Source organism: Pseudomonas zanjanensis, assembly GCF_014268745.2.
GTDB classification, from domain to species: domain Bacteria; phylum Pseudomonadota; class Gammaproteobacteria; order Pseudomonadales; family Pseudomonadaceae; genus Aquipseudomonas; species Aquipseudomonas zanjanensis.
In genome coordinates this window covers 2,815,250-2,928,268 of record NZ_JABWRB020000001.1, presented here as the reverse complement: position 1 = coordinate 2,928,268, position 113,019 = coordinate 2,815,250, and the positions used below count along the sequence as shown (strand labels likewise).

The following is a 113,019-nucleotide window of genomic DNA, read 5'->3' as shown; positions in this document are numbered from 1 at the left end:
GGTCAGTCAGTACCTATTAGTCATTGCAGCTTGCGATGAGCCTCACGCAATAGTTGCTCGGTGGACTCCCAGCCCAGGCAACCATCGGTGACCGAGACGCCGTAGCGCATCGACGGGCCCAGCGGCTGGCAGCCTTCGAACAGGTGACTTTCGAGCATCATGCCGATCAGGGAACGGTTCCCTTGCAGTCGTTGTTCCAGCACGTCATTGAAAACCTGGGGCTGGCGCAACGGGTCTTTGCCGCTGTTGGCGTGGCTGCAATCCACCATGATCCGCGCCGGTATCTCCAGGCGGGTCAGGTCGTGGTGTATCTGCGAGACGCTCTGGCGGTCATAGTTCGGCCCACGATGGCCGCCGCGCAGCACCAGATGGGTGTCGGGGTTGCCCGGCGTCTGGATGATCGCCGGATGCCCCTGGCTGTCGACGCCGAAATGCCGATGGGGGTGGGCCGCAGAGCGCATGGCGTCGCAGGCAATGCCGACTCCGCCGTCCGTGCCGTTCTTGAACCCTACCGGCATGCCCAGGCCGCTGGCCATTTCCCGGTGGATCTGCGATTCGGTGGTGCGCGCGCCAATGGCGACCCAACTGAGCAGGTCATCGAAGTAATTGGCGGCCATGGGTTGCAGCAATTCGGTGGCGACGGGCAGGCCCAACTGGAGTACGTCGCGCATTAGCGCCCGGGACAAGGTCAGGCCGGCGCCCATGTCATCGCTGCCGTCCAGGCCAGGGTCGTAGGCCAGGCCTTTCCAACCGACGGTCGTGCGGGGCTTTTCCACGTAGGCACGCATGACCAATAGCATGCTGTCACTCACTTCGTGGGCCAGGCGAGCCAGGTTGGCGGCGTATTCGAGGGCGGATTTCGGATCGTGGATCGAGCAGGGGCCGACGATGACCAGCAGGCGGGCATCTTCACCGTCGAGGATCGCGCGGATGGCCTGGCGATGGGCACCCACTTGGTGGCTCAACGCGGTGCTGAGCGGCAATTGCTGCTTGAGTTGCAACGAACTGGGCAGACGCAGGGTCAGGGCTTCGTTGGCAGGATTGAGCGTGGACAGCGGCAAAGCGGAGACGGACGAATTCATGATTTGGCTTCCTGGACGGGTGGCGGGTTCGTTCCCGCGCGCCGGTCCTAGTGGGGTGTTCGACAATTGGCCGGATTGGCCCGCAATTGAGGCTTGCCACCGGTAGGTGACCGATCGGAGGCGGCAGGCTGTCCCGAACGGTGGCTGGTAAATCGCCAGGCGGAAAAACTGTCGTAACGGTAATAAGTGGCGTAGTTCATGGCTCAATCCTCAAGTTGTCTGATGCTGCAAATGTTTGGGGCCTGAAAAAAACAAAACCCCCGGTCGGGAGGCCGACCGGGGGTTTGGAAAACTCTGGAAGGCGACCCGTTTAAAGTGGGCGCCGGTTGGGTATCAGGCGCGCCAGTGGCTAAACCAATACCCAAAATAAAAGCTGACCGGAGTTTGAACGCTGTTCGCCCGGGCAGCCGCAACCGAGCGCGGGGCGCTGGCGGTTTTAAGCGGTGAGAGGGCGTTGAACATGGTCTGTCTCCGATGAATGGCCCCGAGCTTACTAGAGGGCGGGGCGCCGGTTCAATTAGAAAATTCTATCGGGGGCATGTAAGTGTTCGCTCTGGCTTGAGTCCGCAGGGCTTTATGACACACTTCAGGTTTGCACCGCCTTCCAGGGATGAACCATGACCGTTCCAACCTTCGCCGCCGCCCAGTCGATTTCCATTGCGGGGGACACTCGCGCCAATCTCGCCAGCCATCAGCGTTTCATGCAAGCCGCCGCTGAACAGGGGGTGCAGTTGCTGGTCTTTCCTGAGTTGTCGCTCACCGGTTACGAACGTGGCCTGGCGGCAGATCTGGCGGTCCTGCCGGAGGATGCCGTACTGCAACCGCTGCGTGATTTGGCGCAAGCGCTCGGTCTGACCACTGTGGTGGGCATGCCGATTCGGCTGTCGGCGGACGGCCCGGTGTTGATCGGCGCGCTGGTGCTCGGCGCCGACGGTTCCCTCGGGGTGTACAGCAAGCAGCACCTGCACCCGGGGGAAGAAGTCGCCTTCGCCCCGGGCCATGGTGGCTCGATGCTGACGATGGGGCAGGATCGCATCGCGCTGGCGGTGTGTGCTGATTTCTCCCACGCCAGCCATGCGGCCGCGGCAGCCGGGCAGGGCGCGACGCTGTATGCCGCGGGGGTGTTGATCACCGAGGGTGGCTACGTGCCGGATACGACCTTGTTGCAAGGCTATGCCCGGCATCACACCATGACCGTGCTGATGGCGAATCATGGCGGCGTCACGGGCGGTTGGGAATCGGCTGGCCGCAGCGCCATTTGGGGCCCGGACGGTTCGCTGCTCGTGGCAGCACCGGGCACGGGTGAGTGGTTGGTGATCGCTCGCCGCGGCGCCAACGGCTGGGCCGGACAAGTCATGCCGGTGGCAGTGCTTTAACGAGGTATTCATGAGTTTCGAATGGCGTGCCGCAACGAACGGGGATATCGACTTCGCCCGGCAACTGACCTGCGACAACATGCTTGCTTATTACCTCAGGCATGATTTGCTCTGGCAGGACGAAGCGTTCGACCTGGCCTGGATCATTCGCCAGAACTGGATAATCAGCCGGGCAGGCCAGGCGCTGGGGTTTGTCAGCCTCAGCCGTGATGCCCGGGCGTTGTACATTCGCGAATTGCAGATTGACCAGGCGTTTCGTGGACAGGGCGCCGGGACCTGGGCGATCGGACAGGTTTGGGACTTGGTGGGGTTGGAGCGTCGGCCGGCGCTGCGCCTGACCGTATTCAAGGATAATCCGGCCAGGGCGTTGTACGAACGCATGGGCCTGCGGGTCGTCGGCGAGGACGAGTGTTTCCTGAGGATGCAGCGAGACGCCGGTGCTTGAAGCCTCGGATACCGTGGCGATAAAGATGCGTTGTAACTTTTATCTGTCCCTTGGCGCTAGGTCTGCGGGATGCTTTTTTGCTAAGGTGTCGTGCAACCCAAATAAGACCAAATCGTGAGGTGTCTGCTTGATTAGGGTGTTAGTGGTCGATGACCATGATCTCGTCCGTACGGGCATTACACGAATGCTGGCTGACATCGATGGCCTGCAGGTAGTTGGCCAGGCTGAATCCGGGGAAGAGTCCCTGATCAAGGCGCGTGAATTGAAGCCCGACGTGGTGCTGATGGACGTCAAGATGCCCGGCATCGGCGGCCTGGAAGCCACGCGCAAGCTGCTGCGCAGTCACCCGGATATCAAGGTGGTCGCAGTGACCGTCTGTGAAGAGGACCCATTCCCCACCCGGCTGTTGCAGGCGGGCGCGGCGGGTTACCTCACCAAGGGCGCTGGCTTGAACGAGATGGTCCAGGCCATTCGTCTGGTTTTTGCCGGGCAGCGCTACATCAGCCCGCAAATCGCCCAGCAATTGGCGATCAAGTCGTTCCAGCCAACCAACGACTCGCCCTTCGACGCACTGTCGGAGCGGGAAATCCAGATTGCCCTGATGATTGTCGGTTGCCAGAAGGTGCAGATCATCTCCGACAAGCTGTGCCTGTCGCCTAAAACCGTCAACACCTACCGTTACCGTATCTTCGAGAAGCTTTCGATCAGCAGTGACGTCGAATTGACACTGTTGGCGGTGCGCCACGGCATGGTCGATGCCAGCGCCTGAACATGACTGAATTGTTTGATCCCAGCGCGTTCCTCTCCACTTGCAGCGGTCGCCCCGGCGTGTACCGCATGTTCGACAGCGAGGCGCGCCTGCTTTACGTCGGCAAGGCCAAGAACCTCAAGAAACGCCTGGCCAGTTACTTTCGCAAGACCGGCCTCGCGCCGAAGACCTCCGCCCTGGTGGGGCGCATCGCGCAAATCGAAACGACGATCACCGCCAATGAAACCGAGGCGCTGCTGCTCGAGCAGACGCTGATCAAGGAATGGCGCCCGCCGTACAACATCCTGCTGCGGGACGACAAATCCTACCCCTACGTGTTTCTGTCCGACGGGGCCTTTCCGCGCCTGAGCATTCATCGAGGCGCAAAAAAGGCCAAGGGTCGCTATTTCGGCCCGTATCCCAGCGCCGGGGCGATTCGTGAAAGCCTCAGCCTGTTGCAGAAGACGTTTTTCGTTCGCCAGTGTGAAGACAGCTACTACAAGAACCGCACCCGGCCCTGCCTGCAATACCAGATCAAGCGCTGCAAGGCGCCTTGTGTGGGGTTTGTCGAGCCGCAGGTCTACGCCGAGGACGTGCGTCACTCGGTGATGTTCCTGGAAGGCCGCAGCAATGCGCTGACCGATGAACTGTCGGCGGCCATGGAGGAGGCGGCGGTCAACCTTGAGTTCGAACGGGCCGCCGAACTGCGGGACCAGATCGGCCTGCTGCGCCGCGTGCAGGACCAGCAAAGCATGGAAGGTGGCAGCGGTGACGTTGATGTAATCGCCGCGTTCATCAACCCGGGCGGCGCCTGCGTGCATTTGATCAGCGTGCGGGGCGGTCGCGTGCTGGGCAGCAAGAACTTCTTCCCGCAAGTGGGTATCGAGGAAGACGTGGCCGAGGTCATGGCCGCTTTCCTGGGCCAGTACTACATCAGCAGTCCGGAACGCGACTTGCCTGCCGAGTTGATCGTCAATGTGGTCCATGAGGATTTCCCGGCCCTGATCGAAGCCATCGACAAGCTTCGCGGTCGTGAACTGACCATCAGCCACCGCGTTCGCGGCACCCGTGCCCGTTGGCAGCAACTGGCGGTGACCAACGCCGAGCAGGCCTTGGGCGCGCGCCTGGCCAACCGGCAACACGTGGCGGCGCGGTTCGATGCCCTGGCCGATGTCCTCAACCTGGACGAGCCGCCGCAGCGACTGGAGTGCTACGACATCAGCCATTCCAGTGGCGAGGCGACCGTGGCGTCCTGCGTGGTCTTCGGTCCGGAAGGCCCGATCAAGTCCGATTACCGCCGCTACAACATCGAAGGCGTCACGCCCGGCGATGACTACGCGGCGATGCACCAGGCATTGATGCGCCGCTTCGGCAAGCTCAAGGACGGGGAGGGCAAGTTGCCGGACATCCTTCTGGTGGACGGCGGCAAGGGCCAGTTGTCGATGGCCCGCGATGTGCTCAATGAGCTGATGGTCCCCGACCTGATCCTGCTGGGCGTGGCCAAGGGCGCGACGCGCAAGGCCGGTTTCGAGACCTTGTATCTCAACGATGCCGCCCATGAATTCACCCTCAAGGGCGATTCGCCGGCGCTGCACCTGATCCAGCAGATCCGCGACGAAGCCCACCGTTTCGCCATCACCGGACACCGTGCCCGTCGCGGCAAGACGCGCCGTACGTCTACACTGGAAGGTGTGGCAGGCGTCGGCCCGACGCGCCGTCGCGACTTGTTGAAACATTTTGGTGGATTGCAGGAACTGTCTCGTGCCAGCATCGAGGAGATAGCCAAAGCACCCGGTATCAGTAAAAAGCTCGCTGAGTCGATTTATGCAAACCTGCACAGCGAGTAGAATGCCCGTCAACCTCGCAGCCAGTTGTGCCGATGAATATCCCAAATCTGATTACCGTTCTACGCGTCCTGCTCATTCCGATCTTCATTTTGCTGTTCTATTTGCCGTACCACTGGAGCTACGTGGCTTCCGCCTCGGTCTTCGCCTTCGCCGCCGCGACGGACTGGCTGGATGGTTACCTGGCCCGACGCCTCGAGCAGAGCACGCCGTTCGGTGCCTTCCTCGACCCGGTGGCCGACAAGCTGATGGTCGCGGTGGCCCTGGTGCTGCTGGTGCAAGAGCACGGCAACCTCTGGCTGACCTTGCCGGCGGCGGTGATCATCGGCCGCGAAATCGTCGTCTCGGCGCTCCGTGAATGGATGGCCGAACTGGGCGCCCGCGCCCAGGTCGCGGTGTCGAACCTCGGCAAATGGAAAACCGCCGCGCAGATGCTCGCCCTGGTGATCCTGCTGGCCAACCCTTCGGATTTCAGTTTCTGGGTGCTGTTGGGCTATGCGCTGTTGCTGGTTTCCGCAGGGCTTACGCTGTGGTCGATGGTCCAATACCTGCGCGCCGCCTGGCCGCATCTGCGGACGGATGTTGAGCCGAAATAAAACTTTTTTGAATCAAAGGGTTGACGGCGTAATTTGAATCTATAGAATGCGCCACACCAAGACGCGGGAATAGCTCAGTTGGTAGAGCACGACCTTGCCAAGGTCGGGGTCGCGAGTTCGAGTCTCGTTTCCCGCTCCAAGATTCAAAAAAAGCCACTCATCTGAGTGGCTTTTTTTGTGCCTAAAAAATGTCTGCACTCATGTCGACATGGCTACTTCGGGCCCAGCCTGTGTGAAAACACCGCCGAGCAGTTCAAGACCTGCGGTTTGAAGCAGTATGAGCCGATAGTGGATTTTCACGACCGGCAGCCTTTGTTCGGTCGTAGTCCTTCGAACAGCAATGGCTGGGCTCACTCATAAAATTTACCAGCCAGCAGAATGGCCGCACAGCGTTGCCATACGTTTGATCTACTGGCACTCAAAGGGGAACTGCGTGAGCTGGCAGTCGCCCACGCTGCGGCAGCATCAAGAAAGGTATCAATAGAGCCGTTTTCCCATCCCAACGCCCCCGGTCCATAGGGAGACGACGGAGAGCTCTCTTCCAGCAAACGCTCATCGGCGAAATCCATACCTAGAGCTTCAATGAAGCCGATGAATGACTGTTCGTCGTCTACGGTTTTCAGTAGCTCATCAAGACTTATGGACATGGTGACCTTGGAAGTGCGGGATAGGTGATAGCGAAGGAGTAAATTCTCACTATGCTGCTATGCCACGAGATGAGGAGCAAGCTTACTTTCTCTTTGGGGGAGGCTGTGAGAAAGGGCAAGCAATCGTCTAACCTTTTCGTCGTCGAGGTCGTAACAGGGGCGATCATGAAGCGATTCATTGAAGGCGAGGCCCGGACGCAAGTCACCTTGCTGCCGGAGTGTCTGGACGATTACGTAACCGAAGAAAATCCAGTGCGAGTGGTCGACGTTTTCGTCGATGAACTCGACTTGGGCGCACTTGGGTTTGAGGGCGTCGATCCTGCCGCAACCGGTCGGCCAGCCACCACCCAGCGGTCTTGCGGAAGATCTATATCTACGGCTGCCTCAATTGGATTCAGTCCAGTCGCCGGCTTGAGCGTGAGGCCGAGCGCAACGTCGAGTTGATGTGGCTAACGGGGCGTTTGGCTCCGGAGTTCAAAAACATGGCCGACTTCGGCTGCCCCATGCGATTTGTCGTATGAACTGCATACGAATCAATCGAGACAATTCTCAGAGAGCATTTCGATAACCATGGCTTCAATTTCTCGCTCGGTTGGACGTGCGCCCGTAGTTCTGCCCAATATCGGTGGGTCTATCCCTAACGATATGTTTGCCCATTCCCTCGGGTTACCGACGCTGTGGATACCTCATTCCTACGCAGCCTGTGCTCAGCATGCGCCAGATGAGCATCTGTTGACCGATATTGTTCAAGAGGGGCTGGGGATAATGGCGGGGCTGTGGAGGGGCTTGGGAACACTGAATTCACATCGCGGACTCACGGAGTAGCCATGTGATGTTTCGCGGCTTCCTGAAGTGCCGCAATCCGTGATCATGTCAGCGTTGGCCTTCTGAGCGTTCACTCTGCGGCAACGATAAACAAAATTCTTGGTATTGGTTGGACGTTATACGGGCGACATACTCGGGGCAGGCTAGTGAGTCTGGCCTCCTGTAACGCTGGTATTTCCGAAAGATCCAGCTCACGGGGCACAGCATATCCTTTTGCAAATGGAATCGGGCTCGGCCCGACAGGCTCCCAGCCTCCTTGCTCCGCGAGCAATGGAAGGTCACCCTCCCAAGGCCTTAGACGACTGGCCTTACGACCCGCATGGGAAAGTTGAATGCCTGGAACACTCCCCTGCGCACTCAAGAATGAAGCAAGTTCCCTGAGTTTTGGCACTGCCGCGTCCGACCAGAGACCAAGATCCTGGGGTGTTACTCGTCCGTCCGCAGTCACAGAGGTGGCCTCGAGGATGATAAGACCTACCCCCCCAATTGCCCGAGCACCCAGGTGAACTTTGTGCCAGTCATTCACCAGCGAGTCGTCGGACACGTATTGACACATGGGCGCCATACCAATTCGATTTCGAATAGTAGTTCCGCGCAATGTTAGCGGCGAGAATAGTCGGGACACTGTTTCCTCCTTTAAAAGTGTTGATTAGTCGTCCGGCTAATCAATTGGACTCAAACCATAACAAGGAGGACGGAAATTAGACCTGTCAGAACACACAGTGTTGCCGCTGACCGAAAACTGGTAATGTGAACTAGCCCCATGAAACACGTACTCGTCGGAAGTAGAATTTTCTCCTGATTGGATCAGGGAAATTTTGCGTGAAGACATCGCGTTTTTCCGACAGCCAAATCATTGCCATTCTTAAGTAAACTGAGGTCGGCAGCCCAGTCCCGGAGCTGTGCCGCGAGCACGGCATCAGCTTGGCGATCCTCTATAAGTAGCGCGCCAAGTTCGACGGTATGGACGCGTCGAGGTGATCAGCATGGAAATGATGGGCAAGATTCGGCGTATTCACTTTCGAGATAAGTTGTCGCTGCATGAGATAACCAAGCACGTCGGATTTCCATGCGCCAACGAAGCTCTTACCCGAAGCCCTTCAAAGCCCAGGTTGTTCAGGAATGCCTACAACCGGGGGCAACCCTATCCAGCGTTGCCATCAGCCGCGGCATCAACGCCAACGTTATCCGCAAGTGGATACCGCTTTACCGAGATCAGCCGCCAGCGGCGTTGCCGGCTTTCGTTCCGTTGAGAGCTACGCCCAAACGGCAGGCGGAAACGTTGGCGATTATTGGCGAGCAATCGATCACCGTGAAATGGCCAACTTCCGATCCTGACGGCTGCGCCCGCTTTGTCCGTGAACTCCCTTAATGATCCGCATCGACGCCATCTGGCTCACCACCGAACGCAGTTATTTCTGGCTAAGAGCAGCGATGGAAAGTCCTGACACGATGAAGGTCAATCCCGCGCCGAGGTTGAGTCCGTTGGCAAGGCGCGGGCGTCGACAAATGTATTGCGACAGGCGCGTGGCGAAAATCCCCATCAGCGAAAATCCCACGGCCGTCAGCAGAGCGAACCAGAACCCGTAGACCAGCATCTGCACAGTGACCGAGCCGAGTGCAGGATTGATGAATTGAGGGATGAACGCCAGCACGAACAACCCTGGCTTGGGATTGAGCGCCGCGGAAAGGAAACCTGTGAGCAATATGTTTCGAAGGGGCTGCCGCGCGGCGGGTGCGAAGGTCACCAGGCTCCTGGAACGCAGCACCTTTATCCCGAGCCAGAGCAGGTAGGCTGCCCCCACCAACTTGACCACCCAGAAGGCGACGGTCGAGGTCTGGATCAACAACGTGAGCCCCAGCGACGCGGTGGTGACGTGAAACAGGATACCCAGGCCAGACGACAGGCCCGACACGAGGGCAGCCAGGCGACCCTGGCTGAGCCCGCGTCCTATCGCCAGCAAATTGTCAGGGCCTGGAGAGAGGACCAGCAGCACGCAAGCTGTGGTGTAGGTGAACCAGATGTCCATTGGAAACACGGTGACGCTCCCTGTGAGGTAGATGTGGGGTCAACTGATGATGCCCAGGACGGCTGCCCTGACCACCGCTGCGGTTTTGTTAGTGGCGCCGAGCTTGCCCACGGCGTTCTTCACATGGAATTTGACGGTGTCGAAGGAGATGGCCAGGATCTGCGCGATCTCTTCCTGCGTCTTGCCATCGGCCGTCCAACGTAGCACCTCGATTTCCCGTGCGGTCAGCCGGTAATGCTGGGCCTGATGGGACGGGGTGATCAGCAGCCTTTCCATCACTGGCGCGATAGTCTCGGCGAGCCAGCGCATCTTGAGTTCCTTGGCATTGAGTTCGGCCACATCCAGCGTAGAGCTGCCGCGGGCGAGGGTCAGCATGCTCTGGTGGCGCGAGGCATTGGTACGCGAGCAGGCCCAGCCGTATCTCAGGCCTGCGGCGCGAGCTTCTTCCCAGAACTGCGGCATCTTGCGCAGGAGTTCTCCCTGCCACAAAAAGGGTGTGGTGCAGGCGCGCGCGCGCTGTACCGAAGGGTCGACAAGCAGGAAATCGGCGTCGCTGTAGCGGCGCTGCCAGGTGCTCGAGAAATTGCAGCGCATCTGCATGATGGGGTTGGAAAAAGGCAGGGCTGTGCAGACACCGAACGAAAACCATTCGAAATCCAACTCCCAGGCAACACGTTGAACGCCGTTCACCAAGTCCTGCTCATCTTTGACCGAGCTTGTCCATGCCAGCAGGTTTGCGAGCCAAGTACGCATCGAATCTCCATTTCCGGATGCCGTTTCCCGACGTTTGTTATACCCCAGTGAAATCCCCTTGGAAAGCCTGCAGGGCCAGTGCCATCGCATGTCGGTGCGGTCCATCGCCGATGGCATCCTGGCGCCTGCCTACCCCATTGGGTAGGTGGTTTTAAACCTTCACGGCCATTAGGTTTGCTCCTCGCCGGCTGACAGAGGAACAGCACTGTTTCTCTGCAGCCTTCTTACCGGCGCTATCCCAAACTCATTGATGGTGGTCGATCCATGCTCGAAGAGATTGTCAGATACAAAGTCCAGGAAACGGCTCAACGCAAGCAGGCGCATGGTATCGATGCCCTGCTCAAGCGGATTCGTGACGCACGAGCGCCCCGTCACTTTGTCGGTGCCTTGGCAGGCGAGGGAATCTCGCTCATTGCCGAAGCCAAGTACCGCTCGCCGTCCAAGGGCGTGCTGCGTGCTGACTATGATCCACTCCAGTTGGCGATGGCGTACCAGGCCGGGGGCGCCAGTGCCCTGTCGGTCATTGCCGACAGTCGGTTCTTTGGTAATGCGCCCCATGTCGTTGGCATGCTGGCCAACCATCCTCAAATCACCTTGCCGGTGATGTACAAGGACTTCATCGTCGATGAGTACCAAGTCTACGAGGCGCGGGCACTGGGCGCCGACGCGGTGTTGATGATCGTCCGCTGCCTGCCGCCCGGCAGCCTTGCGAGGTTGCATACCTTGGCGAACCAGCTGGGGCTGGATGTATTGGTGGAGACTTTTGACGAGGCGGACATCGACCAGGCGCTATCGGTCGACGCGTCGATAGTAGGTATCAACAATCGCGACCTCGATACCTTCAAGGTCGACTTCGACCGCTCCGCCCAATTGTTCGAGTGTCTGCCTGCTTCGGTTATCGCCGTGGCGGAAAGCGGTGTTGCCGGTCATCAGGACATGCAGTTGGTAGAACGCATCGGCTTTGCCGCCGCGCTGGTGGGGGAACGTCTGCTAACAGCTGCTGACCCTTGCCTGGAGAGCCGTCGGCTGCTGGGCGCGGATGAGGCTGTATGACGATGCTGCGCTCAATCATCTTCGGCTTCGGTCACTGCGGGAGAAACCTGCATCTGGCCAGCCTGCGCTCATTGCGTCGGCAGGGCTGCCTGCCCGATGTCGACACCACCATCACGGTCGTGGACCCTGAGCTGAGCGGTGGGTTGGTCGATGGCCTGGTGATGCTGCACTGTCTACCCGAGGCGTCGGCACTGCAGGGCAGGGTAGGTGTCGTGCACATCTGTACGCCACCGGCCCTGCACTTGCGTCATGTGCACGAGGCGCTTATGGCCGGTTTCCGATACATCATCATTGAGAAACCCATGGTGATGAACCTGGCCGAGGCCCAGGCACTGCGTTCCATGGAGCAACAATATGATGCGCAGATTCTGGTGGTTTCGGTGTGGGGCCACAGTCTGTTGATTCCACGGCTCACCCGGTGGCTGGAAGCCAGTGAACAGCCGCTTCGCAGTGTGCACATCATCCATGACAAGCCTCGCTTTTCGCGCTCTTTCACCCGCCATGGCGAACACCTGTTCGACATTGAAATGCCGCATCAAGTCAGCCTGGCGTTGCTGTTCGCCGGTGCTCCGGCGTCCGGGTTTCACGCGCACACCGAAGATCTGCGCGTCGAAGGCAAGCTGCGCCAGGCCATGAAGGCGGGCAGCATCGGTTGGCACGATGAGCAAGGCATCGAGGTGCTGCTCGAATCGGATCTTGCCAGTCCGATCCGCCAACGCAGTGTGCGCCTGCAACTGGAAAGTGGCGAATGCTGCGAAGGTTTTTTCCCCGTAGGTGCCGACGACAGCTACGCACAGCTCAGATGCGACACCGAGCACAGTGGCAGTAGCGCTCACCAGATCTTCGCTGACGAGCCCCTGACCACCTGTGTGGGCGAGTACTACCGCTATTTCCGGAACCACCTGCAGGGTCACGGCGGCGATATGCCTCGCAGCGGCACGGTGGCCTTCAACCAGCAGGTTGTCGAACTGCTGGAGCAGGCCCGCGGCGTTGCATCTGCCAGCGCATTGGCGTCGATCAATATGCATATGGCCAAGGAGGCCGTTCGATGAGTGTTCCGTTTTTCCAGATCACCGAAGGATTCACCCGCGCCTTGCCGCTGCTGGAGGAGGGGCTGGCGGAGTTTCATCGACAGTCCGGCTGGGTCAATGACCAACAGGTGCGGGCTTTTGAGCAGGCTATCGCCACTTATACCGGCGCGCCCCATGCTATCGCTACCGGCAACGCTACCGATTCGCTGATCATCTGTCTGATGGCGTTGGGCATCGGCCCGGGTGATGAAGTCATCGTGCCTTGCTACAGCTTCTTCGCTTCGGTCTCCTGCATCCTGCAAGTGGGGGCGACGCCGGTGTTCGTCGATATCGAACCTGGCAGCTATGCAATTGACTGCTCCCTGATCGAAGCCTGCATCACCCGGCGTACCCGAGCCATCATGCCAGTCCATCTGTTCAGGCAAATGGCCGAAATGGATGCGTTGATGGACATCGCCTGCCGACATGGGCTGAAGGTTGTCGAGGACAGCGCCGAAGGAATCGGAATGCGCTGGAACGACAGGCATGCCGGGCTGATCGGGGACCTTGGCGTACTGTCGTTCTTCCCCACCAAGACCCTGGGTGCGCTCGGCGATGCCGGAATGGTCCTGACCCGCGATGCGGACCTGGCCAGGCGGGTGCGACAGATCCTCGACAATGGCCGTGATGCCAGCGGCCTGGCGCAGTGCCTGGGCTACAACAGCCGAATGGACGACCTGCAGGCCCTATGGCTGAGGGCGCGCTTGCCCGAGCTGGACCAGGAGATCGAACGACGTGCCGCGCTTCGCGATGCCTACGACTTGCACCTGGGGCCCTTGGGTGAATACCTGCAGGTGCCGGTCACGTTGCCTCGGGCAGCGCGCCAGCGATGCGTCGACTATGTCTACCTGATCGAGGCGCAGAACCGTGACGGCCTGGTCGAGCATCTCGCTGCGCGCGGTGTTGGCGTCGAGGCCTACTACCCGCTGCCGCTGCACCTGCAGCCGGTGTGCGCCGGGCCAACCCATGCCGAGGGTCGCTTTCCGGTCGCCGAGCGGGCCGCCACCCGGGCGTTGGGCCTTCCTCTCTATGCCGATCTGAGTGCGTCAGATGTTGCCAGCGTGTGCCAGGCGATCACCGAGTTCTATGCCGCTGCCGGAGCCCAGTCATGATCAAGTACCAGGATTTCCAACGCCGTTATCCCAATGCGCAGACACAGATACTCGAGATTCTCGCTGCCCGGGTCCAACAAGGCGATTTCATTCTCAAGCAGCAGGTTCAGGATTTCGAGCAAGCCCTGGCGGCCAAGGTCGGTGCGCGCCACGCTGTCTGTGTAAGTTCTGCGACCTCCGGCCTGACCCTGTCGCTGATTGCATCCGGTATCGGGCCGGGAGATGAGGTCATAACACCTGCTTTTTGCTACGTATCGGCCGCCTCATCCATTGTGCAGGCGGGTGCTACACCGATATTCGTGGACGTTGCCCCCCACAGCGGCGTGCTCGAGGCCGAGGCCGTCGTCCGCGCCTTGACCCCCCGGACGCGGGCGGTATTGGTCGCCCACCTGTTCAGCGGCCTGGCTGACATCGATGCGTTGCGTGAGGCATTGCCCGAGGATGTCCTGATTCTCGAGGACAGTGCTACCGCATTCGGGGCGCGCCTGCGCGGCCGTCATGCAGGCACACTCGGTGACATTGGCGTGTATTCATTCTTTGCGGCCAAACCCTTGGGCGGTATCGGCGATGGTGGTGCGGTGATTACTGACGACGACCAGGTGGCGGGAGCCCTCCGGATGCTGCGCAATCATGGGCAGGACGGCCGTCGGCGTTTCTACCACCAGCGCTTGGGATACAACAGCCGCATGGATGAGACCAATGCCGCCTGGCTGCAGGCCCGGTTGCGGGAAAACGACTTGCACCTGGCCCGCAAGCAGGCCATTGCAAAGGCCTACGACGAAGCCATCGAAGCCAGCGACGGCGTGTTGCTCGGCCAGCATCGCGGTACCCCGGATTTCTCCCCTCACGCCTATGTCGTGCGCAGTGCAGAGCGTGAGCGGCTAGCCAGGCATCTCACCGCGCGCGGTATCCAGACCCGCGTGCATTTTCCTGTGCCCTTGCCTGAGCAGCCGGCGTTTGTCCAATGGTCCGCAGGGCCGGCGCACTACCCCAATGCGCGTCTGCTGGGCAAGCAATGCCTGGCATTGCCCCTGTGCTCCGGCATGAGCGACGGGCAGGTATCGCGCGTCATCGAGGCGTTGAAGGAGTTCAGCCATGCCGAGGTCATTTAAGCTCACGGGAATCGCCGATGAAGGCTGCGCGTCCTTGGCCGAGCAGTTGGCGTGCCACGCTGAACTGGGCTGGCGACATCTCGAGCTGCGCAGTGTCGACAGCGTGCCGCTGGCCAACCTGTCGGAACGATCACGCGTATCGATGTGCGATTCGCTGCTCGCACAGTCCATGGACGTGGTGGTCCTGGCCTCACAGATCGGCAATTGGGGCAGCAGGATCGATACCGACTGGCAGACTGACCGGGCCGAATTGCAATGCCTGTTACAGATGGCCGGGCGTCTGGGGACGCGGATGATCCGTGTCATGTCCTACCCCAATTGTGGCTGGGACGAGGCCCGCTGGCGGCATGCGGTCATTGAGCGATTCAAGCGTCTGGTGGAAGTGGCCGAAGACGCCGACGTCGTGCTGATACACGAGAACTGTGCCGGGTGGGCCGGCCAGGGCGCCGAGCAGACCCTGCAGTTGCTCGATGCCGTTGGCTCGGATCACTTGAAGCTGCTGTTCGATATCGGCAATGGTCTGAGCTATGGCTATGACGCCCTGGGATTCCTGCGCCAAGTGCTTCCTCATGTGGCGCATGTGCATCTGAAGGATGGTTGCTGGGTATCGGACGAAGTGCACTACACCTTCCCCGGAGAAGGGCAAGTGGGTGCCAGGGACTGCATTGAGCTGTTGATGGGCGAGGGTTACGACGGTTGGTTTTCGATCGAGCCGCACCTGTGCCTGATCCCGCATCTCAAACAGACGGCTACGGACCCGCATCGACAGAGGCAGACCTATCAGGCCTATGCCGAGCATGCGCGGGACTTGCTGCAATCCTGCAGGGAGGCAAGACATGCTGTTCACGGATAAATATGTAGACCGGCTTGAGCAACTGCTGCGCATCGACACCGTGACCCCGATGGAGACCGGACAGCCCTCGTGCATTGCCCAGGCCAATACCCTGTTCGCCCAGTGGGCGCAGACAGTCGGCATGCGCGAGGTGTTCAGCGGTCCAGGCGTCCTGCCCGATGAGGCGCGGGTGCCGGTTTCGGTGCTACGCCGGATGAACGAGGCGCCCGAGTTCCTGGCTTGGCAGCCGCATAGCGTTCTGGAGATCGGCAACGGGCCGCGGGAACGTACGATCATGTTCAATTTCCACATGGACACTGTGTCACCTCATCTGCCGGTGCGGGTGCTCGACGGCGCCGTACAGGGTCGCGGCGCGGTGGATAATAAGGGGCCAGGCTTGGCGGTGCTGGCAGCCCTGGAGGCATTGCAGATGCAAGAGCCGCAGGTGCTGGACGATATCCGCGTGCTGATCCAGGTGGTGGCCGGTGAAGAAGGGGGCGCCATGGGCGTCTATGGCACCCACTACCTGTGCCAGCAGGGTCACCTGGGGTGTTTGAACATCTTTGTGGAACCGACGGGAGCCGGTTACTTCGATGCCTCTACCACCTCCATGACGTATGAAGTACGGATGGACGGCAGGGATTCGACCGACGACTTTCCGCACCAGGGCGACAATGCTTCGCTGGTTCTGGGTTTCATCGCCCAGGCCATGGCTGCCCAGTTGGCAGAGCCGTTGCACGCGCTGCAGGTGAAGATGACCCTGGCCGGTCTGCATACCGGCATGCACCACAACCGGGTTTACGGTAGCGGGCACTGTCTCTTCAATTTTGCCTATCGCAGCGCCGCTCAGGCGCGCGATGCCGAAGTGTTGGTGGAGCAAGCGTTCGACCAGGCGTTGCAGCAGTGCGGCTCACGTTTCGCCCAAAGCCCGCCATTCCTCATGACTGTCGAACGCCTGCGCACCACCTGCAGCGCTCGTTGGCTCAAGCGCGGCTTGCCGGTCCTGAACAACCACCATGTGGCCTTGCAGCGCCTGTTGGGCGAGGCCGGCATCGTGCCGAACCCGGATGCCGAACAGGCCTTCACCTGCGATGCGATGTGGGCTCAGGGCGACGGCGTCTACAGCGTCGTCTGGGGGCCGGGCTCACTGGCCGACAACGGTGCGCACACCTCCCGAGAATACGTTTCGATCAATGACCTGGACACCTTTGCAGTTGCTGTAAAGCGGCTGCTACGCCGCTTTGCCGAGCCGATCGCAAACACTCTCAAGCAAGGATAAAACGCTATGGATTTCTTCTGCATTGCAGCCAACGAGCTGCATGGGTTCACTGTGGCTGCCCTCAAGGCAGCCGGGTTCACCGCATCCCAGGCCCAGAAGGCGGCGCCCGTGTTATTGCATGCCGATCTGAACGGCCACGATACCCATGGCATCGCCAACCTGGTCAATGTCTATATCGCCGGTGCCCGGAGCGGTGAAATCAACCTGGCCGCCACCGGCCAATGGATCAGCCATCAAGGGGCCTGCGCCACGCTTGATGCCGACGGCGGGCTGGGACTGTTGGCGGGACAGCAGGCCATGGAACGGGCCATCGACAAGGCCCGGGACTTTGGGATTGGCTGTGCGGTGGTGCGCAACAGTTCGCACTTCGGCGCGGCAGGTTTCTACGCCAGCATGGCACTGGAACACGGCATGATCGGCATGGCCATGACCAACCTGGGTCGTGAGCCCGTCGCTCATCCGCTGGGCAGTATGGCGCCCTTGATGGGGACGAACCCGATCAGCCTGGCGGCTCCGGTGGCTGCTATGCCAGCGCCATTTCTGTTGGACATGAGCACGACGGTCTGCGCCAGCGGCAAGATCAAACAGGCCATTCGACGCCAGCAAACCATTCCCACCGGCTGGCTTCACGATGCCGAAGGCCGCGAGGTTAGCGATCCTGGCGCGTACCTGGACGGCAGCGCGATGTTGCCGATGCTCGGCGGGGCTTACGCGGAGCAGGGCGGACACAAGGGCTTGGGCCTTGGGATGATGGTCGAGATCCTGTGTGGGGTGCTCAGTGGTGCCCAGACCGGTGCGGACCTTGGCAACCCGGGGCGCAATAGCATCGGCCACTTCTTCCTGGCCCTGTCCCCCGAAGCCTTTGGTGCTGGCGAAGGTTTCCGCTCGTCGATGGACCGATTGCTCCAGCACATCACGCAGGCGCCTGTGCATCCGGCGTTCGACCCGCTGAGCTATCCCGGCGCGCCTGACCTGAGGGTGCGTACCGAACGCCTGGCACAGGGCATTCCCGTCGATGCCGCACTGTTGGAGCAGCTCGATAGCATCGCGGGACAACTCGGTATTTCACAAATCACGAGGACAGCGGCATGACCATAAGGCTTGGCATCATCGGCATGGGAGTGATCTCCCACTACTACCTCAAGGCGCTGCAAGACAGCACCCTGTGCCAGCTGGTGGCGGTGTGCGACAAGGCGCCCGAACGGCTGGCGCCATTCGCGGCGACGGATGTGCGTTGCCATACCGATTACACCACCTTGCTCGCCGACCCGGACCTCGACGCGGTGATCATCAACCTGCCCAACCATCTTCATTTCACCGCTTGCATGGCTGCCCTGGAGGCGGGCAAGCATGTGTGCTGCGAGAAGCCATTGACCCTCGAACTGGACCAGGCCGAGCAGTTGCGCGACATGGCCCGCCGCTTGAACTTGACGCTGCTCACGGCCTTTCACCGACGCTACAACACCCACCTGCTCAATGCCGTGAAGCAAGGCCTGTTCAATGGTGCGGTGCATGTTCGGGCGCGTTACCACGAGCGCATCGAGGATCATGCCGGCCATGACACCTGGTATTTGGACAGTGCCTCCTGTGGTGGCGGCTGCATTGCCGACAATGGCCCGAATGTCTACGACACGCTGAGCTTTGTGCTTGGCCGACTCGAGGTCACTGGGGCGCAGGTTCGTCGAAATGCGTTGGGGATCGACATGGGGGCATTGGTCACGCTGACCAACGCGGTCGGGCTTGAGGCGAGCGTTGAACTGAGCTGGGACTATGCCCACGGCGAACAGAAAGACCTGGTGATCGACTACGCCGACGGACGCCAAGTCATCGTCGACCTGCTCAAGGACAGCGTGGGTTTCAAGACGTCCCTCTATCACGAATACGAGGGCGTCATCGCCCATCTAGCCAGGAGCATCCAAGGCATGGTCGAAGACGGTTCGATTGGTGTCGATGCGGTGCGGCTGGTGCGCGCTACCTATGCCATGGAGGCCCGCGATGCTCGCTGAACAGCCCCGTCAGCCGTCCAAGGCCAGGCTCGAGGCTAGGCTGGTGAAGCTGCTCTATCACACTCAGCAAGCACGTGGCATGACGTTGATCGAGCACCGCTCCCGTTGTGTGCGGCGCGGCGAGTTGCACGAAGTGGTGACGACCGACCAGTCAGGGGCTAAGCCGGGCGACCGGATTGAGCGGGTCGGCTTCATCGGCTTCGTCGAAATCCAGCAGGCCGGGGTCATCGAGCGCGGTGATCGGGTGTTGCTAGGCGACACCTGCATTGGTCAGGTCATTGGCTTTGACGAATGCCACTTTCCCAACCACTACAACATCCTGATAGCGGCGGACGACCTGCTGACCGGTGGCACCCTCCGGGATTGCGGCTTAGGCAGTTACCTGCACTTCGAGGAAGAGCAATGAACGAGATATTCGAGATCGATGTATCGGCAGCGGCGCGCGTGCAGTTTCCAGGCGCCAGGGTCCTGGCAATGCGCCTGCCTGGCGTGGGAAGCGTCGATGGGGCAGGGCTTGACTGGTCGGCCAACCGCGCAGCATGGACTGGCGTAGACAAGGATGCCTTGCTGACCCACCCATCGATTGCGCCGTATGCGAACTACTACCAACGTGCGGGCATTAATCCGCGCAAGCACCTGCCTTCGGTCGCCAACTTCATCCACCGTGCATTCGGCCGGGCCCAGGCGCGGTTGCCGCGCATAAATGAGGTGGTCGATACGGTCAATTGGGTGGCGGTCTCCACCATGACTTCGCTGGGGGCATTTGATGCCGCAGGAATCGAGGGACCGGTGCTGCTGGACCTCTCTGGTGAGGACGAGTCGTACGAGCCCGTTGGCGGCCAAGGACGCGAGCCGCTGCCGGCTGGCCTGCTGGTGCTGCGTGACTCAAAGAAAGTCTTGTCGCTGTTTTCCATTCGAGACACGGTCCATACCGCTACCCGCGATAGCACCTCTGACCTGCTGTTGCTAGGGTGCGTATTGCCGCCACTCGACAGCACCCCAGTCAGGGCAGCCCTGCAACTTGTCGCGCAACGCCTGGGAGATGGGCGTTCGCCAGCGCTGGAAACCCTGGCGGGGCAAGGTCCTTGGTTCGATGACCATGGTGGGTGTTTCATCGCTGAAACACTCTCGCCTCCGGTCAGCGAACTGACCGAACGTTATCAGCAAATCATCGCCAGTGCAGCGTTCCAGCAACGTTATCGCAGCTTGCTCAAACACTATGTGGGGCGGGCTACTCCCTTGACGTTGGTGGAGAACTTCTCCCGGGAAATCGGGGTGAAAACCTACCTCAAACGCGAAGACCTGGCCCATACCGGCGCCCACAAGATCAACAATGCCCTGGGTCAGGCGCTGCTGGCGCAGATGATGGGTAAACGCCGCGTGATCGCAGAAACAGGTGCAGGCCAACATGGCGTGGCGACTGCTGCGGCCTGTGCCTTGCTGGGGATCGAATGCGTGATCTATATGGGCTTGCGTGATATGCAACGCCAGGCGCTGAACGTACAACGCATACGGTTGATGGGCGCGCGGGTAGTGGCGGCCACTGGCGGCACCCAGACCCTCAAGGACGCGATCAACGACGCCCTGCGCGACTGGGTGGCCAATGCCGACACGACCTATTACCTGCTGGGATCGGCGTTGGGCCCGCACCCATACCCGGCCATCGTCCGCTATTTCCAGAGCGTCATCGGCGACGAGGCCAGGCAGCAGTTCGCCGCGCTTGAGGACGGAGCACTCCCGGATGCGCTGGTGGCATGTGTCGGAGGGGGATCGAACGCCATCGGGTTGTTTTCGGCCTTCATCGAGGAACCTGACGTGCAGCTGTTCGGTGTCGAGGCCGCCGGCCAGGGCGAAAGCACTGGCAATCATTCGATCCGTTTCGGCCAGGGCGGACAGAGCCGCTCCGGGGTCTTGCAAGGGTGTCGCTCCTACGTCCTGCAGGACGCCAATGGGCAGATAGGTGAAACCCACAGCATTGCGCCCGGACTGGATTACCCGATGGTCGGGCCTGAGCATGCCCAGTTGCGTGACAGCGGTCGCGCCAATTATCTCTGGGCCAGCGATGACGAGGCGCTGCAAGCACTCCAGCTGCTATCGCGCTGTGAAGGCATCATCCCGGCCCTGGAAAGCGCCCATGCGTTGGCCGGCGCCATCAAGGTCGCGCGGCAACTGCCCCAGGGAGCGCGAATCATCATCAACCTCAGCGGGCGTGGCGACAAGGACATGCAAACCATTGCCCAGCTCACGAGCGCGGAGGAAGTCCCCCAATGAACCGTATCGACAGCTGTTTCGCCGATCTCGCGCAAAGAGGCGAAAAGGCCCTGATGCCTTACCTGACGGTCGGCTATCCGGCACTGGACAGCCTGCCGGAGCTGGTACAGGCCGCACGTAATGCTGGTGCGGATGTCATCGAGCTGGGTGTGCCTTTCTCCGATCCGGTCGCCGATGGTCCGGTGATCCAACAGACCAGCCACGCAGCGATTGCCAATGGCATGACCATGACGTTGGCATTGAAGCAGATCGCCGGACTTCCCCAGGACGACCAGGCGCCCGCGCTGGTGGTGATGACCTATACGAATCTTCTGCTTAACCATGGTTACGAGCGGTTCGCCGCGCAGGCCGCCGAGGCGGGCATCAGTGCAGTGATTGTCCCGGACATGCCGGTCGAGGCCAGTGGTGAGTTGCGTGCCGCCCTGGAGGCCCACGGTTTGTATCAGATCTTTCTGATGACACCGAACCTCAGCGACGAGCGCCTGCGCACGATTGCCGAACACGCCAAGGGCTTCATCTATCTGGTGTCGGTGCTGGGCACGACCGGTGAGCGCGACCAATTGGCCGACATCGGTCCGTTCGTGGCGCGGGTACGGCGATTTACTGACTTGCCTTTGGCGGTTGGTTTCGGCATCGGCACCCCCGAACAGGCCCGAGTCATGTGGCAGCAGGCAGAGGGCGTGATCATTGGCAGCGCTTTGGCACGCCGGCTGGCCGACCCGGTCGAAGCCGCTACGCAGGCCCACCACTATCTCGCTGGTTTCAAGGCCGGGGGCCGGCGATGAATGGCTGGCAGCAGGGAACGATCAAGGTGTGCGGGGTACGGACACCGGAAGATATCCAGGCGTGCCTGCAAGCCCGTGTCGATTTGATCGGCCTGGTACTGGTGCCTGGTTCGAAGCGCGAACTGTCGCCCAAACAGGCAACGGTCTTGCGTGACCTGATCGGTGACCAGGCCAGGGTAGTGGGCGTGTTCATGAATCAGTCGTACAGCCAGGTCTACGAAACCACCCTGGCCCTGGACCTGGATCTGGTGCAGTTGCATGGCCAGGAGCAGGGGCGTTGTTGGGAGCAGCTGGGACGGCCTTTGATTCGTCGTGTGATGCCGTCGGATTACCGCCGCGATCGAAGGGCCTCGGCGCTGCCACTGGTCGATGCAGGGGCAGGCCATGGGGTTGCGCATCCTTGGCCGGCCGCGCGCTACCCGGAGGCGATGATCGCGGGCGGTTTGACGGTCAACAGTGTCGCAGCGTTGATCGAAGCACTCGAGCCCGCGGCCGTGGATGTGTCCTCGGGGGTGGAGTCGTCGCCGGGTTGCAAGTCACCCCGGGCTATTGAGGAGTTCTGTCGAAATGCCCGGCTCGCCTTCGAGCAGGTGCGACGCGTGCAACGCAGCATCAATCAGTAATGACGGCAGCCGCCGTGGCCTGCCAACAGGCGGGATCAGCCCAGCTAACAGGTGAGGGAGAACAATGCCGCAGAATGTGCGTGGAGTGGTTGCACGGTACAGCCAGGGGGAGCCGGTCGAGGCGCATCAGTTGCAAAGCGCCTTTCGAGCATTGATGCAGGGACAGCTGCCGGACTCGTTGATCGCTGCGCTGCTGGTGGCTTTGCAAGTGAAGGGCTTGGAGTTCCAGGCGATCGAGTGTGTCGCCCGCGTGGTGCGTGAATTTCTGATTCCGGTCCGGCATTCGGTGGCGGGGCCGCTGGTGGACCTGTGCGGAACAGGAGGGGATGCGCGGGCCACGTTCAACGTGTCGACCACCGCCAGCTTTGTGGTGGCCGCGGCGGGTGTGCGGGTGGCTAAACATGGCAACCGCAGTGTCAGCTCGACCTGTGGCAGCGCCGATGTACTGGAAGCGCTGGGCCTGGATTTGCAATTGACGCCCGCACAGATCGCTACGTGCCTGGAACGAGTGGGGATTGGCTTCATGTTCTCGCCAGTCCATCGACCGGCTCTGCCGGGCTTGACGCGGGTCCGCAGTGAACTGGCCATCCGCACGATTTTCAATGTCATCGGCCCGCTGACCAACCCCGCTGCGGCGAGCAGGCAATTGCTGGGTGTGTTCAGCGCCGAGCTGGTGCCGATCATGGCGCAGGTACTCAGGGCACTGGGCAGCGAGCGCGCGCTGGTGGTCCACGGCGAGGATGGCTTGGACGAGATTTCCCTATCCGGTAGCACGCTGGTCGCTGAGCTCTGGGATGGCGACATACGCCAGTACCACCTCCACCCCAGCGATTTCGGAATGAAGGTGTGTGATCTGGCAAGCCTGCAGGTCAGCAGCATCGACCAGGCCCGGGCGTTATGCCTGGAAGTGCTCGCGGGTCGGGAAGGTGCTCCACGCGACATTGTCCTGCTCAACAGTGCTGCGGCGCTCTACCTGGGCGACAGGGTCGAGAGTATCGCCCAGGGGCTGGAGCTGGCGACCGGCATTCTGGACAGCGGAAAGGCCATGCAAACCTATGAATCGTTGTTGTCATTTACCCGTGGATTGCGAAATTGAAGGCACAGCCGGGTTTCAAGGAGCGAAGGATGGAACAGATTTTTGGGACTGTCGCGGTGGTGGGGCTGGGCTATGTCGGGCTTCCTCTGGCGGTTGAGTTCGGCAAGCGCTTGCCGACCATAGGCTTCGATATCTGCCAGCACAGTATCGATCAATTAGGCGATGCCATAGATCCATCCGGGGAGCTTGGCGAGGAGCAGATGCAGCAGGCGCACTTGCTCACCTATACGAGCGATCCGGCGGCGCTGCGCGGCGCGGACATTATCATCGTCGCGGTCCCCACACCTGTGGATGCGGCGAATCAACCTGATTTGTCACCCTTGATACGAGCCAGTGAAACGGTGGGGCGGAACATGAAGCCCGGGGCATTGGTCATCTACGAGTCGACCGTTTACCCGGGCGCGACCGAGGAACGGTGCATTCCCGCCTTGCAGGAGGCTTCGGGGCTGGTGTGGAAAGAGGGCTTCACTGTCGGCTACTCGCCTGAGCGAATCAATCCCGGCGATCGTACCCACACGCTTTGCGATATTGTCAAAGTCGTGTCCGGCGACAGTCCGCAGAGCTTGCAGACTGTGGCCGCGTTGTACGAGCTGATTGTCCGGCCGGGGGTGCATCGTGCTCCTTCGATCAAGGTGGCCGAAGCGGCCAAGGTCATTGAGAACACCCAGCGCGACCTGAACATCGCCCTGATGAATGAGTTATCGCTGATCTTCTCGGAACTGAAGATCGACACCTGCCAGGTGCTGGAAGCGGCGAACACCAAGTGGAACTTCCTTGATTTCAAGCCAGGGCTGGTAGGCGGTCACTGCATTGGCGTCGATCCCTATTACCTCACCTACAAGGCCGAGTCCCATGGCTACCATCCCCAAGTGATCCTTGCCGGGCGACGGATCAACGATGGCATGGGCAAGTGGATCGTCGAGAAAACCATCAAGCTGCTGATCGCCGCCAACCGTGTGGTGAAGGGCTCGACGATCAATGTGCTGGGAATCACGTTCAAGGAAAATTGCGCAGATGTGCGCAATTCGAAGGTTCACGACATCATCGTCGAATTGCGAGCCTATGGCGTCAACGTCCATGTGCATGACCCACTGGCCGACCCGGCGACGGTCATGCGTCAGTACGACTGCGCATTGAGCAGTTGGGAACAGCTGCCCGCAGGCGATGCGCTGATCGTGGCTGTGCCGCATGAGGCCTATCGGCGCACCTCATTGCAGCAAATGCGCACCAAGTTATTGCCCGGGGCGTGTGTGATTGATGTCAAGGCTGTCCTGGATCGGGAGTCCTACGAGGCCGAGGGTTATCATTTCTGGCGTCTGTAAACCGGTGGGGCAACCGTCGGCATGACCAGCCCGCAGGCCGCTGCAGCACTGACGGCCTGTTGGCGACTCACCGAACCCAGCTTGCGTCGGGCATTGAGCAGGTGGAAGTCGATGGTGCGCTCGGAACAGGTCAGGATGTGGCTAATCTCCCAAGTGGTCTTGCCGACGCTGGCCCAATACAGGCAGTCCAACTCCTTGGGCGTGAGGTCCTGGCAGGGTTGGGCAGGAACCTGCAACTGATGGCGCATTCCGGCGAGCAGGTAGGGGATGAGCATGAACAGTTGATAAACGGCAGGGTTGGAAAAGCCCTCCTGTTCGGTGATCTGGGTGTCATCGAAAGCCACACTCAGTGTTCCCCTGAGCAGCTCGTAGCGCAGCGGGATGCTCAGGCCGCTGCGCAGGCCGTGTTGCTCGCGTTGTTGCCAGAAGTGCCGGGAACGTCCACGGGCGCGCCTGCGCTCGCTGTCCCAGAAAAAAGGTAGCAGTTCGCGTCGACAGTGCCTGAGTATCGGGTCGATCTCGATCAACCCGTCACCGCGATAGTGTTCCAGCCAGCGTTTGGGAAAGGTGGTGATGAGGCCGGCGAGAGGGTCGGTATCCCTCGGTGCTGCCGGTCCCAGGCTGATGAGGTAGCTGCCGAAGCCGAGCTGACGCAGCACTTTGTTCAGCAGGCGCTCCCAATCGCAACGGTTGGCATCTTTGGCGAGACTCATGAAGGCGGTCAGCGGTGCGGTACGCCCGGCCTGGTTCCGGCTGCAGACGGGGGAGTTGTGTTTGTCCATAAACGAGTCGCTCTTGTTATAGCGGGAATGAAACAGCTGGAGCACGGAAAAAGAAGGGGAGTGCGCCCCTTCTGGCGGATCACTGGTGCACGTAACACTTGATGAAACTGCGAAACAGGTCCAGGCCGTTTTCGGTCAGGATGCTCTCAGGGTGAAACTGCACTCCTTCCACTGGCAGGTGGCGATGACGCACACCCATCACATAGCCGTCATCGGTGGATCTCGAGGTGACTTCCAGGCTGTCGGGTAGCTGCTGGTCGCTGACCATCAACGAGTGGTAGCGGGTGGCCTGTATGGCGCGTGCCTGCGTGTGGTCATAGACGCCCTTGCCATCGTTCTCGATCGTGCTCACTTTGCCGTGCATCACGTGCGGGGCGCGGCAAACCTGAGCGCCGAAGGCCAGGCCGATGGCTTGATGACCCAGGCATACGCCCAGTAGCGGCAAACGCCCCTGCAAGTGCCTGATCACTTCGATGTAGCCAACGTCGGCCGGATGCCCAGGCCCAGGGCCCAGCACGCAGAAGTCCGGCGAAAAATCCTCGATGCGTTGGAGGAGGTCTGGCACGTCGTGACGCTCGACGCGGGTTTCCAGCCCCAGTTGTTCCAGGTACTGGCTGATGATAAAGACGAAGCTGTCGTAGGCGTCGATCAGGAATACTTTCACAGTGCGATCTCCTTGCCGGTCACTGCCCGGTATACAGAACCCATCTTGTACAGCGTCTCTTTCCACTCCATCTCGGGAACGGAGTCGGCGACCACCCCGGCGGATGCACGCAAGTGGTAGGTCCCCTCGTCGAAGACGGTCGAGCGAATGCACAGGGCGGTATTTACACTGCCATCAAAACCCACCAGGCCAAGGGCTCCGGCGTAGATGCCCCGGCGGTTGCTCTCCATTCCCTCGATCAGTTCCATTGCCCTGACCTTGGGCGCGCCGGACATGGTTCCTGCGGGGAATGAGGCCTTGATCACGTCGTAGGCATCCAGGCTTGGGCGCAGCAGACCGCGAACGTTCGACACCATGTGGTAGAGGTGCGAGTACTCCTCTACCAGCATGAATTCGTCGACTTCCAGCGAGCCGGCCTGGCAGACGCGACCGATATCATTGCGACACAGATCGATGAGCATCAGGTGCTCGGCGCGTTCCTTCTCCGAGCGGGTCAGCTCCAGCACCAGCTGGGTCGGATCGACGCCAGGCTTCTTGCCGACAGTACCGGCGATCGGACGCATCTCAATCAAATCGTCCTTGATCCTGACGAACAGCTCCGGACTGGCACCGATCAGGTCGATACCGCCCACATGGGCCAGGTACATGTAAGGAGAGGGGTTGCGCAGGCGCAGGTTCTGGTACACATCGAACGGCGCAACCTGCGAGCGAATGCGGATCTCATGGCCGAGTTGGATCTGGTAGACGTCGCCGGCGCGGATGTGCTCCATTGCGACTTCGACACGTTCGCAAAATTGCTCCGGGGTGACCGTGCGGATTTCCTCGAATGTCTCTGGATACGGTGGCAGATCCACTGCCTCGCACGCCGGGGTTGCGCTCAGGAAGGGGTAATCCTCCACTGTACGGGGCGCCCACAGAGGGTGGTTGTTGATCAGGGTTTCGACAATGCCGTTGCTGTGGAAATAAACCAGTGTCTGATAGACCGACAGGGCGATGAGCGGGTAGCTGTAGGTCTGTTCGGCGAGATCGGGAAGGCGCTCGATCAGGCGAACGCAGTCGTAGGAGAAATAGCCGAAGAACGCCAGGCTGGACGGGGCATTGGGTGCAGGCTGGAACGTAGCCTGGATGGTCCGGAGCAGGTTCCACCCTGACTCGCTGTCCGGTAGGTGGATCTTGTGCTCGGGATCGACTTGCACCCCCCCTTGTTGCAGGCTGGCGGACAAGTGTTCACACAGCGCAGGACAGCCTCGCAGTTGTGCCTGGCCCTCATCGATACACACTTCGAAAAGGGGATCGAGCCCGACGATCGTCGCCCGGCGATCGCGGCTTGGACCGGACAGTGATTCAAGAATGAAGACAGACTCGCGACCCAGTTGCTCCAGTGCATTTGCATATATGCCAAGTGCATCTGTAGATCGACGTTCTTCGCGGCGAAGAACATTGACGTCAATTAAATGTTTATTCACGGTTATACCATTTTCAAGGTGCAACGATTCAGGCACTCCATTAAGAGAGCACCACGGGAATATAAAGTGCGCAGGCACTTTAAATAGGTGTTGACGGATATCCTGAATGTTCGGGGCGGACGCTGTTCATGTCGCGCGCAATACCAGGCTTGCAACGGATTGCAGCCATCGATGCGCAGGGCACAAGGCGCGAGCACCTTCGAATTTCATTGTGGAGAGAGCAGGACGTTGCTGGCAGGCAGCAGACAGACGCTGGTCTTCGCTAGATTATTAGCGACGCCAGATATTGCTTTTGAAGATGGCCAGAGTGGCCCGGGAACAGCTGTCGGGGTAGCTGTGGGAAGAACTGATAGCAGAAAGGTGATAGTACATTTTAGACATCCCAGTCTTGGCTAGGCACTGCGGGAACGAGCGGCAGTGCAGCGAAATTACCAGTGTGCCCCGGGGCTGTCAACTGCTGGACGGATATTGATATCTCATTCATTTCTTAGTGTCGACAGGCACAAAAACTATTCCTGCGCATATGTAATCGCGCGTGCTTTTAACAAGAAACTCGTACGCGCACAACTGCGGGATAACGCAGCTGGGTATTTGTAACTTCTGTCACTAACGTAGTGGCCGTTGAGTTCCAGTAACCCATCAAACCTGAGCGGCTGAAATGAAAGAGCATTTAGACACATTCAAGAAGCGGTACGATCCGATTCATCATGCCTATTGGACCGACGTCCTCAGCGACACCGCGTTGGCGGCATGGCATCAGGAACAGTTGCGGGAAGTGATCGGCCACGTGAAGCGTTCTTCGCCGTTCTATGCCAGGCACCTTGCCCAGGTCGACGAGCGTTCGCTGACCTTGGATGAGCTCGTCACCTTGCCATTCACGACCAAGGATGATTTGCGCGAGGCAGGCTTCGACATTCTGTCCGGCCCGCTGGAAGACAGCATCTTCTATTACGAGACGACGGGCACCACCGGGCCTGCTACGCCATGCCCACGGGATCGCAAGGAAAGCTACGCGAGCAATCGCCAACTGGCCATGGCCTACCAGGCGGTGATCGAAAAGCACTTTGCGGGTGAAAAGACCGTGGTCGGCATCATGGGGCCCACCGAGGTCCATTCCTTCGGTGACACCCTGGGCGATGTCTGCACCCAACTCGACCTGTGCAATGCCAAGATCTGGCCGCACTCACCGGTGATCGGTTGGCTCAAGGCGCTGCAACTGCTCAAGGATCTGCGGATCGGCGTGCTCGCGTCGGCGCCGGGGCTCTTGCTGGCCATGGCCAAGGAAGCCGAGCGGCAGGGCTTGAACCCACGCGAGGACTTCGCCCTGCGCGCGTTCATGATGAGCGGCGAGCTGTGCACGCCAGCGTTGAAGAACAACCTCTACAGCCTGTGGGGCGCGCAGGCCTACAACAGCCTGTATGGCTCCCAGGAAGCGATGATCATCGCGGCCTGCAACGCCAATGACCAGTTGGTGCCTCATCGCCTCAACTACATCATCGAGGTGCTCGATCCCAAGTCCGGGGAAAGCCTCGGCTGCACCGGCGACGGTGAGTTGTGCGTGACCATGCTGATCCCTGGCAGCAAGCCGTTGATCCGCTACCGCACGGGTGACCTGGTCTCGATCCAGTCGCGCCCCGGCTATCCGCAATCGATGCGCCAGACCGTCAAGGTTGTCGGTCGGGTGAAGGATGCCGTGCAACTGAACGGTCGCGCCTTCTCGGCTGCGCAGATCGAGCAGGCGTTGCTTGAAGGCGTCGAACAATGCCTTGGTTACCAGATCATCCTCAGTCGCGCCAATGATCGCGACACCGTCATCGCCAAGCTGGAAATGTCGCGCTTCTTCGAGGGTGATCGTGGGCGTCTGGTGCTGCTGATCAAGGAGCGCCTGCGCGAACGGCTGGGGGTCGATGCCACGGTCATGGTGGTGGGCGATCTTGCTGAACATGTGAACCTTGGAAGTTGGTTCAGCTGGAAAGAAGCGCGCATCGTCGATCAGCGTCAAGGCCAGTGAGGTCACCGATGAGCCTGTCTGTTCGCGTGATCGACAACGCAAATGAGCTGTTCGAGTCCGTCAGGCACCTCAGGAGTCGCTATCTGGGGACCAACCCGGCACGGGAGGATGACTTCGAGCGAAGGGAGCAGGTGCGCGACGCCTTGTCCTATCACCTGGTCTACCTGGACAAGGACGAAGTGGTCGGGACGTTGCGCGTCACCCCGCTGGGCCATGGCCTGAGTTTCGTCGAGCGGGCAGTCAATGTGCACGCCTATTTCGAACAATCGACGGACGCCTTCGATGCCAATCGCTTGGTGCTGGACGAGCGATACCGCGGCGGGCGGCACCTGCGCATGTTTCTCCTGCAGGCGGCCATCTGGCTGAAAGCCAACACCCACCTGCGATTCATCTCGGCCCTGTGCCGCGGCCAACTGGCGGCGTTGTATGTCGGCTTGGGAGGGCGCGTGCTGGTGGATGACGTTACCTGGACCGGGGAACAGGTCGAGCGGCGCTACAGCCTCGTGTACCTGGAACTCGAAAGTGTTTACCACAATGTTAAAGGAGCCTATTGAAATGCAAGCATTCTTCAAGGAACTCGACGCTATCGTCGAAGCGGGCTGGGCCCAGATCAAGCAGGGCGCCTACTGGAAGTTCAGCCTGGACAATCACACGCCGCCAGCCCTCTACCAACAGCTCATGCTGCAGGTGTACCACTACACCCGCTACAACTCGGTCAACCAGGCCGCCTGCGCCTTCAGTGCCGATCCGGAAGAGACGACACTGCTGCGCTTCGTCTATAAGCACGCCCTGGAAGAGCTGGGCCACGAGCGCATGGTACTGCGCGATCTCGAGTCGGTCGGGCTGCTGCCACAGGAAATGCCAGCCCCCCTGGCGCCGACCCAGGCGCTGATCGCCTTCCTCAACGATGTGGCTATCCGCAAGGGACCGATCGCACGACTGGGCTACAGCTATTGGGCCGAGGACGTCTACGAGCACATCCAGCCGATCCTGGAAAGGTTCCGCGCAGACCTGGGCTTGAAGGACGAGCAAATGACGTTCTTCGTCGCCCACTCGACCATAGATGAGAAGCACGCCGAAGAAGTGCGCGTGGCCATGCAGCGTGCGGTGAAGACCGAAGACGATCGTCGCCAGATCAAGGAAGTCGCACGCGTCACGTTGTGGCTAACCGGACAGTTGATGGAGGAAGCGCTGCGAGCCTATCTGGCTGGCGAAGAAGGGCTGCGAGAGGCGTCCTGAATCATGAATCTGACCATCATAGTCGGTTCCAGCCGACCTTGTGGTGTCAGTGCACGGGTGGTGGCGCTGGTGCGCCGCCACTTGGGCGAGGAGATCGAGATCGATGACATCTGGCTCAAGGACTACCGGATCGATTACTGCGACGCCGATAACGCCTGTTCAGACCAGGACTGCGCGGTGCAGGACGACGTCGGGCAGTTGGTGGCGCGGCTGGATCGCGCCGATGCGGTGCTCTATCTCCCCGTCATGCACGCCTACGGCACCAACAGTCGCTTCCAGGCGTTTCTGGAGCGGGTCGGCTACGGCTTCATGCGTCCACGCCAACGCCCGCTGCGCGACAAGCTCGCGGCGATTGCGGTCGTCGGCCGGCGCTACGGGCACACGGCCGTTTTCTCCCAGGTCGCGCTGAACGTACTGCTCAACAAAATGATTTTGGTCGGCTCGGGGTTCCCGCCGTGCTTCCAGACACAGCTGGCCCACGATCCTGAAGCGGAACAGGCCTTGTGCGAGACGCTGGACCGGCTCTGTGAGCACTACCGTCGACTTAATCCCACAGGGGTTGCCACGGGCAAGCCGGAAAGAATCCTGCGGCCCATTCAATTTCAGAAGGGATAACTATCATGCCATTGAAAGATTCATTGCTGGCGCTGCTGGTCGCGTTTCTCTGGGGCGCGCAGGTCACCGCCGTGAAGATTGGCGGCGCCGAGCTGCCGCCTATCCTCATGGTCGCCATGCGCTACGCGATCATGGCGCTGTTCCTCATGCCATTGCTCAAGCGTGTCAAACGCGAGCAGTTCGGGCCCATGGTCTTGATCGCTACGATTACCGGCACCTTGCATTTTGGTTTGCTGTATTGCGGTATCGCCCGGGTAGACGCTTCTACCTCGGCAATCATCTATCAGCTGGTGGCACCTTTCACCCTCGTTCTGGCGTTCGCGTTATTGGGTGAAGTCCTGAAAGTGCGCGCGCTGGTGGGCATCCTGCTGGCGTTCGCCGGTATTCTGGTGCTGCTGGCCAAACCGCCGGCGAGCGGGACTTTTGTCGGCATGCTGCTGGTGGCGCTGGCGGCCTTGGCATTCGCGGTCGGATCGGTGTTGGCCAAGCGTCTCGGGCTGCTGGATCCGCTGGCCTTGAGTGCCTGGACGGCTGTCATCGCCGCGCCACAACTGTTGTTGTGGTCCTTCATCCAGGAGGGCGGGCAATGGGCAAGCGTCCACACGGCCAGCGCTCAGGCGTGGTGGGCGGTCATCTATACAGCGCTCAGTGGCGGTCTTCTGGGATTCGGCCTTTGGTTCTGGTTGCTCGGACGCAATTCGATGCAGCAACTGAGCCCGTATCTGCTCCTGGTGCCGCTGTTCGCGATCGCCGTCAGCAAGATCATGCTCGCCGAGGGCATCAGCCAGCGCCTAGTGATCGGCGCCGCGTTGACGCTGTCAGGTGTGGCGCTATGCCAACTGCGCCTGCCCGGGAAATTTTTTCTCAAGGCTGGCGGCAGCAAAGGGCAAGGAGTGGCGGATGAACAGCGTTGATCGACTGTTGCTCGGCACCTTGCGCCTGGTCCACCGATGGCAGTTCGGTTTGAAGCTGCGCTGGCACGCCAGTGCGCAAGGGCGATTGGCCTATCTGGAAAGTACTGCACGTCAGAAGGGGCCGACACTGGTCATCCTTCATGGCTTGGGCGCCAGCAAGGACCAGTGGGGACCTGCGATCCTGGGCATGGCGCGCCATCACCGTTGTGTTTTCGTCGATTTACCGGGGCATGGCCAATCCTTGTACGAGTCGCGTGCAGGCTTCGGACCGCTGGCATTGCTGGCAGAGCTGGAGGGCTTGTTGGAAACGGTAGTCGAGGGCCCCTTCGTTCTGGTCGGCAGTTCTTTGGGCGGTTGCGTGGCCGGACTGTATGCCGCGAAATACCCCCAGCGTGTCAGTCACCTGGTCTTGCTGGCACCTGCAGGTCTTGGCCCGGCGGTACTAGGGCCAGCATTGCAAGCCAGCCTGCAAGGGCAAGGCACAGTCTTCGGCTATCGTACGGTCGAGGAGATGAAGCGCTTCTGGAGCCTGGTGTTCAAGGAGCCACCCCAGGTGCGAGGACGCCTGGCGCAGGCCATGGCCGCAAGCGGCAGGTCGAGGTTTGCTGCTGTGCAGCGGGTGATCGAGGATTTTCGCCGCGAAGGCCTGGACGTGCTTCTCGAACGGCTTCCGCAGATCGCTTCGAGGACGCTGGTGATCTGGGGGCGGCATGACCAGGTGTTCCTGCCTGCTGCCCTGGAGAACCTGCTCCAGCAACTGCCCGACGCCCGTGGCCAGGTCATCGAGGATTCCGGGCATGTGCCCTATCTTGAACGGGGGGGCGAGGTCGCCGCGGCCATCACAGGGTTCATATCAACGTTCTGTGCCGGGGAGGCTGGATCATGCTCGAAGTGATTGCCAGCACCCGCAGTGATATGTCCCCGGCCCTGTTCAAGGCACTGGCTCGCTACCGGTATGAAGTGTTCGTCAAGGGCCTCGGCTGGGCGTTGCCCTGCGCCGAGGGCTTAGAGGTGGATGCCTTCGATCGACCGGATACGGTGTATGTCCTGGCCCGCGACAGCAAGCAGGAAATCGTCGGATGTGCGCGCTTGATTCCTACCGATCGTCCCTTTTTGTTGGGGGAGGTGTTCCCCCAGTTGATGGGCGACACTCCGTTGCCGTCCTCAAGTACCGTCTGGGAGCTATCCCGGTTCGCCAGTCGGCGTCTTTTGTCGCGACGCGCAAAGGTCATTCGGGCCTGGCACGACACAACATGGCTGATGAGCAAGGTCATTGACATCGCGCAGACCCTTGGCGCTCGTCGGTTGATTGCATTCAGCGCGCCGGGAAACGAGCGCCTGCTCAAGCGCATGGGGGTCAGCACTCACAGGATTGCGGGGCCGCAGATGGTCGATGACTTACCAGTGGTGCCTTTCTGGATCAATGTGGCGGGCTACAGTAACCATATAGCGGCAGCGCCGAGAAAGAGCGAAGTGTCCGCCCGAGCCTAGGTCGCGATCCGGTGTTCATGCGCTCTGCGGCGGGACTTGGGAACGACTCAACGCAGGTGCCAGCCCAACTGAGCTGAAATCTGCTGCGTGGCCTCCATCAGGTGCTTGACGTAGTCCTGCTTCAATTCTTCCCTGAAGCCAAAACAGTGGAATGAAACGCTCATGCCGCCGATCACGTGCCCAAAGCGGTCTCGAATCGGCGCCGCCAGGCAGCGCATGTTGTCTTCGAACTCTTCATGGTCTTCTGCATAGCCTTGTCGGCGAACGGTTTGCAGTTCTTCCAGATACGCTTCGACGCTGGTCAGGGTGTTGGCCGTGCGCGCATCAACAAAGTGCTTCAGACTTTGCCGGAACGTACCGGAAATCTGCGAGTCGGTGACCGGACAGAAACGCCTCGATTTCCAGAGCAGTACTTATTGCCGTCCCGGTAACATCGATCAAGGTGGCCGAGGCTGAACCTGCCCAGTCACCATAACCGACCAGCCATAGCTTTCGCTCGGTCATCGAGTGAGTACCTGCGACGTCGATTCGACTCTCCGTATTAAGAGCCTTCAGTGAGCTTAGATGATGGACTGCTGGACGAAATCCGGTGCGCCAGAACGCGATAGCTTGCTTTGGAATTTCTTTTTTTGCTCTTGATAGACCCAAAGAACAAGTCCAGAATTGAGTCTTTTCTTGCTTTCGCAAGAAAAGAAACCCCTTATATTTCAATGAGTCGGACGCCAGATACGAGTCTCGTTTCCCGCTCCAAGATTCAGAAAAAAGCCACTCAGATGAGTGGCTTTTTTAGTGCCTGAGAAATGCCACGGAGTTTAGATGCGCTGCGCTAGACACTTGAGCATTTTTTCAGTGGATCATTCGAATAGAACAGTGGACGGTTTGACCGCCAGCGGGTCCCGGTGGGGTATGAGTCGCTACCCAGTCACGGTTGGGCCCTGTTAATAAAATGGGCGCGCGCATTGACGCCCATCGCTCGATCATGCTGTTGCACCGCAAAGCTCAAACCCTCGCAGCGTGCCGGAACATCAACTTCGTCATCATGCAGTACGCCCGCCAAGTACCTCAGCCACCCAGTCGGCAATGTATTGACCGGCATTGATACTGTTATCGAAGCTCGAATGCTGCACGCCGCCCTCACGTTCGGTGAAGATTTTCAGTTCGCGTTTTGGGCTGTTGACCAACTGTTCGTAAGTGCGGTGGGCCCACTTCAAGGGAATCTGTGAATCCTTTTCGCCATGGGTGACCAGGAAGGGGACTTTGATGCGGTCCAGGATGCCGTCCAGATGAACATTCTCGGCGATGGCCATGAACGCCTCCGTGTCCTTGGCGCCCCAGACCCATGACACATGCGACCAATAGTGCGGTACCGGAAAGCTGCCTTCCTTTTCCATTCGACGCTTCTGCACATCGCGCCAGTCATGGTTGGCACCCCACACGACACCGCACGCGAAGCGCGGCTCGAAGGCTACCGCGCGCGGACAGTAGTAGCCGCCAAGCGACACGCCTTCCAGGCCAATGTGTTTGGCGTCGACATCGTCGCGGGTTTCCAGCCAATCCACCACGCGGCTGGCCCAATGTTCGCTGTCGAAGCGCGCGGTCAGGTTGTGCAGGCGAAGTGCTTCGCCGGTGCCGGGTTGGTCGATGATTAAAGAAGAAACGCCACGTTTGGCCAGCCAGGCGGGCAGGCCGACGCGGTATTTCATTTCTTTGGTGGAATCCAGTCCATTGACCTGCACCAGGATCGGCGCTGGGCCGCTGACGCCTTCGGCACGCACCAGCAGACCGGAAAGGTGTTTGCCTTCGTAAGGGATTTCGACGCGCTCGCAATTTTCCCGTGCCAGTTCGATACCGCGTTGGAACGTGTGCAGAAAGCGCTGGTACAGCTCCGTGCGGCCAGGTGCACCGTGGGCCTGCAGGCGTTCGCAGCTCAGGTAATAGGTCGCGGCGCGGTTGTATTTTTCACCGGCGGACAACAGCCGACCCTTGCCTTCGTCTTCTTCCGCCAGGCCGCACAGCTTGTCGGCCATGTTCGCCCAGGTTTCACGGAAGGCCTTGCTGCCAGCGGCGTCCGGTTGCTTGGCGGCTTCTTGCAGCGGCGCGCACATTTCTTCGATTTCGCCGATGCGGGCGCCCATTTCAATGGCCAGGTCGACGGAAAGATTCCACACGTAGTTGGTCGGGAAGTAGCGAAACATGAGGGTTATTGTCCTTGTGCAAGCAAAGGCAGGCGGTCAAATCCGCAGCGGGGAGCGCCAGACCTGACGGTTCGAAGCAGGCTAAGGGGCGGCTGATTGTTTGGCCAATCGCGAGTCGGGATGGGAGGTATTGCGAATGGCGATGGAGCTTCGTGTGCCCCATCGGCAGGAGGCTTGAGCGCGCACAACAAGACCTGATCCGCCTCAGGGCAGCGGAAGCGATTATTGCTCCAACTCGTTGATGATCTGACTGATTTTCGCCCGCAGCCAACGGTGCATCGGATCCCCCTCCATGGTCCGATGCCAGAGCATGAACTCACGCATCACCGGGATTTTCACCGGTGGTTGCACGATGCGCAGCGGCAGGTAGTTGGCGTAGAGCCTGGCCATGCGCTGGAGCATGGTGGCGATGCGTTGGGTGCCGACGATCAACTGCGGCAGCGTGTTGAAATCGTGGGTCACCACTTCCATGCGACGGGTGAAACCATACTGGCTCATCAGCCATTCCTCGACGCTCAGTTGCCGGTTGCGGCCAAAAATCACCGAGACGTGGCCCATCTCGATGTACTGATCGAGGGTGATGCTGTCGCCTACCAACGTGTTGCCGTCCCATACGACGCAAACATGCTCCTCTTCAAACAGGAGCTGGGAGGGGTGGCCTTCGATGAGGTAGTGCTCGGGCACGATCATCATGTCGGCCTCGCCGCGCATCAGCATCTCGGTGGACGTATCGCCGGGGCCGAGCAGTTCGAAGGTGATGTGCGGGGCTTCCAGGGAGATCTTCTGGATCACCCGGGCAAACAGGACGCTGATCAGATAGTCCGACGTGATCAGGCGAAAATGACGCTTGCTGGTGGCGGGGTCGAACACCGGTTTGGCGGTGATCGAGGACTGGATCGTCAGTAGCACCTGGCGCACCGGCGCCGCCAGTTCACGGGCATAGGGCGTGGGCTGCATCTTGCGCCCGACCTGTGCCAGCAGTTCATCTTCGAAGTAAAGGCGCAGCCTGCCAAGTACGCCGCTGGTGGCGGATTGAGTCATGTGCAGGCGTTCGGCGGCGCGGGTGATGTTCTGCTCTTCCAGTAACACATCCAGCGCCACCAGGAGATTGAGATCCAGGTGGTTAAAGCGCATGGCGGTCTCGATTCTTGTATTTATTTTGTAAATACCTTCCGGCCTTCCTATCGCGGCGTCAAGTCCCGTGAATGGGGGAATCGAACGATGCCTGTTCGATTTTCCATGCAACTTGCGCTGCGCAGCCAGGTATCGCATTTGCCGATAGGTCGCATCCCGACAAGCGATTAGTCAGCGAGTTTTTGCCCCTTCAGTATCGGCCCACAGTCGGTTGGCCGTGACGCTTGATCGACTCCAAGTCCAGCCTCGGCAGCGCTTCGCCTGGCACGGTTCCCGTAAGTGGGGTGCTGGCCTGCGCTGAATAATTACAATGGAGCGGTAACTCAATGAACATCATTGGCCTTGATGCCTTGATTTTTGGCGTCGACGATATTCAAGCCTGTACCCATTGCCTGCGTGACTACGGCCTGCTCCCTGTCGATGTCGACAGTGAGGGCGGTCGTTTTGAAGCCCTCGACGGCACCGCGGTGATTATCCGACGGGCAGACGATGCCAGTCTGCCGGCGGCCATCGGGCCTGCGCCCTCGATTCGTGAAACCGTCTATGGCGTGGCCAGCGTGGCTGACCTCGAGGCCATCGCCGATGAGTTGGGGCGCAACCGCCCGGTGACCCGCGGTGCCGATGGCTCCGTGCACAGCGTGGACGATATGGGCTTTGCCATTGGTTTCCAGATCAGCGTGCGGCGTGCGTACAGCGCGCCCGCCGACCTGACCAATGCGCCGGGCCATGCGCCTCAACGCCCGGTCAATCAGCCTGGCATCAGTCCCGACATGCAGGCCTTGCCGCGGACACTGTCCCACGTGGTGTATTTCGTTCCGGATGCAGCCAAGGCCGAAGCTTTCTACAAGCGCCTGGGCTTCGTGACCACTGACACCTTTGTCGGTGCGGGCCCGTTCATGCGGCCGGCCGGTTCCGATGACCATCATTGCCTGTTCATGATCCAGACGCCGCCACACATGAAGGGTTGCGAGCACTTCACCTTTCACATGGGCAGCGGCACGGAAGTACTGCTGGCCGGACGTCGCTTCGAACAGCAAGGCTGGACCAGCTTCTGGGGGCCGGGCCGCCACCTCTTCGGTTCCAACTGGTTCTGGTACTTCAACAGCCCGTTGGGTTGCCACATTGAATACGACGCCGACATGGACAAGCACGATGACGCCTGGCAAGCGCGCCAAGCGCCGTTGTCGGCGGACAACTCGCAGTTGTTCCTGTTCACCTCCCGGGAAAAATGGTTTCCGAGCGGCCCGCCGCCCAAGCAGGCCTGAATGCGGATTTCGTCCATGAGCCACGACGCAATTGTTCTCTGTCGACTGGATGAATTGATCGAAGGGCAGGCCCGCGGGTTCGATCCCCTGGGTACGGGCAAGGACAGTGTGTTTGCCCTGCGCCATGACGGCGAGGTGCGTGTCTATCGCAACAGTTGTCCGCACCTGGAGGTGCGGCTGGAGTACCGCAAGGATCGTTTCCTCAGTGTCGATGGCAGCCAGATCGTCTGTTACGCCCATGGTGCCCGGTTCCTTCCAAGCACGGGGCTGTGCGTCTACGGGCCGTGCCTGGGGGAAAGCCTGAGTGCGCTGGGATGGCGAGCCGAGGCCGATTGGCTGGTGCTCGAAGCGGGTCAGTTGGAGGCGTGTGGACCCTAATTAAGGTATCGCGGTAGCTGATACATCGTATCCCTACATGCGATTAGTCAAACGCCTGCTTTGCCGAGAAAGTGGACACAAAGCGGTACCGAATGCGTGCAAACACAGCGAGTTCTGAAGCCTGGGATCGCCCCGGCAGAACGCTCGCGTGCATAACAAGAATAAGAGTGAGACGAGCATGAACGCAGTGAAAAAGGTGCTTATCGTCGGTGGTGGTATCGCTGGTCTATGTGCGGCAATCGCTTTGCGTCGCAAAGGCATTGTCGTCGATCTTGTCGAGTTCAAGACGCAGTGGACAGTCTACGGCGTTGGCATCATCCAGCAGAGCAACGTCGTGCGCGAGATGGCCAAGTTGGGTGTGTTGGACGGCTATCTGGATGCTGCCTACGCGTTCGAGGATGTGACTATCAATACCACCGCCGGTGAACAGCTGGCGCGGATCCCTGGTCAGCGCCTGGCCGGCCCCGACTACCCAGCCAACGTCGGCATCTCGCGCCTGGCCCTGCATCAAGTCCTCAGCGAAACCGTTGCTGCCCTTGGCGTCTCGGTCCGTCTGGGCTTGAGTGTCGAGTCGCTGGAGCAGGTAGGCGAGGGCGTTGATGTGCTGTTCACCGATGCCAGTCGCGGTCGCTACGACCTGGTCGTCGGCGCCGATGGCCTGTATTCCCACCTGCGCGGTCTGCTGTTCGGCGAGCAGTACCTGCCGCGCTTCACCGGCCAAGCGGTGTGGCGCTACACCTTTCCACGCGCCGCCGGGATCGATCATCTGGCTACCTTCCAGGGGCCCGCCGGCAATGCCGGACTGGTGCCGCTGGGGCAGGATCAGATGTACCTGTTCATGACCTCCCACGAGCCCGCCAACCCAAGGCTAGAGCCTGCCACGCTGGCGTCCCAAATGCGCCAGCGCCTGAGCGGTTTCACCGGGCTGATCGGCGAGCTGCGCGAGCAAATTATCGACAGTGACCGAGTCGTCTATAAGCCGTTGGAGGTGGTGTTCGTCAGCGAGCCCTGGTATCGCGGCCGGGTCGTGCTGATTGGCGACGCGGTGCACGCTACGACGCCGCACTTGGGCCAGGGCGCCGGTATGGCCATCGAAGATGCCGTCGTGCTTGGCGAAGAGTTGGTCGCCGGCGGCGGCCTTGAACAGCAGCTCCAACGCTTTATGGCGCGCCGTTATGAGCGCTGCAAATTCATCAGCGACAGCTCGGTGTTGGCCGGTGTCAAGGAAATGGCCCACGACAGCAGCTTCGACCGGATCGGCCTGGTCAGGCAGATGCTCGAGGTCACGGCAGCGCCTATCTGAGGCACCGGCAAAACCGAATTCGCTTTCCCCTGGATGTTTCATGCCTGTGCAGGCTTGGCCCGGCTCGACTGCGGGCGCCGTTTCACCAGAAGAACTGACATACAACAACAATAAAGAGGGTTACTTCGATGGCTACTCGCAAGATCGCTGCGTCGCGGCGCGTCCCTTTCACCCTGACCCTTGCGGCCAGCCTGGGGCTTGGTGCGTCGGCTGCCCAGGCCTTCCAGATCGACACCGGCAATCCCGATCTCAGCTTGCGCTGGGACAACACGCTGAAGTACAGCGCGGCCTGGCGCCTGAAGGACCCCAGCAGCAAGCTCAGCGAGGGGCAGACGGCGCTGAACCAGAATGACGGCGATCACAACTTCGGCAAGGGGTTGATCTCCAATCGGCTGGATATTCTTTCCGAGCTGGACATCGGCTTTCACAACTTCGGTGCGCGTCTGAGCGGTGCCGCCTGGTACGACACTGTCTACCAGGACCGCAACGACAACAACGACGCGGCCAGTGCCAACCAGCGTTCGGTGGGCTTCGACGAGTTCACCAGCGACACCCGTCAACTGCATGGAGGTGACGGTGAACTGCTGGATGCCTTCGTCTACTGGAACGGTGAGCTGGCCGACCGTACCTTGTCGGTTCGCGCCGGGCGTCACGGCCTGATCTGGGGCGAGAGCCTGTTCTTCGGCGGCAACGGCATTGCCGGGGCCATGGCACCGGTGGACGTGGTCAAGGCGCAGTCGGTGCCCAACACGCAGTTCAAGGAAATCACCCGGCCGGTCAACCAGCTCTCGACCGCCTACCAACTGACCGACGACGTGTCATTAGGCGCCTTCTACCAACTGGAGTGGGAAGCTACCCGCTTGCCGGGCGCCGGTAGCTATTTCTCCACCAGCGATACCATCGGCGACGGCAATGAAAGGCTGATCACCGGCGGGCCGTTCCCGGATTTCCTGGGCGGTAATGCCAACAGCCCGGCCGCGTTTTTCCATGGCAAGGACAAGAAAGCCAGGAGTTCCGGCCAAGGCGGCCTGCAGCTCAAGTACAACACCGGGACGACGGATTACGGCCTGTATGCGCTGCAGTATCACGAGAAGACGCCCTCGTTGTATTTGAAACCGAATGCCACCGGGCCGAACTTCAGTACCGGGCAAGTCGGTGAATACTCCTGGGTCTACCCGGAAGACATCCGTGTCCTGGGCGCCAGTTTCGCGACCTCCGTGGACGAGTACAGCTTTGCCGGCGAGGCATCGATGCGCTGGAACATGCCGCTGGTGTCCAACGCCCAGACCGTCCTGCCGGGCGTCGACGCGGACAACAACGATGACGCCCTCTACGCGGTTGGCCGCACGGCCCACGTCAACCTCAACGTCCTGGCTTCGCTGGGTCCTTCTTTCGTCGCCAATGAAGCCAGCCTGGTAGGTGAGATCGCCTGGAACCGCCTGCTGGCCGTGACCAGGAATCGCGCCGCCCTGGACCCTAACGCCACCGATGACGGCCTGGGCTTGAAGCTGGTGTACACGCCCACCTATCGCCAGTTTTTCCCTGGCGTCGATATCAGCGTGCCGGTGGGCATCAGCTACTTCCCCATGGGCAAGTCGGCGGTGATCGGCGGGTTCGGCCCCGACAGAGGAGGGGACATGAACATCGGCGTCTCCGCCACCTACCTGGACCAAGTGACCGTGGGGCTGACCTACACCCACTTCTACGGTCCCGAGGACACCAGCCTCAACGCCGCCAACCAGTTCAATTACAAGCAGTCGTTGAAGGACCGGGACTACCTGGCTTTCTCCGTCAAGACCACGTTCTAAGAGGATTTGCGCATGACCATTCAGTTCACTCTAAAGGCCTTGTGCTTAACCCTGCTGGCCGCCGCCGCGCCGATGGCCCTGGCCGCCAGCGCCGAACAAGCGGCCGAGCTGGGCAAGACCCTGACGCCCTTCGGTGCCGAGAAGGCTGGTAATGCCGATGGCAGTATTCCGGCCTGGGATGGCGGCTACACCAAGGTCGATCCGGCCTATGTTCCGGGCGGCAAACGTGGCGATCCGTTTGCCGCGGACAAACCCTTGTACAGCATCACTGCCCAGAATCTGGCCAAGTACGCCGACAAGCTCAGCGACGGCACCAAGGAGCTGTTCAAGCGCTTTCCGGAGACCTATCGCATCGATGTCTACCCGACCCGGCGCACGGCGGCCGCGCCGCAATGGGTCTATGACAACACATTCAAGAATGCCACCCGCGCCAAACTGATCAACAGCAGCGCCGGCCTGATTCCCGACGGTGCCTATGGCGGGATCCCGTTTCCGATTCCACGGAACGGCACCGAAGCCATCTGGAACCACGTGCTGAACTGGCGCGGCACCTCGGTGGCGGGGCATTTCCGCCACTATCTGATGACGGCCGACGGCAACCAGGTGATGACCAGCGACGGCCTGTTGACCCAGGAAATGCCCTACTACTTCCAGGAGGGCGGCCCTGAAAACTACTCGGGCGACTACTGGCAGGTGCACTTTGTCAATCTCGGCCCGGCGATTCGTGCCGGCGAGCAGATCCTCGGGCGTGAAAATATCAACGGCGACAAATCCCAGGCCCATGTCTACCTGAGCGGCCAGCGCCGGGTGCGCACGTTGCCCAACGCTTGCTGCGACACGCCGACGCCGTCTACCGCCGGGGTCATGTCCTTCGATGAGTTGAGCGTGTGGGGCGGGCGTACGGACCGGTTCGACTGGAAATTGGTAGGCAAGCAGGAGATCTACGTCCCCTACAACACCAACAAGGTGCAGAACGCTGCCCAACCGCAGGACCTGCTGGGCAAGCACCATCTGAACCCCGATTACGTGCGCTGGGAGTTGCACCGCGTCTGGGTGGTCGAGTCCACGGTGGCCGCCGGCAAGCGCCACCAGTTGCCCAAGGGCCGTTACTACCTCGACGAGGACACCTGGCAAGCCCTGCTCGGCGACCGTTGGGATGCCAGCGGCCAACTGGCCAAGACCCTCTGGTCGCTGCCTTCCGTGCTGCCCGACCTGCCAGGCCTGGTGCAACTGTCTTCCGGTTTCTACGACCTGACCTCCGGTGCGTGGTTTATCCAGAACCTCTATGCCGGGTTGCCGGACCAGTATCGCGCGGTTGATCGCTACAAGGCTTCGGAGTTCTCGCCAGCGGCGATGGCGGGGCGCGGCGTGCGTTGAGTCTGAGCTGAGCGTGAAGGGCAGGCCTGTGGGGCTGCCCTTGGGATACGAGTGTTTGTCCGAGGTAGGTTATGAACAGAATCAGTCAGGCGAGCGCATTGCTCTTGGCCCTGTATTTGCCCTTCGCCACGAGTAAGTGCCTGGCCGGGCCGGCTGCGGTGGGCGTGCCGCTCAATACCCCGGCCATGGGGGTACCGGCTGCGCAGAACGGCGTATTGATCGATCTGGCGCGGGCTGGCACACGTCTGGTGGCAGTGGGTGAACGCGGCCTGGTGGTGTTTTCCGACGATAACGGGCAGAGCTGGCGCCAGGCTTCGGTGCCGGTGTCGGTCAGCCTGACGGCGGTGCAGTTTGTCGATGCGCAACAGGGCTGGGCGGTCGGCCACGCAGGCGTGGTGCTGGCGACGCTCGATGGTGGTGAGCACTGGACGCTGCAGCTCGACGGCGCGCGCGTGGCACAGCTGGAACTGGACGCCGCCAAGGCTGACCAAGCCACCGCTGCCGACCCGGATGCCGCCATGATCCGGGTACAAAATGCCGAGCGTCTTGCCGCCGATGGTCCAGACAAACCTTTCCTGGCGCTGGAATTCGTCGATGCGCACCGCGGGTTGATCGTCGGTGCCTATGGTTTGGCGCTGCAGACTACCGATGGCGGTGCCACCTGGCACTCGATGATGGGGCATATCGCCAACCCGAACGGCTTGCACTTGTACGCGATCAGTCGCCAGGGCCCGCGTTGGTTCCTGGCGGGCGAGCAGGGTTACCTGGCGCGGTCGGACGACGACGCGACGTCGTTCAGCCAGTTGGACAGTCCTTACGAAGGCAGTTTCTTCACCCTGCAGAGTCGTGCCGATGGCGCGTTGCTCGTCGCCGGCCTGAAGGGCAACGCCTTTGTTTCCAACGATGCTGGCGCAAGCTTCCAGCGCCTGTCCGTTCCCGTGCCGATTTCCTTCAACGACGCCACTCGCCTGGCCGATGGCCAACTGCTGCTGGTCAACCAGGGCGGCATGCTGTTCCGCAACAGCGAGCAGACCGGAGCGGCGCTGCTGCCACTGGGCAAACCCTTGGGCAAGCCTGTTTCAAGTGTGATCGAGGCCGCCGATGGCAGCCTGATCGTTGCCGGTTTCACCGGGCTGCAGCGTCTCGCGCAGCCAGCCACTGCCGCTTCGGAGTGAGGTTATGACGTCCCCTGGTAAGTTTTTCCAGTCCCCTGCGAATGCGTTCGATGACTTTGATCCGCGTTCCGGCTCGGTGCTCGAACGCGCATTGTTCAACCATCGTCTGTGGGTGTTGCTGCTGTGCCTTGCGACCACGCTGGTGCTGGGTTGGCAGTCCAGCCGTGTCGAGCTCAATGCCAGTTTCGAAAAAATGATTCCCACCCATCACCCCTATATCGCCAACTACCTTGAGCACCAGAAGGAGTTGAGCGGGCTGGGTAATGCGGTGCGCATCGCCGTGGTCAACAAGCGGGGCGAGATCTATGACGCTGACTACCTCAAGACCTTGCAGGCATTGAGCGACAAGATCTACCTGCTCCCCGGTGTCGATCGCGCCTACATGAAGTCGTTATGGACGCCCGCCACACGCTGGGTCGCGGTGACAGAAGCGGGTCTGGAGGGTGGGCCGGTCATTCCGGATAACTACGATGGCGGCACTGCGAGCCTTGCGGCCTTGCGGCGCAATGTGCAGCTGTCCAACGAAATTGGTCAGTTGGTGGCGTTCGACCAGGCTTCGAGCATCATCCAGGTACCGCTGCTGCAGCGCACCCCCGATGGCCGACCATTGGACTACACCCGGCTGTCGCAACAACTGGAGTCGTTGCGCAGCCAATACCAGAGCGACAACATCGACATCCGCATCACCGGTTTCGCCAAGAAAGTCGGTGACCTGATTGCCGGCCTGCGGCAGATCCTGATCTTCTTCGCCGTGGCGATCCTGATCACCACGGTGGTGCTGTATTGGTACACCCGCTGCATTCGCAGCACTCTGTTGGTGGTGTTCTGCTCATTGGTGGCGGTGGTCTGGCAGCTCGGCTTGCTGCCGCTGCTGAATTATCAACTGGACCCCTATTCGGTGCTGGTGCCGTTCCTGGTGTTTGCCATTGGCATGAGCCATGGGGCGCAGAAGATGAACGGCATCATGCAGGACATCGGGCGCGGCATGCACCGGGTGGTCGCCGCACGCTTTACCTTCCGCCGCCTGTTCCTTGCCGGTCTCACCGCGCTGCTCTGTGATGCGGTGGGTTTCGCGGTGCTGATGATCATCAAGATCCAGGTGATCCAGGACCTGGCGATGATCGCCAGTATCGGCGTAGCCGTGCTGATCTTCACCAATCTGATCCTGCTGCCGATATTGCTTTCCTATGTCGGGGTCAGCGGTCGCGCGGCGCGACTGAGCCTGAAAAGCGAGCACGCCGAACAAGCGGGCCAGCATCGTCATGGGTTCTGGCGCTTCCTCGACCTGTTCACCCAGCGCCGGTGGGCGGCGTTGTGCATCGCTTTGAGCCTAGTGCTGGCGACGCTCGGCTTCGTGGTCAGCCTGCAATTGAAAGTCGGTGACTTGGATGCGGGCGCGCCCGAGCTGCGGGCCGACTCGCGCTACAACCAGGATGATGCATTCCTGACCCGGCATTACGGCGCCAGCAGCGATTTGTTCGCGGTCATGATCAAGACCCCTGCCAGCGCCTGTTCGCGCTATGACATCCTGAACAAGGTCGATGCCCTCGACTGGCAGTTGCGCACCTTGCCAGGGGTGGATTCGACCAATTCCCTGGCCTTGCTCAATCGCCGGATGCTGGTGGGCCTGAGCGAAGGCAGCCCGAAGTGGTACGAGCTGCAGAACAACCAGGCGATGCTCAACATGGTCACCGCCGGCGCGCCGCGTGGGTTGTACAACGAAGACTGCAGCCTGCTGACCCTGTACACCTACCTTTCCGACCACAAGGCGCAAACCCTCAGCGGCCTGGTGGATCACGTCGAACAATTTGCCGCCGCGAACAATACCGACGAGGTCCAGTTTCTGCTGGCGGCGGGCAATGCCGGGATCGAGGCAGCGACCAACATTGTGGTCAAGCAGGCCAACCGCGAAATGCTGTTCTGGGTCTACGGTGCGGTGATCCTGCTCTGCCTGATCACCTTCCGCTCCTGGCGCGCCACGGTGTGCGCGGTGATTCCGCTGATGCTCACTTCGGTCCTCTGTGAAGCCTTGATGGTCTGGCTGGACATTGGCGTCAAGGTCGCGACCCTGCCGGTGATCGCCCTCGGCGTGGGCATCGGCGTCGACTACGCGCTGTATGTGATGAGCATCCTGCTCGGCCATATGCGTCAAGGCACCAGCCTGTCGGAGTCGTATTACCGGGCGCTGCTGTCCACCGGCAAGGTGGTGATGCTGACCGGTGTGACCCTGGCGATCGGCGTGGCCACCTGGATGTTTTCGCCGATCAAGTTCCAGGCCGACATGGGCGTGCTGCTGGCTTTCATGTTCGTCTGGAACATGGTCGGCGCGCTGGTTTTGTTGCCAGCCCTGGCTCACTTCCTGTTGCCGAGCAAGCGTGTGAGCACGGGACCGGCCGAGGCCGAACCCAGCCATCCGACCAGCTTGCCGCTGACGCCTGCCTTAATCGAGGAGGGGGCGTGCGTGAAACATTCGCTGCGCCTGGCTCCGGGGCTCGATCAGACGGCAACGGCGGCCGCTCATCCCGTCGCGTCATAACAACAAGAAAGGACTTCCCATGTCTCGTGTGCATCTGTTCCAGCAGTCTCTATGGCTTGACCTCATCGCCGGCCTGAGCGCCTTCGGCATGGCATTTTGCGCGGCGCAACCTGCGGAGGTGCGCGATGAACGTTGAACGCCAGGCGCGGCTGCCGCAGTCCCTGTTGCTCTTGCTTGGCAGTTGCCTGCCGGTGCTCGGTGCGGTGCTGCTGGCCCCCATCCTGCCGCGCATGCAGGAACACTTCGCCGGCACACCGGGCGTCGCGGTGCTGGTTCCCATCGCCCTGACGCTACCGGCGCTGATGATTGCCCTGTTGGCACCCTTCGCCGGAATCATCGCCGACCGACTCGGGCGCAAGCCGTTGCTGATCGGTGCGATGTGCCTCTACACCGTCTGTGGCGTGCTGCCGTTCTGGCTGGATTCGTTGCAGGCGATCGTCATCAGCCGCGCCGGCATCGGCGTGGCCGAGGCGGCGATCATGACCTGCTGCACCACGATGATGGGTGATTACTACAGCGGCGCTCGGCGTGAACGCATGTTCGCCCTGCAAATGGTCGCGACGTCGTTGTCGGCGGCGATCTTCATTGCCGTCGGTGGCGTGCTCGGCGAGCACGGCTGGCGTACCCCGTTTGCCCTGTATGGGCTGGGGCTGGTGTTCCTGCCGCTGATGGCCTGGTTGCTCTGGGAGCCGCGCGGGCATGCGGCCATCGAGAAGAAGCCGATGAGCGGGGCATTCCCCTGGCGCACCTTGGCACCGTTGTATGGCTTGTCTTTCCTGGCGGGCTTGAGCCTGTTCATCGTGCCGGTACAAGTCGGTTATCTGCTCAACCTGCTGCATGTCGAAGGCTCGCAACAGATCGGCTTGACCATGGGCGCCAGTCAATTCGGCGTGCTGGTCGGCGCCCTGAGTTTTCGTCTGTTCAGCGGTGTGCCGGCGCACCGGCAGATGCTCCTGGCCTTCGTCGCGGCCGGGATGGGTGGCGGGCTGCTGGCGGTAGCCAACAGTCACGGGCTGGTGGTGATCGCCGTCCTGATCAACGGACTGGGCATCGGCCTGATGATGCCGACCTTGCTCACCTGGATCATGGCCCAGGTCGATTTCCAGCAGCGCGGCCGCGCCGCCGGCGGTTTCACGGCGATGTTCTTTGCCGGTGAGTTCGCCAGCCCGCTGGTGGTGCTGGCGATCACCGGTGGGGTAATCGGTGCCTTGCCCGCTGCACTGGGAATTGTCGCGGGCGTTCAACTCGTAGTGGCCCTGGCCTGTCTTCGGTTGCGGGTCAGCGGGGCTGCTTTTCCCACTGCGGTTACCGCAGACCCTGAGCACTGACTTGCCCATTCGACGTTTCATAACAAAAAAAACAATGAGGAGAACACCATGAGTTATTTGCTCAACACCTGGTACATCGCTGGGTGGGCGGACGAGCTGGCGCAAGGTGGCATGCTTGGCAGAACCATCGTCGAGCAACCGATCGTGTTCTTTCGCAATAGCCAGGGTGTCATCCAGGCGCTCGCCGATCGTTGCCCGCACCGTTTTGCCCCGCTGCACATGGGCAAGATTGTCGGCGACAGCGTCCAGTGCCCGTACCACGGCTTGCGTTTCGATGGCAGCGGCCAATGTACGCACAATCCCCATGGCGATGGGAGCATCCCCAAGGCCGCCTGTGTTCGCGCGTTCGCGGTCGTCGAGCGCCATGGGGCGATCTGGGTCTGGCCTGGCGATTCAAGCCTGGCCAACAATGCGCTGATTCCTGATTTTTCCTTTCTCGACGAGGCGCCAACCCACGCCAAGGGGCATGGGTATTTGCCTACGCGCGCGCACTACGAACTGCTGTCTGACAACATCATGGACCTGAGCCACGTTGATTTCCTGCACCCCGATACGCTCGGTGGCGGGGCGTTGTCACGCACCCGCGCCACCATCGAGGAGCTGCCCCATGATCGCGTCCGCATCAGTTGGTGGGCACCGGATGATGTGCCTCCACCGGCGTTCGGCGCTCACCTTGAAGATCCAAGCCGGGCTGACGTGTGGGCCGAAGTCATCTGGCACGCACCTGGCCTGATGCTGCTCGGCAGTGGCGCCACGGCGCCAGGGCGCCCCAGGGACGAGGGACCAGTGACATGGAACCTGCATCTGATGACGCCGCAGGACGCGGCCAACACCCATTATTTCTTTGCCAACACGCGCAGTTTCGAGCAAGACAATGCGCAGTTGAATGCCTTCGTCCAGGAGATGTTGATCGGCATTTTCGCCGGCGAAGACAAACCCATGGTCGAGGCTCAACAGCGCCAGATTGGCGAGGTTGAACTGCTTGGCCTCAGCCCGGTGTTGTTGCCAGTCGATGCAGGGGCCGTGCGCTGTCGACGTGTCCTGCGTCGGCTGATCGAAACCGAGCGTGCGGCGGCGCAAGCCAGCCCGTCATCAAGTTATGGAAAAGAGGAATCGCGATGAGCTTTCTACGCAACGTCTGGTACGCGGCCGCCTGGGGTAACGAGGTCAAGGCTGGCGAGCTGTTCCAACGAACCTTGCTCAATGAACCCGTGGTGTTTTTTCGCGACACCCAAGGTTACGCCCAAGCCATTGCCGATCGCTGCCCCCACCGTTTCGCGCCCCTGGGCATGGGAATCCTCAAGGGCGATGCGGTGCGTTGTCCGTACCACGGCCTGGAATTCGATGGCAGTGGCACCTGTGTGCATAACCCCCACGGCGATGGTGCAATTCCCAAGGCGGCAAAGGTCAAGGCCTACCCGCTGGTTGAACGCTACAGCCTGCTGTGGATCTGGATGGGTGATCCACGCTTGGCCGATGCGACGCTGATTCCGGATTTCAGTTGCATGGATGAAGACCACTGGTATGTCGGCAAGCGCTACCTGCACGCGCGGGCCAACTACGTGCTGGAAACCGACAACATCATGGACCTGAGTCATATCGAGTTTCTGCATCCGTCTACGTTGGGTGGCGATGGCGTCAAGAGCGCGTTGACTAGCGTGCAAGAGGAGGGCAACACCGTTTGGTCCAACCGCCAGACGGTTGCGGAAATCATGCCGGAGTTTCTGTACGCCGCCTGGAACATTCCTCAGGGCACACCGGTGGACCGTTGGATCGATGTGCGTTGGGATGCTCCGGCGAATATGTTGCTGTTTTCCGGCGCCGTGGCGACCGGGCTCCCCAGGGATCAGGGCGTTTCCACACCGATTCCGCATCTGTTCACTCCAGAGACCGAGACCACGACTCACTACTGGTTCTCAGTCTGTTTCCCCAAGGCGATGGGCGAATTTGCCGAGAGATTCGCTGATGAGCAGGCGGCCGCGATCAGCCGGCCCTTTGCCGATGAAGACTTGCCAATGCTCGAGGCGCAGCAGCGCATGATGGGCGCTGCATCGTTCTGGGACTTGAAGCCGGTCCTGCTGATCGGTGACGCAGGAGCGGTTCGCGCGCGGCGTGTACTCGATCGCATGATTGCCGCTGAGCAGCCTGCGGGTGCCAAGTGATGATTGAAGTCATCGTCACTGGCAAACGCCTCGAAGCCGAAGACATCTACAGCTTCGAACTGGCCCCAGCGGAAGATTCCATGTTGCCTGCCTTCAGCGCCGGCTCGCATATCGACGTGCACCTGCCCAATGGCCTGGTGCGCCAGTACTCGCTGTGCAATCACCCCGAAGAACGCCACCGCTACCTGTTGGGCGTGTTGCTCGACCCGGCGTCTCGCGGCGGTTCGCAGGCCATGCACCAACAGGTGCACGAAGGTAGTCGGCTGCGCATCAGCGAGCCACGCAACCTGTTCCCGCTTGAGCATGGGGCGGGGTACAGCGTGCTGTTCGCCGGCGGTATCGGCATCACGCCGATCCTCTGCATGGCCGAGCGCCTGGCGCGGATCGGCGCGCCTTTCGAACTGCACTATTGCGGTCGCTCGGCCGGGCGCATGGCCTTTATCGAGTACATCCGCCGTTCGACATTCGCCGCTTGCGTGCAGGTTCATATGGACGATGGCGAGGAGGTCCAGCGTCTCGACGCCGGTCGGGTTCTGTCCGGGCCAGCCGCCGACCGTCACCTGTATGTCTGTGGCCCCAACGGTTTCATGGAACACGTTCTCGGCACGGCGCGCGCGCAGGGCTGGGCCGAAGCGCAACTGCACCGTGAGTACTTTACCGCCGCCGCTGCGCCGGCCAGCGAGGCGGGCGGTTTCGAGGTGCAACTGGCCAGCACCGGACAGTGTTTCCAAGTGCCGGCCACGCTCAGCGTCGCCCAGGTGCTGCTGGAGGCCGGCATCGACATCCCGTTGTCTTGCGAACAGGGCATCTGCGGCACCTGCATCACGCGCGTGCTGGACGGCGAGCCGGAGCATCGCGACATGTTCCTGACCGATGCCGAGCGGGCCCGCAACGACCAGTTCACGCCTTGCTGCTCGCGCGCGAGGAGCGCGCGGCTGGTGCTCGATCTTTAAGGTTTTCTCATGAATTCATCGATACCCGCTGGCGCGTTTCGCCAACTGATTGAGGACTCGAACATGCAACAGCTTCCTGGTTTCAAACGCGTGGTCACCGGGCACGATGCCCAGGGCCAGGCGGTGGTCGCGCTCAGCGGACCAACGCCCAACAGCTTCCCCCTCAAGGCCGTGCCCGGTACGGTCTTCCATGAGATCTGGAACAGTGGTGCCAGCCCGGCCGTGCTGGATAACGGCGACGACCCCACCAACAAGCCGCTTCAACTGAGCCCCGCACCATTGGGCAGCGTCATTCGCGTGGTGGATATTCCGCCCGACAGCGTGCAGAACCAAGTCAGCGCCGAGGATGCCGCGGCCGCCTTCGCCGAAATTGGCCAGGCTCATGCCGGTACAGGGCAGGCGGACTCCAAGCACAAGCTGATGCACCGTACCGAAACGCTGGACTACGGCGTGGTCACCGAGGGCGAGGTCTGGCTGGTGCTCGATGGTGAGGAGGTGCATCTCAAACGCGGTGACATCGTCGTGCAGCGCGGCACCAACCACGCCTGGAGCAATCGCACCGAGCAGATGGCGCGCATGCTGTTTGTGCTGCTCGATGGTCGCTTCGCCCCCGAGCTGCAAGGAGAACCGGCATGAAGCTCAGCACCCTGAAAGATCACAACCGTGACGGTCGCCTGCTGGTGGTGTCGCGCGACCTGGCCTGGGCGGTGGAGGCCAGTGACATCGCCGGGACACTGCAGGAGGCCATCGAGCATTGGCCGCGGGTTGAAGCCGCTTTGCGCGCTCGCTATGACGTCCTGAACGAAGGCTCGCTGGCCGGGGCCTTCGCCTTTGATCCGCAACAAGCCGCCGCACCCTTGCCGCGTGCCTGGCAGTGGCTGGATGCCTCATCGTTTCTCAGCCATGGCGAGCGGATGCAGAAAGCGTTTTCGCTGGACCCGATTGAAGGTGTCGAGCACACGCCGCTGATGTACCAGGGCTGCGGCGATGACTTCCTCGGTGCTCGCGATGACATCGTGCTGCCCAGTGAAACCCATGGCATCGACTTCGAAGGTGAATTCGCCGTGGTGGTCGATGAGGTTCCCATGGGTTGCTCGGCACAAGACGCCATCGACCATATTCGGCTCATTGTGCAAGTCAACGACGTCAGCTTGCGCGCACTTGCACCCCGAGAGATGAAGACGGGCTTCGGGTTTATCCAGGCCAAATCCTCGTCAAGTTTCGCCCCGGTGGCAATCACCCCCGACGAGTTGGGCGAAGGCTGGCGCGACGGGCGGGTGCACCTGCCGCTGAGGGTCGAGTGGAACGGCCAGTGGTTCGGTCATGCACACGGTGGTGCCATGCATTTCGGCTTTCATCAATTGATCGCCCACGCAGCGCTGACCCGGCGTCTCAGGGCTGGCTGCGTGATCGGTTCCGGCACGGTTTCCAATGCCGACCCCACGGTGGGCGCGGCCTGCATCGCCGAACGTCGTGCCGTTGAGATGATCGAGCACGGTGCGCCACGGACGTCCTTCATGCGCTTTGGCGACCGCGTGCGCATGGAGGTCTTCGATCTGCAAGGGCAGTCGGTGTTCGGGGCGATAGACCAGTGTGTCGTGCGCGGAGGCCTCCCATGCGCGTGATGATTACCGGAGCCAATGGTTTTGTTGGCCGGGCGCTGGTGAAACGATTGCTCCAGACCAATGAGTTGCGCGGCCGGCCGATCAGCGCGTTGATCTTGCTGGACAAGGAATTGGTGGGGTTTGCCGAGGATAAACGCCTGCGCCAGCATTGCGGCAGTGTCACCGACGCCGCGCTATTGCGCCGCGCCTTGGCCGATGGCATCGATGTGGTTTTTCACTTGGTCAGCATTCCAGGTGGCGCGGCCGAGCAGCATTATTCACTGGGCTATCAGGTCAACCTGTTGGCAAGCCTGGAGTTGCTTGACCAGTTGCGCCAACAGCCTGGCGTGCCGGTGCTGGTGTATGCCAGCAGCGTGGCGGTGTACGGCGGCGACCTGCCGGCCCGCATGGATGAGCGCGCCGTGCCGCACCCGCAGTTGAGTTACGGGGCGCACAAGGCGATGGTGGAAATGGCGATCAACGACCTTGCCCGACGGGGCGAGGTGGACGGTCGGGCCGTGCGCCTGCCCGGCATTGTCGCCCGTCCACGTGAACCCAACGGCCTGCGCTCGGCGTTCATGAGCGACCTGCTGCACGCCTTTGCTCAAGGTGAACCGTATTGCTGCCCGGTGTCGCCCCAGGCGCAGGCGTGGTGGATGTCCGTGCGGTGTTGCGTGGATAACCTGCTGCGGGCCGCCGAACTGCCCGCCGTTGAGCTTGGCGAGTCACGTGTCTGGCAATTACCGCTGTTGCACCTGTCCATTGCCCAGGTCATGGATGCCCTGGCCGCCGTCTACGGGCAGGAACGCCGCGGGCTGATCAGCTTCGCACCGGACGCTGGACTGCAAGCATTGTTCGGCAACTTCCCCGCAATGAAAACCCCTCTGGCCCGCGCCCTTGGCTTTCGCCATGACGGCTCGGCTGGCGCCTTGATACGTAACAGTTTGAACGCTGCCACCCCGACGCGTCGTGCGCGTGGGCGGGTGGGACTTGGAGTGAGTGAAAATGCAATCAACTAAACGCCGCCTGGTGGACCTGTCCGTGACCCTGGACAACAATCCCTACACCGATCCGCCGCCATTGCTGCCGAGAATCGACTACATGGACCATCAGCAAGGTTGGCCGGAGATGGCCGCGATGTTTCCCGGCCTGTCCAAGGCGCAACTGCCCGGTGACGAATCCTGGGCGGCCGAGCGCCTGCAGATCACCACGCACAGCGGTACGCACATGGACGCCCCTTGGCACTACGCCTCGACCACGGACGGTGGCAAGCCGGCGTTTGGCATCGACGAGTTGCCGTTGGACTGGTGCCTGCAACCGGGCGTGAAGCTGGACTTTCGTCATTTGCCAGATGGTCATGTGGTCAACGCTGCCCAAGTGCAAGCCGAGTTGGAGCGTATTGGCCATGTTCTACGGCCGCTGGACATTGTCCTGGTCAACACCCGTGCCGGTGCGCTGTTCGGCCAGCCAGGGTACCTGGACGCCGGGGTCGGCATCGGCCGTGAGGCCACGTTGTACTTGTTGGAGCGCGGCGTGCGCGTGGTCGGCACCGATGCCTGGAGCTGGGATGCGCCGTTCAAGTACACACGCGAACGCTTCGCCGCCACGGGCGATGCCTCGATCATCTGGGAAGGCCACAAGGCCGGACGCGACATCGGCTACGGCCAGATGGAAAAACTGGCCAACCTGGAATGCCTACCGGCCCATGGTTTCCAGGTGTCCTGCTTTCCCTACAAGATCAGGCACGCTTCGGCCGGCTTCGTCCGCGCCGTCGCGATTTTCGAGGAATGAGCGCGCCAGCGGCCGGTGAAAAAAAGCGCGGTAGCCTGTCCCAGGGGCTTGAGGCGCTGCTGTCGGAGCACATTGTCGAGGGACGGCTGCGTGGCGGTGAACAGTTGCCCACCGAGTCGGCCCTCATGCTGGAGCATGGGGTCAGCAGGACCGTGGTGCGCGAGGCCATGTCGCGTCTACAGGCTGCCGGAATGGTTGAGACACGCCACGGTATCGGGACCTTTGTACGCGGTAGCGCCCTGTCGTTGGGGGCCTTCATCGACCCGTCGACGATCGGTCTCATCACCGATTCGCTGGCGATCATGGAGTTTCGGATCGGTCTTGAGGTAGAAGCCGCCGGGCTGGCGGCCCAGCGACGCAACCCGGATCAGTTGACGGGGTTACGGGCTCTTCTCGATCAGCTCGGGCAGCCGGATGTCAGCGTCAATGATCGGGCGGCGTTGGATTTTCAATTCCATTTTGGCATTGCCCAGGCGACCGGCAACCCCTACATCGCCAGCACACTGCTCAACCTGGGCGAGGTCATCATCCCGCGCAGCCGACTGGATTCCGCGCGCCTGTTTCACGATGAGCCTTTGCATTACGAACAGCGCATGCAAAGCGAGCACGAACAGATTTACCAGGCGATCTTCCATCAGGACGCTGAATGCGCACGTGCTGCGATGCGCCTGCATCTCCAGGACAGTCGCGAATACTTGCACCAGGCCCGCCAAGAGTTGATGACATGACGGATAACCAGAGCTACCCGGTGCCGGACACGGCCACGCAGCCTACTGCCACGGCGCTCACCATCATCGATCCCCGCTGGACTTTGTTCGTCCGGGTCGTGGCGGCTGGCAGTCTCAGCAAAGCAGCCGTGCTGCTGGACATGCCGCAGTCCATGGTGAGTCGCAATATTGCCCTGCTCGAATCGCAATGTGGCGAACGCCTGTTCCATCGCACCGGGCGCGGGGTGGTCCTGACCGAGTTTGGCGAGCAGCTGCTGCCCTGTATATCGGATCTTCTGGCGAACGCTGAAAGCCTTGCCGATGACATTCGCAACCTGCGTGGCAAACCAGTGGGGGAGGTGGTCGTGGGCATGTTGCCCTCCGCGGTGCGCCGGTTTGCGGGGACGCTTTTTGCTGCGGTGCGTGCCCAGATGCCCGGTGTGAGATTGCACCTGATCGAGGGCGCGAGCGCTCAACTCGAAGAGCAGTTGCACGATGGTCGTCTGGATATGGCGCTGGTGCTGCGTGAGAGCGAGGCGAGCATCGGCCAAGCCCATCTGCTGGCCAGGCTACCGCTGCACCTGGTAGGACCTACCGCTGATCCTCTGTTCGGAAGTCGAGATATTGCGCTGGAAAATCTATCGGGGCTGCCATTGGTCGTGCCAGGGCGACCGCATCTGCTGAGGGCCAGGCTCGATCATTTGGCCGCCGAGCAAGGCGTGGAGCTGTGCGTGGCCGTGGAAGCCGACTCGGTCCAGCTCCAGTACGAGGTCGTCGCGGCAGGCGGAGGCTATGCGATTGCCTCTGTGCTGCCGGGCTCGCTGGATCAACGGCTGGTTTCATCGCGCATTATCGAGCCTGTGTTGGAGCGCTTTGTCGTGCTGGTCGAATCGCCCCGGCGCCCCTTGACTCGTGCTTCCCGTGAAGTGCGACGGCTGATTTGCAATCTGTCCATGCCATCGATTTAAGCGATAGCTGCTTTGCATCCCCAGCAGTATTCGGTGGGGGGCGCGCCTCGTAGGGTGTCAGTCAACCAACGACTGATCCCCGATTGCGAGGTTTGCGCCATGCATCACGCCCAAGAACTCCAAGTCATTGCCCCGACGCTTTTTCTCAGTGACGCCGATGTGGCCTCGCTCGCCGACTGGAGCACCGCCGTCGCCGCGCTCGCCGAGGCGTATGCAAGTCCCGCATCGGACGCCATGGTACCGCCTCGCTCCATGGCCCGGGGCGATGGCATCTGGCTGCGCAGCCTGACCGCTGTCCCACCCACTGGCGGCCACATGGGCTGCAAGTTGATCGCGGCCTCCATGCGGGCGCGCTGTGCCAGCTACCTGATCGCGTTGTTCAATCAGCAAACCATGGCGCTCACTGCCCTGATCGACGGCAATCGGGTCACGGGTTTGCGCACGGCGGCAACCGCTGCGCTGGCGGTCGATTTGCTGGCGCCCAAGCACGGGCTGCGGGTGGGTGTGATTGGCTCGGGGTTCGAGGCCCGTGGCGCGTTGGACTGCCTGAAGTCCGTGCGCGATGTGACTCAAGTCCGGGTGTTCAGCCCAACGCCCGCGAGCCGCGAGCGCTTTGCCGAAAGCTTCAGGCCTGGGCTGGATATCCAAGCGGTGAACAGCGCGCAAGAGGCCGTGCAGGATTGTGATGTGGTGATTTGTGCCGCCCGCAGCCGTGACGAGTCGCCGGTGTTGCAAGGCGCGTGGCTTTGCCCCGGCACTACGGTCGTGTCGTTGGGTTCCACCTTGCCTGAGCAACGGGAAGTTGACCCGGTCACGATGGAGCGAGCCGTCTGCATCGTCGCCGATATGCCGCAAGAGGTACTCCACGATACCGGCGATGCCATTGCGGCGATCAGTGCCGGCGTGTATGTCGCCGACAAATTGGTCGCGCTGTCGGACCTCGTCGCGGGTCGTGTCACCCCACGGCAAAACGAAAGCGACATCGTTCTTTACAAGTCTGTTGGCTCGGCGCTGCAGGACGTCGTCATCGCCCAAGCCCTGTACGAGCGCGCCCGGCAACAAGGCCTCGGCATCGAGTTGCCCGCCAGCATTGTCCCTGTCTCGAAATAACCCCTCCACTGTTCGAAGGAAAATCATCATGGCCACATACAAGAAAGCAGATGCCCGTGCCTGGGCGCGGGAAAACCTGGTGGGCTGCTCGGCGGTCACCATTCCAAGTTTCAGCGCCGATCTTAAGCGACTCAACGAACGTGGCATTCGCCACGACATTGAACATACGGTCGGCCTGGGCTACAGCGCCACGTTGCTGTGCAGCGAGCTGGCGATCTCTCCCCAGGAGAACGCGCAGTTCACCGCCTGGGCCCGTGAGTCGGGGAAAAACCTGCTCCTGTTCTTCCACGCGGCTTTTGGCACGCTTGCCGAGAACATCGAGGCGGTGAAGCTTGCCGAGAATGCCGGCGCAGATATCGTCCTGCTCTCCTATCCGCCGCAGTTCTGGCCGACCAGCGAGCAGGAAATCTACGACTACACCAAGTCGTTCTGCGATGCCACGGACCTTGCCGTCATGCTCTTTCCGATCCCGCTATGGGGCTTCGAGCGCGTGCATCCAGCGGGGATGTCGTTGGAGTTGGTTCGTCGGCTGTTGGCCGATTGCCCGAATATCGCCGCCATCAAGTCCGAGCAAGGGTTCCCGCTGCCAGCGGGCATTTGTGAGATGTATCACCACTTCCGCGATCAAGTGGTGATCAGTTGCCCGATCGAAGGCGACGCTATCCCCTTGATGAGCCTGATGAAACTGCAATTTTCCGGCACCAGCAACACCGCCTGGATGAGTGACTACTACCCGAAAGCCTTCGAACTGGCCCGCACGGGCCGATTTGAAGAGGCGATGGAACTGTATTGGAAGGTCAATCCGGCCCGCAGTGCCAACGGCGCTGCTGCGCAAAGCTACGCCGGCGGTACCGGTGTGCTCAACCGCACGATGTGGAAATACCAGGACTGGCTCGCCGGCTTCAACGGCGGACCACTGCGTGCCCCGGCGATGCGCGTGCCGGATCGTTTCATGAAGTCGCTGCGCCAAGGCTTGGTCGCGTCGGGGTTGCCGGTGACTTCGGATCCTGACAGCGCCTTCATGATCGGGCGTCATCCGTGCTGATCGAGAGGGTTGCACAATGAAGCATTTACTCAAGGATCCTACGCTGTGGCGCGACGGTGCCTATATCGCCGGTGAGTGGCTGGCCGAGACGCCGCACGGTCAGTACACGCTGCGTAATCCGGTGGACCAAACGGTACTGGCCGAGTTGCCGCGCTGCCGTGAAACTGAAGTCCGGCACGCCATCGACGCGGCGCATGAGGCCTTTGGCCCATGGCGTCGCCTGACGGCCAAACGCCGTGGCGAGGTATTGCGTCGCTGGTATGAGTTGATGGTCGAACATCGCGAGGACCTTGCCACGCTGATTACCCTGGAGGAGGGCAAGCCCCTGGAGGAGGCGCGGGGTGAGGTCGATTACGCGGCGTCTTTTGTGCGCTGGTTTGGCGAGGAAGCCACACGGGTGCGCGGTGATCTGATTCCGGGCGTAAAGGACACTCAGCGCATTGTGGTCCTGCGCGAACCCATCGGCGTCTGCGCCGCGATCACGCCCTGGAATTTCCCCGCTGCGATGATTACACGCAAGGCCGCTCCAGCCCTCGCGGCCGGTTGCACGATGGTGGTGAAACCGGCCAGCCAGACGCCCCTGACCGCGCTGGCACTCGCCGAACTGGCGCAGCGCGCTGGCGTGCCCGCCGGCGTTTTCAGTGTGATAACGGGTAATGACACGCGCGACATTGCCGGTGAACTCACGGCCAACCCGTTGGTGCGCAAACTCACCTTCACCGGCTCCACCGAAGTGGGCCGGCTGCTGCTGGCGCAAGCGGCACAGACGGTCAAGAAATGCTCCATGGAACTGGGTGGCAACGCCCCGTTCATTGTCTTCGACGATGCTGATCTGGATGCAGCCGCTGACGGGGTGATGTTGGCCAAGTTTCGCAACGGTGGGCAGTCCTGTATCGGCGCGAACCGGGTGCTGGTGCAGTCAGGGGTTTATGACGCATTGGCGGAGCGCATCGTCGAGCGCATGGCACGCTTGAAGGTCGGCAATGGCCTGGAGCCGGGTGTACAGGTCGGGCCGTTGATTGACGAGGCGGCGGTAAAAAAATCCCAGGCCCTTGTCGATGATGCGCTGGCGCAGGGTGCCCGACTGCTGTCCGGCGGCAAGCCCCACGCGCTGGGCGGGTGTTTCTTCGAGCCCACCTTGTTGGCGGATGTGACCCATGGGATGCGGGTCGCTCGTGAAGAGATCTTCGGTCCGGTCATGCCACTGGTGCGTTTCGACACGGATGACCAAGCCATTGCCATGGCCAACGACAGCGAGTTTGGCTTGGCGGCGTATCTGTTCAGCCGTGACGCGGCGCGTATCTGGCGCAACGCCGCGCGCATCGAATCGGGCATGGTGGGCATCAACTGTGGCTTGATTTCAAATGAAGTCGCGCCTTTCGGTGGCGTGAAGCAGAGCGGGCTTGGGCGAGAGGGTTCACACCTTGGGATCGACGAGTTTCTTGAGGTGAAGTACCTCTGCTGGGATGGCTTGGAAAGCGTGTGACCAACCGTCGTTAACGGCCGGTGGATGGCGGTTTGTGTGAGCCGTCGTTCATCGGCTTTTGTATTTGTTCTGCCGCAAAGGCAGGCACTCCGAGCAATGCCCCCGGCTTACCTGCGAGACCCATCGCCGCCAGCGATACCTCGGATTGTGCAAAGCGATTTCAGCGCTGATAGCCGATTCGATAGTCTCGTGGCTGATCCGGCATTTTTCGTCGGCATTCATGTTGCTGCGGCATTGACGCAATGACGCCGCAGCGCTCGTCGGTGCGCCATGCAATGTCTGCCCGAGTGAATAAGAATAATTAGGAGAGCGTGATGATTGCAGCAGTCAACAAGGTTCTGGTGATCGGAGGAGGGTTCTCCGGTATGACCGCGGCTATCCAGCTCGCCCGCCAGGGCGTCGAAGTGGACCTCGTCGAAATCGATCCGTTGTGGTGTCCCTTGGGAGCGGGGATTACGCTCAGTGGGCCCACGCTGCGAGCGCTTGATACGGTTGGGATTCTGGAGCGGGTCGCGGGGGAAGGGTATTTGTCGACCAATTTCGATGTGTTTTCACCGGCCGGCGACCTGATCGTGCAATTGGCGCTTCGACCGCCGGTCAGCGATAAACCGATACCCTGTGGTGGCGGCATCCTGCGCCCGGTACTGGCTCGGATATTTGCCGACAGGACGCGGGAAGTGGGGACCCGTGTGCGCCTGGGCATCACCTACGACAGCGTCATCGAGCATGACGATGGCATTGACGTGTCTTTCACCGACGGGACTACTGAACGCTATGACCTGGTCGTCGCCGCTGACGGCGTGCATTCGCGCACGCGAAAGGACTTTTTCCCGCAAGCGCCTTCGCCAAAACCCATTCATCAGAGCGTCTGGCGCGCGGTGCTGAAGCGTCCGCCGGAAATCGTGCGCCCCACTCATTGGCTGGGTCGCGCCAAGGTTGGCGTCAATCCAATCTCCGAAACGCACATGTACATGTTCCTCATGGAAAACCGCGCGTTTTCCGAGTGGATTGATCCGGCCTGTTGGCCGGGTGAAATGGCGCGCCTGCTGAGTGAGTTTCCAGCCCCGATCCTGCAAGCGCTGGTGCCACAACTGCACGAGGTGGGCGCCAGTATCGACTATCGTCCCCTGTCCAATCTGTTGGTGCCGCTGCCCTGGCACAAGGGCCGTATCGTGCTGATCGGCGACACGGTGCACGCCACCACGCCGCACCTGGCTTCCGGGGCTGGTATCGGTATTGAGAGCGCCATCGTGCTTGCCGAAGAGTTGCTCGCCAGTAGCAATCTACAGACGGCCCTGAGCCGGTTCGAAACGCGGCGCTGGGAGCGTTGCCAACTCGTAGTCGAGAACTCCGCGCGGCTGTGCGAGATAGAGAAAAGTGGTGGGGACAAGGAAGAGCATGCACAGATCATGCGCGAGTCCACTGCGACGTTGGCTGAGCCTATCTGAGTGATCGCGACCCTTCAGTTGGAGGGCCGCGATGCAGGCCTCTATGCGCAGTGATCGAAAATAACGACTTCTTTGACGTAAGCGAAAAAAGACGCCGATGTCAGCGCCACGCCGTCATCGGCAAGTTTTTGAAACAGCGCACGCTGATACTGCCGAAAGGTCGAAAAATCCGCTTCATTTTCAAACCACAGGCTAGAGGCACCTTCGTATACGGCGATGTTTGGCCCGAAATAGGCCGTCACCTTGTCGCCCTCGGGTAGGTACCGGGAGCGAACATACCGGCGTAGGGCGTTCTGGAAGTCGGGCTGTTCCCGGGTAATGCTCTCGTGAGCTGCGTCCCAAGCTTCGAAAAAACGATCGAGCGCCATGGCTGGATTTTTCTTCAGCAGGATCATCACCTTCCATGGGAGAAGCGCTGTAGCGGTGCTAGCCGTCTCCACTTCATCCATCAGTTGAGCGAGCTGCTCGGAAAGGTCCGCGAAGTTCTTTGCATCAGGGCCGACGGTTTGCTGGGTATAGGGATCGCTGAAGGTGCGAATCAAACCCGGCACGTCTTCAAAAAACAGCTCTGTAATGGAGTCTTTGTGAAAGGACTGGATGTAGAAACTGTCGGAGTCGATCCCGAAAGCGGCGTCGATGATATGGTTCTGCACGTACCGTTTGACGCCTAACGGTTTGGCTTTAGCGATTGCTCCGTGGGTGTGCTCCACATAGTTTAAAAACTCGGCATGCGTCATTCCGGGTTTTCTGCGTACAGCGGCTAGGATCTTAATCATGAGCGCGTTCTCGTTTTTGGCAGGGCGACAAGTCTTGGACCTTAAATGCAATGTGCGCGGGTGTTATTCATCTAGTTGTTTTCCAACACCAAAATATAAGGCCAGGTTTATCCCGCGAACCAATCGGTATTCGTGCTGGTAGGTATCGCGCAATAACATGCTTGAGCAGCCTTGAGTCCGATAGTGCGCCACACACTTCGGCCCGCGCCGACTCAGGTGGTGTCGGCTACAGTTCCTGGTAACCGCAGGAATGTATCTTGACCGCCACGGAATATTGCTCATGACGAAAAGCCTTCCATTCCAATCGCTCGGCTGCGCCGAATGCCGCAACCATGAGGCGCTGGGGTTCGATTTCACCATGGCCTTCCAGCCCATTTTCAACGTGCGGACACACGCTGCGTTTGCTTATGAAGCGTTGGTCAGAGGCGTCAATGGTGAATCGGCTGGCTACATCCTGGGGCTCGTGAACGACAGCAACCGCTACCGATTCGACCAGGCTTGCCGGGTGAAAGCCATCGAGGAAGCCGCAAGGCTGGGCCTGCTGGACATTCCCGATTGCTTGCTGAGCATTAACTTCCTCCCGAACGCCGTATACCGGCCGGAGACGTGCATCCGGGCTACCCTGGAAGCGGCGCGCCTGGCCCATTTCCCGCCAGAAAGGCTCATGTTCGAAGTGACCGAAGGCGAGAAGGTGGTCGATCCTGATCACCTCAAATCGATTTTCGTGGAGTACGAGCGCCAGGGTTTCACTACCGCCATCGACGATTTTGGCGCGGGGTATTCGGGCCTTAACCTGCTGGCCATGTTCCAGCCGCAGGTGCTGAAGATTGACATGGCACTGACCCGAAGCATTGATCGAGACTTGGCCAAGCAAGCGATCGTCGAAGGCATCATCCTGGTCGCCAGGCGCTTGGATATCCTGGTCATCGCCGAAGGTGTCGAGACCCGTGAAGAAAGCTCGACGCTTCTAGGCATGGGGATCGAGCTGATGCAGGGATATTTGTATGCAAGACCCGAGGTCGGTCATCTTCCGGCGGGATGCTTTGACTTGGGTTGATGTGTCCAAGCTCTCCAGCGGCCAGCATTCTGGAGTTGCTCGTTGCAGTTGAATCGAAAGCGCCCTCCGGCCGCGGTCCGGAGAAGCTTTACAGCGTGATACTGGTGGCGGGGTAGAACACAATGTTGAGTACGAAGAGGATCATCCAGAAACCGATTTCCAGTGTTTCGGTAATAGGTTGGATCTTTTTGATTGCGCCGTAGACATGCACGAAAAACATCAGCGTGAAGACCACGAAAAGAATATCGAAGGCATAACTGAAACTGGTGCCGGTGGTGGCCGAACGCAACATTGCTATTTCAACGACTAGAATGAACGCGCCGAGGCAACGGCCGAAATAGATAGCCAGGTGTTCGTGTTCGGGGACGGTCCAGCGCATGAGCCGGGCCCATTGGAGCGGGGCGAGGAAGATGGGTAAGGCAAAGAACAGGGTGGTCACGATCATCAGGGTGGTGATGTATTCCTTGCTGTATTGCGCATAGTAACCAAGCATTTAACAACTCCTTGTTTTATGGGTGCATCTAGGCACCCCTGCAGTAATTTTTATTGTTGTTGTGACTGGCTGGTTTTGCGGCGGGAAGTATTGCGAGGGCTGAACAGCAGCGTCAACGCTACGATAGCGCCTACTACCAAAGGCGCTGAGGGATGTAGTACCTCCCACATCCTAAGTTTCGATGCGGGTGTGTTGTTTCAATACAATACAATGTATGGGAGAAAACAGTAGAGAGCGTTTCGATACGACCCGATACAAAAAGCTGTCAAATTTGGAGTTGCCGTACCATCGCGTAGGCTGATACGGCATCGGCGGTCGAAAACAGTCTCGACTGCAGCGCTGCGCCAACATGTCGAGCAGATCACGCCACTGGGGTATACGGCCCAACCTGAAGAAATCGCCTCGTCGGCACTGTTCCTTGCATCCGCCGATGCGAAATATGTCGACGGTGTGGCGCTGATGGTCGACGGCGGCTTGACTTAGCTACGGCAGAAGCGGCGTTATAACGGCGACCTAGTTATCCAAGAAATCCGTGAGTATGTCTGTGGATAACCGCGCTGATGCCAGGCAGGCAGCGCGTTTTAACGGGCGCTCAAAAAATGTACAGGCAGTTTGATGTCACCTTCCGCCGTGGGCGACTGAGTTTAAACAGGGCGCTGAAAACCGGGACCACCTTGCATGCATGTTCAAGGGAGCCGCCTTCGCTTTCAGTGCTGTCTTGAGTCGGCAACGCTTCTGAATTGCCTCCGAACCCCTTCTGCGCAGCCTATTCCGAGAAACGCGTACCCTGCCGGCGCGATGCCGCAACAAGCCCTTTATTTGTTCGAGTGGTGACTGTTGACACAAATGGTCACATGAATAAATATGACGCGTCTGTCTCGAGGGATCGCCATGAATCAGCGCCGCGGCAGGCCTCCGGTTTTTTCCAGGGCAGGTCTCTACGGGGATCACTGTCAGCCCGTTCAGAGAGCGCTGATATGCCCAGCTTTGCCCAGTTGCTGCAGCAATTCGTCACGAGCTCCATCCACCTCAGCTGCTGTTTCAAGAGTTCAAATAATGAAAAAAATAATGCTCAAGACCCCACTGGGCTTCGCCGCTCTGCTCGCAACTTCTCATGTGCTTGCAAGCGGATTCGCTCTTAATGAACAAAGCATCAGCGGGATGGGATCGGGGTTTGCCGGTCGTTCGTCCTCTGCTGAAGATGCGAGCACCGTTTTCGGCAATCCGGCAGGCATGTCTCGATTGAAGAGAGAGGAGATGAGTGTCGGCGCGGCGATGCTTTTCGCGAAGTCCGACATAAGCCAAACCAGCAGCACCTTCGGTGGCCAGGAGGACGGCGATATGGTGCCAGTGACCACGGTGCCAATGGGTTACTACGTCAAGCCCATTGATGAACACTGGGCGTTCGGTGTTGGTTTTTATGTTCCTTTCGGTCTGATTACCGATTACGGCAGCGGTTTTGCCGGGCGTTATTACGCCAACAAAAGCGAGGTCACGACCCTTACGTTCCAGCCCACTGTCAGCTATGCCTTTAACGACAAAGTCTCGATTGGCTTCGGTCCCACCCTCAACCGAATCAGCGGTGAAATATCGGGAATGGTGCCCAATCCCCTGAGCCCTGGTCGCAACGATGGAAAACTCAAAAGCACTGGCGACGACACGGCCCTCGGTTTCAACGCCGGGATCCTGGTGCAGGCTACCGACCGAACCCGTTTGGGGATGACCTACCATTCCAAGGTCAGTTACCACTTGGACGCCAAGACCAAGGTCACCGACGGAATCTTCAGTGTGCTGGGCGTCAGTGGCGAGAGCTATGACGCGTCGCTGGATGTAGATACCCCGGAATCGGTGGACTTCTCGGTGACCCATCAGCTCAACGCTGATTGGACCCTGTATGCGGGCAGCACCTGGACGCGTTGGAGTCGCTTCAAGGAACTGACCATCGAGAACTCGGGATTGCCTCCTTTGCTCAGCGGCTCGCTCGGCACCATTACTGAAGAGCAGAATTGGCACGATACCTGGGCTCACGCCATCGGTGCGGCGTATCGGTTGAACAACCAATGGGTGCTTCGCGCAGGTTTGTCGGTCGACCAGTCGCCCGCCAATAACACCAATCGCGGACCGCGTATTCCCACGGGTGACCGCACGGTGATCAGCTTCGGTGCTGGTTGGACACCGGTGGAAGATGTCACGGTCGACGTCGCTTATTCTTATCTGCAGGAGGAGAGCGTGCAGGTCAACCACACCTCAGCGACCCGGGGTGCCTACCGCTCCAAGTATCAGAACAGCGCCAATGGCCTGGGTGCTTCGGTCAGCTACCGCTTCTGATGGGACTGCCGCGTTACGGGAACTGAACGACTGGGTGGCACCTGTTGCCTCCCGGTCTTTTAGGCGCGCTCACCGCGTTGAGACTTTCCGATACGCGTTCGGCGACTGTCCAAACCAGCGCCGGAACGCACGCGCGAAGGCTGTAGCATCAGCGTAGCCAAGCTGAAACGCTAGGTCCTCGAGCTTCATCTCGGTATTTCCCAACAGTTGCCCGGCGAGTTGCTTACGCTCCGCCTCGACGAGTTTGCGCAAAGTAGTGCCTTCCTCTGTCAGCCTGCGATGCAGGCTGCGCGGCGCCATCGCCAGCTGATTGGCAACCTCTTCAAGGGACGCTGCCAGTCCCGTTGCCCCCAACAGAAGTTGTCGGACCTGGCCGGTGACGCCGCCGACTTGCCGTCTCTCCAGTTGCGCGCGGCACTGCTCTTCCAATAACCGGACCAGATGTGCGTCGTACATCGGCAGCGGCAACTCCGCATCTTGCCGACGTAGCACGATGGCGTTGCGCGAACAGCCATAGTGCGGCGCGATGCCGCTCAGTGCTTCGATTCGGTCCGCGTGGGCCGGCGGGCTGCCTTGAAATTCGAGCCGTAGCAGGCGCAATCCCGACAACGCGAGCTCGTCGAACAGGCGAATGCTGGTCGCCATGTCTCGTTCCAGCAGGAATTGCCGCAGGTGGTGCGGGATCGCTGAGGCGTCGACGCTCGTGCCGTATTCATGCTGATCGCAGAATATCTCCAACCGGCAATACGCCGTGCTCAGCGGCAGGTAGCGCAAGGCGCACTGAACGGCCTCGCGCACATTGCGGCTGGTTCGCAGCGCAAACCCCCAAAGGCCGAAAGTCGCCACGTTGTACCGCAGGCCAAGCTCGAAGCCCAACGCGGGAACGTCCGGCAAAGCCAGTATCAGGTTTTCGATCAGGCGCATCTCCTGCTCGCGTGCGATCAGGGCGTCCGCGTCCCGCAGCTGCGCTTCGATGATGCCGGTGCCCAGCAGGCAGGTCTGCGCATCGACGCCATAGCGCGCAGCGAAATTCACCATCACCTGACTGATGGCCACGGGGTGCTTGAAGATTGCGTGCTTTGGTATGCCCATGCCGAAAACTTCTAAGACAACGGTGTGATACGGCCTGGCCAGAAATGCATGGCAATAGGCGTCCCAGGTCCTACTAAAGGTACATGACTACCGACTAAGGTTGCGCAACCCACTAACAATAAGAACGTCCCGGGAGGATGACCATGGATCAGGATCTCGACGCGCTGAATAAAAAAGCCGTTGCCACGGCACGCGAATACACCACTGAACTGGCCTGGCCGACAATGGCACTGGTGCTACTGGTGTGGATATCGCTTATAGGCGATTTTTACCTGTTCGCGACAGGCCAGTTGTCCCTGCCAACTGCAACACTGATCTATGCCGTTGTCACCTACATGTCCTATACACCCCTGCATGAGGCCGTGCACGGCAATATTCACGGTGCTCATCATCGACAGCAGTGGCTCAATGATCTTTGTGGGTACCTGGTCGCGCCTTTGATGATGGTGCCGTTCTCTACTCACAAGGTCGAGCATTTCACCCATCATCGTTTCACCAACCAGCCGGACAAGGATCCGGACTACGTCGTTAATGGCATGAGCGGTGGATTTCTCGCTTTCCTGGCGTGCGGATTTCGTTTCCTGTGGGTCCAGAACACCTTCTTGTTCCGCGATTATTGGCCGACCGCTCCACGGCGGGTGAAGGCAGCCTACATTGCAGAGGTGCTGTTCGCGATCGGCTGGCGTGCCGCGCTCATTGCGCTCATTGAGCGAGAACATACCTGGGTGCTACTGGTGTTCGGCTACTTGGCCGGTGGGTACTTCGTCGCGTACTGGTTCGCCTATCGCCCCCACGTGCCCTACCAGGAGTCCACGCGTTACCGGAACACCAACAGCCTGATCATGCCCGGCTGGATCAAACCGTTGGAGTGGTTCTGGCTCGGCCAGAACCTGCACTCCGTGCACCACCTGTTCCCACGGGTGCCGTTCTATCGCTACCACGCATTGCATCGCCGTATCGAGCCGATCATGCGTGCTCACGGTACACCGATGATCGGCGCCTTCAATCGACGCAATGTCGACGCTGCTCGACGTCCTGAGTAACAAGGGTTGCGAAACATTCTTCGCCACTGGGTGGCGGGATGGTGGTAAGGCAATTGCTCCGCGTGGAGCCGGTTGAGATCGAGACACCGGTGCCGCCGCCGCTGTGAGCTTATGATTCGCTCAGTTGGCTGAAATTCTCCATGGCCGCGCGGAGCGGGCATGTTGAGACTATGCTCATTGCCACTGCAGCAATGTACTGGTTTCAATTATCGGCCGCTCAAGAAAGGAGTCTGTATGTGCCTGTTTTTTCCTGCTCGGTTCTATTCGGGAGTGGCCGAATGAGCGGCTTGGTATCCCATATCGTGTGGCGCCTCGCCGGCTGCGTGGCCGGGCTGGCGATGGTTGCCACCCCTCCAGCCCAAGCGGCCGAGGGCGGTATCGCCGGCGGCCCGACCGCAAGCTATAGCATTGCCTTCAGCAACTCCTACGCGGGAAGCGATTTCCGCAAAGTCATGGTGCGCAACTGGCAGGAGATCGCGGCCCAGGCGCAAAAGGAGGGCTTGATCCGGGAGGCTCCGGTGGTCAGCGCCAATAACTCCGCATCGGAACAAGCGGCCCATATCCAGGACTTGATCGTCAAGGGCACCAACGCCATCGTTATCCTGGCCGCGTCCGACACGGCCCTCAATGGGGTGATCCGCGACGCTTGCAACGCCGGCATCGTGGTGGTCGTGATGGCCAGCCTGGTCACCGAAAGCTGTGTCTATACCGTGGACTACAACTGGTCCGCCATGGGCCGCGTGGAAATCGATTACATCGCCGAGCGCCTCAAGGGGAACGGAACGCTGTTGGAGATTCGCGGCATTGCCGGCGATGCCACCGATAAGAATATCAGCGACGGTATTCGCAAGGCCGCTGGCGACTACCCAGGCCTGAAATTCGCCAAGACGGTGTACGGGAATTGGACGGCTTCCGTGGCACGCAAGGAGGTGGCGCTGGCGCTGCCGTCGCTGCCCGGCATTGATGCCGTCGCGACTCAAGGGGGCGACGGTTATGGCGCGGCCATGGCGTTCAAGGCGGCGGGGCGCCCCTTGCCGATCATCGTGATGGGGAACCGCCAGGATGAACTCGCCCTGTGGAAACAGGAACGCGATGCCAATGGTTACGAGACCGTCTCTGTCTCCGCTTCTCCGAGCGTCTCCCAGGTGGGTTTCTGGGTGGCCCAGCAGATCCTGGCGGGCAAGCAGGTGCCTAAGTTCGTCGAGGTGCCGTTGGTGCGTATCGATGGGAAAGACCTGGACGCCTGGCTCGCCACGATGCCGGTGGGCGGTGCCGCCAATCCTTTCTACAGCCAGGCTTCCGTCGCGGCGATGATCGACGCGGCCATCGACAATAAGGCCTCGCCCACGCCTTTGCCGGAAGTTACCAAACAGTAGTGGCGCGCGGGAAGCGGGGAGGGGCCATGGTGACATTCCAACTCGCCACAGACAGGCCCATTGCCGTCAGGATTGGCCTGGCGGTCGCCGCGCTGGTGTTCCTGATGCTGGCGGTGTCGCTGGTGAACCTCTACGGCCTGCGCGGCATGGTACGTGCGGTGGATTCCGCCAGCCATTCCGCGGAAATCCTGGCCTCGGTCAACGGGGCCACCGGACGGGTGGAAAATTTCATTGCCACCCGCGACCAGGAAAGCCTGTCCCAGGCCGAAGGCATGGTGGCGGCGGCTATCGCCGGTCTTTCCGCCATTCCGGTGGCCGAGGCGCATTCGCTCAAGGGCAGTCTGGAACGGCTCGCCGCGGCGATCGCCGCCTTGCGGGCGGCGAGCCTGACCATGGAGGGCGAAACGGAAAACATGACAGCCCACTACGGCCGGATGCGAGAGGCGACCCTCCTGGTCGAACAGGGCATCGCCGATGGGTTGAAGGGAGTCGAGTCCCGCGCCGTTGAGCACGAAGCGCGGGCGGGCAATATCGAAAGTGCCCATCGCATCCTGGACACCCTGCGCAACGGCGAACGGATCATCACCGCCAATGTGGCCAGGGTGCTGGTGACCGGTGACGGGGCGGCCGGCACTGCGGCGCGCAGTGCCGGCGCGGCACTCCAGCCCGTGGTCGAACAACTGCGTGAAATGATGGGGGCGCCACAGGAGCGAGAGGCCCTGGGCCAGTTGGCGACGGCGCTCGCTGCTGCCAGCCGGGCGGTCGAGCATCTTGGCGAAGCGCCCAAGCTCCGGGGGGACGAGGCTTTGCGGCATCTCGCTGTCGTCGGGGATGTGGTTGAGCGCCTCGAGACAATGCTGGCTGACGTGGAGGGGCAGGTCGCCCATGACGCAAGCGACATTCAGGCAGCCACCGGTTTGCTGCACAATGCCGCCGCGTTGTCCAAGCGTTTCGCCGAGCGTGTCGCCACCCTGGAGGCGCAGACTTTGTCGTTTCGCCTGTCACCGTCGACCGAGATCGCCAGTTCGGTCGGTGCCATCCTGGACGAACTTTCCCGCCTCTCTCGGGTGCTCCCTTCGTCCGTGGGGCTGCAAGCCAAGGCTACGCCCTTGACGGTCAGCGATCAGATTGCCGGTTACCGGGCGGCATTCGCCAGGTTCCATCAGGCGAGCAATGCCCTGGGCGGCGCGCGCGATCAGGTTCGCAACGAAGCACGGAGCGCCGGCCTGTTGGTGGCGCGCTTCGCAGGCCAAGCGCGCTCCGACGCCGTGATCCACAATGATCGCAGCATGCTTGCGACAATACTTGCGGGCACCGTCGCCATTCTGCTGGCCGGCGCCATCGCCTGGAGCACGTCGCGATTTGTCGCGCAGCCCATCGTGGCCCTGGCCTCGGTCATGCGCCGGCTCGCCGCCGGTGACCTGAACGCCGAGATCGCCAGCGCCGGACGCGGCGACGAGATTGGCATCATGACTCGCGCCGTACGGGTGTTCCAGGAGAATGCCCTGCGCATCCGCGTGCTGGAGGCCGAGGCCGAGGCCGAACGACAGCAAGTCCAGGCCTCCCTGGAAAGGATGGTCGCCGAACGGACCGACACGCTGCACCAACAAACCGAAGTGCTGGAGGCGCAAGCCGTCGAACTCATTCAGGCGCGCAACCAGGCCGAGACCGCTAACCAGGCAAAGAGTGATTTCGTCGCCACGGTCAGCCACGAACTGCGCACTCCGCTGACCCTCATTCTCGCCCCGCTGGAGCAGCTTTCGGCGGCGACCACCCCACCAGTGGACTGGCGGGTGCAAATCGAACGCGCCCAACGCAATGCGCTGCGCTTGATGAACCGGGTGAATGACATCCTCGATTTCTCCAAGGCCGAAGCGGGCAAGTTTGAACTGTGCCCAACGCCCATTGACTTGAACACGGTGGTGGGGGTGCTGGCCGAGGATGCCGCCATGGTGGCCGAGGGCAAGGGCTGCACCTTGACCTGCAGCATCGATCCCGCGCTCGGCACGGTGTTCCTGGATCCCCGACACTTCGAGAAAATTCTGCTCAACCTGGTCAGCAATGCCATCAAGTTCACGCCCGCTGGCGGCACCGTGCACCTGGCCGTGACGCCAATGGATGGCGAGCGATTCGAACTCGCGGTGCAAGACTCGGGGATTGGCATTGCGCCGGACAAACTGCCGCTGCTGTTCCAGCGGTTTTCCCAGATCGACAATTCCGCCACGCGCCATTACAGCGGCACAGGCATTGGCCTGGCCCTGGTCAAGGACCTGGCCGAACTGATGGGGGGCGAAGTCGGCGTCAACAGCGAGCCCGGACGAGGTTCGTGTTTTTTTGTCCGGCTGCCGCTGGGGGCTGAGCAACACACTGTGCCGACCGAAGCCAGCCCTATGCACGAGCGATCGTCGCCAAGCACAACCAGCACAATAGAGCAGCGCCACCTGCGCTTTGACGACGGTCGCCAGGGCAGTCGCAACGATCGGGCATCGACGCCAGGCACAGACGACGAGCAGCCCCCGGAACATGCCTTGCGATCCAAAGTACTGGTGGTCGACGACAGCCCGGAAATGCTCAGCTATCTCAGCGAACTGTTGCACGACGACTATACGGTCGCCACCGCAACGGATGGAGAGCAGGCCTGGGCACTGCTGCAGCTTCGACCCATCGATGTCGTGGTTTCGGACGTGATGATGCCGAAGCTTGACGGCTTTGGCCTGACCGCACGGATCAAGGCCAGCGCCGGTTTTGCCCATTTACCCGTGATCCTGGTGACCGCCCGCGGTGGTAGCGAGGCGTGCATCTCCGGGCTGGAGAGTGGCGCCGATGACTACATCGCCAAACCCTTTTCGCCGCTGGAGCTCAAGGCCCGTGTGCGCGCGGCGCTACGCATGAGCCAGGTGCAAACCGAACTGCATGCAAAATCCCGTCAGGCGGGCATGGCCGAAATCGCCACGACTGTGCTGCACAACGTCGGCAATGTCCTCAACAGCGTGAACGTATCGGCAGAGCTGGTCAGCAGTCAGATGCGTTCCTCCAAGGCCCAGGGGCTGGGCAAGGTAGCTCAATTGATGAGCGAACACGTCCATGACCTGAGCGATTTTCTCACCAACGACCACAAGGGAAAGATGCTGCCCGATTACCTGCTCAAGCTGGCGAAGGTGGTGACGGAAGAGCAAGAGGGCATCATCGAAGAGCTCGGGCAACTCACCAAGGGCATTGACCACATCAAAACCATTGTCGCGGCCCAGCAGTCCTATGCCGTCGCCGTCAGTATTGTCGAGACAGTGCCAGTCGCAGCGCTGATCGACGATGCCTTGCGCATGAGTGCGGGATTACTGGCGCGCCGGGAGGTGACGGTGGTCAAGGACCTTGCCGACTTGCCCCTGCTGCCGTTGGACCGGCATCGGGTGCTGCTGATTCTGGTCAACCTGATCAACAATGCCAGGCAGGCGTTGGACAGCGTGGTCGATCGCAGCCCATGCGTCACGTTCAGCGCGTTCCTCGCTGACGGAGCATTGCGCATCACGGTAGCCGACAACGGCAATGGGATTGCGCCTGAGCACCTCAAGCGTATTTTTTCCCATGGCTTCACGACTCGCAAAGACGGTCACGGTTTCGGCCTGCACAGCTGCGCGCTGGCCGCGCAGGAAATGGGTGGCAGCTTGACCGTGCACAGCGACGGGGCGGGACAGGGCGCAACCTTTACCCTCGATATTCCTCTTGATGCTTCGCTGAGCCAGCGAAGCACACCGAACCGGCACATCCAGCCGGTCGACGATATGTCCGCGACCCATGAGTGAAGGTTTTACCCGCCGGACCTGGTGGCTGCGATGGGCTGCTGCACGCGCGCGCTTGGCCACAGCAGCGCGGCCAGGCCAATCGCATAGACAACCGCCAGCAGCACGTAGGCGATGCGGGTGGAAAACAGCTGGGGCGTTTCTGTCGGCAACGGTGATACACCGAGCCCGAACAAGATGAGGAACGTCATGAGCCCTGCGCCGAATACCTTGCCAGCGGTGTTACCCACGGCGGCTTTGCCGGCAAACAGCAGGCTGACCAGCAGCAGGATCAGCGCCACCAGCCACAAGGTCGGCCGCAGTTCGAACAGCGTAAAGGCCAAGGAAGCCACGACCCCACCCAGCAGATTGACCATCACCAGACCGAGGGCGCTGCGGCTGCTCATGTCCAGAGAGAGCTGGCTGAGCAACGAGGCCACCGTGATGGGGACGACCATCGCTGTGGCCAATCGTGGATCGCTCAGGCACAGCGCAATCATGGCCAGCAAAATCGCCGCGCTGGCCATGGCCTGGCGAATCACCAGCGTCAGCTCGCGCGGCTGAGCGCGTTGCGGGTCGGCCTGTTCACCCGCAGGGTCGGGCAGCAGCGCATGGGCGCCCCAGGTCAGTAGCAAACCCAGGCTGACCGCCTTGACCAGAACGAGCACGATGGACTCGCCCAGATCGCGCTGCACGGTATCGAGCATCGGCACCACAATGGCAATCACCAGCATTAGCGCCGGTCCCGCGCCGCCCAGTTGTCGGCCTTGGGCGGTAAAGCAGGCGAAATAAAACAGCCACAGCGACGGCAGGAGCACCCACGGGCGCTCACCGAACATGCCGGTGATGACCACCAAGAGCGCGCCGGTCAGCAGACTCACCAGCAGCGTGATCAGCCCCTGGGATAATGCGGGTGCGCGGCGGCTGGCCAAGAGGAACTGGATGGCAAACAAGGGCGCGAGAAAGGGCAGGATGTCACCCAGGACCAGACCCGTGCACAAGCCTACGGTCACGGCCAGGGCGACGCGCAATCCCTGGCGTTTGATCCGCAGCAGTTCCAGCGCCGCTTGCCCATCGATTGACCCATCAATTGACATAATTCAGCCAGGCGCCCAGGCGTGTCATCAATGCCCCCAGCGCGTTAGTCATGGGGTTGTCATCGGTATAGATCACCACGGTTACCTGCGAGCCGTAACGTGGGCCGATCGGGTGCGGTTCCTCCACGATCAGGCGTACGGGAAAGCGTTGCGGGTCGCGCACCCAACCACTCTGGTTGCGCACGGAGGGCAGTGCGGCGTTGCTGCTATCTTGTTGTGCGACACCCCAGCCAACGCTTTCGACATGACCCTTGAATACCCGGCCCGGCAAGACATCGAACACCAGTTCCGCCGGGTCGTCAGCCTGCACATGCTCCAGGCTGTTTTCCTTGAAGGCCGCAGACACCCATACCGTGCCCCTGTCGATGAAGGTCAGTGCCGGTTGGCCAGCGCTGATGACTTGGCCAATGGCGAGCTGCAGGTTAGTGATCACGCCATCGGCGGGTGCAATGACTTCGGTACGCACCAGATCGAGCCGGGCTTTTTCCAGCGCGGCCAGGGCTTGCTTGAATTGCGGGTTGTCGTTGCCTTTGGGCCCCAGTTGCTGGCGGGCCCGTTCCAGGTCGGCTTGGGCTTTGCTCACGGCCGCTTCGGCGGAGCTCAGCGAGGCTTTGGATTCATCCTGGCGGGCGGGGGCGAACACACCGCGCTCGACCAATTGATTCACCCGCCGGGCTTGCTCGCGTATGTTGTCGCGCTGCGCCCGCGCGGACACCAGCTGTGCCTGGGCGGCATCCACCGAGGCAGTACTGGCACCCAAGGTTTGGCCGGTTTCCTCCAGTCGCGCTTCAGCCTCGTTGACGACAAGCTTGTAGGGTTGCGGGTCGATACGAAACAGCACCTGGCCGGCCTTCACCCGGGCATTGTCGAGCACCGCGATTTCTGTCACACGGCCCCCCACCTCGGCAGCCATTTCGACCACATAAGCTTGCACCACGGCTTGTGACGTCGAGGGCGTGCGTCGCTCCATGAAAATGGAGAGGGTGAACAGCACGGCGATCAATATCACAACGCCTAGCGCAATGCGTCGCAGAGGATTGGCTGGCGCAGGCTTTTCAGGCGGCGGTTCAGTTTGGCGCTCTGGCTCGAAGGAAACGGGCGAATTCTGTGTTCCGGGCATATCGGCACCTGCAACTCATGGCATTTCAAGAACAACTGACAGCGCGCCGGGGGGAGGCGGTCCGGGCGTTGGCTCAGAGCGGGTCAGCGCTAGTGACCCGTGCGGTGCGGATAAACAGCGCGCGCAATTTCTCCCAGAAATTGCCACCCAGGACGAAGAAGCTGCTCACCAACAGTGCATCGCCAAGCAGTTGCAATGCCCAGCTATTGGGACGCAGGCCGGGTGCGAAAGCGTCGACATAGGGTTCGAGAAAGGAGCACACCAAGGGCAAGCAGAACATCACCAAGCCAATACGGTGGCGGGTAACGCTGACCTCCAGCTCGGCGCTGGGCACAAGGCCCGACACGTAGCCGAACACATGTTGCTTGAGCTCCTGGAAACCCGCCTTGCCCATCACTGCGATGACCAGCAGCAACAGCACCTTGTTGATGATGAACAGTGCGCCGGTGATCGCCGCGATGGTGGAGCGGGGCACATCCGCAGCCGCTGCCAGCGGCACCAACAACCACAGCGAGAGCATCAGACAAAGGATGGCGATGCCTAGCTTGAAGCGCCATTTCGCGGACTTTGACGTTGCCGGGGGCTGAGCCGTGGTCATGCTGCCTTACCTTCGTTTAGACATTATTGTGGGTATGGTCTGGAGCAAAACTGAGCTTAGCAGCTGGACTGTCGCCGCGTTTTTTTAACAACAGTCCCCTGGCACCAGGCGCTTGACTTAGAGCGCGCTCTAACCAATAGCCTTCTTGTTGCACCGCCAAAACGGCCAGTTCCGTTGTGCGGCTTAAACAAGGAGATAGGCCATGACATTTAAAAAACTTAGCGTTGCAACCGGGCTCGTGCTTTCAGCGTGCGTAACTGTAGCGCCGGCAACCGAGCCGGATAGTCGACGAGCGAAGGGCATGGAGACCCTGGAAAAAATCACCGGAGCCACCGGCAACACCGTGGTGAACTCGCTGAGCGATATTTCGCCCGAGCTGGGTGAGTGGATAGTCGATTTCGCCTACGGTGATGTGTTTTCCAGGTCTGGCGTCGCGCTTTGCACACGCGAGCTGGCAACCATCTCGGCCCTCACCGCGTTGGGGAACGCGCAACCGCAACTCAAGGTGCACATAGAGGGAGCCTTGAATGTCGGTTGTAAACCTGAGGAAATCGTTGAAATCATCATCCAGATGGCGGTGTATGCTGGCTTTCCAAGCGCGTTGAATGGCATTAGCGCAGCGCGGGAAGTGTTCGCCAAACGAGGCATCAAGATCGCCGCGCGTCCCCAGTGAGCGGGCCCCCTGCATGACCAACACCGATGGCCAAGGACAGTGCTTATGAACGCCTACCAGACGATTAATCAGGTCGCCAAGCGTACCGGCCTCACGGCGTATACCCTGCGCTATTACGAACGCATCGGTCTGTTGGCACCGGTCGCCCGAGCGGCCGGCGGGCAACGCCTTTATGCACCGACTGATATGGCGTGGCTTGATTTTCTGCTGCGTCTACGCACCACTCACATGACCATCGGCAAAATGCAGATGTTCGCCAAGCTGCGCAGCGCCGGGGATTCCACCGTTGCCCAACGCCGCCAGATGCTGGAGAGCCATTTACAGGAGGTACAAGCCGAAGTGGTTGCCATGCAAAACGCCGTGGCTGCATTGCAAGTCAAGATTGATTATTACCGTGGGCTTGAAGCGGGGGAGGATGTTTCGCACCTGTTCTAGGAGGGCGGCTGTTCACATCCGATGATGCTCCAGCAGAAAGTCCACGAACACGCGTACCCGCGCCGGCATCGCCGAGCCACCGACGAACACCGCATGGATCGGCTCCCGGTCTCCGGGGTTCCATTCTTCCAGCAGCGGTATCAGGTCGCCGCGCTGCAGGTCCTCGCTCACGGTGAAATCGCCGATACGCGCGATGCCAGCACCTACCCGTGCGAGTTGTGCCAGTGCCTCACCACTGCTGCATTCGATGTTGCCGCTGACCTTCAAGGAAAACGCTCTGCCGTCACGGGTGAACGGCCAGTTGGGTTCGGCACGCCGGAAGTTGAAGCGCAGGCAGTTGTGCCGGAGCAAGTCTTCCGGTTCCCGGGGTGTGCCATGGCGCTCAAGGTATTCGGGCGAAGCCACCACCACCTGACCGGTGTCGCCGATCTTGCGCGCGGTCAGCGGGCTGTCGGGCAAGTGGCCAAAGCGTACCGCCACGTCGGCCTGGCCGCCGAGGATGTCGACCACTTCATCGCCGAGGGTGAGGTCGACAACGATATTCGGGTAACGGGCGCTGAAGGCTGCCACCAGAGGAACGATGGTCTGCCGCCCATGACCCAGGGCGGCGCTGACCCGCAAACGGCCCTTGGGCACGCCCTGGTCGGCGACGGCTTCTTCGACCTCGGCCATGTCGGCCAGGATTCGCCGGGCGCCGCGCAGGTAAGCCTCGCCCTCGGCGGTGAAGGTGATCGCTCGCGTGGTGCGCAACAGCAGGCGAGTGCCAAGGCGTTGTTCGGTACGGGCGATGACGCGACTGACCGCCGACGGGGTCAGCCCCAATGCACGTGCGGCGGCTGACAAGCTGCCTTCCTGCGCCACCGTGACGAACATGGCCATTTCACCTGAGCGACCGTTGAAGTCCATTTGTGCTCCTTAAGCAAAGGTGATTGCCAAAAATGCCATCTACCGCCTGGAAAGGCTGGATCGTAGCATTTGCGGCATAGATGAGGAGCCTTCCAATGCGTATCAATCCACCACTTATCGCACTCGCCATGGGTGCCTTTGGCATCGGCGTAACCGAGTTCGCCCCCATGGGCATGTTGCCGGGCATCGCTGCCGATCTCGGCGTTTCCATTCCCGCCGCGGGCCTGTTGGTCAGTGCTTACGCCCTTGGCGTACTGCTCGGCGCGCCGCTGATGACCCTGACCACCGGGCGGATTCCCCGGCGTTATCTGCTCATCGGACTCATGGCGATTTTCACCCTGGGTAACCTGATGTCAGCGCTGGCGACCGATTACTACAGCCTGATGGTCGCCAGGGTGGTGACCTCACTGAACCATGGCGCGTTCTTTGGCGTGGGTTCCATCGTCGCCGCCAGCGTGGTCGCCCCGGACAAGCGTGCCGGCGCGGTCGCGGCCATGTTCATGGGCCTGACCCTGGCGACCATCGGCGGCGTGCCGCTGGCCGCCTGGTTTGGCGAACTGTTCGGCTGGCGCAGCGCATTCTGGGGGATTACTGGCCTGGGTGTAGTGGCGATGGCCGCGTTGTGGTTCGCCCTGCCCAATGTGCCGGCGCCGAAAAGCAACGGTGTGCTAGCCGAAATCCGAGTATTGAGTCGTGGTCCGGTGCTGGGGGCGTTGGCCCTGACCGTCGTTGGCTCAGGTGCGATGTTCACCGTCTTCACTTACATCGCTGCGATCCTGAGCAGCGAGACTCATGCATCCACCCCTTTCATCACCGCCATGCTGGTGCTGTTCGGTGTGGGGCTGACGTTGGGCAATATGTGGGGCGGCAAGGCCGCGGATCGCTCGATAGACCGCACCTTGATCGTTTCGCTGAGCGTGCTGATCCTCGTCTTGCTGGCCTTCACCGTATTGATGCGTTGGCCGCTGCCTGCTGCGGTTGCCATCTTGATCTGGGGCATCGCCAGTTTTGCCCTGGTGCCGCCACTGCAAATGCGCGTGATGGAAGCCGCCAAGGACGCGCCTAACCTGGCCTCGGCCGTGAATATCGGTGCCTTCAACTTCGGCAACGCGATTGGCGCGGCGCTCGGCGGTGCGGTGATCAATGCGGGGTTGGGGTATCCCGCGATTTCCCTGGCCGGAGCGGCAGTGGCTGGCCTGGGGCTGTTGATGGTGTTGGCTTTTGCCTGGCGTTCAAGGGTTGGTGCGGCTGCGGCGGTGTGATGGATACACGGATCGTTTGACCAGACTCCAAGTGGCTCATTAGAGTGGGTAGCCGGACCGGCTGCCGACTGCCATGGACATCCAAATGAGCGACTTATCCCTGCTGCTTGCCTTCATCGCCGCTGCGTCAGTGCTCACGGTGACCCCCGGCGTGGACACCGCCATGGTGCTTCGCGCTACCGCAACTGGCGGTCGACGTTCGGCGGCGATGGCTTCCCTCGGTATCGTGCTCGGCTGCCTGGTGTGGGGCGCCGCGGTGTCACTGGGGCTCGGCGCCCTGTTGCACGCTTCGGAGTGGGCTTACCTTGCGCTGAAAATTGTCGGCGCAGCTTATCTCGTCTGGTTGGGCGTCAAACTGCTGCTGCGGCCCAGGACAACGCTGCAAGGGCAGGGGAGCGAGAGCGTGGCTGCCTCTGCGCGTGACGCCTTTATCCGCGGTTTATTGACGAACCTGCTGAACCCCAAGATAGGTGTGTTCTACATCACGTTCCTGCCACAGTTTGTCCCGAGTGGCGCGAGCGTGGCCAGTTACTCCTTCTTCCTTGCGGCGTTACATGTGTTGTTGACGTTGGCCTGGTTCGGCATTCTGGTGGCGGCGACGGTGCCACTGAGCAATTTCCTGAAACGCCCGGCGGCCCTGAAGGCCCTTGATCGGCTCACGGGCGGTGTTTTTGTCGCGTTTGGGCTCAAGCTGGCTGTTTCCAATCCGGCTTGAGCCGAATGTCGTACTGCCAGTGGTTCAGGCATGGCCTGCCGCTTAGCGTCCTCGAAGTCAGCGAGCGTCCGCTGCTGACATTTCGCTAGACCTCCATGCTCGGAACCGGCCCGCCAAGGTCAGGGCATTTGTCGATTTGATGACTGCGTATTACCGGCTCAAGTCGGATGAATTGGCGGCTGCTTGTTTACCTTGCATTCGGAAAACCATATATTCGCCAAATCGAATATGCAGCTTGTACGCTCCATGGCATTCATGAGCGCATCAAGACGTTCGTCCAGGTAAAAACCGAACGCTGAGATCGATATGGCTAACCCTCTGACACCCACCACCGTTTTCAAATGCCTGGCGGATGAAACCCGTGTCCGCACGATGCTGCTCATCACCGCAGAAGGGGAGCTTTGTGTTTGCGAACTGACCTGCGCGTTGAACGAGAGCCAGCCAAAGATCTCCAGGCACCTGGCTCAGTTGCGCACGTGTGGTCTGCTTTCGGACCGTCGACAGGGCCAATGGGTTTATTACCGGCTGCACCCGAACCTGCCTGATTGGGTTCACCACGTGCTGGCCACTACGCTCGAAAGTAACAGGCATTGGTTAAGCCTTGATGCCAAGCGCCTCGATGAAATGGGTGATCGTCCTGAACGGGCCGTCATGTGCTGTGCAAACTAGGTCGCTTGGTATCGCCTCCGAACGGCACGCCGAAGGTGGCAATGGCCACGCCAACCCGTGCCAGGCACCCCCCCGCTGACAACAGAGACAGAGCACAACAACATGACTATCAAAGTAGGCATCAATGGTTTTGGTCGGATCGGTCGCCTCGCTCTGCGAGCAGCGTGGAGCTGGCCAGAGTTTGAATTCGTGCAGATCAACGATCCGGCAGGTGATGCGGCGACCCATGCGCACCTGATCAACTTCGACTCGGTGCATGGTCGTTGGAACAATGAAGCCAGCGCCGAGGGCGACAGCGTCGTTATCGGCAATAAGCGCATCAAGGTAACGGCCAACAAAGCGATCGCCGACACCGATTGGTCGGGCTGCGACCTGGTGATCGAAGCCAGCGGCAAGATGAAAACCGTGGCCGTGTTGCAGGCTTACCTGGATCAGGGCGTCAAGCGGGTGGTGGTCTGCGCGCCGGTGAAGGAGAGCGGTGCGTTGAACGTGGTCATGGGCGTCAACCAGCACCTGTTCGATCCTGCGTTGCACCGCATCGTCACCGCAGCTTCGTGCACCACCAACTGTTTGGCGCCGGTGGTGAAAGTTATCCACGAAAAACTCGGCATTCGCCACGGCTCGATTACCACCATCCATGACCTGACCAACACCCAAAGCATCCTCGATCAGCCGCACAAGGATCTGCGTCGTGCCCGTGCTTCGGGGATGAGCCTGATTCCCACCAGCACCGGCTCGGCCACGGCCATCGCCGAGATCTTCCCGGAGTTGCGTGGACGCCTGAACGGTCACGCGGTGCGCGTGCCGCTGGCCAATGCTTCGCTGACGGACTGCGTCTTTGAAGTCGAGCGGGCCACGACCGTCGAAGAGGTGAATCAACTGCTCAAGGATGCCTCCCTGAACGAACTGAAAGACATCCTCGGTTTCGAGGAGCGTCCGCTGGTGTCCATCGACTACCGCACCGACCCGCGCTCATCGATCATCGATGCGCTGTCGACCATGGTCATCAATGGCACCCAGGTCAAACTCTATGCCTGGTATGACAATGAATGGGGTTATGCCAACCGCACCGTCGAGCTGGCCAGGCTGGTCGGTCTGGCCGTCTGAGGAGCGGCCATGAAAGCCTTCTCAGCCCTCGCGCCACACGTGCGGCAGTACCTGCTCGTGACGGGCAACTACTGGGCCTTCACTCTCACCGACGGCGCCCTGCGCATGTTGGTGGTGCTGCACTTTCACGCGTTGGGCTACAGCCCACTGCAAATCGCCGCGTTGTTTCTGTTCTACGAGATCTTTGGCGTGATCACCAACCTGGTGGGTGGTTATCTGGGCGCTCGATTGGGGCTGAACCGGACCATGAACATCGGGCTGGGCCTCCAGGTCGCGGCGCTGTTGATGCTCACGGTTCCGCTGGCCTGGCTGACCATCCCTTGGGTGATGGGGGCCCAGGCGCTGTCGGGGATCGCCAAGGACCTGAACAAGATGAGTGCCAAGAGCTCGATCAAGCTACTGGTCCCCGATGGGCAGCAGGGCAAGCTCTACAAGTGGGTGGCGATCCTCACCGGCTCGAAGAATGCCCTCAAGGGCGTCGGCTTCTTTCTTGGCGGCGCCTTGCTGGCCTTGGTCGGTTTCAAAGGTGCGTTGCTGGCCATGGCGGCTGTCCTGACGCTGATCTGGGCCAGCAGTTTGATGTTGTTGAAGAAGGACCTGGGCAAGGCCAAAGCCAAGCCCAGGTTTCGGGATCTGTTGTCCAAAAGCCGGGCAATCAACATTCTTTCGGCGGCGCGGATGTTCCTGTTTGGTGCCCGGGATGTCTGGTTCGTGGTGGCGTTGCCGGTGTACTTGAGCAGCGTCTTTGGGTGGGATTTCTGGAAGGTCGGTGGCTTCCTGGCGGCTTGGGTGATGGGCTACGGCATCGTGCAATCCTTCGCCCCCCACATCACCGGCAAGAAAAACGGGCATGTGCCGGATGGTCGTGCAGCCTTTGGGTGGGCCCTTGCCCTGGCGGGCCTGCCAGCCTTGATTGCCCTTGGGCTCGGCACCGGGTGGTCACCACAGACGGTACTGCTCGGCGGCCTCATGGTCTTTGGCGTGCTGTTCGCGGTGAATTCGTCCCTGCACAGCTACCTGATCGTGTCCTATGCCAAGGAAGACGGCGTGTCGCTGGACGTGGGTTTCTACTACATGTCCAACGCCCTGGGACGACTGATTGGCACCGTACTCTCCGGCTGGGTCTATCAGATGTACGGTCTGGAAACGTGCTTGTGGATCTCGAGCGCCTTCGTATTGCTGGCTGCGCTGATTTCCATGGCATTACCCAGGCATGCCAAGGCGATTTGAGGCCCCTCCGATTTTGTCGGTCAAGGCAGCGCGGCTTCGACCAGTTCGATCCAGTGCCTGACAGGGGTTCGCCCAGCACCGTCGAGGTGGGACTGGCAGCCGATATTGGCGGTGACGATGACGTCGGGGCGTCCGCTTTCCAGGGCATTGAGCTTGTTGTCCCGCAGTTGCCGAGCCAGTTCGGGTTGGGTCAGTGAATAAGTGCCCGCCGAGCCGCAGCACAGGTGGCTGTCGGGCACCGGCGTCAGGTTGAATCCGAGCGTCTCCAGGATCGCTTCGACCGCGCCCCCGAGTCTTTGCGCATGCTGCAATGTGCAGGGGCAGTGAACGGCCAGGCGCTGGTCGCCGTGTACGCCGAGCTTATCCAGCGGTTCGCCGCGCAGTACCTCAACCAGGTCCTTGGCCAGGGCGCTGACCTTTGCGGCCTTGTCGGCATACGCCGGATCGCTGCTGAGCAGATGACCATAATCCTTGATGAAGGCACCGCAGCCGCTGGCGGTTTGCACGATGGCCTCGGCACCGCCTTCAATGCGCGGCCACCAGGCGTCGATGTTGCGGCGGGCACGGTCGAGGCCGGTGGCCTGGGCGTTCAGGTGATAGTCCAGCGCACCGCAACAACCGGCCTCGTCAATCGCGGTGACGCTGATCCCCAACCGATCCAGTACCCGTGCAGCCGCCGCATTGGTATTGGGCGACAGGCTCGGTTGCACGCAGCCTTCGAGCATGAGCACTTGCCGGGCATGACGGGTGGTTGGTCGTGGCTTCGCCGGATGCACGTTGCGCGGCAACTTGACTTGCAGTGTGCTGGGCAGCACCGCGCGGAACACCTGGCCACTGCGCACCAGCGCTTTGAACAGCCCGGGATTGGGCAGCACGCCGCGCAACCCCTCGCGCAACAGACGCTGGCCGAGCGGGCGCGGCACTGCCGCATCGACCACCGCCCGGCCGATGTCCAGCAAGTTGTGGTAGTCGACGCCGGAAGGACAGGTGGTTTCACAATTGCGGCAGGACAGGCAACGATCCAGATGTTGCTGGGTTTTGTGCGTGACCTCGTTGCCTTCCAGCACCTGCTTGATCAGGTAGATGCGGCCCCTCGGGCCATCCAGTTCATCACCCAGCAGTTGATAGGTCGGGCAGGTGGCATTGCAGAAACCGCAGTGCACGCAACTGCGCAGAATGCGCTCGGCTTCTTCGGCGCGGGGTAGCTGGCGGGCGTCGTCACTCAAAGTGGTCTGCATGGTTCAAAGCTCCGCGTACAGGCGCCCTGGGTTGAACAGGCCCCGTGGATCGAGTTGTCGCTTCAAGTTCCGGTGATAGCGCATCAGGGCGTCGGGCAGCGGTTGGAAGGGACTGTCGATCAGGCCAGGGGTGTAGCAGGTCGCATGCCCGCCGACGTTCTCCACGACCGAGCGAATGAAGGTCGCTTCGGCCGCGGATTTGAGCCAACGCTGGGCGCCGCCCCAATCGATCAATTGCACGCCCGGCAGGGGCAGCCGAGGCGTGTCATGGGGCAGGGCGAGGCGCCAAAGAGGCAGGTCCTCATCGAAGAAACTCAACCGATGTTCGTTGAGGTCTTGCCAGTACGCAGAGTCCAGCCGTTCGCCGCCCAAACGGTCATGGGCCGCCGCCACCGAGCCTTCGCCGCCTTCGAGCCTGAGGTGCAGGCGTTGGCCATCGTGACACGCGGCGCTGATCGGCAGCGGTTGCTGGCCCCATTCCGCCAGGCGCAGCAAGGCCCGGGCGGCGTCCATCTCCAGGCTGATGCTCAAGGTCTGTCGCGGTTTTGGCAGGACCTTGAGGGACACCTCGGTCACCACGCCAAGCGAGCCATAGCTGCCGGCCATCAGGCGCGACAGATCGTAGCCGGCGACGTTTTTCATGACCTCGCCGCCGAAGCGCAAGTGCTTGCCTTGTCCCGTGATGACCCGTGTGCCGAGGATGAAGTCGCGCACCGAGCCTGACCAGGGGCGCCGTGGCCCTGAGAGTCCGCAGGCAATCATGCCGCCGACGGTGGCGTTTTCACCGAAGGCGGGCGGTTCGCAAGGCAGCATCTGCTGCGACGCGTCGAGCACTTCGGACAATTCTGCCAATGGCGTGCCACAGCGAGCGGTGATCACCAATTCAGTCGGGTCGTAGCTGACAATGCCCCGGTGCGAGCGGGTGTCGAGTATTTCACCTGTCACGCTACGGCCAAGAAATGCCTTGCTGTTGGCGCCCTGGATACGTAGCGGGGTGGCGTTCTCCAGCGCCTGGTTGACCTGTTCCAGCAGCGCTGCGCTGGCGTCGAAATCCTGTTCGCTGCCCATCAGAAACGCTCCAGGTCGGGGAAGGGCAACTGACCCATATGAACGTGCATGGCGCCAAACTCGGCGCAGCGATGCAGCGTCGGAATGTTCTTGCCGGGGTTGAGCAGCCCGCTCGGATCGAACGCGGCTTTGACGGCATGGAACATGGTCAGCTCATCGCTGTTGAATTGCGCGCACATCTGGTTGATTTTCTCGCGGCCGACACCGTGCTCACCGGTGATGCTGCCGCCAACCTCCACGCACAACTCAAGAATCTTGCCGCCCAAGGCTTCGGCGCGATCGAGCTCGCCCGGTTGATTGGCATCGAACAGTATCAGCGGATGCATGTTGCCGTCGCCGGCGTGGAAAACGTTGGCGACCCGCAGGCCATACTCGGCCGATAACGCCGCAATGGCGCGCAGCACACCGGGCAGCTCCCGGCGCGGGATCGTCCCGTCCATGCAGTAGTAATCCGGCGAGAGGCGGCCCACCGCCGGAAACGCATTCTTGCGTCCGGCCCACAAACGCACGCGCTCGGCCTCGTCGCGAGCCTGGCGTACTTCGGTGGCGCCGGCCTGTTCCAATACCTGGCGCACGCGGCTGCAGTCGTCGTGGACGTCGGCCTCCACGCCGTCGAGTTCACACAACAGAATGGCTTCGGCGTCCACTGGGTAGCCGGCATGGATGAAGTCTTCGGCGGCGCGAATGGCCAGGTTGTCCATCATTTCCAGGCCGCCCGGGATGATGCCGGCGGCAATGATGTCACCCACGGCGCGCCCGGCCTTTTCAACGCAATCAAAGGCCGCCAGCAGCACTTTGGCCGTTTGCGGTTTAGGCAACAGCTTGACCGTGACCTCGGTGATCACCCCGAGCATGCCTTCGGAACCGGTGAACAATGCCAGCAGATCGAACCCGGGCGAGTCGAGAGCCTGGGAGCCCAGCGTCAGGTGTTCGCCGTCGACGGTGAGGATGTCGACCTTGAGCAGGTTGTGCACGGTCAGCCCGTACTTGAGGCAATGCACGCCACCGGCGTTCTCCGCGACATTGCCGCCGATGGAACAGGCGATCTGCGAGGAAGGGTCCGGCGCGTAGTACAAGCCGAACGGCGCGGCCGCCTGGGAAATCGCCAGGTTGCGCACGCCCGGTTGAACCCGCGCGGTACGGGCGGCGGGGTCGATGTGCAGGATGTTGTTGAAACGCGCCATTACCAGCAACACGCCTTTCTCCAACGGCAGCGCACCGCCGGACAAACCGGTGCCCGCGCCACGGGCGACGACAGGCACTTTGCGCTCGTGGCAGAGCCGCAGCACGCCCTGGACCTCGTCGACGTGGCGCGGCAGCACCACCAGCATGGGCGTGGTGCGGTAAGCGGAGAGCCCGTCGCATTCGTACGGCTTGAGTGCTTCGCGCTGATGCAGGACTTCCAGGTCCGGCAGCTGGGCTTGCAGGGCCTGTAGCAGCGCGTTTTTATCGACGTCAGGCAGGGCGCCGTCGACACGTTCATCGTAGAGAATGTTCATGGTTCGTGGCCGACACTCAGTTGTTTTTATGAGAGGTCTGTTCCGATACGGCTGACTTGCATCATTGGCCCGGGGCGTTCTACTGTCTATGGGCTGTTGGACTGGTCGAACCAGTTTATTCATCAGGTTGTTTTTGTCGGTCGAATAAATTATTTAATAAACAATGATTTATTGAGTGGGTTTGATGGGCGTAGACCCTGTTCCGAAGCTGGTCATACCAGTTGGAGATTCAATGGACAGCGCAGAAACCAGCCGTAACCCGCAGGTCGCCGACGTGGTCTGTGAACGCATTGAGCGCCTGATCGTCGACGGCGTGCTCAAGACCGGGCAGTTGTTGCCTTCGGAGCGGCGGCTGACGGAAAAACTTGGCGTCTCGCGCACCGCCCTTCGCGAGGGACTGAAGCTGCTGCGCGCGCGCGGGATCATCAGGACCGAGCAAGGCAAGGGCTCATTCGTGGCAGACCTGTCCGGGCACGGCTTGGCCTCGCCGCTGATGCATCTGTTCAGCTCACAGCCACGCACGCTTTATGACTTGTTCGAGGTCCGCAGCCTGCTGGAGGGCGAGTCCGCGCGTCTGGCGGCGTTGCGCGGGACCGAGGCGGATTTCGTCCTTATCACCCGCAGCTACGAGGCCTTGCTCGATGCCCACGACCGGTCCCTGGAAGCCAGCGCCCAGGCCCGGCTCGACCACGCGTTTCACTTGGCGATCTGCGAGGCTTCACACAATCCGGTGCTGGTGCAAACCTTGCGTTCGCTGACGGACTTGTTGCTCACTTCAGTGTTTGCCTCGGTCAACAACCTCTACCACCGAGAACCGCAGAAGCGTCAGATCGACCGCCAACACGCCCGGCTCTACAACGCCGTGACCGGTCGCCTGCCGGAGCAGGCGCGCAAGGCCGCCATCGCCCACATCCAGAGCATCTGCGAACACCTCAAGGAAATCGAAAACGAAGAACAACGCCTGGTGCGGGCGACGTTGCGGCTTGAGGGATGGGCGTAGGTGGAACATCTGAATCAACCGTTGGGAAGATGCAACTGCGCCTCCATGGCATCATGAAGGAGTCTGACGACTTCGATGACGTCGTCGTTTGCCACACGGTAGAACACGATATGGCGCGGGCTTTTGACTGTCCCGAAGGGATGTTTGGCCTGCTGGCGGGAATAGATGAGGTGGTAACTGCGAAGGCCCGGCGCTAGCTCATCACGGTCCTGGCTGCCAATCCGAGAGGGCATGCCGGCGATGTCTTGCAGCGCAGTGAGGATCAGAATCTGGTAACGCTGGCGTGCTTGATCGCCGAACTGCGTCAGGGAGAGCCTGAGGATGTCGACAATGTCGGCCCGCGCCGCGTTGGAAATCCGATACTGAGACATGCTCAGTGTTTCTCTCCTGTCGGGAGCGCTGCTTCCACGCTCAGTTCATTCAAGTAATGTTCCAAGCCTTCTTCGCTCAGATGAGTGAAACGCTCGTGTTCAAGATCCATGATGCCGATCGAGGCCGCTTGACGCAGGGCCTCGATTTTTGCGGCGTCTTCGGCCACACGCTGCTCCAATAGGCGCAAACCTTCTCGCATCACTTCGCTGGCATTCTGATAACGGCCGGACTGGACCAAGTCATGAATAACTTGCTCCTGGTGAGGAGTGAGTACAACGTTTCGGGTGGCCATGATAGCTCCAGCAGCAGGCAAGCAGATTGTGGATTGCTGGCATAGTATGCCAATCCTTCCGCGAACGCATACATTCAATGAGAGGTTAGCCGCCATGATTTACAAGCATCACCGGCAATCGTCGCTACCTCCCGACCGAGCCAGCGCTTCCAGCACTTCAATGGCCCTTTGCGCATCTTCCCGCCCGACGAAGATATGGTCGTGGTAGTAAGCCGCGATGACGTTGCAACTGATGCCGGCCTTTCCCAGGGCCGTTGCGAAAGCTGCGGTCAAGCCCACGGCATCCAGGGCCGAATGGACGGTCAAGGTGATCCAGGCGGCGACGTAGTCGAAGTCCAGCCCCAAGGCCAAGGCCCTGCTGCGTTCGATGATCACCGTCAGGCCTTCTTTTTCGCGGAAGCTGCCAAGCACCTCTTCGCCTTTGACCAAGTTCGGGTCAGCGACGCAGCAGAAAACGTAATCGCCTTCATTGAGTAATGGGCGCATGCCGCTGAGCAGTTTCGCTATCGATTTTTCGCCTGACATGTCGATTCACCTGGTTGATGGATAAGCGGGCATTCTCAAGGAGTTTTTCGGCAAGTGCTGTTCATAGTGCTGATGACGGATAAGCAAAAGTGATAAGAGGTGGGTCTTGATGCCGGTGTGCAGGTCTCCAACGCCCCGGGGGAATAGGGTCAGCAAACGGCTTTCTTGAAGGGGCGAGGGGATACGCCCCGATAGAATGACACCATGGCGAGCACCTGCACGGTGACGGCTGCTGCCACGACGGCGACGATGGCGTGATTCGGATCGATGAAGACGGCGCGCAACAGGCCGAATAGGGCTGGGGCGAAGGCATAGGTGGCCTGGCTGATCGCAACCATCAGGGCGATCACCCTGGCGGTGTGTTCACGGCTGAACTCGACCTGGGCAATCAGGGGCGGCAAGGACGTCGCATTGCCAATGCCCGAACCGATCAGCACCACGGCTATCCAGGCCACCGTCGGGTGCAGGCCCAGGCCCAGAAGCATCAGTGTGCCCAGCATCTGAATGGCATACCCGAGACAGGCCAGCTGCCGACGGTTCATACCCTGGATCATCAGGCGTGCGGCGACGTATCGCCCGCCCATCGCACTGGCGGTGGCCAGGCCCATGGCGAACGAGGCGTCATGGGCGCTCATGCGTCCCAGCAGCATCGAATACAGGTGCGCGACCAAGCCGATCTGGGCGAACAGGCCCAGGGACATGCCGGCCGCCAGGCTGCGGAAACTGGCCGACCTAAGCGTCTGCAGGGCGGTCCATGGCGCGGCGCTGGCGCTGGCCGGCACCGGTTCCGGCTGGTCTGCGTGGTCGGGATGCTGTCCCAAGCCTTGTGGGCTTTTGTTGAAGACCAGGAAGGCGAAGGCGCCGATGAGCAGCACGGCGACGACACTGATCGCCAGCGCCGCCGCGGCAAAGCCGAAGCGCTCGATCAGCCACACCCACAGCGGCGAAAAGATCACGCCCCCCAGGCTGGCGCCGTTGTAGGCCTTGCCCAAAGCCTTGGGCCTTTCCTTGACGTACCACGGGGCGATCAGGGTGTTAACGGCTGCGGCCCCCAATGTCACCCAACCGATACCCGAGCAGACGGCGCCGGCATACAACACCCAGAGCTGGTTGGCTTGAGCCCAGGTGTTCACACCGATGCCCAGGACGATGCTGCCCAGCAGGGTGATGGTGGGCATGCCGAAGCGTGCATAAAGACGTGGCAGGTTGGCGATGACTAGCGTGCCGCTGAGAAAGTGCACGGTCACGGCGGTCGAGACCTCGGCGATCGGCCAACCCGTGCGCTCCATGACCGCTTGCATGTAGATCGGCGGCCCGTAGAAGCCGATCCCCCAACCGATCATCGCCAGGATGAACGTGCAGGCCAATACGGTTTTTCCAAAAAAACGGGTGCGTGTCATCGCCATCTCCTCCAGAGTGGCTCACAGGCTATGCGCCCGACAGGTCCCTCACTTCGGGGTGCGTCGAATAATGGATGTCGAGCGCGATTGCTTCTTGGATTTGGTTTTCCGCGATGCCGTTGCCTACGGGTACGATGCGCGGGGCGTTGCAACTGGCAGCGCTGGAGCACTCCTCTACATGGATGGGAGCTGAGCCTCGATCGCTTGCTTGTCGATAATCGACCAGACCTCGCGGATCCTGCCGTCCTCGAACGCGTAGAAGACGTTTTCCGTGAAGGCGACCCGTGCGCCATTGACCGCAAGCCCCAGGAACTCCCCAGCCGGCGTGCAATTGAATACCAGGCGAGCCGCCAACCGGGGTGGGTCGACCACCAGGCATTCGACTTCAAAGCGCAAGTCGGGGATGTCCCGATAATCCGCTTCCAGCATGCTTCGATAGCCATGCAACCCTAATGGTCTCGCGTTGTGAATCACTTGCTGATGCACAAAAAGGCCCAGGTTGTCCCAATCCTGTGCATTCAGGCAGGCGATGTAATCGGTATAAATATCGGCCAGATTTGAAGTCATGGGGACTGACGCTCCGTTACGTGACTGTCTCCAGAGCATAGTCATGCTGCAGCGTCGGGCTGCTCTTCGCGAGGCCCGGGGCTGGGGGGATGTTACAAACTTGCCGTTTCCCTTTCGGGTCGATGCCAACAGAAGCGACTATCCTTGCGGACATTGAATCTGAACACTGCCTCCACAAAAAAAAGAGACGCCATGACCCATTATGATCGCGCCATCGGCTCCAGACCCGGCACCACACGCGGTGATCGAACCTGTTTGACCAGGTCCCGGTTGCTCAAGACAGTTTCAATGACGGTTTTCTGCCTTTTCACGGCAACGCCCGGATACGGCCAGAACCTGCCAGCGGCAACGGATGCCACGGTGACAGTGGCTCAAGCGCAGGAAATGGTTGCCAAGGCCACCCTCGGCGCCGTGCCCTGGAGCGGTCCTGAAACCGGTCCGCGCGCCCAGCGCGGCAAGAGCATTGCCATTGTCGCAGAAGATATGCGCAACGGCGGTATTGTCGGTGTTGCCCAAGGTGCTCGCGAGGCCGCCAAGGCGATGGGGTGGACGCTGAGGGTATTCGATGGCGCCGGGTCCCCGGACGGGCGTGCAAAGGCCTTTGCCGATGCGCTGGCGGCGAACCCCGATGGCCTCATTCTGTGCGGTGCCGATGCCCTTGAAAACAAGGCGGCGCTGGCCGTCTTCGCCGACAAGGGCGTGCCGGTGGTGGGCTGGCACGCCGGGGAAAAGCCCGGGGCGATTGACGGTACGCCGATGGCCATGAACGTCACCACCGATCCGCTCGAAGTGGCTCGCATCACGGCCATGGCGGCAGTGGCGCAGTCGAACGGAAAAGCCGGCGTGGTCATCCTGACCGACTCCAGGTACAGCATTGCCATGGCGAAAGCCAAGGCCATGGAAAACGTGATTCGGGCCTGTCGGGACTGCTCGTTGCTGGAAGTGCGCGATGTCGCAATCTCCGAAAGTCGCGAGAAAATGCCGGCGATCACCACGCAGCTGCTGCAGCGCCATGGCAAGCGCTGGACCCACACGCTGGCCATCAACGATATCTATTTCGACTACGCGGTGGCGACCTTGGCCAGCGCCGCGATCCCCCGCGATGGCATCAGCCTGTTGTCGGCCGGTGACGGCAGCGCTTCGGCGTTCTTGCGCATCCAGGAAAAGAACTACCAGACCGTCACCGTGGCCGAACCGCTCAACGTGCATGGCTGGCAGGTGATCGATGAGTTGAACCGACTGATGGCCGGCCAGCCGGTGAGTGGCTTCGTGGCACCGGTTCACTTGGTCAATGCCGACAATATCGCTTTCGACGGCGGGAAGAAGTTGTTGTATGACCCAAGCAATGGTTATCGAGACATCTATCGATTCCAATGGAATCCCTGAGCGGACGTAACTTCACGGCGTATCGAAAAAAATGGCGTCGACCTGTCGATTTCGGCCATTGCCATTCGATTAGTTCGTAGAGCCGCCACACCGACGGCTTGATCCATCCATTTTCAGGAGATACGAGCATGCGATTTATGGTGATCGTCAAGGCCAGTCCGGAGTCGGAAGCCGGAGAAATGCCCAGTGAAGAACTGCTGGCCGCCATGGGCGCCTACAACGAAGAATTGGTCAAGGCCGGGGTGATGCTCGCCGGTGAAGGCCTGCATCCCAGCGTCGAGGGCGTACGCGTGCAGTTTTCCGGCAAGGACCGGACGGTTGTCGACGGACCCTTTGCCGAAACCAAGGAGCTGATCGCCGGCTTCTGGATCTTCAAGGTCCAGTCGTTGCAGGAGGCCATCGACTGGGTCAAGCGCTGCCCGAACCCGATGGTCAGCGACAGTGAAATAGAAATCCGCCAGATCTTCGAACTCGAGGAATTCGGCGAAACCTTCACCCCCGAGTTGCGCGAGCAGGAAGCACGCTTGCGGGCGCAGCTGTCCAGTCAATCGTGAAGCCGGCGACAGGAGGACCCACCATGAGAATCATCCCTTACCTGACTTTCAACGGTCGCTGCAAGGAAGCCTTTGCGTTGTACAAGGACGTGCTTGGCGGCGAGCTGTTTTCCATGTCCTTTGCCGAGGCGCCTGAGGACGTCGGCATGCCCAAGGACCCGGACCTGATCATGCACGCCTGCCTGACCGTGGGCCATTTCAGCCTGATGGCCTCCGATTGCCCGCCGGGCCAGCCGTATAACAAGCCACAAGGGGTATCGGTTTCCCTCAACATCGACAGTGTGGAGGAGGCCGAGCGGCTGTTCAAAGGCCTGAGCGCGGGCGGCCAAGTGCAGATGCCCTTGGCGAAGACCTTCTGGGCGGAACGTTTTGGCATGTTCGAAGACCGTTTCGGGATTGCCTGGATGATCAACTGCGAGGGCCGGCAATAAGTCGAACACTGCTTTGGCTGCGATGCGTTGCCTGGCCGTTGGCAGCGCTCGCGACACGCCTCACTTCCCGCCCTTGGATGGACGATCCTGGCGAGCACGCTCGCCAGGGTTTGCCTCCGTCGTGTGAACCTTGCGCCGATCCTGCGTTCACTTATTAAGCTGCCGCTTCAAGTGATCCTGGCTGTGCCCGTTTGCTGAAGCGATCCGTATGGGCTGTTCAATTAAGGCTGTAGACAAACCGTGGCGAGGGAGCTTGCTCCCGCTGGGCTGCGCAGCGGCCCTTTTTTTTGTGAGCGCTTCGCACTCAAGCGGGAGCAAGCTCCCTCGCCACAGGTTCATCGTTTTCCCTAAGTAAAACCGCATCACTCAGGGAATCAGCCTGAATCTGGTGGCTGCCCCCAGTGCCGACAAGGACCTCGCATGCACTCAACCTCATCCACCTTCCCCTTAAACGCCGTCGTCGAACGCGAGCTCAGTCTGCGTGCGGTCAGTACGGGGATTGTCCTCGGTATCCTGCTGACACCGTCCAATGTCTACGCCGGGTTGAAGATCGGTTGGTCGTTCAACATGTCGATCATTGCCTTGCTGATCGGCTATGGCATCTGGCAGGGCTTGGCCAGCCGATCGGTGGGGCGTTTGCCCTGGACGCTGCACGAAAGCAACATCAACCAGACCGTGGCCTCTGCCGCCGCGTCGATCATTTCCGGTGGGCTGGTCGCGCCCATCCCGGCCTACACCTTGCTGACGGGCCAGCAGTTGGAGGCCATTCCCATGGTGGCCTGGGTCTTTTCGGTGAGTTTCCTCGGGATCTGGATTGCCTGGTACCTGCGTCCCTCGCTGCTCAATGACAAGGCTTTGAAATTTCCCGAAGGCATGGCGACCCTGGAAACGTTGTTGCATATCTACAACCACGGCCACGAAGCCGCGACGCGTTTGAAAGTGCTGCTCAGCGCCGCGATGCTGTCCGGGCTGGTCAAGGCGGTCGATACGTTCATGTGGGCTATCCCGCGCTGGTCTCCGACCGCTCAACTGGAACGCCTGACGTTCACCGCGGACCCTTCGCTACTGTTGGTGGGGTTTGGCGGGATCATCGGTATTCGCGTGGGCCTGACCCTGCTGCTCGGCGCCTTGCTGGCGTGGGGCGGGTTGGCGCCGTGGTTGCTGGAGCAAGGCCTGGTGCAGCTGCCGAGCGGTAGCAGCGGCCCGCAATTCGCGGCGCTGGTGGAGTGGTTGTTATGGCCGGGAGTGAGCCTGATGGTCTGCTCGACCCTGGCCTCACTGGCGATTCGCTTGTGGGCATTGCACCGCTCGACCAAGGCGGGCGGCCGGGCGATCTGGACGATCCCCAAGCCTGGGCCGGCGGCCGGTTTCGCCCTGTCGATCATCCTGGTGGTCAGCCTGCAAGTGCTGTTGTTCGGCATTAACGCCTGGATGGCCTTGTTGACCATTCCCTTGGCAATCTGCCTGGCGGCGGTGGCAGCCCGGGTGGTCGGCGCCACGGGCATTCCGCCGATCGGGGCCATTGGGCAGTTGTCCCAGTTGAGCTTCGGCATCGTCGCCCCGGGCCAGGTACCGATCAACCTGATGAGCGCCAATACCGCCGGTGGTTCGGCCGGGCAGTGCACCGATTTGATGAACGACTTCAAGGTCGGCCGGGCGATTGGCGCCACGCCGCGCAAGCAGGTGATCGCCCAGATCCTGGGGATTTTCATCGGCAGCATCGTCGGCGTGTTGGCCTACCTGGCGCTGATCCCGGACCCGCAGACCATGCTGCTCACCGAAGAGTGGCCGGCCCCGGCGGTCGCCACCTGGAAGGCCGTGGCGCAGACCCTGACCCTGGGCCTGGATTCATTGTCAGCGAGCATTCGCTGGGCGATTTTCATCGGCGGTCTGGTCGGTGTGTCGTTGGGGATTCTCGATAGCTTGTTGCCGGCGCATCGGGCCCGCTACCTGCCAAGCACGGCGGCCCTGGGCCTGGCCTTCGTCCTGCCGGCCTCGGTGTCCTTGATGATGGCCCTCGGCGCGGTGCTGACGTGGCTGGTGAGCTGTCGCTGGCCGAGCCTCACCGAACGCTTCGCCATCACTGCGGCGGCGGGGTTGATTGCCGGGGAGAGCATTACCGGGGTGGGCGCGTCGTTGTGGCAGATGCTTGGGACCTGATGGGTGTTGTCGGCGAGAAAAGTCGTAATGCTAAGGTTGGCCGAGGCTCTTGGTGGTGACAACTTTGTCGTAACCTTCTACTGGCCGTGCCCCATCGGCCACCCATGTACGTTCTTTGCGACACTTGAACTTCACCCCTTTGCGCGGCGCCATCACTCTGGCCGTCTCCATGCACATTGCCTTGGAAGCAAAGGTTGGCCCTGGTTGTCGTTCATCGACACAGCCTTCGTAGCCACTGCAGATCGTCATCACAACAAAATAGACAGTCATCATCTCGGTGTTGCTCCATTGCGTGATGCGAGTGATTACATCCTGTAGCCCAGGTCGGCGGCCCAAACGTTTAGCGGTGATTGCCTGCGGATGATGAGCTTCGGTTCAAGTCCCCAGCAATGGCACATCAGTACCGTGCGTCGGGAATCTGTCACTGTATTAATATATTTTTAATTGGTTGGATTTTGTGCCAATAAGTTGGCGTCATCCGGGGTGGGAGGGGTAGGCGGGAGAGGCATGTCGGCGGACAGGCCGTCTTCGCGAGCAGGCTCGCTCCCACAGTTGGATCGGGGTATGGCCGGAGAGATAGGTCGGCTGTCAGGCCGCCTCGCGAGCAAGCTTTGCTCCCACAGGGGATCAGCCTGAACCCTGAAGGGCCGAACTCAGTTATCGGGAAACGGCAACGAGAGCAGCCAGGCACTGAAGGCCTTCAAGGCGGGCAGATGTTGGTATCGGGTCGCGTAGACCAGGTAATAGCTGCGCCCACTTTCCATTGGTTCGAACAACGCAACCAGATCGCCGCTTTTCAGTTCATCCTGCACCAGGATTTGCGGAACCAACCCAATCCCGATCCCCGCCGCCACGGCCTGGATAAGGTGGGCGGTGAGTTCGAAGCTCGGGCCGGAGCGCATGGTGCGGTGATCGACGTTGTGCTGGTCAAACCAATCCGACCAGACACCGGGCCTCGACACGACGTTCAACAAGGCATGCTCGGCAACATTGGCCGGCGACATGGCCCGGTACTCGGGCAATGCGGTCGGGCTGGCAATCACCACCAGCTTTTCCGTGAGCAACGGATGGGCAATGTAGCCGGGCCACTCTCCCGAACCTGCGCAGATGATTGCGTTCATGTCGTGGGTGGAGGATTGGACGTCCTCGCGGATGATCCGCGAATGTATGTGCACCAGCAGGTCCGGGTGCTTGGCATAGAACTCATGCATCCGCGGCAGCAGCCATTTGGAACCGAGGGTCGGCAGGACGGCCAGGTTCAAGGGGCCGCTGTCGTTCTTGTACGAGATGGCCTGCAACGTTGCGCTTCGAATCCGTCCCAGCGCGGCCGCCAGTTCGTGCTGATACAGCGCGCCAGCGGCGGTCAATTCAATCTTTCGGCCTTCGCGGCGGAAGAGTTCGATCTCAAGTTGCGCCTCCAGGGTTTGTACCTGCCGGCTGACGGCGCTTTGGGTCAATGCCAGTTCTTCCGCTGCCTTGGTGAAACTGCAATGGCGCGCGGCGGCCTCAAAGGCAACCAGCAGCGACATCGAAGGCGTCAGGCGTCTAGGGTTCATTCATAAAGCTCATGCAAAGCCAGCAGGAATTACGTTTGCTCCAACCGTACAGGAAGGCAAGAATCATGAAAACCTTGTGCAGCTGCTCGATACGTCTCGTGCCGAGCATACGTAATGTGAATGCATAGATTAGCTTTTCAGCCTGTAGGAAAACATCATGATTGCCCGGTTATCGTCTCCTGATCCCCAGAAAGCGACCTATGACGCTTTTCTGAACGCGCTCAAAGTGGCGGGGTTTCAAGGCGAGATTGCCCGCGACCATGGCGACCGGACGGTCTTGGCCACCGACAACTCCATCTACCAGCGCCTGCCCCAAGCGGCGGTCTTTCCCCTGGATGAACAGGACGTGATGATCCTGTCCCGCTTGGCCGCCGAGCCCGCCCACCGCGCGGTGGTGCTTACGCCGCGTGGTGGCGGCACTGGCACCAACGGCCAATCGCTCACCGATGGCGTGGTGGTCGACCTTTCCCGTCATCTGAATAACATCCTGGAGATCAACGTCGAGGAGCGTTGGGCCAGGGTCCAAAGTGGCGTGGTCAAGGATCAGTTGAACGCAGCCCTCAAACCCTACGGCCTGTTCTTCGCGCCAGAACTCTCGACCTCGAATCGCGCCACTATCGGCGGCATGATCAACACGGATGCGAGTGGCCAGGGCAGTTGCACCTATGGCAAGACCCGTGATCACGTTCTCGAACTTTCGACGGTTCTGCTTGGCGGTCATCGCCTCGACAGTTCAGCTATCGACGTGGCGCTTTTGCCAGCCCTGGTCGAACGCCGGGATCGGGTGGGGGACGTCTACAAATGCGCGGTGGATATCGCCGATACCCACGCCGAGCTGATCAGGGACACCTTTCCGAAACTCAACCGCTGCCTGACCGGTTATGACCTGGCCCATCTGCGCGAATCCGATGGGCGCTTCAATCTGAACAGCGTGCTTTGCGGCTCTGAAGGGTCCCTGGGCTTCATCGTCGAGGCCAAGCTGAACGTCCTGCCCATCCCCCAATACTCCATCCTGGTGAATGTGCGTTACGCCGGGTTCATGGATGCCCTGCGTGATGCCAAGGCGTTGATGGCGATGAAGCCGCTGTCGATCGAGACCGTGGATTCGAAAGTGCTGATGCTGGCGATGAAGGACATTGTCTGGCACGGCGTCGCCGAGTATTTCCCTGAAGACCCCGATACACCGACGCTGGGGATCAATCTCATTGAGTTCAGTGGCGACGACGAAGCGGCGGTCCAGCAGCAGGTCCATGAGTTCGTCCTGCACCTGCAGCGCGATACTTCGGTTGTCCGCTTGGGCCACACCCTGGCGATTGGCGCCGATGCGCTCAAGCGTGTCTATGCGATGCGCAAGCGTGCCGTGGGCTTATTGGGTAACGTCAAGGGCGAGGCCAGGCCCCAGCCCTTTGTCGAAGACACCGCGGTTCCGCCTGAAAACCTGGCCGACTTCATCCAGGCGTTCCGCGCGCTGCTCGATAGCCATGACTTGCAGTACGGCATGTTCGGTCACGTCGACGCCGGCGTCCTGCATGTGCGCCCGATCCTCGACATGAAGGATCCCGCCCAGGCCGCCTTGATCCGGCCGATTTCCGATGCGGTCGCGGCCTTGACGCAACAGTATGGCGGGCTGTTGTGGGGCGAACATGGCAAGGGCTTGAGGTCGCAATACGTGCCCGATTACTTCGGCGATTTGTACCCGGCGCTGCAAGCGCTGAAGGCGGCTTTCGATCCCTTCAACCAACTCAACCCAGGCAAGATCGCCACCCCGGACACGGTTCCAGACGCTCGACTGACCCGTGTCGACGAAGTGGAGCTGCGCGGTGCCCTGGACCGCACCATTGATGAACGTGTCTGGCAAAGCTACGACACGGCGGTGCATTGCAATGGCAATGGCGCGTGCTACAACTTCGATCCGGATGACGCCATGTGCCCGTCCTGGAAAGCCACACGCAATCGCATTCACTCGCCCAAGGGACGCGCCTCGCTGATCCGGGAATGGCTGAGGTTGCAGGGCGAGCAGGGTGTCGATGTGCTGGCGGCCAGCGATCGGGTTCGAGGGGCTGGCAGGAACCAGGGTGTTGCGCGTCGGGCCGTAAATAGCCTGGCCCGGAAGATGGGCCAGGCGGATTTTTCCCATGAAGTCTACGAAGCGATGACCGGTTGCCTGGCCTGCAAATCCTGCGCGGGCCAATGCCCTGTCAAAGTGAATGTGCCGGAGTTCCGCTCGCGTTTTCTGGAGCTTTATCACAGCCGCTACCTGCGTCCCCTCAAGGATTACCTGATTGGCTCCTTGGAATACACGGTTCCCTATCTCGCCAGGATGCCGCGCCTGTACAACTTCGTGATGAGCGCCCGGTCGATCCGCTGGGGGCTCGAACGCGTGGCCGGGATGGTCGATAGCCCGCTGCTCAGCCTGGTGGATTTTGCCGCCGTATGCCGGCGCTGGGACGTGGAGGTGGCAACACCTGAGCGCCTGGAAGCGCTTTGCAGCGAGCAGAGGGAGAAAAGCGTCATCCTCGTCCAGGACGCCTTTACCCGGTTTTTTGAAACGCCTTTGCTCGTGGACTGGGTGGAGCTGATATCGAGGCTGGGCTACAAGGTCTTGCTGGCGCCGTACGCGCCCAACGGCAAACCGCTTCAGGTGCAGGGTTTCTTGAAGGCGTTTGAGAAGGCCGCCCGCTTCAATGGCCAGACCTTGCTCAGCCTCCAGCAGTATGGCATTCCATTGGTGGGGCTCGATCCGGCGATGACGCTGGTCTATCGACAGGAGTACGCCAAGACACTGACCACCGGCAACGCTCCCCAGGTGATGCTTGCGCAGGAATGGCTGATCGATGCGCTGCCGAACGATCAAACCGTGAAGGCGGACGAGCCTTACCACTTCCTGCCGCACTGCACGGAAAAAACCAATGAGCCGGGCAGCGTCGGGCAATGGCAAAAAATCTTCCAGCGCATGGGCCTGGCGCTGAACGTGCAAGCCAGCGGTTGCTGTGGGATGTCGGGCACCTACGGGCATGAAACGCGAAACGCGGAGACATCCGACACGATCTACGGGCAATCCTGGAAGCCGCTCCTGCAAAAACTCAATCAGTCGGGCCGGGTGGTTGCCGACGGGTATTCCTGCCGCAGCCAGGTGAAGCGCCAAGAGGGTATTACCGTGCTGCATCCTCTGCAGGTTCTGTTGGCGCGGGTGAAAGAGGTGTCGGTCGAGGGCGGATAAGAGGCGATACCGCTCACTCAAAGGCTGGCGACAAACCCGTGGCGAGGGAGCTTGCTCCCGCTGGCGTGCGTAGCGCGCCCAAAAACGCTCGACCTGACACTATGGCGGCGGACGTTATGGGGCTGCTACGCAGCCCAGCGGGAGCAAGCTCCCTCGCCACAGGCCGGAATGCACGTCATTGAATACTTCCATTGTTCACGAATCGTGTTCCATACCATCACCTAAAGGCCATTGATGGGTTTTTCATTGCGAATATGCTCTGTGCATCCGTGACCCGGCACCACAGAGCGCATCGCAATGAACAGCCCTCGTACCCTCTACCAGAAGCACATCGACAGTCACACCGTCGCGACCCTGGACGATCAAGGGCATGTATTGCTCTACATCGACCGCCAGGTGGCCAACGAATACACCAGCCCCCAAGCCTTCAGCGGGCTGCGCGAGGCGAAGCGTGGCGTCTGGCGTTCTCGCGCGACGTTAGCGGTTGTCGACCATGTCAACCCGACCAGCCCGACCCGTATCGCGGCCATGCCTGACGCCGGTGGCGCCTTGCAGGTCGCGTACTTCGAAGAGAACTGCCGGGACTTCGGCATCGAGCTGTTCGATGTGCTGGATAAGCGCCAGGGGATCGAGCACGTGGTCGCGCCAGAGCAGGGGTTTATCCTGCCCGGCATGGTGGTGGCCGCAGGCGACAGCCATACCACGACCTACGGCGCCCTGGGCGCGTTTGGCTTTGGTATTGGCACTTCTGAAATCGAGCATCTGCTGGCCACGCAGACATTGGTCTACAAGCGGCTGAAAACCATGCGGGTCACGGTCACCGGCACGCTGGGCATGGGCGTCACCTCGAAGGACATCATCATGGCGCTGATCGAGAAGATTGGCGCGTCAGGCGCGACCGGGTATGCCATCGAATTCACCGGCCCGGCCATCAGTGCATTGAGCGTCGAGGCGCGCATGACGATCTGCAACATGGCGGTGGAGGCCGGGGCCCGGGGAGCCTTCATGGCGCCCGATGATAAAGTGTATGGCTACCTCAAGTCCAAGCCCCGTGCGCCTCAAGGCGAGCACTGGAATGCCGCGGAAAAAAAGTGGCGCGAGCTCTTCACCGATGAAGGTGCGGTGTTCGACAGCGAAGTGCGGGTGGACGTGGATGGGTTGGCGCCGATGGTGACCTGGGGAACCAGCCCGGACCAGGCGTCGCCCGTCAGTGGCAGGGTTCCGGACCCGGCGACCATTGCCGATCCGATCCTGCGCCAGGGCATGCAGCGCGCCTTGACCTACATGGGGCTGGAAGCCGGCATGGCGTTGAGTGACGTGCCGATCAGCCATGCGTTCATCGGCTCATGCACCAACGCGCGCATCGAAGACTTGCGTGACGTCGCACGGGTGGTGGAAGGCAGGAAAGTCGCCTCGACCGTACGGGCGATGATCGTTCCCGGATCAACCCAGGTGCGTGCCCAGGCTGAAGAGGAAGGCTTGGCCAGGATCTTCCTCGAAGCCGGTTTTGAATGGCGTCAGTCCGGATGCTCGATGTGCCTGGCCATGAACGACGACGTGCTTGCCGCGGGCGATCGTTGCGCGTCCAGCACCAACCGAAACTTTGAAGGTCGTCAGGGGGCGGGCGCCCGGACCCACCTCATGAGCCCGGCGATGGTTGCCGCAGCGGCCATCCGTGGTCGCCTGACCGACGTACGCCTATTGGCCGAGGAGATTTGAACCATGCAACCTTTTGAAACCGTGACTGGAAAAGCCGCGCCGTTGCTCGCTTCCAACATCGATACCGACGTCATCATGCCCAAGCAGTTCTTGAAAGGGATCGATCGAAGCGGGTTGGATAAAGGCGTGTTTTTTGACCTGCGTTTCCTTGAGTCCGGCGAACCCAATCCAGATTTCATCCTCAACCAACCGGCCTGGAGCGGGGCCAGTTTCCTGGTGACCGGGCCCAACTTTGGCTGTGGTTCCAGCCGCGAGCATGCGGTATGGGGGCTCAAGCAACTGGGGATTCGAGCACTGATCGGGACAAGCTTTGCCGGTATTTTCTATGACAACTGTCAGCGTAACGGCGTGCTTGCGATACAGCTGTGCGAATCGCAGTTACAGAGACTGGCTCGCGTCGTGAGCCATGGGGCTACCGCGACGATCAGCGTCGACCTGCCGAATCAGCGGATCTGGCTGAGTGAGGGCTCGGTCATCGAGTTCACCATCGATGCGCTACGCAAGCAATCGTTGCTGTCGGGGTTGGACGCCATCGGCGCGACCTTGCAGCGGGCGGCACAGATTCGTGATTTCGAAGCGCGTCACTACGCAGACAATCCGTGGCTGGACTGAGTGCCCAGGCGCGCCTGCCCGCCACCGCTGCCGGGCGCTCAAGCGAGGGCGAGGGCCTTGAAATGCGCTTCGAAGAATTCGATGCAGGCCCTTAGCTTGGCGGACTGGCTGAGCCGTGTCGGGTAGACGGCCCAGACATCGGCACTCTGGGCATGGCCGGGCAGCACGTGGACCAGTTGTCCACTTTCAAGCAGGGGCTTCACGTCCCACAACGAGCGCAGGATGATGCCTGCGCCACTCAAGGCCCAGCGCAACACAATCTCGCCATTGTTCGATGAAAGTGGGCCGGTGACGCGGATGGATTCTTCAATGCCGTCTTTTGTCAGGTTCCAGATGCCAAAGGCGTTGTTATGCTCCTTGAGCACCAGGCAATCATGCCGGGCCAGATCCTCCAGGGAGGTCGGGATGCCGCGCTTTTCCAGGTACCCAGGGGTTGCACAGAGCACCCTGCGGTTACTCACGAGTTTTTTTCCCAGAAGTTGTTGGGGAAGGTCGTAGCCCACCCTGATTTCGAGATCGAAGCCTTCATTGACGATATCGACCATGCGATCAAATACGTCCAGGCGAATCTCCAGTCGAGGGTACCGCTGCGAAAGCGAGGCAATCGCGGGTGCGACGTGGTTACGACCAAAACCGAAAGAGCTGCAGATATGCAAACTCCCCTGCAATTGCTGGCGGGAGTCGGTCAACTCGCTGATGAAGTCATCCATATCCCCCAGCAGTCGCGTTGCGAAGACGCGGACACGTTCGCCGTCGTCGGTCAACGCGACACGCCGGGTCGTGCGATGCAACAGCTTCGCGCCCAACGCGGCCTCAAGGACGGAGATCCGCTTGCTGACATAGGCCGGGGAAAACCCCAAGGCCTCGGCAGCATTGCCAAAGCCATTTTTCCGGATCACGGCGAGGAATACACGGAGGTCCTCCGGCAACAGGGATTGTTCTCGAGGGTGAGGCTTGCGTCTCATGGTCTGGACTATTCCAATCATAATTGTCGGAGTCAGTTTGCGATGTAGGCGCCAAACGTTCATGCGCTGCAATGAAAATGCCCATCGATGGCGCCCCTCAGGCAAGTTTTTAACACACCCGCTTGAAAATAAAAAATGGGTCTGGCGCTCTGGCGCGATATTAATCGGGTTATGCCTGGAGTGCCAAAGTTACAGTGTGTTTGTTAATGATATATGGATAAATTCTGTCCACTTGTCAGCGCAATTGCAGCCATTATTATTGGCGCACTGAGTGATCTGAAAGAGGTTGTCATGGCGCAGTTATTTGAAGGTTGCGTAAAAGTGATCGTTCCCTGTGGTTCTTTGGGGGCGGGTGTTCGAGAAGAAGAAATTGCTTATGGATTGGCTGCTGGCGCGCAAGTAATCGCCACGGACGCAGGTTCAACGGATAGCGGCGCGGCCTATCTTGCACTTGGAAAGTCCAAGAACAATCGAGGCGCAGTAAAGCGTGACCTGACGATATTAATGAAAGCGCAGGCGCGATCCGGCGTACCGATCATTGTGGGGACCGCTGGGCAGGCGGGCGGTGACCTCAATCTGGACTGGACCCGTGATATCGCCTTGGAAATCGCCAAGGAGTTGGGCGTATCGCCGAAAATCGCACTTATCTACTGTGAGCAAGACAAGGACATCATCAAGAAGCTCAATGCCGAAGGTCGTATCAAGCCGCTCCCGCCTCATGCCGAGCTGGAAGATACAACGGTGGACAGCTGTGAGCACATTGTCGCGGCATTGGGAGTAGAACCCTTTATCGCCGCCCTGGATGGCGGTGCCGATATCATATTGGCCGGCCGCGCGACCGACACCGCCGTCATCGCCTGTTATCCCATCTGGAAAGGCGCGCCGTGGGGGCCGTCCTGGCATGCCGGCAAGACGGGTGAATGCGGCGTGCAGTGCGCCGTCAACCCCACGCTTGGATCGGGGATCTTGCTGAGTATTGATGCCAATGGCTTCGAAGTGGAGCCGTTGAGCCAGGACAACCAGTGCACGCCCCATAGCGTCTCGGCCCATATGCTGTATGAGAACAGCGACCCGTTCCGGTTGGTGGAGCCTGGCGGTATCTTGAATGTTGCCCAGGCGCGTTATGCCGATCTGAATGGGCGTGCCGTTCGGGTAGAAGGCTCACGCTGGGAAACGATGCCCTACACGATGAAGTTGGAAGGGGCCGCCGCCGGTTTATATCAAACGATCATGTTGGTGGGCATCCAGGACCCGGATGTGCTCAACGATGTCGATGGGTTTCACGATCGGCTGCTGGAAGCGCTTTACACAAGAACCCGTCAGTCCATTCCAGCCGAAGAGTTGGGTGAGTTTCATATTTCCTTGCGGATGTATGGATGGAATGGTGTCACCGGGGTAAAACCGCCTGTTGGAACATTACCGCCAACTGAAATAGGCGTGTTGTTTGTCGCCACTGCCGCGACTCAGGAAATGGCCAATACCATTGCCCATGCGTGCAATCCTTACTTCTTTCATTACCCCAGTGTCATGGGCAAGGAATTACCTTCGTATGGTTTCGCCTTTACACCGGCGGATATACCCCGAGGCCAGATTTATGAGTTCAAGTTGAACCATGTGGTGCAACTTGAGAATCCCATGGCGTTGGTACGTCTTGAATGGATCGATTTGTCGGACAGGCCAATGGCGATGAAGGAGCTTGCACAATGATCAAGTTGCGTGATGTTTGCCGGCATGTCCGTTCCAAACAAGCGGGGCCGTTCTGGATTACGTTCGATATCTTTTTCAGTGGCCGCGAAAATTTCGAGCGTTATGCCGATTGTGCCGCACTTTCCCCGGCGCAATTTGCCAGGCTCTACGGCACCGATCCCGAACGGGTCAAGCGCATTGCAGTGCCGGACCTGGAAATGGTCAAGATTTCTTATCCCCGTGCAACGCCACAAGGCGGCATGGTCGAGCGCGACATGCATGCCGGCCAGCAATACGTCCGCTTGCTTGACGTGGTCATCGACTGAGACGGCGGCACCGCGTCGCGCCTTGATCTGTTCGCCTCATGGACGAGGCCCGGTCCACCTATTCAACCCGAGGTACTTATGACGGACTCGACCGTAGCGATGCGGCTTGCACGCTATGCCCATGCATTCAGAAAACAGCACCTGCCCGAAGCGATCATCCACCTCGTACGCCAGCGCTTTATCGACAGCCTGGCGTGCGTGCTGGGTGCCTACGGAGCTGACCCGGTAAAGGCCGCGGTGTGTTACGCCGCCGCCAATCGCGCCAAATCATCCAGCGTATTCGGCACGCACCTGCAAACGACGCCGGAAATCGCGGCGTTCACCAATGGCCTGATGGTTCGTTTCCTGGACTATAACGACGGTTATATGGGCCTGGAGCCCGGCCATCCCAGTGACAACATCCCAGCCTGCCTCGCCCTGGCGCAAGCTGAAAACGCAACCGGGGCGGAACTGATTTCGGCCATCGTCCTGGCCTATGAAATCCAGATGCGTTTGCAGGATGCGGCCAGTTTGAACAAGCGAGGCTGGGACCACGTCAATTACATCAACGTCGCAATGGCTGCGGCGGCTGCCAACCTGATGAAGCTGGACGTGGCGCAGACGGAGCAGGCGATCAACATTGCCGTGAGTGGTCACTTGGCCATGCGCCAGGTGCGCAGTGGAGCATTGTCCGACTGGAAGGGCTGCTCCGCCGCCAACGCCGCGCGCAACGCCATTTTCGCTGCCCAGTTGGCGCGCCATGGCATGACGGGGCCGTCGCCGGTGTTTGAAGGTGAGATGGGGTTCTTCAAGCTGGTTTCGGGTTCGTTCGATCTGGATACCCGTCGTTTCGGTACGCCGGACAATGGCGACTACGCCATACGACGCTCGTTGACCAAGACATTTCCCACCAATGGCGAGCTGCACACCGCCGTCTGGGCTGCGCTGGATATCCGCAAGCGCATCGATGGCGTGGAAGATATCGCTGCCATTACGATCGCAACGTCTGAATTCAACCGGCGGGTGTTGGCCGATACGCCTGAAAAATGGTTGCCGAAGACCCGGGAAACAGCAGATCACAGCCTGCCCTACAACGTGGCTCGGGCCTTGCTCGATGGCGACATCACGGTGGATTCGTATCGCCCTGAAAAGATTGCCGACCCGGCGGCGATTGCCTTGATGGACAAGGTCAGTGTTGTCGAGGATCCGGCGTTGACCGCACTGTTCCCACGGCATCTGGCCAACCGTGTCTGCGTGACCCTGGTGTCCGGCGAGCAAGTCGTGAGTGAGATGATCACCGGGCCCGGTTCAGTCGAAACGCCGATGACCGATGGCGATTTCGAACGTAAATTCCGGCGCATGGCCATGCCGCATATCGACGCATCGGCACAAGCTGAAGTGCTCGGCTTCGTTGCTGGTCTCGAAAAGCAGACCGAATTCACCTCGCTGTTCGCGGCGATGGCCGTTTCATAGCCAGTCTGTCGCTCCAATGGGCGCTTCCCAGAGGCGCGACCGAGCGGGGATTAACGGCGGGCGGTCTCGCTCGCCGTAGGCAACGTCCCTACGTAACGAGCGCGAGGACGGGCGTCGTGGTGCTGGTTGTATTGCTCGCTGGCATGGGCTATCCAGCCGATCAGGCGACCGATCCCCGCCAATGAAATTTCCTGTCCATGCAGCCCTAACTTCTGGCCGATGAAGCTCACCAGCAGGATGAATTCCGGTGGGTACGCCACGAGTTCCGAGGCCACCGCAAACGCTTTTTGCAGTTTTGCGAATTCGCTGTCGCCCTCGAAGACGGCCGTCAACGCCGCCATGAGATTGCTGGCGCGCGGATCGTTGATGGCATGCACATTGGGGCCAAAGCCGACGATGTGTCCGTCCTGGCTGTAGCGCTGCAATATAGGTCGCGCAGGGTCTACAGCGGTGCAGATTTCCTCGATCATCCTGCTGGCGGCTTCATTTCTTCCAAAAGCGATTCTGTGGCCCCGGGCTGCGGCAAGCCCGGCAATGACCGCGTAGTAGGGGGTGGCGCCGGTCGTGGCGGCGACACGCACGCTATGGGCGGTGTGGTCCAACTCATGGTCGATACTGAGGATCAGCAGGCGGCGGATCAGGTCGGCGTACGCCGGTGGGGCGCCGCAGGCCTGGGTGATGAATTCATGCAAGGGTTGCGTGCTCGGTTCGGTCGCGCCCACCACCAAGGCGGCAAACCATCGGACGACATCGGCGCCAGTACGCGCGTAGCTGTCCGTGGAAAGGTCGAAGGCCTTGGGGTTTTCTCTTTGGACCAATGGGAAAAGCGCGATGGCTTTTTCCTGGGCGGACATGTGTTCGTAGATGTTCAGCAGCTTGACACTGTCCCTCGGTGCACGGGGCAGTGACGTGCCGAACGCAGACGGCACTTGCCAGATCAGCTCGGCGACGTCTTCAACCGTTGCGCGGTCAGCGAGCTCGACGACGTCATGGCCCCGGTAAAACAGGCCATCATCGGTGATCAGCGTAATGGCGCTGTCCGACGGCGACGAGCGCTTGGGCGCGTGCTTCTCTCCCGCCGGACGCTTGACCAGGCGCTGGATGTCTTCGGCCCAATAACGGCGCTTGGGCGTACCCGGGATCTTGAGGGAGCGGATATTTTTGCGGCTGACGTAGGCGTACAGCGTCGGCAGGCTGATTCCGAGTAGGGCTGCCGCCTCTTCTGCCGAAAGGTAGAGGTCTTCTTGTTCTGGCATGACGAATCCGAGCAGGTTGATTGGAAAGGCGTACATATTTATTAAATATACGGTCATTTCGTCAATGTCTACAAAGCAGCAATTTTTTCTCTGTTGCGTCTTGAGTCATTTGTCCAAACCGACGCGGTAGATGGGGGATATTGACGAAAAAAATCAAGATTTACAGGCTTTCACCCCCTATGTAGATTTCGAGTGCGCAAAAGTTGTTCACATTGATTTTTGATGGCGTCGATAACAATAAAAACGAAAAGGTGAAACGCATGGCTTGGTTAGGTTTCGCAATGGTCGTCACGTTTATGGCATTGATCATAAGCAAGCGACTGTCCGCTGTGACGGCACTCATCCTCGTTCCGGTTGCTTTCGGGCTGGCCAGTGGGGCAGGGCCGGAACTGGGTGGGATGGTGATGGGCGGCGTCAAGCAAGTAGCGCCCACCGCACTGATGTTGATGTTTGCAATCCTGTATTTCGCAATCATGTTTGACGCCGGGCTCTTCGAGCCGGCGGTACGGCGGATTCTGCGGTTTGTCGGCAATGATCCTCTTCGCGTTGTGTTGGGCACCGCACTGTTGGCCACTGTGATCTCGTTCGATGGGGATGGTGCGACGACGGTCTTGATCGTCACCACAGCGTTCCTGCCGCTCTATCTGCGCCTTGGGATGAACCCGCTCATTCTGGCGTTGATGCTCCTGCTGACCAATACCGTGGTGAACCTGATTCCCTGGGGAGGGCCGGTCGCCCGCGCCGCCAGTGCCCTCCATCTCGATGTGGCGGACATGTTCCTGGGCCTGGTACCGGCCATGTTCGCGGGGCTTGCCTATGCATTCGTCGTCGCGTTCTGGATCGGCCGCAAGGAACGGCGCCGCTTGGGCTGGACGCCCGGTCACCAAGACGTTGCACCGCAGGAGGTCGTCTTGCCGACCGTGCAATCCGAAACGCAGCGGCCGAAGCTGTTCTGGGTCAACCTGGCGCTCACCGCCGGGCTCATGTACGCCATGGCGACAGGGCTGGCACCTTTGCCCATGTTGATGATGGTGGGCTTTTCCCTGGCGCTGTTGATCAACTATCCACGCCTGTCGGAGCAGAAGGCGCGGGTGGCGGCTCATTCTGAAAGTGTCCTGATGGTCATCGCCCTGATCTTCGCTTCAGGTGCGTTCACCGGGATTTTGTCAGGCACCGGAATGGTCGACGGCATGTCGGGGAAAATCGTCCAGCTGATTCCCGACGGCGGCGGACAATACTTCGGCATCATTACCGCACTGGTGGCCTTGCCGCTGAACTTCCTGTTGTCCAACGACGCGTTCTTCTTCGGCATCTTGCCGGTACTGGGGGCGGCGGGGGCCGAGTATGGTATCGACCCGATGCATATAGCCCGTGCGTCAGTATTGGGGCAGCCCGTCCATGCACTCAGCCCATTGGTCGCCGCGGTGTATCTCATCAGCGGGATCATCAAGCGCGACATGGGTGATATGCAACGCTATTGCCTGCTCTGGGCCATAGGCAGCAGCCTTGTCCTGATTGTCACGGCGGTAATTACCCGGGCGATTATCTGATCAGTTAGTTCTCTGCGCCGAAGTTTCAAGGACGCCAGCTCGCGTCTGCTCACGTCAAAATAAAAATAATAGATGAGGTGGTCGATGAAATCGATTAACGCCGTCGCTATGACGTTGCTGTCGACATTGTTTGTGTCTGATGTTTGTCTTGCGGCAACCATCAGTAACCCCGACAGGTTCCAGCATGAAGGCAAGTTGAATGCTTATCTTCGCTCGATGTATATCAATACGCGGATATCCAACGATTTGATCGAAGATCGTTTTGGTGGTTTTCCGGACGGCGCCGAGTTGGGCGGGACAGGGGTTGGTGCGATCCTCGACTATAACTCCAGTTATTGGGCCGGCGTTGTAGGATTTGATGCCTCGTTGTATGGCGTGGCGATGATCGACTCCAAAGACAATGGGCGGGATTTATTTGACGACACCGATGGCACTAACGGTGGCTTTGCAAAAGTCGGCCAGGGTTATTTCAAGTTGCGTTACGAAGGCGACGGCTGGAACGCCGATTCGCAAATAGGCCGGGGCCGGTTCGATGCGGGGACGTTGGTCACGCTCGACACCCGGATTGTACCGGGATCCTATCAAGGAGGCCGGGCCCACCTGAACTTCACCGAGATGGGCATCGGCCCGCTGCCCGGTACGTTGGGGTTTGAAACCGCCTACATCAACCGCACGTCTCCTAGGGACCGGGAAGACTTCGAACACCTGCTGAGCCAGTCGGGCGAGGAAATAAAGGACCTCTACACCTACGGCATTAAATACGACTTGAAGGCCATCGAACTGGGTTACGACCATGGTGTATCGCGGGACTTCAATGAGAACACCCGTTATGGTCTGACCCTGAAAGCACCCCTCGGCGATAAAGCCGGCATTGTATTGGATACTCAATATTATGAGTTTGAAAAAGCCGGGCGAATCTGGGAACGCGACTGGCAGGCCGGCGAGGCCGCTTATGACGATGACGCGACGTGGCTGAACATCAATGTGGGTTTATTACTCGATAAGCTTCGCTTGGGCGTTTCATTTTCCGAGACCAAAGCCGAGTTGACCAGCGGACTGGGCTACGCCTATTTCGATCATGGCGATAACGTCGACGGCAAGATGGACGCCTGGACACGTTCCGGAAACGACTTTAATAACGACGGCGAACGCACCTGGCAAATAGGCGCCGAATATGACTTGAGCGGACATTCGTTATTAGGCGCTTCGCTGGACGGTTTTAAAGTCATGACCATTTACAAGCAAGGTGAGTTTGACGCCACGGACCCTTTCAGTGGCCGACGCACCGACGTGCGCGAACGGCAGAACGAATACCGTCTTTATTATCGCTTCGACGAAAAGGAGTATTCCGGACTTTCCGTGGGTTTGATTTACATCGATTACCGAATCGACCAGGACTTTGTCGCCTTGGTGTCCGCTCAACCCGACAACGTGGTCACTGGCTCGGAAGCCCGGGTGTACCTGGATTACGCATTTTGATTGCCGGACATATATCGAGAGGCCAGTGATGTCTAAACCTCGCCACACCCTAGTGGTTACACAGCGGTTTTTCGATGCAGAAACCGTGCACTTCCTGAAGAGCCACGGCTGTAACGTTGTTATTGCGCAACTGGCTCAGGGGCAAGCGGATGGCGACCTGAGCGAACGCCAGTTGCTCGATCTCCTGGAAGACGCCGACGGTTGGATCGTCGGTCACGCGAACGTCACGTCGAGCCTGCTGAGTAGGCTCCCGCGCCTGCAAGTCATCGCCCGTCGTGGCGTGGGCTACGAGCGGGTCGATACGGCGGCGGTGGCGGCGGCCGGGAAGGTGGCGACCATCGCCATCGGCGGCAACGACGCCAGCGTCGCAGACCACACCGTGGCGTTGATGCTCGCCGTGTGCCGCCAGCTCAAACGCTGCCAGTTGGGGTTGTCGGCCAATGACTGGTCGATTCCCTTGGGAGGCGATTTGTACCGCAAGACCGTTGGCGTCGTCGGCTTGGGCCGGATTGGCCGGGGTGTACTGCAGCGCTTGTCCGGGTTCGAAGTCAAGCCGCTGATCTACACCCCTCATCCAGACAACGCAGAGCTCGAGGGTATCCCCCGAAGTTGTTTTGTCGACCTGGAAACGCTGCTCGAGGAAAGCGATTTCATCACCCTCCATGCACCGCTCAACCGCCACACCCATGGGCTGATCGATAGCCGTGCGCTGAAGCGGATGAAACCTTCCGCGGTGTTGATCAATACCGCGAGGGGTGGGCTGGTGCGGGATGCGGATCTGCTGTGGGCCCTGCGGGAAAACCGGTTGGCCGGGGCAGGGCTCGACGTATTCGAAAGCGAGTCGGAGCCGGTGCTTTCGGCGGTGACCGAACAACTCATCCAACTCCCCAACGTGATCGTGACGCCCCATGTCGGCGCCTCCACGGTCGAGGGGCTCAATCGTACCAATCTGATAGCCGCGCAATGTGCGGTGGCTGTACTGGAGGGGCGTAGCCCGCCTGGCCATTGCGTCATCGCTGACGGACGTCGCTCTACAGACTTGAAGGAGAATCCATGAATACCCCGATTAAAGTGCTGACGCCAACGGGCGC

At 60.6% G+C, this 113,019-nt stretch carries 108 protein-coding genes, 1 tRNA gene and 6 pseudogenes (1 of these 115 running past the window's edge); 83 read left to right on the top strand and 32 right to left on the bottom strand.

The window, feature by feature from the left end:
• Positions 1–20 precede the first annotated feature (20 nt).
• On the bottom strand, positions 21–1,082 hold the full coding sequence (locus tag HU715_RS12145) for a 3-deoxy-7-phosphoheptulonate synthase (RefSeq protein ID WP_186706173.1): 1,062 nt from the start codon (positions 1,080–1,082) through the stop codon (positions 21–23).
• 47 nt (positions 1,083–1,129) lie between these two features.
• A complete protein-coding gene (locus HU715_RS12140) occupies positions 1,130–1,282 on the bottom strand; it encodes a hypothetical protein (RefSeq protein WP_003200270.1) in 153 nt (50 codons plus the stop codon).
• A 417-nt stretch (positions 1,283–1,699) separates the two neighbouring features.
• Between HU715_RS12140 and HU715_RS12135 the strand changes: the two genes are divergently transcribed.
• The 6 genes from HU715_RS12135 (at position 1,700) to HU715_RS12110 (ending at position 6,230) form a co-directional block, all read left to right on the top strand.
• Positions 1,700–2,458: a carbon-nitrogen hydrolase family protein gene (locus tag HU715_RS12135; RefSeq protein WP_186706174.1), complete on the top strand. Its 759-nt coding sequence runs from the start codon at positions 1,700–1,702 to the stop codon at positions 2,456–2,458.
• 10 nt (positions 2,459–2,468) lie between these two features.
• Positions 2,469–2,903 (top strand): GNAT family N-acetyltransferase, encoded by a 435-nt coding sequence (locus tag HU715_RS12130; protein ID WP_186706175.1) that lies wholly within the window; start codon positions 2,469–2,471, stop codon positions 2,901–2,903.
• A 127-nt stretch (positions 2,904–3,030) separates the two neighbouring features.
• On the top strand, positions 3,031–3,672 hold the full coding sequence (gene gacA / locus HU715_RS12125) for a response regulator transcription factor GacA (protein WP_003200277.1): 642 nt from the start codon (positions 3,031–3,033) through the stop codon (positions 3,670–3,672).
• A gap of 2 nt (positions 3,673–3,674) precedes the next feature.
• Positions 3,675–5,498 carry an excinuclease ABC subunit UvrC gene (gene uvrC / locus HU715_RS12120; protein WP_186706176.1) on the top strand — a complete coding sequence of 608 codons (1,824 nt, stop codon included), beginning with the start codon at positions 3,675–3,677 and terminating at the stop codon, positions 5,496–5,498.
• 32 nt (positions 5,499–5,530) lie between these two features.
• Positions 5,531–6,091 carry a CDP-diacylglycerol--glycerol-3-phosphate 3-phosphatidyltransferase gene (pgsA, locus tag HU715_RS12115; RefSeq protein ID WP_018608070.1) on the top strand — a complete coding sequence of 187 codons (561 nt, stop codon included), beginning with the start codon at positions 5,531–5,533 and terminating at the stop codon, positions 6,089–6,091.
• A 63-nt stretch (positions 6,092–6,154) separates the two neighbouring features.
• Positions 6,155–6,230: transfer RNA gene (locus tag HU715_RS12110), tRNA-Gly, on the top strand.
• A 211-nt stretch (positions 6,231–6,441) separates the two neighbouring features.
• Here HU715_RS12110 and HU715_RS12105 read toward each other — a convergent pair.
• Positions 6,442–6,738, bottom strand: coding sequence for a DUF7660 family protein (locus HU715_RS12105; RefSeq protein ID WP_186706177.1), 297 nt, complete (start codon positions 6,736–6,738; stop codon positions 6,442–6,444).
• Between the two features lie 165 nt (positions 6,739–6,903).
• Here HU715_RS12105 and HU715_RS12100 point away from each other — a divergent pair.
• Together HU715_RS12100 and HU715_RS27525 are read left to right on the top strand one after the other, a co-directional pair.
• Positions 6,904–7,232: pseudogene (locus HU715_RS12100) on the top strand (transposase); the annotation flags it as partial.
• Positions 7,233–7,341: 109 nt separating this feature from the next.
• Positions 7,342–7,563: pseudogene (locus tag HU715_RS27525) on the top strand (hypothetical protein); the annotation flags it as partial.
• Positions 7,564–7,633: 70 nt separating this feature from the next.
• On the opposite strand, the gene HU715_RS12095 reads toward HU715_RS27525, so the two are convergent.
• Positions 7,634–8,188, bottom strand: coding sequence for an oxidoreductase (locus tag HU715_RS12095; protein ID WP_186706178.1), 555 nt, complete (start codon positions 8,186–8,188; stop codon positions 7,634–7,636).
• 197 nt (positions 8,189–8,385) lie between these two features.
• Here HU715_RS12095 and HU715_RS12090 point away from each other — a divergent pair.
• Positions 8,386–8,505 (top strand): annotated as a pseudogene (locus HU715_RS12090) (transposase); the annotation flags it as partial.
• 127 nt (positions 8,506–8,632) lie between these two features.
• Entirely contained in the window at positions 8,633–8,935 is a 303-nt protein-coding gene (locus HU715_RS12085; RefSeq protein ID WP_186706179.1) for a transposase, read from the top strand.
• 40 nt (positions 8,936–8,975) lie between these two features.
• Here HU715_RS12085 and HU715_RS12080 read toward each other — a convergent pair whose 3' ends face one another.
• Both HU715_RS12080 and HU715_RS12075 read right to left on the bottom strand, forming a co-directional pair.
• The gene (locus tag HU715_RS12080) at positions 8,976–9,593 is read right to left on the bottom strand and encodes a LysE family translocator (protein WP_186706180.1); all 618 of its coding nucleotides are present in this window, start codon (positions 9,591–9,593) and stop codon (positions 8,976–8,978) included.
• A gap of 39 nt (positions 9,594–9,632) precedes the next feature.
• Positions 9,633–10,451: an autoinducer binding domain-containing protein gene (locus tag HU715_RS12075; protein ID WP_186706181.1), complete on the bottom strand. Its 819-nt coding sequence runs from the start codon at positions 10,449–10,451 to the stop codon at positions 9,633–9,635.
• Positions 10,452–10,610: 159 nt separating this feature from the next.
• On the opposite strand from HU715_RS12075, the gene trpC reads away from it, so the two are divergent.
• From trpC to HU715_RS12005, 15 genes and pseudogenes are all read left to right on the top strand, one after another.
• Positions 10,611–11,399, top strand: coding sequence for an indole-3-glycerol phosphate synthase TrpC (gene trpC / locus HU715_RS12070; RefSeq protein ID WP_186706182.1), 789 nt, complete (start codon positions 10,611–10,613; stop codon positions 11,397–11,399).
• Complete coding sequence (locus HU715_RS12065; protein ID WP_186706183.1) at positions 11,396–12,451, top strand: Gfo/Idh/MocA family oxidoreductase; 1,056 nt, start codon at positions 11,396–11,398, stop codon at positions 12,449–12,451. Before trpC ends, HU715_RS12065 begins: the two co-directional genes overlap by 4 nt.
• The gene (locus HU715_RS12060; protein WP_186706184.1) at positions 12,448–13,581 is read left to right on the top strand and encodes a DegT/DnrJ/EryC1/StrS family aminotransferase; all 1,134 of its coding nucleotides are present in this window, start codon (positions 12,448–12,450) and stop codon (positions 13,579–13,581) included. The genes HU715_RS12065 and HU715_RS12060 overlap by 4 nt, the downstream gene beginning before the upstream one ends.
• Positions 13,578–14,693: a DegT/DnrJ/EryC1/StrS family aminotransferase gene (locus tag HU715_RS12055; protein ID WP_186706185.1), complete on the top strand. Its 1,116-nt coding sequence runs from the start codon at positions 13,578–13,580 to the stop codon at positions 14,691–14,693. The genes HU715_RS12060 and HU715_RS12055 overlap by 4 nt, the downstream gene beginning before the upstream one ends.
• Positions 14,677–15,546, top strand: coding sequence for a sugar phosphate isomerase/epimerase family protein (locus tag HU715_RS12050; RefSeq protein WP_186706186.1), 870 nt, complete (start codon positions 14,677–14,679; stop codon positions 15,544–15,546). Before HU715_RS12055 ends, HU715_RS12050 begins: the two co-directional genes overlap by 17 nt.
• The gene (locus HU715_RS12045) at positions 15,530–16,804 is read left to right on the top strand and encodes a M20/M25/M40 family metallo-hydrolase (RefSeq protein ID WP_186706187.1); all 1,275 of its coding nucleotides are present in this window, start codon (positions 15,530–15,532) and stop codon (positions 16,802–16,804) included. Before HU715_RS12050 ends, HU715_RS12045 begins: the two co-directional genes overlap by 17 nt.
• Before the next feature lie 6 nt (positions 16,805–16,810).
• Complete coding sequence (locus HU715_RS12040) at positions 16,811–17,896, top strand: Ldh family oxidoreductase (RefSeq protein ID WP_186706188.1); 1,086 nt, start codon at positions 16,811–16,813, stop codon at positions 17,894–17,896.
• Positions 17,893–18,810 (top strand): Gfo/Idh/MocA family protein, encoded by a 918-nt coding sequence (locus HU715_RS12035; protein ID WP_186706189.1) that lies wholly within the window; start codon positions 17,893–17,895, stop codon positions 18,808–18,810. Before HU715_RS12040 ends, HU715_RS12035 begins: the two co-directional genes overlap by 4 nt.
• Complete coding sequence (locus tag HU715_RS12030; RefSeq protein ID WP_186706190.1) at positions 18,800–19,216, top strand: DUF6917 domain-containing protein; 417 nt, start codon at positions 18,800–18,802, stop codon at positions 19,214–19,216. The genes HU715_RS12035 and HU715_RS12030 overlap by 11 nt, the downstream gene beginning before the upstream one ends.
• Positions 19,102–19,785: pseudogene (locus HU715_RS27460) on the top strand (phenylalanine--tRNA ligase beta subunit-related protein); the annotation flags it as partial. The gene HU715_RS12030 and the pseudogene HU715_RS27460, both read left to right, overlap by 115 nt.
• A gap of 84 nt (positions 19,786–19,869) precedes the next feature.
• Entirely contained in the window at positions 19,870–21,081 is a 1,212-nt protein-coding gene (gene trpB / locus HU715_RS27455) for a tryptophan synthase subunit beta (protein ID WP_238349446.1), read from the top strand.
• On the top strand, positions 21,078–21,866 hold the full coding sequence (trpA, locus tag HU715_RS12020; RefSeq protein WP_186706192.1) for a tryptophan synthase subunit alpha: 789 nt from the start codon (positions 21,078–21,080) through the stop codon (positions 21,864–21,866). Before trpB ends, trpA begins: the two co-directional genes overlap by 4 nt.
• Positions 21,863–22,489 carry a phosphoribosylanthranilate isomerase gene (locus HU715_RS12015; protein ID WP_186706193.1) on the top strand — a complete coding sequence of 209 codons (627 nt, stop codon included), beginning with the start codon at positions 21,863–21,865 and terminating at the stop codon, positions 22,487–22,489. Before trpA ends, HU715_RS12015 begins: the two co-directional genes overlap by 4 nt.
• A gap of 64 nt (positions 22,490–22,553) precedes the next feature.
• Positions 22,554–23,585 carry an anthranilate phosphoribosyltransferase gene (gene trpD, locus HU715_RS12010; protein WP_186706194.1) on the top strand — a complete coding sequence of 344 codons (1,032 nt, stop codon included), beginning with the start codon at positions 22,554–22,556 and terminating at the stop codon, positions 23,583–23,585.
• 29 nt (positions 23,586–23,614) lie between these two features.
• Entirely contained in the window at positions 23,615–24,907 is a 1,293-nt protein-coding gene (locus tag HU715_RS12005; RefSeq protein ID WP_186706195.1) for a nucleotide sugar dehydrogenase, read from the top strand.
• On the opposite strand, the gene HU715_RS12000 is transcribed toward HU715_RS12005, so the two are convergent.
• The 3 genes from HU715_RS12000 to HU715_RS11990 all read right to left on the bottom strand — a co-directional run bounded on the left by HU715_RS12000 (position 24,889) and on the right by HU715_RS11990 (position 27,819).
• Complete coding sequence (locus HU715_RS12000) at positions 24,889–25,689, bottom strand: helix-turn-helix transcriptional regulator (RefSeq protein WP_186706196.1); 801 nt, start codon at positions 25,687–25,689, stop codon at positions 24,889–24,891. The genes HU715_RS12005 and HU715_RS12000 overlap by 19 nt on opposite strands.
• 79 nt (positions 25,690–25,768) lie before the next feature.
• Positions 25,769–26,353, bottom strand: a complete 585-nt coding sequence (locus HU715_RS11995) for an anthranilate synthase component II (RefSeq protein ID WP_186706197.1) — start codon at positions 26,351–26,353, stop codon at positions 25,769–25,771.
• A complete protein-coding gene (locus HU715_RS11990) occupies positions 26,350–27,819 on the bottom strand; it encodes a chorismate-binding protein (RefSeq protein ID WP_186706198.1) in 1,470 nt (489 codons plus the stop codon). Before HU715_RS11990 ends, HU715_RS11995 begins: the two co-directional genes overlap by 4 nt.
• A 658-nt stretch (positions 27,820–28,477) precedes the next feature.
• On the opposite strand from HU715_RS11990, the gene HU715_RS11985 reads away from it, so the two are divergent.
• From HU715_RS11985 to HU715_RS11955, 7 genes are read left to right on the top strand one after another with little or no spacing between them, the layout of a single operon-like run.
• On the top strand, positions 28,478–29,830 hold the full coding sequence (locus tag HU715_RS11985; protein WP_186706199.1) for a phenylacetate--CoA ligase family protein: 1,353 nt from the start codon (positions 28,478–28,480) through the stop codon (positions 29,828–29,830).
• 8 nt (positions 29,831–29,838) lie between these two features.
• On the top strand, positions 29,839–30,384 hold the full coding sequence (locus HU715_RS11980) for a GNAT family N-acetyltransferase (RefSeq protein ID WP_186706200.1): 546 nt from the start codon (positions 29,839–29,841) through the stop codon (positions 30,382–30,384).
• A gap of 1 nt (position 30,385) precedes the next feature.
• Positions 30,386–31,069, top strand: coding sequence for an iron-containing redox enzyme family protein (locus tag HU715_RS11975; RefSeq protein ID WP_186706201.1), 684 nt, complete (start codon positions 30,386–30,388; stop codon positions 31,067–31,069).
• Between the two features lie 3 nt (positions 31,070–31,072).
• Positions 31,073–31,684, top strand: coding sequence for a flavodoxin family protein (locus HU715_RS11970; RefSeq protein WP_135845913.1), 612 nt, complete (start codon positions 31,073–31,075; stop codon positions 31,682–31,684).
• A 5-nt stretch (positions 31,685–31,689) separates the two neighbouring features.
• Positions 31,690–32,598 (top strand): DMT family transporter, encoded by a 909-nt coding sequence (locus HU715_RS11965; RefSeq protein WP_186706202.1) that lies wholly within the window; start codon positions 31,690–31,692, stop codon positions 32,596–32,598.
• Entirely contained in the window at positions 32,585–33,493 is a 909-nt protein-coding gene (locus HU715_RS11960; RefSeq protein ID WP_186706203.1) for an alpha/beta fold hydrolase, read from the top strand. Before HU715_RS11965 ends, HU715_RS11960 begins: the two co-directional genes overlap by 14 nt.
• Positions 33,481–34,089, top strand: a complete 609-nt coding sequence (locus tag HU715_RS11955; RefSeq protein ID WP_186706204.1) for an acyl-homoserine-lactone synthase — start codon at positions 33,481–33,483, stop codon at positions 34,087–34,089. Before HU715_RS11960 ends, HU715_RS11955 begins: the two co-directional genes overlap by 13 nt.
• 47 nt (positions 34,090–34,136) lie before the next feature.
• Here the strand turns inward: HU715_RS11955 and HU715_RS11950 are convergent, their stop codons facing one another.
• From HU715_RS11950 to HU715_RS11935, 4 genes are all read right to left on the bottom strand, one after another.
• Positions 34,137–34,364 (bottom strand): IclR family transcriptional regulator domain-containing protein, encoded by a 228-nt coding sequence (locus HU715_RS11950; RefSeq protein WP_238349444.1) that lies wholly within the window; start codon positions 34,362–34,364, stop codon positions 34,137–34,139.
• 49 nt (positions 34,365–34,413) lie between these two features.
• Positions 34,414–34,776, bottom strand: coding sequence for a hypothetical protein (locus HU715_RS11945; protein WP_186706205.1), 363 nt, complete (start codon positions 34,774–34,776; stop codon positions 34,414–34,416).
• A 350-nt stretch (positions 34,777–35,126) separates the two neighbouring features.
• Positions 35,127–36,284 (bottom strand): alpha/beta hydrolase family protein, encoded by a 1,158-nt coding sequence (locus tag HU715_RS11940; protein ID WP_186706206.1) that lies wholly within the window; start codon positions 36,282–36,284, stop codon positions 35,127–35,129.
• Positions 36,285–36,506: 222 nt separating this feature from the next.
• Positions 36,507–37,418, bottom strand: coding sequence for a LysR family transcriptional regulator (locus HU715_RS11935; protein ID WP_186706207.1), 912 nt, complete (start codon positions 37,416–37,418; stop codon positions 36,507–36,509).
• Between the two features lie 326 nt (positions 37,419–37,744).
• On the opposite strand from HU715_RS11935, the gene HU715_RS11930 reads away from it, so the two are divergent.
• The 21 genes from HU715_RS11930 to HU715_RS11830 all read left to right on the top strand — a co-directional run bounded on the left by HU715_RS11930 (position 37,745) and on the right by HU715_RS11830 (position 61,862).
• A complete protein-coding gene (locus tag HU715_RS11930; RefSeq protein WP_186706208.1) occupies positions 37,745–38,683 on the top strand; it encodes a VOC family protein in 939 nt (312 codons plus the stop codon).
• Positions 38,684–38,698: 15 nt separating this feature from the next.
• Positions 38,699–39,061, top strand: a complete 363-nt coding sequence (locus tag HU715_RS11925; protein ID WP_186706209.1) for a Rieske (2Fe-2S) protein — start codon at positions 38,699–38,701, stop codon at positions 39,059–39,061.
• A 178-nt stretch (positions 39,062–39,239) separates the two neighbouring features.
• Entirely contained in the window at positions 39,240–40,364 is a 1,125-nt protein-coding gene (locus HU715_RS11920; protein WP_186706210.1) for an FAD-dependent oxidoreductase, read from the top strand.
• A gap of 128 nt (positions 40,365–40,492) precedes the next feature.
• Positions 40,493–42,172, top strand: a complete 1,680-nt coding sequence (locus tag HU715_RS11915; RefSeq protein WP_186706211.1) for a DUF1302 domain-containing protein — start codon at positions 40,493–40,495, stop codon at positions 42,170–42,172.
• 12 nt (positions 42,173–42,184) lie between these two features.
• Complete coding sequence (locus HU715_RS11910; protein ID WP_186706212.1) at positions 42,185–43,549, top strand: DUF1329 domain-containing protein; 1,365 nt, start codon at positions 42,185–42,187, stop codon at positions 43,547–43,549.
• Between the two features lie 71 nt (positions 43,550–43,620).
• Complete coding sequence (locus tag HU715_RS11905; protein ID WP_186706213.1) at positions 43,621–44,724, top strand: WD40/YVTN/BNR-like repeat-containing protein; 1,104 nt, start codon at positions 43,621–43,623, stop codon at positions 44,722–44,724.
• Positions 44,725–44,728: 4 nt separating this feature from the next.
• Entirely contained in the window at positions 44,729–47,260 is a 2,532-nt protein-coding gene (locus tag HU715_RS11900) for an efflux RND transporter permease subunit (protein WP_186706214.1), read from the top strand.
• A gap of 125 nt (positions 47,261–47,385) precedes the next feature.
• A complete protein-coding gene (locus tag HU715_RS11895) occupies positions 47,386–48,588 on the top strand; it encodes an MFS transporter (RefSeq protein WP_186706215.1) in 1,203 nt (400 codons plus the stop codon).
• A 48-nt stretch (positions 48,589–48,636) separates the two neighbouring features.
• Complete coding sequence (locus HU715_RS11890; RefSeq protein ID WP_186706216.1) at positions 48,637–49,710, top strand: Rieske 2Fe-2S domain-containing protein; 1,074 nt, start codon at positions 48,637–48,639, stop codon at positions 49,708–49,710.
• Positions 49,707–50,750, top strand: a complete 1,044-nt coding sequence (locus HU715_RS11885; protein WP_186706217.1) for a Rieske 2Fe-2S domain-containing protein — start codon at positions 49,707–49,709, stop codon at positions 50,748–50,750. The genes HU715_RS11890 and HU715_RS11885 overlap by 4 nt, the downstream gene beginning before the upstream one ends.
• Positions 50,750–51,703 (top strand): PDR/VanB family oxidoreductase, encoded by a 954-nt coding sequence (locus tag HU715_RS11880; RefSeq protein WP_186706218.1) that lies wholly within the window; start codon positions 50,750–50,752, stop codon positions 51,701–51,703. Before HU715_RS11885 ends, HU715_RS11880 begins: the two co-directional genes overlap by 1 nt.
• A 63-nt stretch (positions 51,704–51,766) precedes the next feature.
• Positions 51,767–52,339 (top strand): cupin domain-containing protein, encoded by a 573-nt coding sequence (locus HU715_RS11875; protein WP_186706219.1) that lies wholly within the window; start codon positions 51,767–51,769, stop codon positions 52,337–52,339.
• Positions 52,336–53,328 carry a fumarylacetoacetate hydrolase family protein gene (locus tag HU715_RS11870; RefSeq protein ID WP_186706220.1) on the top strand — a complete coding sequence of 331 codons (993 nt, stop codon included), beginning with the start codon at positions 52,336–52,338 and terminating at the stop codon, positions 53,326–53,328. Before HU715_RS11875 ends, HU715_RS11870 begins: the two co-directional genes overlap by 4 nt.
• A complete protein-coding gene (locus HU715_RS11865) occupies positions 53,319–54,326 on the top strand; it encodes an NAD-dependent epimerase/dehydratase family protein (RefSeq protein ID WP_186706221.1) in 1,008 nt (335 codons plus the stop codon). Before HU715_RS11870 ends, HU715_RS11865 begins: the two co-directional genes overlap by 10 nt.
• A complete protein-coding gene (locus HU715_RS11860; protein ID WP_186706222.1) occupies positions 54,313–55,098 on the top strand; it encodes a cyclase family protein in 786 nt (261 codons plus the stop codon). Before HU715_RS11865 ends, HU715_RS11860 begins: the two co-directional genes overlap by 14 nt.
• Complete coding sequence (locus HU715_RS11855; protein WP_186706223.1) at positions 55,095–55,826, top strand: FadR/GntR family transcriptional regulator; 732 nt, start codon at positions 55,095–55,097, stop codon at positions 55,824–55,826. The genes HU715_RS11860 and HU715_RS11855 overlap by 4 nt, the downstream gene beginning before the upstream one ends.
• Positions 55,823–56,773, top strand: a complete 951-nt coding sequence (locus HU715_RS11850; RefSeq protein ID WP_186706224.1) for a LysR family transcriptional regulator — start codon at positions 55,823–55,825, stop codon at positions 56,771–56,773. Before HU715_RS11855 ends, HU715_RS11850 begins: the two co-directional genes overlap by 4 nt.
• 99 nt (positions 56,774–56,872) lie before the next feature.
• Positions 56,873–57,883 (top strand): ornithine cyclodeaminase family protein, encoded by a 1,011-nt coding sequence (locus HU715_RS11845; RefSeq protein ID WP_186706225.1) that lies wholly within the window; start codon positions 56,873–56,875, stop codon positions 57,881–57,883.
• Positions 57,884–57,911: 28 nt separating this feature from the next.
• Positions 57,912–58,928, top strand: coding sequence for a dihydrodipicolinate synthase family protein (locus HU715_RS11840; protein WP_116642586.1), 1,017 nt, complete (start codon positions 57,912–57,914; stop codon positions 58,926–58,928).
• Positions 58,929–58,944: 16 nt separating this feature from the next.
• A complete protein-coding gene (locus HU715_RS11835; RefSeq protein WP_186706226.1) occupies positions 58,945–60,414 on the top strand; it encodes an NAD-dependent succinate-semialdehyde dehydrogenase in 1,470 nt (489 codons plus the stop codon).
• Between the two features lie 314 nt (positions 60,415–60,728).
• Complete coding sequence (locus HU715_RS11830; RefSeq protein WP_186706227.1) at positions 60,729–61,862, top strand: FAD-dependent oxidoreductase; 1,134 nt, start codon at positions 60,729–60,731, stop codon at positions 61,860–61,862.
• A gap of 41 nt (positions 61,863–61,903) precedes the next feature.
• Here HU715_RS11830 and HU715_RS11825 read toward each other — a convergent pair whose 3' ends face one another.
• A complete protein-coding gene (locus HU715_RS11825) occupies positions 61,904–62,638 on the bottom strand; it encodes an EthD domain-containing protein (RefSeq protein ID WP_186706228.1) in 735 nt (244 codons plus the stop codon).
• Positions 62,639–62,918: 280 nt separating this feature from the next.
• Here HU715_RS11825 and HU715_RS11820 point away from each other — a divergent pair, with 280 nt between their 5' ends.
• On the top strand, positions 62,919–63,695 hold the full coding sequence (locus HU715_RS11820; RefSeq protein ID WP_186706229.1) for an EAL domain-containing protein: 777 nt from the start codon (positions 62,919–62,921) through the stop codon (positions 63,693–63,695).
• A gap of 88 nt (positions 63,696–63,783) precedes the next feature.
• Here HU715_RS11820 and HU715_RS11815 read toward each other — a convergent pair whose 3' ends face one another.
• Positions 63,784–64,188 (bottom strand): hypothetical protein, encoded by a 405-nt coding sequence (locus tag HU715_RS11815; protein WP_186706230.1) that lies wholly within the window; start codon positions 64,186–64,188, stop codon positions 63,784–63,786.
• Between the two features lie 252 nt (positions 64,189–64,440).
• On the opposite strand from HU715_RS11815, the gene HU715_RS11810 reads away from it, so the two are divergent.
• Together HU715_RS11810 and HU715_RS11805 are read left to right on the top strand one after the other, a co-directional pair.
• Positions 64,441–64,671, top strand: coding sequence for an SDR family oxidoreductase (locus HU715_RS11810; RefSeq protein WP_346343460.1), 231 nt, complete (start codon positions 64,441–64,443; stop codon positions 64,669–64,671).
• A gap of 573 nt (positions 64,672–65,244) precedes the next feature.
• Positions 65,245–66,516: an OmpP1/FadL family transporter gene (locus HU715_RS11805; protein WP_186706231.1), complete on the top strand. Its 1,272-nt coding sequence runs from the start codon at positions 65,245–65,247 to the stop codon at positions 66,514–66,516.
• A gap of 69 nt (positions 66,517–66,585) precedes the next feature.
• Here HU715_RS11805 and HU715_RS11800 read toward each other — a convergent pair whose 3' ends face one another.
• Positions 66,586–67,608 (bottom strand): AraC family transcriptional regulator, encoded by a 1,023-nt coding sequence (locus HU715_RS11800; RefSeq protein WP_186706232.1) that lies wholly within the window; start codon positions 67,606–67,608, stop codon positions 66,586–66,588.
• 143 nt (positions 67,609–67,751) lie between these two features.
• Between HU715_RS11800 and HU715_RS11795 the strand changes: the two genes are divergently transcribed.
• The 5 genes and pseudogenes from HU715_RS11795 to HU715_RS27650 all read left to right on the top strand — a co-directional run bounded on the left by HU715_RS11795 (position 67,752) and on the right by HU715_RS27650 (position 73,827).
• Positions 67,752–68,651, top strand: a complete 900-nt coding sequence (locus HU715_RS11795) for a fatty acid desaturase family protein (protein ID WP_186706233.1) — start codon at positions 67,752–67,754, stop codon at positions 68,649–68,651.
• A gap of 278 nt (positions 68,652–68,929) precedes the next feature.
• A complete protein-coding gene (locus tag HU715_RS11790; protein ID WP_186706234.1) occupies positions 68,930–70,027 on the top strand; it encodes an ABC transporter substrate-binding protein in 1,098 nt (365 codons plus the stop codon).
• Between the two features lie 26 nt (positions 70,028–70,053).
• Positions 70,054–72,366: pseudogene (locus HU715_RS27660) on the top strand (sensor histidine kinase); the annotation flags it as partial.
• 51 nt (positions 72,367–72,417) lie between these two features.
• Positions 72,418–72,915: pseudogene (locus tag HU715_RS27655) on the top strand (response regulator transcription factor); the annotation flags it as partial.
• Positions 72,916–73,827, top strand: coding sequence for a sensor histidine kinase (locus tag HU715_RS27650; RefSeq protein ID WP_437182512.1), 912 nt, complete (start codon positions 72,916–72,918; stop codon positions 73,825–73,827).
• Positions 73,828–73,832: 5 nt separating this feature from the next.
• Here the strand turns inward: HU715_RS27650 and HU715_RS11780 are convergent, their stop codons facing one another.
• The 3 genes from HU715_RS11780 to HU715_RS11770 form a co-directional block, all read right to left on the bottom strand.
• Positions 73,833–74,900 carry a DUF2955 domain-containing protein gene (locus tag HU715_RS11780; RefSeq protein ID WP_225917590.1) on the bottom strand — a complete coding sequence of 356 codons (1,068 nt, stop codon included), beginning with the start codon at positions 74,898–74,900 and terminating at the stop codon, positions 73,833–73,835.
• A complete protein-coding gene (locus tag HU715_RS11775) occupies positions 74,890–75,909 on the bottom strand; it encodes an HlyD family secretion protein (RefSeq protein ID WP_231987749.1) in 1,020 nt (339 codons plus the stop codon). The genes HU715_RS11780 and HU715_RS11775 overlap by 11 nt, the downstream gene beginning before the upstream one ends.
• A 184-nt stretch (positions 75,910–76,093) precedes the next feature.
• Positions 76,094–76,618 carry a transporter suffix domain-containing protein gene (locus tag HU715_RS11770; RefSeq protein ID WP_186706237.1) on the bottom strand — a complete coding sequence of 175 codons (525 nt, stop codon included), beginning with the start codon at positions 76,616–76,618 and terminating at the stop codon, positions 76,094–76,096.
• A gap of 301 nt (positions 76,619–76,919) precedes the next feature.
• Here HU715_RS11770 and HU715_RS11765 point away from each other — a divergent pair, with 301 nt between their 5' ends.
• A complete protein-coding gene (locus tag HU715_RS11765; protein ID WP_225917636.1) occupies positions 76,920–77,291 on the top strand; it encodes a carboxymuconolactone decarboxylase family protein in 372 nt (123 codons plus the stop codon).
• 45 nt (positions 77,292–77,336) lie between these two features.
• A complete protein-coding gene (locus HU715_RS11760) occupies positions 77,337–77,726 on the top strand; it encodes a MerR family transcriptional regulator (RefSeq protein WP_053121793.1) in 390 nt (129 codons plus the stop codon).
• 12 nt (positions 77,727–77,738) lie between these two features.
• On the opposite strand, the gene HU715_RS11755 is transcribed toward HU715_RS11760, so the two are convergent.
• The gene (locus HU715_RS11755) at positions 77,739–78,632 is read right to left on the bottom strand and encodes a LysR family transcriptional regulator (protein ID WP_186706239.1); all 894 of its coding nucleotides are present in this window, start codon (positions 78,630–78,632) and stop codon (positions 77,739–77,741) included.
• Positions 78,633–78,727: 95 nt separating this feature from the next.
• Here HU715_RS11755 and HU715_RS11750 point away from each other — a divergent pair, with 95 nt between their 5' ends.
• From HU715_RS11750 to arsJ, 5 genes are all read left to right on the top strand, one after another.
• Entirely contained in the window at positions 78,728–79,894 is a 1,167-nt protein-coding gene (locus HU715_RS11750) for an MFS transporter (RefSeq protein WP_186706240.1), read from the top strand.
• Between the two features lie 85 nt (positions 79,895–79,979).
• Complete coding sequence (locus HU715_RS11745; protein ID WP_186706241.1) at positions 79,980–80,609, top strand: LysE family translocator; 630 nt, start codon at positions 79,980–79,982, stop codon at positions 80,607–80,609.
• Positions 80,610–80,915: 306 nt separating this feature from the next.
• A complete protein-coding gene (locus HU715_RS11740) occupies positions 80,916–81,278 on the top strand; it encodes a metalloregulator ArsR/SmtB family transcription factor (RefSeq protein WP_186706242.1) in 363 nt (120 codons plus the stop codon).
• Positions 81,279–81,380: 102 nt separating this feature from the next.
• Complete coding sequence (locus HU715_RS11735; protein WP_186706243.1) at positions 81,381–82,385, top strand: ArsJ-associated glyceraldehyde-3-phosphate dehydrogenase; 1,005 nt, start codon at positions 81,381–81,383, stop codon at positions 82,383–82,385.
• Positions 82,386–82,394: 9 nt separating this feature from the next.
• The gene (arsJ, locus tag HU715_RS11730) at positions 82,395–83,615 is read left to right on the top strand and encodes an organoarsenical effux MFS transporter ArsJ (protein WP_186706244.1); all 1,221 of its coding nucleotides are present in this window, start codon (positions 82,395–82,397) and stop codon (positions 83,613–83,615) included.
• Positions 83,616–83,635: 20 nt separating this feature from the next.
• Here arsJ and glcF read toward each other — a convergent pair whose 3' ends face one another.
• From glcF to glcD, 3 genes are read right to left on the bottom strand one after another with little or no spacing between them, the layout of a single operon-like run.
• Positions 83,636–84,853, bottom strand: a complete 1,218-nt coding sequence (glcF, locus tag HU715_RS11725; protein WP_186706245.1) for a glycolate oxidase subunit GlcF — start codon at positions 84,851–84,853, stop codon at positions 83,636–83,638.
• A gap of 3 nt (positions 84,854–84,856) precedes the next feature.
• Complete coding sequence (gene glcE / locus HU715_RS11720) at positions 84,857–85,921, bottom strand: glycolate oxidase subunit GlcE (protein WP_186706246.1); 1,065 nt, start codon at positions 85,919–85,921, stop codon at positions 84,857–84,859.
• Positions 85,921–87,420, bottom strand: a complete 1,500-nt coding sequence (gene glcD / locus HU715_RS11715) for a glycolate oxidase subunit GlcD (protein WP_186706247.1) — start codon at positions 87,418–87,420, stop codon at positions 85,921–85,923. The genes glcE and glcD overlap by 1 nt, the downstream gene beginning before the upstream one ends.
• Positions 87,421–87,652: 232 nt before the next feature.
• Here glcD and glcC point away from each other — a divergent pair, with 232 nt between their 5' ends.
• The gene (gene glcC, locus HU715_RS11710; RefSeq protein WP_186706248.1) at positions 87,653–88,420 is read left to right on the top strand and encodes a transcriptional regulator GlcC; all 768 of its coding nucleotides are present in this window, start codon (positions 87,653–87,655) and stop codon (positions 88,418–88,420) included.
• Positions 88,421–88,434: 14 nt separating this feature from the next.
• Here the strand turns inward: glcC and HU715_RS11705 are convergent, their stop codons facing one another.
• The 5 genes from HU715_RS11705 to HU715_RS11685 form a co-directional block, all read right to left on the bottom strand.
• Positions 88,435–88,791, bottom strand: coding sequence for a type II toxin-antitoxin system RelE/ParE family toxin (locus HU715_RS11705; RefSeq protein ID WP_186706249.1), 357 nt, complete (start codon positions 88,789–88,791; stop codon positions 88,435–88,437).
• Between the two features lie 2 nt (positions 88,792–88,793).
• Complete coding sequence (locus HU715_RS11700; RefSeq protein ID WP_186706250.1) at positions 88,794–89,084, bottom strand: type II toxin-antitoxin system ParD family antitoxin; 291 nt, start codon at positions 89,082–89,084, stop codon at positions 88,794–88,796.
• A gap of 108 nt (positions 89,085–89,192) precedes the next feature.
• On the bottom strand, positions 89,193–89,609 hold the full coding sequence (locus tag HU715_RS11695) for an ACT domain-containing protein (protein WP_186706251.1): 417 nt from the start codon (positions 89,607–89,609) through the stop codon (positions 89,193–89,195).
• A 149-nt stretch (positions 89,610–89,758) separates the two neighbouring features.
• Positions 89,759–91,009, bottom strand: coding sequence for an MFS transporter (locus tag HU715_RS11690; protein ID WP_186706252.1), 1,251 nt, complete (start codon positions 91,007–91,009; stop codon positions 89,759–89,761).
• Positions 91,010–91,183: 174 nt separating this feature from the next.
• Complete coding sequence (locus HU715_RS11685) at positions 91,184–91,576, bottom strand: ester cyclase (protein ID WP_186706253.1); 393 nt, start codon at positions 91,574–91,576, stop codon at positions 91,184–91,186.
• Positions 91,577–91,942: 366 nt separating this feature from the next.
• Here HU715_RS11685 and HU715_RS11680 point away from each other — a divergent pair, with 366 nt between their 5' ends.
• The 4 genes from HU715_RS11680 (at position 91,943) to HU715_RS11665 (ending at position 96,107) form a co-directional block, all read left to right on the top strand.
• Positions 91,943–92,962 (top strand): substrate-binding domain-containing protein, encoded by a 1,020-nt coding sequence (locus tag HU715_RS11680; RefSeq protein ID WP_186706275.1) that lies wholly within the window; start codon positions 91,943–91,945, stop codon positions 92,960–92,962.
• A gap of 128 nt (positions 92,963–93,090) precedes the next feature.
• Complete coding sequence (locus tag HU715_RS11675) at positions 93,091–93,516, top strand: YciI family protein (protein ID WP_186706254.1); 426 nt, start codon at positions 93,091–93,093, stop codon at positions 93,514–93,516.
• Positions 93,517–93,539: 23 nt separating this feature from the next.
• Positions 93,540–93,947 carry a VOC family protein gene (locus HU715_RS11670; protein WP_186706255.1) on the top strand — a complete coding sequence of 136 codons (408 nt, stop codon included), beginning with the start codon at positions 93,540–93,542 and terminating at the stop codon, positions 93,945–93,947.
• Positions 93,948–94,367: 420 nt separating this feature from the next.
• On the top strand, positions 94,368–96,107 hold the full coding sequence (locus HU715_RS11665) for an OPT family oligopeptide transporter (protein ID WP_186706256.1): 1,740 nt from the start codon (positions 94,368–94,370) through the stop codon (positions 96,105–96,107).
• A 30-nt stretch (positions 96,108–96,137) separates the two neighbouring features.
• Here HU715_RS11665 and HU715_RS11660 read toward each other — a convergent pair whose 3' ends face one another.
• Both HU715_RS11660 and HU715_RS11655 read right to left on the bottom strand, forming a co-directional pair.
• Complete coding sequence (locus HU715_RS11660) at positions 96,138–96,380, bottom strand: hypothetical protein (RefSeq protein ID WP_186706257.1); 243 nt, start codon at positions 96,378–96,380, stop codon at positions 96,138–96,140.
• Positions 96,381–96,760: 380 nt separating this feature from the next.
• Positions 96,761–97,663 carry a LysR substrate-binding domain-containing protein gene (locus tag HU715_RS11655; RefSeq protein WP_186706258.1) on the bottom strand — a complete coding sequence of 301 codons (903 nt, stop codon included), beginning with the start codon at positions 97,661–97,663 and terminating at the stop codon, positions 96,761–96,763.
• Positions 97,664–97,820: 157 nt separating this feature from the next.
• On the opposite strand from HU715_RS11655, the gene ydiJ reads away from it, so the two are divergent.
• The 3 genes from ydiJ to leuD all read left to right on the top strand — a co-directional run bounded on the left by ydiJ (position 97,821) and on the right by leuD (position 103,214).
• Positions 97,821–100,883 carry a D-2-hydroxyglutarate dehydrogenase YdiJ gene (gene ydiJ / locus HU715_RS11650; protein ID WP_186706259.1) on the top strand — a complete coding sequence of 1,021 codons (3,063 nt, stop codon included), beginning with the start codon at positions 97,821–97,823 and terminating at the stop codon, positions 100,881–100,883.
• A 297-nt stretch (positions 100,884–101,180) separates the two neighbouring features.
• Positions 101,181–102,602, top strand: coding sequence for a 3-isopropylmalate dehydratase large subunit (leuC, locus tag HU715_RS11645; RefSeq protein WP_186706260.1), 1,422 nt, complete (start codon positions 101,181–101,183; stop codon positions 102,600–102,602).
• A gap of 3 nt (positions 102,603–102,605) precedes the next feature.
• Entirely contained in the window at positions 102,606–103,214 is a 609-nt protein-coding gene (gene leuD, locus HU715_RS11640; RefSeq protein WP_186706261.1) for a 3-isopropylmalate dehydratase small subunit, read from the top strand.
• Between the two features lie 38 nt (positions 103,215–103,252).
• Here leuD and HU715_RS11635 read toward each other — a convergent pair whose 3' ends face one another.
• Positions 103,253–104,179: a LysR substrate-binding domain-containing protein gene (locus tag HU715_RS11635; RefSeq protein WP_186706276.1), complete on the bottom strand. Its 927-nt coding sequence runs from the start codon at positions 104,177–104,179 to the stop codon at positions 103,253–103,255.
• Between the two features lie 291 nt (positions 104,180–104,470).
• Between HU715_RS11635 and HU715_RS11630 the strand changes: the two genes are divergently transcribed.
• The 3 genes from HU715_RS11630 (at position 104,471) to HU715_RS11620 (ending at position 107,643) form a co-directional block, all read left to right on the top strand.
• Complete coding sequence (locus HU715_RS11630) at positions 104,471–105,886, top strand: acyclic terpene utilization AtuA family protein (RefSeq protein WP_186706277.1); 1,416 nt, start codon at positions 104,471–104,473, stop codon at positions 105,884–105,886.
• Positions 105,883–106,191, top strand: a complete 309-nt coding sequence (locus tag HU715_RS11625) for a DUF4387 domain-containing protein (RefSeq protein WP_186706262.1) — start codon at positions 105,883–105,885, stop codon at positions 106,189–106,191. The genes HU715_RS11630 and HU715_RS11625 overlap by 4 nt, the downstream gene beginning before the upstream one ends.
• Before the next feature lie 78 nt (positions 106,192–106,269).
• Complete coding sequence (locus tag HU715_RS11620; RefSeq protein WP_186706263.1) at positions 106,270–107,643, top strand: MmgE/PrpD family protein; 1,374 nt, start codon at positions 106,270–106,272, stop codon at positions 107,641–107,643.
• Positions 107,644–107,693: 50 nt separating this feature from the next.
• Here HU715_RS11620 and HU715_RS11615 read toward each other — a convergent pair whose 3' ends face one another.
• On the bottom strand, positions 107,694–108,899 hold the full coding sequence (locus tag HU715_RS11615) for a citrate synthase (RefSeq protein WP_186706264.1): 1,206 nt from the start codon (positions 108,897–108,899) through the stop codon (positions 107,694–107,696).
• A 260-nt stretch (positions 108,900–109,159) separates the two neighbouring features.
• Between HU715_RS11615 and HU715_RS11610 the strand changes: the two genes are divergently transcribed.
• The 4 genes from HU715_RS11610 to HU715_RS11595 all read left to right on the top strand — a co-directional run.
• Positions 109,160–110,449, top strand: a complete 1,290-nt coding sequence (locus HU715_RS11610; protein ID WP_186706278.1) for a CitMHS family transporter — start codon at positions 109,160–109,162, stop codon at positions 110,447–110,449.
• An 84-nt stretch (positions 110,450–110,533) separates the two neighbouring features.
• Positions 110,534–111,928: an OprD family outer membrane porin gene (locus tag HU715_RS11605; protein ID WP_186706265.1), complete on the top strand. Its 1,395-nt coding sequence runs from the start codon at positions 110,534–110,536 to the stop codon at positions 111,926–111,928.
• Positions 111,929–111,956: 28 nt separating this feature from the next.
• Positions 111,957–112,985 (top strand): phosphoglycerate dehydrogenase, encoded by a 1,029-nt coding sequence (locus HU715_RS11600; protein WP_186706266.1) that lies wholly within the window; start codon positions 111,957–111,959, stop codon positions 112,983–112,985.
• Positions 112,982–113,019 carry the 5' end (the start) of an acyclic terpene utilization AtuA family protein gene (locus HU715_RS11595; RefSeq protein ID WP_186706267.1) on the top strand. Its footprint extends 1,330 nt past the window's final position, so 38 of the gene's 1,368 nt are visible here — the first part of the coding sequence; its start codon is at positions 112,982–112,984; the stop codon falls past the right edge of the window. The genes HU715_RS11600 and HU715_RS11595 overlap by 4 nt, the downstream gene beginning before the upstream one ends.

Bases quoted from the DNA above. Each gene is read 5' to 3' on its own strand.
- HU715_RS12145 (WP_186706173.1), bottom strand. From the start codon at position 1,082: ATGAATTCGTCCGTCTCCGCTTTGCCGCTGTCCACGCTCAATCCTGCC.
- HU715_RS12140 (WP_003200270.1), bottom strand. From the start codon at position 1,282: ATGAACTACGCCACTTATTACCGTTACGACAGTTTTTCCGCCTGGCGA.
- HU715_RS12135 (WP_186706174.1), top strand. From the start codon at position 1,700: ATGACCGTTCCAACCTTCGCCGCCGCCCAGTCGATTTCCATTGCGGGG.
- HU715_RS12130 (WP_186706175.1), top strand. From the start codon at position 2,469: ATGAGTTTCGAATGGCGTGCCGCAACGAACGGGGATATCGACTTCGCC.
- uvrC (WP_186706176.1), top strand. From the start codon at position 3,675: ATGACTGAATTGTTTGATCCCAGCGCGTTCCTCTCCACTTGCAGCGGT.
- pgsA (WP_018608070.1), top strand. From the start codon at position 5,531: ATGAATATCCCAAATCTGATTACCGTTCTACGCGTCCTGCTCATTCCG.
- HU715_RS12105 (WP_186706177.1), bottom strand. From the start codon at position 6,738: ATGTCCATAAGTCTTGATGAGCTACTGAAAACCGTAGACGACGAACAG.
- HU715_RS12085 (WP_186706179.1), top strand. From the start codon at position 8,633: ATGCGCCAACGAAGCTCTTACCCGAAGCCCTTCAAAGCCCAGGTTGTT.
- HU715_RS12080 (WP_186706180.1), bottom strand. From the start codon at position 9,593: ATGGACATCTGGTTCACCTACACCACAGCTTGCGTGCTGCTGGTCCTC.
- HU715_RS12075 (WP_186706181.1), bottom strand. From the start codon at position 10,451: ATGGACCGCACCGACATGCGATGGCACTGGCCCTGCAGGCTTTCCAAG.
- trpC (WP_186706182.1), top strand. From the start codon at position 10,611: ATGCTCGAAGAGATTGTCAGATACAAAGTCCAGGAAACGGCTCAACGC.
- HU715_RS12065 (WP_186706183.1), top strand. From the start codon at position 11,396: ATGACGATGCTGCGCTCAATCATCTTCGGCTTCGGTCACTGCGGGAGA.
- HU715_RS12060 (WP_186706184.1), top strand. From the start codon at position 12,448: ATGAGTGTTCCGTTTTTCCAGATCACCGAAGGATTCACCCGCGCCTTG.
- HU715_RS12055 (WP_186706185.1), top strand. From the start codon at position 13,578: ATGATCAAGTACCAGGATTTCCAACGCCGTTATCCCAATGCGCAGACA.
- HU715_RS12050 (WP_186706186.1), top strand. From the start codon at position 14,677: ATGCCGAGGTCATTTAAGCTCACGGGAATCGCCGATGAAGGCTGCGCG.
- HU715_RS12045 (WP_186706187.1), top strand. From the start codon at position 15,530: ATGCTGTTCACGGATAAATATGTAGACCGGCTTGAGCAACTGCTGCGC.
- HU715_RS12040 (WP_186706188.1), top strand. From the start codon at position 16,811: ATGGATTTCTTCTGCATTGCAGCCAACGAGCTGCATGGGTTCACTGTG.
- HU715_RS12035 (WP_186706189.1), top strand. From the start codon at position 17,893: ATGACCATAAGGCTTGGCATCATCGGCATGGGAGTGATCTCCCACTAC.
- HU715_RS12030 (WP_186706190.1), top strand. From the start codon at position 18,800: ATGCTCGCTGAACAGCCCCGTCAGCCGTCCAAGGCCAGGCTCGAGGCT.
- trpA (WP_186706192.1), top strand. From the start codon at position 21,078: ATGAACCGTATCGACAGCTGTTTCGCCGATCTCGCGCAAAGAGGCGAA.
- HU715_RS12015 (WP_186706193.1), top strand. From the start codon at position 21,863: ATGAATGGCTGGCAGCAGGGAACGATCAAGGTGTGCGGGGTACGGACA.
- trpD (WP_186706194.1), top strand. From the start codon at position 22,554: ATGCCGCAGAATGTGCGTGGAGTGGTTGCACGGTACAGCCAGGGGGAG.
- HU715_RS12005 (WP_186706195.1), top strand. From the start codon at position 23,615: ATGGAACAGATTTTTGGGACTGTCGCGGTGGTGGGGCTGGGCTATGTC.
- HU715_RS12000 (WP_186706196.1), bottom strand. From the start codon at position 25,689: ATGGACAAACACAACTCCCCCGTCTGCAGCCGGAACCAGGCCGGGCGT.
- HU715_RS11985 (WP_186706199.1), top strand. From the start codon at position 28,478: ATGAAAGAGCATTTAGACACATTCAAGAAGCGGTACGATCCGATTCAT.
- HU715_RS11980 (WP_186706200.1), top strand. From the start codon at position 29,839: ATGAGCCTGTCTGTTCGCGTGATCGACAACGCAAATGAGCTGTTCGAG.
- HU715_RS11975 (WP_186706201.1), top strand. From the start codon at position 30,386: ATGCAAGCATTCTTCAAGGAACTCGACGCTATCGTCGAAGCGGGCTGG.
- HU715_RS11970 (WP_135845913.1), top strand. From the start codon at position 31,073: ATGAATCTGACCATCATAGTCGGTTCCAGCCGACCTTGTGGTGTCAGT.
- HU715_RS11965 (WP_186706202.1), top strand. From the start codon at position 31,690: ATGCCATTGAAAGATTCATTGCTGGCGCTGCTGGTCGCGTTTCTCTGG.
- HU715_RS11960 (WP_186706203.1), top strand. From the start codon at position 32,585: ATGAACAGCGTTGATCGACTGTTGCTCGGCACCTTGCGCCTGGTCCAC.
- HU715_RS11955 (WP_186706204.1), top strand. From the start codon at position 33,481: ATGCTCGAAGTGATTGCCAGCACCCGCAGTGATATGTCCCCGGCCCTG.
- HU715_RS11940 (WP_186706206.1), bottom strand. From the start codon at position 36,284: ATGTTTCGCTACTTCCCGACCAACTACGTGTGGAATCTTTCCGTCGAC.
- HU715_RS11935 (WP_186706207.1), bottom strand. From the start codon at position 37,418: ATGCGCTTTAACCACCTGGATCTCAATCTCCTGGTGGCGCTGGATGTG.
- HU715_RS11930 (WP_186706208.1), top strand. From the start codon at position 37,745: ATGAACATCATTGGCCTTGATGCCTTGATTTTTGGCGTCGACGATATT.
- HU715_RS11925 (WP_186706209.1), top strand. From the start codon at position 38,699: ATGAGCCACGACGCAATTGTTCTCTGTCGACTGGATGAATTGATCGAA.
- HU715_RS11920 (WP_186706210.1), top strand. From the start codon at position 39,240: ATGAACGCAGTGAAAAAGGTGCTTATCGTCGGTGGTGGTATCGCTGGT.
- HU715_RS11915 (WP_186706211.1), top strand. From the start codon at position 40,493: ATGGCTACTCGCAAGATCGCTGCGTCGCGGCGCGTCCCTTTCACCCTG.
- HU715_RS11910 (WP_186706212.1), top strand. From the start codon at position 42,185: ATGACCATTCAGTTCACTCTAAAGGCCTTGTGCTTAACCCTGCTGGCC.
- HU715_RS11905 (WP_186706213.1), top strand. From the start codon at position 43,621: ATGAACAGAATCAGTCAGGCGAGCGCATTGCTCTTGGCCCTGTATTTG.
- HU715_RS11900 (WP_186706214.1), top strand. From the start codon at position 44,729: ATGACGTCCCCTGGTAAGTTTTTCCAGTCCCCTGCGAATGCGTTCGAT.
- HU715_RS11895 (WP_186706215.1), top strand. From the start codon at position 47,386: ATGAACGTTGAACGCCAGGCGCGGCTGCCGCAGTCCCTGTTGCTCTTG.
- HU715_RS11890 (WP_186706216.1), top strand. From the start codon at position 48,637: ATGAGTTATTTGCTCAACACCTGGTACATCGCTGGGTGGGCGGACGAG.
- HU715_RS11885 (WP_186706217.1), top strand. From the start codon at position 49,707: ATGAGCTTTCTACGCAACGTCTGGTACGCGGCCGCCTGGGGTAACGAG.
- HU715_RS11880 (WP_186706218.1), top strand. From the start codon at position 50,750: ATGATTGAAGTCATCGTCACTGGCAAACGCCTCGAAGCCGAAGACATC.
- HU715_RS11875 (WP_186706219.1), top strand. From the start codon at position 51,767: ATGCAACAGCTTCCTGGTTTCAAACGCGTGGTCACCGGGCACGATGCC.
- HU715_RS11870 (WP_186706220.1), top strand. From the start codon at position 52,336: ATGAAGCTCAGCACCCTGAAAGATCACAACCGTGACGGTCGCCTGCTG.
- HU715_RS11865 (WP_186706221.1), top strand. From the start codon at position 53,319: ATGCGCGTGATGATTACCGGAGCCAATGGTTTTGTTGGCCGGGCGCTG.
- HU715_RS11860 (WP_186706222.1), top strand. From the start codon at position 54,313: ATGCAATCAACTAAACGCCGCCTGGTGGACCTGTCCGTGACCCTGGAC.
- HU715_RS11855 (WP_186706223.1), top strand. From the start codon at position 55,095: ATGAGCGCGCCAGCGGCCGGTGAAAAAAAGCGCGGTAGCCTGTCCCAG.
- HU715_RS11850 (WP_186706224.1), top strand. From the start codon at position 55,823: ATGACGGATAACCAGAGCTACCCGGTGCCGGACACGGCCACGCAGCCT.
- HU715_RS11845 (WP_186706225.1), top strand. From the start codon at position 56,873: ATGCATCACGCCCAAGAACTCCAAGTCATTGCCCCGACGCTTTTTCTC.
- HU715_RS11840 (WP_116642586.1), top strand. From the start codon at position 57,912: ATGGCCACATACAAGAAAGCAGATGCCCGTGCCTGGGCGCGGGAAAAC.
- HU715_RS11835 (WP_186706226.1), top strand. From the start codon at position 58,945: ATGAAGCATTTACTCAAGGATCCTACGCTGTGGCGCGACGGTGCCTAT.
- HU715_RS11830 (WP_186706227.1), top strand. From the start codon at position 60,729: ATGATTGCAGCAGTCAACAAGGTTCTGGTGATCGGAGGAGGGTTCTCC.
- HU715_RS11825 (WP_186706228.1), bottom strand. From the start codon at position 62,638: ATGATTAAGATCCTAGCCGCTGTACGCAGAAAACCCGGAATGACGCAT.
- HU715_RS11820 (WP_186706229.1), top strand. From the start codon at position 62,919: ATGACGAAAAGCCTTCCATTCCAATCGCTCGGCTGCGCCGAATGCCGC.
- HU715_RS11815 (WP_186706230.1), bottom strand. From the start codon at position 64,188: ATGCTTGGTTACTATGCGCAATACAGCAAGGAATACATCACCACCCTG.
- HU715_RS11805 (WP_186706231.1), top strand. From the start codon at position 65,245: ATGAAAAAAATAATGCTCAAGACCCCACTGGGCTTCGCCGCTCTGCTC.
- HU715_RS11800 (WP_186706232.1), bottom strand. From the start codon at position 67,608: ATGGGCATACCAAAGCACGCAATCTTCAAGCACCCCGTGGCCATCAGT.
- HU715_RS11795 (WP_186706233.1), top strand. From the start codon at position 67,752: ATGGATCAGGATCTCGACGCGCTGAATAAAAAAGCCGTTGCCACGGCA.
- HU715_RS11790 (WP_186706234.1), top strand. From the start codon at position 68,930: ATGAGCGGCTTGGTATCCCATATCGTGTGGCGCCTCGCCGGCTGCGTG.
- HU715_RS27650 (WP_437182512.1), top strand. From the start codon at position 72,916: ATGAGCCAGGTGCAAACCGAACTGCATGCAAAATCCCGTCAGGCGGGC.
- HU715_RS11780 (WP_225917590.1), bottom strand. From the start codon at position 74,900: ATGTCAATTGATGGGTCAATCGATGGGCAAGCGGCGCTGGAACTGCTG.
- HU715_RS11770 (WP_186706237.1), bottom strand. From the start codon at position 76,618: ATGACCACGGCTCAGCCCCCGGCAACGTCAAAGTCCGCGAAATGGCGC.
- HU715_RS11765 (WP_225917636.1), top strand. From the start codon at position 76,920: ATGGAGACCCTGGAAAAAATCACCGGAGCCACCGGCAACACCGTGGTG.
- HU715_RS11760 (WP_053121793.1), top strand. From the start codon at position 77,337: ATGAACGCCTACCAGACGATTAATCAGGTCGCCAAGCGTACCGGCCTC.
- HU715_RS11755 (WP_186706239.1), bottom strand. From the start codon at position 78,632: ATGGACTTCAACGGTCGCTCAGGTGAAATGGCCATGTTCGTCACGGTG.
- HU715_RS11750 (WP_186706240.1), top strand. From the start codon at position 78,728: ATGCGTATCAATCCACCACTTATCGCACTCGCCATGGGTGCCTTTGGC.
- HU715_RS11745 (WP_186706241.1), top strand. From the start codon at position 79,980: ATGAGCGACTTATCCCTGCTGCTTGCCTTCATCGCCGCTGCGTCAGTG.
- HU715_RS11740 (WP_186706242.1), top strand. From the start codon at position 80,916: ATGGCTAACCCTCTGACACCCACCACCGTTTTCAAATGCCTGGCGGAT.
- HU715_RS11735 (WP_186706243.1), top strand. From the start codon at position 81,381: ATGACTATCAAAGTAGGCATCAATGGTTTTGGTCGGATCGGTCGCCTC.
- arsJ (WP_186706244.1), top strand. From the start codon at position 82,395: ATGAAAGCCTTCTCAGCCCTCGCGCCACACGTGCGGCAGTACCTGCTC.
- glcF (WP_186706245.1), bottom strand. From the start codon at position 84,853: ATGCAGACCACTTTGAGTGACGACGCCCGCCAGCTACCCCGCGCCGAA.
- glcE (WP_186706246.1), bottom strand. From the start codon at position 85,921: ATGGGCAGCGAACAGGATTTCGACGCCAGCGCAGCGCTGCTGGAACAG.
- glcD (WP_186706247.1), bottom strand. From the start codon at position 87,420: ATGAACATTCTCTACGATGAACGTGTCGACGGCGCCCTGCCTGACGTC.
- glcC (WP_186706248.1), top strand. From the start codon at position 87,653: ATGGACAGCGCAGAAACCAGCCGTAACCCGCAGGTCGCCGACGTGGTC.
- HU715_RS11705 (WP_186706249.1), bottom strand. From the start codon at position 88,791: ATGTCTCAGTATCGGATTTCCAACGCGGCGCGGGCCGACATTGTCGAC.
- HU715_RS11700 (WP_186706250.1), bottom strand. From the start codon at position 89,084: ATGGCCACCCGAAACGTTGTACTCACTCCTCACCAGGAGCAAGTTATT.
- HU715_RS11695 (WP_186706251.1), bottom strand. From the start codon at position 89,609: ATGTCAGGCGAAAAATCGATAGCGAAACTGCTCAGCGGCATGCGCCCA.
- HU715_RS11690 (WP_186706252.1), bottom strand. From the start codon at position 91,009: ATGACACGCACCCGTTTTTTTGGAAAAACCGTATTGGCCTGCACGTTC.
- HU715_RS11685 (WP_186706253.1), bottom strand. From the start codon at position 91,576: ATGACTTCAAATCTGGCCGATATTTATACCGATTACATCGCCTGCCTG.
- HU715_RS11675 (WP_186706254.1), top strand. From the start codon at position 93,091: ATGCGATTTATGGTGATCGTCAAGGCCAGTCCGGAGTCGGAAGCCGGA.
- HU715_RS11670 (WP_186706255.1), top strand. From the start codon at position 93,540: ATGAGAATCATCCCTTACCTGACTTTCAACGGTCGCTGCAAGGAAGCC.
- HU715_RS11665 (WP_186706256.1), top strand. From the start codon at position 94,368: ATGCACTCAACCTCATCCACCTTCCCCTTAAACGCCGTCGTCGAACGC.
- HU715_RS11660 (WP_186706257.1), bottom strand. From the start codon at position 96,380: ATGATGACTGTCTATTTTGTTGTGATGACGATCTGCAGTGGCTACGAA.
- HU715_RS11655 (WP_186706258.1), bottom strand. From the start codon at position 97,663: ATGAACCCTAGACGCCTGACGCCTTCGATGTCGCTGCTGGTTGCCTTT.
- ydiJ (WP_186706259.1), top strand. From the start codon at position 97,821: ATGATTGCCCGGTTATCGTCTCCTGATCCCCAGAAAGCGACCTATGAC.
- leuC (WP_186706260.1), top strand. From the start codon at position 101,181: ATGAACAGCCCTCGTACCCTCTACCAGAAGCACATCGACAGTCACACC.
- leuD (WP_186706261.1), top strand. From the start codon at position 102,606: ATGCAACCTTTTGAAACCGTGACTGGAAAAGCCGCGCCGTTGCTCGCT.
- HU715_RS11635 (WP_186706276.1), bottom strand. From the start codon at position 104,179: ATGAGACGCAAGCCTCACCCTCGAGAACAATCCCTGTTGCCGGAGGAC.
- HU715_RS11630 (WP_186706277.1), top strand. From the start codon at position 104,471: ATGGCGCAGTTATTTGAAGGTTGCGTAAAAGTGATCGTTCCCTGTGGT.
- HU715_RS11625 (WP_186706262.1), top strand. From the start codon at position 105,883: ATGATCAAGTTGCGTGATGTTTGCCGGCATGTCCGTTCCAAACAAGCG.
- HU715_RS11620 (WP_186706263.1), top strand. From the start codon at position 106,270: ATGACGGACTCGACCGTAGCGATGCGGCTTGCACGCTATGCCCATGCA.
- HU715_RS11615 (WP_186706264.1), bottom strand. From the start codon at position 108,899: ATGCCAGAACAAGAAGACCTCTACCTTTCGGCAGAAGAGGCGGCAGCC.
- HU715_RS11610 (WP_186706278.1), top strand. From the start codon at position 109,160: ATGGCTTGGTTAGGTTTCGCAATGGTCGTCACGTTTATGGCATTGATC.
- HU715_RS11605 (WP_186706265.1), top strand. From the start codon at position 110,534: ATGAAATCGATTAACGCCGTCGCTATGACGTTGCTGTCGACATTGTTT.
- HU715_RS11600 (WP_186706266.1), top strand. From the start codon at position 111,957: ATGTCTAAACCTCGCCACACCCTAGTGGTTACACAGCGGTTTTTCGAT.